The following is a 100,000-nucleotide window of genomic DNA, read 5'->3' as shown; positions in this document are numbered from 1 at the left end:
TCCTGCTAGGTATAAAGATTATTTAAAATACGAGGCTCTTACTCTCTCTGGCAACCCTTCCCAAGGTCTTCTTCTATAATCTTTAAGTCCACATCGCAGTCCTACAACCCCGAGAAGTAAACTTCTCGGTTTGCCCTCTTACCCTTTCGCTCGCCGCTACTCAGGCAATCGCTTTTGCTTTCTCTTCCTGCAGCTACTTAGATGTTTCAGTTCACTGCGTCTTCCTCCTCATATCCTTAACAGATACGGGTAACAGGTATCTACCTGTTGGGTTCCCCCATTCGGACATCCCTGGATCTACGCTTACTTACAGCTCCCCAAGGCATTTCGTCGTTTGTCACGTCCTTCTTCGGCTCCTAGTGCCAAGGCATCCACCGTGCGCCCTTACTAACTTAACCTTATTTTTGACCTCTCAGTCATATACTCATTAATATTCACAGCGTTTTCGGTTTATTTTCTTGTTACTATTTGATATCGTTATTCAATTTTCAATGTGCTAAATTTAGGATATTAAGAGACGGTTCGCTTGCGAAAACTTCTGTAGAAAAATAAGAAACTAACGCTGTGTTCCATGAACACAAGGAAGTTTATCTTTTTTCCTAAGAAGTTAGTCTCGTATTCAACTTCACTTCTTTATTAAGTTCAGTAGGATTCTATCCTAATGGAGCCTAGCGGGATCGAACCGCTGACCTCCTGCGTGCAAAGCAGGCGCTCTCCCAGCTGAGCTAAGGCCCCACAAGACCTCTCAAAACTAAACAAGACAAACTCAATGGCTTCCGTTTTTTCCTTAGAAAGGAGGTGATCCAGCCGCACCTTCCGATACGGCTACCTTGTTACGACTTCACCCCAATCATCTATCCCACCTTAGGCGGCTGGCTCCTTACGGTTACCTCACCGACTTCGGGTGTTACAAACTCTCGTGGTGTGACGGGCGGTGTGTACAAGGCCCGGGAACGTATTCACCGCGGCGTGCTGATCCGCGATTACTAGCGATTCCGACTTCATGTAGGCGAGTTGCAGCCTACAATCCGAACTGAGACTGGCTTTCAGAGATTAGCTTGCCGTCACCGGCTTGCGACTCGTTGTACCAGCCATTGTAGCACGTGTGTAGCCCAGGTCATAAGGGGCATGATGATTTGACGTCATCCCCACCTTCCTCCGGTTTATTACCGGCAGTCTCGCTAGAGTGCCCAACTGAATGATGGCAACTAACAATAAGGGTTGCGCTCGTTGCGGGACTTAACCCAACATCTCACGACACGAGCTGACGACAACCATGCACCACCTGTCACCGGTGTGCCGAAGCAAAATCCTATCTCTAGGACGGGCACCGGGATGTCAAGACCTGGTAAGGTTCTTCGCGTTGCTTCGAATTAAACCACATGCTCCACCGCTTGTGCGGGCCCCCGTCAATTCCTTTGAGTTTCAACCTTGCGGTCGTACTCCCCAGGCGGAGTGCTTAATGCGTTAGCTGCGGCACTGAGTCCCGGAAAGGACCCAACACCTAGCACTCATCGTTTACGGCGTGGACTACCAGGGTATCTAATCCTGTTCGCTCCCCACGCTTTCGAGCCTCAGCGTCAGTTACAGACCAGAGAGCCGCTTTCGCCACCGGTGTTCCTCCATATATCTACGCATTTCACCGCTACACATGGAATTCCACTCTCCCCTTCTGCACTCAAGTTAAACAGTTTCCAAAGCCTACAATGGTTGAGCCACTGCCTTTCACTTCAGACTTTTCCAACCGCCTGCGCTCGCTTTACGCCCAATAAATCCGGACAACGCTCGGGACCTACGTATTACCGCGGCTGCTGGCACGTAGTTAGCCGTCCCTTTCTGGTTAAGTACCGTCACAGCATGAACTTTCCATTCTCACACTCGTTCTTCCTTAACAACAGAGCTTTACGATCCGAAAACCTTCTTCACTCACGCGGCGTTGCTCGGTCAGGGTTCCCCCCATTGCCGAAGATTCCCTACTGCTGCCTCCCGTAGGAGTCTGGGCCGTGTCTCAGTCCCAGTGTGGCCGATCACCCTCTCAGGTCGGCTATGTATCGTTGCCTAGGTGAGCCGTTACCTCACCTACTAGCTAATACAACGCAGGTCCATCTCTTAGTGATGCAATTGCATCTTTTAATATCTTACTATGCAGTAAGATATCTTATGCGGTATTAGCTATCGTTTCCAATAGTTATCCCCCGCTAAAAGGTAGGTTACCTACGCGTTACTCACCCGTTCGCGACTCACAAAGTACGGTGTAGTAAACTACGGTGTACCTCGTGCGTTCCACTTGCATGTATTAGGCACGCCGCCAGCGTTCGTCCTGAGCCAGGATCAAACTCTCATTAAAAGTTTGAGTTCTCACTCATTTCTGTCACTGACAGATTTATTGTTTCTTCTTAATGTTTGACGGACTGTCTTCTTAAACAGTCGCCTGCACATTGGTTCGTCTTGTTCAGTTTTCAAAGGTCTTTGTCGCCCCTCAAGCGACAACTATCTTAGTATATCATCTCCTTCTCTTCTTGTCAATACCTTTTTTCAGCTTTTTTTATTTTTCTTAAACTTTTTCTTTCAATTTGATAGCTGGCAACATTTATTTGTTTTTATTAAAGAAGTTCCCATAGCCAAAAATACAAACATCTAATTTTAGAAATGTCATATGAGATGGATATAATTATTAAAAAAAGGAAGCAAGTAACGAGAAATTAACTTATGACTTCTTTACTTTTAGGAAGATGGTGGCTGATATTTTTGAAGTCAGTTGGTTCAGCTAAACAAGTTTATCTTATTGTTACCTTAACTAAAGCAAGAAAAACTATCAATCCAACCTTTTCTTTGGCTTATCAAAATGATAATTTCACCACTTTAATGATTAAATTTAATCGGAAAACACTAAAATTTTACAAAGAGAAACCAATCTACACTCTTGACGAAAACGATTTTTTAGGATAAAATAATAAACGTTGTGGCGGTATAGCCAAGTGGTAAGGCACGGCTCTGCAAAAGCTTGATCGTCGGTTCAAATCCGTCTACCGCCTTTCAGTACCTAATTTAACAGGAATTAACCGAATGAAAAGCCCGTAAAGTCGGGCTTTTTTGATTTTCCGTCAGGTTAAATCAGATCAAATCTGATAAAGTTGGTGGGCAAATAGTGGACAAGTAGTTTTAGAATGAATTTATTATTTTGGATAAAAATAGATAGCATAAAAAAGCACGCTAGGAATCAATTTCTGCATATACTGATTCTAGCTTGCTTTTTGATTATAATTCAGCAATTTGGTTTAGATTTACTTCGGCAACTGTATCATTCCCGAATAGCGAAATAATCATTTTCACTTTGTTGTTGTCAATTTCGGTGATTTTACCCGTATAATCTGCAAAAGCGCCGTCAATGATACGTACGGTATCGCCAACTTTCACATCAATATCAAATTCTTGAACGGTTTGTCCCATTGAAATCAAGATTTGGCGAATTTCCTCTTCCAAAAGCGGTGTTGGTTTAGAGCGGTTTCCATGTGAGCCGACAAAGCCTGTTACGTTTGGTGTGTTCCGTACGACGAACCATGCTTCGTCTGTCATCACCATTTCTACCAAGACGTAACCTGGGAAACGATTTTCTTCAACTTCTTTGGTTTTTCCGTTTTTCTCCACTTGTACCGTTTGCGTTGGAATTTCTACGCGCAAAATATTTTCCAACATATTATAGGTTTGTGCACGTTGTAAAAGATTTTCTTTTACTTTATTTTCATATCCTGAGTATGTCTGCAAGACAAACCAGCCTTTATCAAAACTGTCCATGAGTTCTTCCTTTCCTAAATAAAAAAGCCTGTGGGCTTCGGTTTCTTTCTAGCCCTATTATACCACAAAAATAGCAAATGCAATCTTTTTACTGCTATTTTTATAATAAAAGATAAAAGCCTACTTGATAAAACAACAAGCAGGCTAAAATTTAAAAGATATTTAACAATCGTACCAAACCTCTTGTGACAAGTAAGTCGAAAAGATAAATAATGACGACAAAGAAAGCTGTGTATTCCATAACTGAGATAAAATCTACCCAGCTTTGCTTTCTAGTTGGCCAAGTTGTATCTTTTAATACTTGAAATGTATCTTTAATAAATTTCACAACTTTCTCCTATCTAGTTTCTTTATGAATCGTGTATTTACTGCAATGTTTACAATATTTATTTACTTCCAGACGTTTTGGTTTTGGCGTACTACTCACTTTGATTGAATAGTTTCTCGATCCACAAACCGTGCACGCCAGACTCGCTTTTTTTAGTGCCATAACGCCTCCATCTTGTTTATTATATCAAGAAAGCCTATTTTTGACAAGTCTATTGGAACCAACTCTTAACCGTGTCCCAAAGATTCTGTGCTTTTTCAGGAATCTTAGCATCGTCAATTGCTTTCTTCGCTTGGTCAACCAAATTCTTAGCTTTATCTTGCACATCTTTCAAGACATCTGAACGATTGTCACTTTGATTCGTAGTGTTATTTGTACCACTCGTATCAACCGGTGCAATACCATTTTTTGCATAGGCATTTTCATCACCGAACTTCGTACCCTTTGTATACGGTAAGATACTATTTGCCACACTTCGGAAAATAGCTGAAGCTTCATTGGCACTTGTACCTGTCAGATAATGATTTTCATCTGTCTTTGGAAAACCTAACCACTGACTAATCACCACATCTGGCGTGTAACCAATAACCCATTGGTCTCCTGATAAATCTGGGTTAAAGTCAGTCTCTGTCGTTCCTGTCTTCCCAGCCATGTCATAGCCGTAAGGAGCAGCATAAACACCGGTACCATTGGTAAATGTTCCCAGCATCATACTGGTCATTTTTTCTGTTGTTGAGCGGTTAAGCACTCGCGTTGAAGTTGATTTATGAGTTTTGACTACTTGTCCACTAGCATTTTCGATTTTGGTAATCAAATGAGCATCATTCATAACACCATTATTGGCAAAAGTCGAGTAGGCTTGTGCCATTTGTAGCGGATTGGTTGTTACGCCACTGCCGAGAGCCACCCCAAGAGTCTGATCCACTTTATCCATATTCAAGCCAAATTTTTTACCATATTCAAAAACTTTTTTCAGTCCCAATTCATTAGCAGCAGCAACCGCTGGAATATTTAAGGATTGCGCTAAAGCCTGATACATTGGCACAGTCGAACTGGATTGAATCCCACCATAGTTGTTCACGGTGTAAGTTCCATACGTTGTTGTGCTATTGTCTAACTCTTTATTGATGGACCAGCCTGCATCAACTGCCGGGCTGTAAACTGCTAAGGGCTTAATAGTCGAGCCAGGGCTTCTTGAAGATTGTGTGGCATAGTTAAAACTTCTGAAATTGGCACTCGTACTATTGATTTGCCCAACAAGCGCACGAACTCCTCCCGTTTTAGGGTCTAGTGCTACGCTGCCAGATTGGGCCCTCGTACCATCTGCTGCTTGTGGAAATAAATCTTTACGATCATAGATAACTTGCATGCTAGCTTGGTAATTTTGATCTAGCTCTGTGTAAATGCGATAGCCGTTATTGACAATATCAGCTTCTGTCAAGCCATAATCACGTACTGCTTCATTGATAACCGCATCAAAGTAAGACGGATAACGATAATCTGCCGATTTTCCTGTATAAGCATCTACCAATTGACTACCTAAACCATTTGCTGCTGCTTGGTTTGCAGTATTTTGATTGATATAACCTGCTGCTACCATATTTTGTAAAACGGTATTGCGTCGATTCGTTGCGTTTTTGATAGAAGCAAGCGGATTATATAGTTCCGGTCCTTTGAGCATTCCTGCTAAAGTAGCAGATTGGTCGAGGGTCAACTGACTGGCAGATACGCCGAAGTACTTTTTAGAGGCATCTTCTACACCCCACACACCATTCCCAAAGTAAGAATTGTTGAGGTACATAGTGAGAATCTGCTTTTTACTATATTTTTTAGTTAATTCTAAAGCTAGGAAAAACTCTTTTGCCTTCCGCTCAATGGTCTGATCCTGAGATAAGTAAGCATTTTTAGCTAATTGTTGTGTAATGGTAGAACCACCACCAGAACGCCCAGCCGTTAAAATTGCTAGAATAAAACGACCGTAGTTAATCCCACTATTTTTATAAAAGGAACGGTCTTCTGTCGCAATGACGGCATGTTGTAAGTTCGGATTAATTTTGGACAATTCTACGTAAGTTCCCTTTTGCCCTGACAAGCTGCCCGCTTTTTTTCCGTCCTTATCATAAATTGATGTCGTTGCTTTCAACGCATTCTGTAAATCATTCACATTAGTGGATTTGGCAACATAAAAGAGATAGCCCCCTGTCACCAAACCAAAACCAAGTCCCAGAATCAAAACAATCTTCGTCAGGTGATAGCGACGCCAAAATCGACGAAATGGATGCTGAGAAATTGGCTTTTTTCGGCTTTTCCCAGAACGGCTCAAATGCGATTCGCTTTCTTCTACCTCTGTCACCTCTTGATGGTTGCGCTCAGGACTGTCCTTTTTAAAATGATTCACTACTATTTCAAATAATTCACTCAATTTTTTCATATCCCTATTCTATCACCTTCTCCATATCCAGACAAGAAAGGACCTCTTATCAAGCGTTTCGTTTAGAAAACTTTAAGAAATTGTTCAAGAGTTAGCTGACTATTTGCAATCATCTACTATTTTGTTACAATAAAATCATGCATTTTACAATTACGATTCCACAAGGTCTGCCAGAGATGACAGTCAAAGAACTGCTGGAAGAACATTTTTTGATTCCACGAAAGATTCGCCATTTTCTGCGCATTAAAAAACACGTCCTTGTAAACCAACAACCCATTAACTGGCAAAGTCGGATTCATCCAGCTGATGCGATTGCTTTAATCTTTGACGAAGAAGATTATCCAGAAAAGTCTATTTTAATGGGCAAAGCTGATCTTGTGGAAGAATTATATCAAGATGAACACATCATCATTGTCAATAAACCTGAAGGTATGAAAACACATGCCAATGAACCGGCAGAGCTGGCGCTTTTAAATCATGTCTCTGCTCATGTTGGAAGTACATGCTATGTCGTTCATCGCTTGGACAAGGAAACTAGTGGGGCTGTCCTTTTTGCGAAAAATCCTTTTATCTTGCCAATCTTAAATCGATTGCTAGAAAACAAGGAAATTTCGCGTGAATATTGGGCTTTGGTACAAGGAGTATTCCCCAAAAAACGTCAAATCTATACAGATAAAATCGGGCGCGACCGTCACAATCGGCGAAAACGGCTAGTGGATAACAAAAACGGTCAATACGCTGAAACGCAGGTCACTAAGCTCAAAGAAATTGGAAACAACACCCTTATCAAGTGTCAACTTAAAACTGGGCGAACTCATCAAATCCGTGTACACCTCGCTCATCATGGATACCCCATTGTTGGCGACCCATTGTACAATCCGCAAAAAACAAAACGTCTCATGCTCCATGCTCATCGTTTAACTTTCACACATCCTTTTACACTCGAAAAAATTAGTGTCGAAGCTACCTCTCAAAGTTTTGAAAAAGGATTGATTTAAAAAATAATGGGAGTGGGGCAGAACTAAAAATCGAAAATTTTTAGTTCGTAGTCCCTCCCCCGCAAGAGTGCTTAAACAATTATCAAGCTGTTTAAAGTTGCAGATGAAGAAAACGAAGTTTTCATCAAAAGTGCTCTTCCGAGCTTGAAAAGCGAACAGCTTTGATACTTGCTTCGCAAGTTTTATCTGCCACCCCAAAGTACTGCTTTGAGCAATCATAGCAGCTTGCTGTGCAAGGCTGATTTCCCGCCTTCAACAATTCAGTGAATTGTTGAAGCTGAGTTATTCGTTTATTACTAATTCTAATAGAAGCTGGGACACTTTTTGCCCAGCCTCTTTTTTCTATGCAACAGTAACAACTTTATAAATTGTTTTAGCAAGTGCCGCCTGATAATCTTCTGCACTGTGAGTGTGATCGGTCGTGACAGTAGCAACCTTTGTATCTAAATCAATTTGGACATCCGATACACCTTCTAATTTTAGGAAGTGCTCGGTGACATGCTTCACGCAATTTTGGCAAGATATATTTTCTAAAGTAACAATTTGTTTCATGATGAACTCCTTTTATGATTTTATTTTAAAGCGCCGTAAACGCAGCGCATTGGTGACGACAGAAACAGAGCTAAAGCTCATGGCAAGGCCGGCTAACATAGGATTGAGCAGCGGACCGTCAAATACATACAGGAGACCCATTGCGATTGGTATTCCTAAGGTATTGTAGGCAAAAGCCCAGAAAAGATTTTCTTTGATATTTTTAATCGTAACCTGACTGAGGCGAATGGCTGTCACCACATCTAAAAGGTCGCTGTGCATCAAAACAATGTCGGCTGAGTCAATAGCCACATCCGTTCCAGAACCAATGGCAATCCCAACTTCAGCTTGCACCAGAGCAGGTGCATCATTGATTCCATCACCCACCATGGCAACCTTTTTCCTCTGCGCTTGCAAATTCTTGACGACATCTGCTTTGCCGCCTGGAAATACCCCTGCAATCACTTGATCGACACCAGCTTCTCTTGCAATGGCTTGAGCTGTTTCCTCACGGTCCCCTGTCAGCATCACCACTTCTAAGCCCATTTTTTGCAATTCAGCAATAGCTTCACGGCTATTTTTTTTGATTTGGTCAGCGACCGCTACCAGCCCCACCAGTTGTCTATCCAAAGCGACAAACATAGCCGTCTTTCCTTGATGAGATAAAGAAATCAAGTCAGAGATATGTTCTCCGAGCTCGACTTGGTATTGTCTCATTAAGTTTTCATTCCCAATTAGAATTTCTTGAGCTTTTACTTGAGCTATAATCCCTTTACCTGAAATCGCTTGAAAATCTGTTACCGATGCTAATGGTATAGCTTCCGCTTTAGCGGCTTCTAAAATAGCAATTGCCAGCGGATGCTCTGAATGTTGCTCACTACTTGCAAGCAAATGCAGCAATTCTTCCCGTGTGACATCACCAAAAGTCAACACATCCGTCAAACTTGGCTTCCCTTCGGTAATCGTACCTGTCTTATCCAGAACGACAACATCTACCAAATGAGTCGCTTCAAGAGCCTGCCCCGACTTAATCAAGACGCCATTTTCAGCGCCCTTCCCCGTGCCGACCATAATAGCCGTCGGAGTAGCTAGCCCAAGCGCGCAGGGACAAGCAATGACCAACACCGCAATAAAGATAGAAAGCGAGAATTGCAAACTTTCTCCTGCCAGAACGTACCACAACAGAGCTGCTAAAACTGCCAAACTCAAGACAATTGGTACAAAATAGAGCGAGATCTTATCTGCCATAGCCGCAATAGGCGCTTTCGAGCCTTGCGCTTCCTCTACCAAATGAACAATCTGAGCTAAAGTTGTGTCCGAACCGACTTTGGTTGCTTCATAGTCAATAGAACCCGTTTGATTCATAGTGGCACTGGTAATCACATCTCCGACGTTTTTTTCGACAGGAACACTTTCACCTGTCATCATAGACTCATCCACATAGGTTTGTCCAGAGATAACCACACCGTCTACTGGCATACGTTCTCCCGGTTTAATCCGCACAATATCTCTAACCTTGATGTCTTCTGTATCAATTGTTACGACTTCGCCATAGCGAATAACGGTCGCTTGGTCGGGTACTAAACTCATCAAACTTTGAATCGCTTGTGAGGTTCGACCCTTGGCATTGGCTTCCAGATATTTCCCCAGTAAAACAAGAGTGATAATCACACCAACTGATTCAAAATACAACTGGTGTACAAAAGTATGATGCCCCAGTAAAACTTGAACGACTGAGTACAAACTATACAGAAAGGCTGCACTCGTTCCTACAGCAATCAAACTATCCATGTTCGGATGCCGTTTTGCCAAATTCCGAAAACCACGTACATAAAAACCGCGGCCAACCCAAATCGCTGGCAAAGTAAGGAAAAATTGCGCCAATACAAAGGCAATGGGATGCGTCATGTGATCTAAAAAGGAGGGTAACGGCAAGCCAATCATGCTCCCCATTGAAATATAGAGGAGTGGCACGGTCGCTCCTGCCGCAAACCAAATCTGACACGCCATTTTGCGCACGTTTTCTTGCTTTTCTGCGACTTGCTTCGCATAATCAGACCGCCTTTGTTCTCCCTTTTCTGTCGCTTGGTAGCCTGCTTCTTTCACAGCGTCTAAGACTTGCTCGCTTGCAAATCCTTCTTTGGGAAAAACTGTCAATTTTTCCGTCGCCAAGTTCACCGTGGCTTCTTCTACTGTTGACAAATCGTTGACGACCATTTCAATGGTCATCGCACAAGCTGCACAGGTCATGCCGGATAATTTATACTCTTTTTTGTCTTTTCCCATTTCTTACTCCGCCATTTTCGATTGATTCGTGTCATCTTGACAATGCGCGCCACAAGTACATTGACCTGGTGGACAATTGCACTGAATCGTCTCCGGCGCTTGAACTTGCTTTTCTTTTACAACATCCAAAATTCGGGACAAATCCATTTGACTGAATTGATTGCTTTCTAGTATTGAAATCACTAAATCACCATGCTTGGTATTGCACATATTGTCAAGTAAGGTTCGCCAACTATTTTCCAAATGCTCATCTTCTAAGATCAGAGCATCATAGTAAAATTTGCCTTCAATTTTTTCCATTGAAATAAACTCTTTGGTTTTCAGACGATTAAGTAAGGTTTTAACAGTAGCGGGCTTCCAAGCAAAATCAGTTTCTAGCCGCTCTATCACTTCCGTGCTTCTGATATGAGGATATGCCCAAAGTACGCGCATAACTTGCCACTCTGCCTGACTAATATTTTGTTGTTCCATTCTCTCATCTCTTTTCTGATTACAATTGTAATTTTTGATTCTTTTATAGTTTACATCTGTAATCAACAATTGTCAAGCAAAAAATCGAGAAGATTGCTCAACTCGATTTTTCTCTTTCTGTATAGAAATTTGTGGTTTTATCAATGCGCAAGCATTTCTTGAGCGATTTCTTGTCCGCTTAATTTCGTTGGGTAGTAAGTTGGCCAATTTTCCAATTCGTTAAAGAGGGCTTCTTGGCTTTCACCACCGTAGAAGATATGGAAATGCGCTGCTTTCGTTGGTGCAATATTATGGTCGCTAAATTGAACGTATTTATACTTACCTGCATCTGGGTCTGTCGCTTCAAACATGAAACGCACGCCTCGGTTTCCTTTAGAGTACGTCAATGTATGCTTACCAACATATTTATAAGTATATTTCTTCTTTTGTCCGTTGACTACAAATTCCATAGTCTTATCTGTGATATTGATATGAGACACATCTGTCTTGTAGCCTTTTTCATAATACGCTTTGTACTCAGCTGCTGTCATCTTACCACTCAATTTTGCCTTGTAATCAAAGACTTGGTCTAAAGTTCCGTCTTGCAAATATGGATAGACAGATTGCCATTGACCAGCGTAGTCAGACAAAGTACGGTCTTTAACAGCACTATCTTCAAAGTAACCATTTTGTACAGTCTTCGTATTTTCCTCTTTTTCAGCAGAAATCTCAGCGCCTGCTTGATCGGTTGTCTTTTTCAAGGCTTTCAAGTTGGACTTCATGATTGAAATGTAATCTGCCCCGTCTTTGGTTTGTTTTTCTGTTAGACTTTCAAGTGGATTGAGCACATCCAACTTCACACCTGTTTCTTTTGCCAAAGTAGATGCCAAAGCTTGAGAAGCATTTTCTTCAAAGTAAATGTACTTGATATTGTTTTTCTTAATATATTTTGTCAATTCAGCCAAACGTGCCGCTGAAGGCTCACTATCTGGTGAAAGTCCTGAAATAGGCACTTGCTTCAAACCGTAGTCTAACGCTAAATAACGAAAGGCTGCGTGCTGTGTCACAAAACTCTTTTGTTTGGCATTTGCCAATCCCGCTGCGTATTCCTTATCCAGAGCTTCTAATTTTTTAATGTAAGCTGCTGCATTCTTTTGGAAAGTGACTTTCTTATCTGGGTAGCGTTTACTTAAGCTGTCGCGAATATTCTCCACCATTTTAATGGCACGTTTTGGTGACAACCATACATGGGGATCGTATTCATGATGGTGTCCTTCGCTCCCATGATCATGGTCTTCTTCCTCTTCTGTACCAGGCAGTAGCAACATCTTCCCAGTCGCCTTCACCACATTCACTTTACCTTTTTTCAAGGTTTTAAGCAATTTTGGCACCCAAGTTTCCATGTTTTCATTTTCATAAACGAAAGTATCTGCATCTTGAATCGTTGCAACCGCCTTAGCAGAAGGTTCATATTCATGTGGTTCTGTTCCTGCACCAATCAAGAGTTTGACATTGGCAGTATCGCCTGCCACTTGCTTGGTAAATTCATAAATCGGGTAAAATGTTGTGACAACATTTAATTTCCCATTTGCACTTTTTTGATTGGAACAAGCCACTAAAAAGATGCTCAGTAAACTTGCTACTAATAGACCAATTTTCTTCATTTCTTACTCCTATTTGATAAATTTTTTCAATAAATTTACTAGTAAAAATACGCCGACAAAAATAATGGTAATACTTGCACTGGCTGGCGTTTCTGCATAATACGAAATATACAAACCAGCAATCATACCTAAGAAGCCGATGATATTTGCCAACAAGATAACGGATTTAAAGTTCTTCCCCAACCGCAAAGCAATACTTGCCGGCAAAACCATAATGGTTGATACCAGCAACGCACCTGCCGCTGGAATCATGAGGGCAATGGCAACACCTGTCACAATGTTAAACAGAATGGACATGGTGCGCACAGGCAGACCGTCCACAAAAGCTGTATCCTCATCAAAGGTCAAAATATACATTGGTCGAATGAAGAGGAAGGTTAATGCCAGCACGATTGCCGCAATGATAAAGAGTGAAATCACCTGCTCCGTACTAATCGTGACAATAGAACCAAACAAATATTGGTCTAAGCTCATGGAACTAGAGCTTTTACCCCTGCTCATCACAATCAAAGCAATGGCAAGTCCTGTCGACATCAAAATTGCTGTTCCGATTTCCATAAAATCCTTGTAAATTGTCCGCAAGTATTCTAAGAAGACTGCCGCAATCATCACAATAATGACAGTTGAAATCGTAGGTGAGATGCCTAGCACCAAGCCAAAAGCAACCCCCGAAAGCGACACGTGGCTGAGCGTATCACTCATCAAACTCTGACGACGTAAAATCAAGAAAGTTCCTAAAACCGGCGAAAACAGACTCATAGCAATCACTGCTAGAAAAGCTCGCTGCATAAAATCGTAAGCTAATAAATTAAACATGGCTCACCTCCTCCTTGTCACTTTCGTGAACATTGAAGCAGCGCCATGGCGAATTTTGATTTCGTACCAAATGAATATTGCGGTCCGCATATTTTCGGACTTCCTCTGGATCATGTGTAATCATCAGAACAGCCTTGCCATGCCGATGCGCACTGTGGTGCATCAAATCATAAAATTCATCCTTGCTACCAGCATCCATCCCCGTTGTCGGCTCATCCAAGACAAAAACATCCGGATCCGAAGCAAACATGCGCGCAATCACTGCCCGCTGCTTTTGCCCGCCTGACAGCGAGCCAATCCGCTTGTCTCGATGTTCCCACATGCCAACGGCGTCCAGACTGACCTTGATATGTTCTTCATCATGCGCATTCAAACGACGAAACCATCCTTTACGCGGATACCGACCTGATTTAACAAATTCATAGACGGTGCTTGGAAAACCCGCATTAAAACTAGCGATTTGCTGCGGCAAATAAGCAATCCGCAACTTCTTGCCAGCTGTATTCGTCTTAGAAATCGTCACCTTACCAAATTGAGGCTGCAAAATCCCAAGACTAGCCTTGATCAAGGTCGTTTTTGCTGCTCCATTTTCACCTGTCAAAGTCACAAACTCACCACTATCCACATAATAGTTAATATGCTCCAACACAGGCTCCTTATCATAATAAAAGGACAAATCTTCAACTGTGATATATCTCATTTTCCGATTTCTCCTACTAAGGTTTCCAAGAATTTTTGAATGGTAGCTTGCTCATTAGGAGTGTATTGATTGGCGATTTTTTCGTAAATTTCCAATGTATGCTGATGATGATGATGATGCTCCGCGGCAACTGGCTTCGCTAATTCTGTCAACCGATAAAAAATAACACGCGCATCTTTCTGATTCTTAAAAGGTTCCAGCATTTCTTGTTTGATGAGCGATTTGATGGCCTTTGTTACAGCTGCTTGACTGACGTTTAAGCGCTTCGCCAACTCTGAGTTTGTCAACGACTCCTCAGACAGCAACATCAAGATGTGCTCTTGAGTATTTGTCAAAGGCATTCCACTTGTACAAGAACCAATCAAAATCTCATGCTGATTCTCGGCTTTTAAAATGATTTCATTTAAGAAATGATCCATTTCATGTGCTAATTGACTCATGTTGCTCCTTTTCTGATTAACCAGTTAATTCTTTACTAGTTAAGTATATCATAAAGAAAAAAAGAGTCAAGTGAAAATTTCAGCATAGTTTCCACGAAAAGGATTAAGTATTCTCTAAATTTTTGTATAACTTTTCTAAGTCCATTTTCTCTAGGAAACAGCTCTTCCTTTTTCTTTTCACATTCTATGCTTTAGGCATCAAAAAGGGGATCTAAAGAGCCCCCATTTCGGAGGAGAATGCTCTCTAGATTCCCAATTTAAACTTATTATTTTTCTGAAGTCTTGATTTTATCAAGATTTCTTCTTGATGAGATAAACTGCACCGACCAAAACAATCAAACCAATGAAAATAGCTACTGTATGAATGACCGTACCTGTCTTAGGCAAACCTTTCTTTGGTGGAGTATAGCGATTTTCAAATGTCTTTATGTTCTTGTCATAACTTACTTTGGCAACCAAATGACCATTACCATCATCTGTGACTGTTACTGTCACCTTAATCACCTTCTTATCATAAGTGATTCCTTGAAGTTTTGTATCCTTTTCTGCAATCGTGTAATGGTAGGTACCAGTTGTTTTGTATTCAAAAGCATCAAAGTTTACCGAACCATCTGCGGTATTTTTCTTCGTTTGAAGCACTTGACCTCTTTCATCCTTCAATACAAACTCAAATTCATTTGCTTTCAAGGTACGACCGACCAATTTCTTAGTTACTTCAACCGTTGCTTGGACTGAATCTGCCGTATAAGTATTGTTGAAGACACGATCTTTTGTATCATAAGATACAGTTGCTACCAGTTTCCCTGCGCCATTGTCGGTCACAGTAACGGTTGCTTTGATTACCTTAGTGTCATATTTCACACCGCCAAGCTTCGTATCTTTTTCGGTAATCGTGTACTGATAAGTACCAACTGCTGTATAAGTCAACTTCTTAAAGGTAATCTTACCGTCCTTATCATTTGTCACCGTTTCAAGCAGTTCGCCTTTATCATTTTTTAGTTCAAAACTGAATTCACCAGTTTTAAGGTCACGACCACTTAATTGCTTGTTAGCTGAAAGCTGAGCATCCGTTGGAGCAGCTTGGTATTGGTTTGTAAAGGTTTGGTCATTCTGTTCATAGGCAACATGTGTTACCAATTGGCCTTGACCATTATCTGTGACAGTGACCGTTGCTTTGATTACTTTTTTATCATAGGTCACACCACCTAGTTTTGTATCCTTTTCAGTGATGGTGTAATGATAGGTACCAGCTTTCGTGTACTCAATGGTGTCGAAAGTGACACTACCGTCTTGAGCATTCTTCTTGCTTTGAGTAACTTTATCATCTTGGCCTTTCAATTCAAACTCAAACTCGCCATCTTTCAAAGCACGACCTGTCAAGTCTTTCTTAACAGAGAGTTGTGCGTTTGTTTTTGCAGCGGAATAAGTGTTCTTGAAGGTCTGATCATCTTTTTCATAAGCAACTTTTGTCACCAAGTGACCTTGACCATCGTCTGTGACGGTGACAGTCGCTTTGATCACTTTGGTGTCATATTTCACACCACCGAGTTTCGTATCTTTTTCGGTGATGGTGTAGTGATAAGTACCTACCTTAGTATACTCAATGGTATCGAAAGTGACGCTACCATCTTGTGCATTTGTCTTCGTTTGATGAACTTGATCGTCTGTACCAGTCAGTTCAAATTCAAATTCCCCTTCTTTGAGGTTACGACCTTCTAATAGCTTCTTAGCAGAAAGTGTCGCAGTGGCTTTATCTGCTGAATAAGTATTCGTGAAGGTGTTTTGGTTGTTTTCATAAGCAACTGTTGTATGTAGTTGACCTTTACCATCATCCGTGACAGTAACGGTTGCTTTGATTACTTTGGTGTCATATTTCACACCGCCTAAAGCACCAGCTTGTTCTTTAATGGTATAAGTATAAGTTCCAGCTGTTTTGAATGTCAACTCTTTAAATGAAATCTTACCATCTTTAGCGTTCTTAACGGTATCCACCACTTTACCGTTTGGATCAATCAAGTCAAAGGCAAATTCATTTGCTTCTAGGTCGCGACCAGTTAGCACTTTGTTCGCTTCTAATGTCGCAGTTGTTTCCTTAGCAAGGTAAGTATTGCGGAAGGTTGGATTAGCTGTATCGTAAGATACTTGGGCAACTAACTGACCATTGCCATCATCAGTAACTTTGACAGTCGCTTTGATTTCTTTCTTATCATAGGTCACACCACCTAAGCCATTGTCCTTCTCTTTGATAGTGTAACGATAAGTTCCGATTTTTGTATAGTCAATCGCATCAAAAGTAACACGACCGTCTGCTGCATTTTTCGTAGTCTGACGAACGTTGTCATCAGTTCCGACTAATTCAAATTCGAACTCTTGATCGTTTAATGCACGACCTGTCAGTTCTTTGGTCACGCTTAGTTGTGCACTAACCTTTTGACTAGAGTATGTATTGTTGAAAGTTTGGTCATTGTTTTCATAGGTTACTTTTGAAACAAGCTGACCTTTACCATTATCAGTGACTTCAACTGTTACCTTGATGGTCTTGGTGTCGTAAGTCACACCACCCAATCCTGTGTTTTTCTCTGTAATGGTGTACTTGTGGGTACCAACAGTTTGATACTTGATTGCATCAAATTGAACCTTACCAGCTTTGTCATTCTTCTTGGTTTGAAGAACGTCTGCCTTGCCGTCTTCTTTCAGTTCAAAGCTAAACTCGCCATCCTTCAAAGCACGTCCGGTTAATTTCTTCGTGACAGAGAAAGTAGCATCGGTACCTTTGGCAGTATATTTATTTGTAAAGCTTTGTTTAGAAATTTTATTCTTACCGCTCTCGTTAAAACCGAGGTAGACGATATTGTAAATCAATTGTCCATCCTCTTCCTGTTGAACACGAATGGTAACCTTAATTGGTTGTTTATCGTAGTCAACACCTGGAACCTTACCAGCTTTCTCTTTGATAAGGTAGTTGTAGAGACCAGCCTTAGTGAACTTAAGAGCTGTGAAAGGAATTGTACCATCCGCTTTATTTTTAACTATTTGAAGTAGCTTGTTTTGTCCATCGTACAATTCAAACTCAAACTCGTCATCTTGTAAATTTCGACCCGTTAAGGCTTTTGTCACCTGCAGAGGCACTGTGATTTCTTTTGGTATGAACGTATTCTTAAAGTTCTTTTTACCACCGTCATAAGTCACAGTAGTACTTAGCTTCCCTTTACCATCATCCGTTACTTTAACTGTGACTTTGACTTTGCTCGAGTCATAAGTAACTCCTGTCAGACCATTATTTTTTTCTGTAATGGTGTAGTGGTACTCACCTGCCTTGTCGTAGTTAATAGCTTGGAACTGAACTTTTCCTTGGGCATCATTTTTAGCCGTTTGAAGAACATCTGACTTACCATCTTCCTTCAACTCAAACTCAAACTCTTGCGCTTTCAGTTTACGACCCGTTAACTCCTTAGTTACATCGAAGGTTGCAGAAGTAGCTTGAATGGTGTAGGTGTTGTTGAAAGTAGTGTCATCATTCTCATAAATAATTTCAGAATGCAGTTGACCTTTGCCATTATCTGTAACTTTGACAGTAGCTTTTACTTCTTTCGTATCATAAGTAATGCCACCTAGACCATTGTTTTTTTCTTTAATAGTGTAATGGTATTCACCTGCTTTAGTATATTCAATCCGATCGAACTCAACTTTACCATTTGCGTCGTTCGTCTTCACTTGATGGTTATGATCCTCTGTACCCGTTAATTCAAATTCAAATTCACCATTTTGAAGATTTCGACCAGTTAGAACCTTGTTTACTTGTAATTTAGCAAACGTTTTTCCTGGAGTGTATTGGTTGATAAAGGTTGGATCCTTCGTCTCCTCACCAGCTTTCGAATAAGTGACCTTTGTAACTTCAAGTTTTCCTCCCTTATCTTCGACAGTTACGGTTGCCGTGATAAGATTCGGTTCATATTCAACTCCTGGAACATCACCAGCTTTTTCACTAATGGTATAATGATAGGTTCCTGCTTTAGTATATTCAAGCTCTTTGAATTGAACCTTACCATCAGCCGTATTTTTTACAGTTTCTAAAATCTTTTTATTTCGTTGTAAATCTTTGAGTTCAAATTCAAATTCACCTTCTTGAAGAGGACGACCTGTTAAAACCTTTTTCACCTCTAACTTAGCAGATGTTTTAACTGGAGTATAGCGATTATTGAAAGTTGGTTTTTTAATTTCTTCTCCATCTGTCATATAAGTCACTTTGCTAACTTCAAGTTTACCGGATTTCTCCTTGACTTCTACTGTTACCGTGATAAATTTTTGGTCATAGGTAACTCCTGGTGCAGAACCTTTGTTCTCTCGGATAAAATATTCATAAGTTCCTGCTTTAGTATACTCCAATGATTTGAAATTGACCTCACCATTGGCGTTATTTTTAACAGTTTGCAAGATTTTACCGACAGTTGGACTAACCTCAGTATTATCAACTAAATCAAACTCAAACTCTTGCGCTTTCAGTTTGCGACCAACGAGCTTCTTATTTACCTGTAAAGTCGCAGATACTTTTTGCCGTTTATTTGAAATATCTAAACTGTAAGACTTACTACTATTGAAATTTTCTGGTTTAACCTTAATTTCTTTGCCTGTTAACTGATAACCATCCGGCGCTTTGATTTCTTTAATAGTATAATTGTCTTTCAGCAAATTAGGAATCGTGACTTTTCCTGTACTATCCGTAGTGAAGTTTCCTACAACAGCACCATTCCGATCACGTGTTACTCTAAAGACTGCTCCTGCCAAAGATGATCCAGAGGTCTCATCTTTTTTATGCAAGGTTATAGAATAAACATAGCCTTCTGCACTTCCGCCCGCTTCTAGATAGGTCGTTTTGGCGATAGAGTCTATAATTTTTGTTTCACTGGACCAAAGAGATGCAATATTTTCAACGACTTCACCACTTTGTAATTTATAATTTGCCTTAGCTTTATATTTAATATGGTAGCCTTCATCCTTATTTATTTTTCCTAATTTAATAGAAAATTCTGAGTCAGATAAAAATTCCACATTAAATTGGTTTGTAACAGTTTTTTTATTTTCTAAAACCCATCGGTTGTCTTTAATGACCCATTTTCCTTTATAAATTTCAAAACTATCTTTAACATAGGAAATATTTGGTGTTTTTAAAATATCAGTTACTTTTGCATCCGGAACTTCTTTTCCTGACTGATTTACAGTGATATCATAAGTGATGGTATTGTCTGGTTTAAAATTACCTACTTTTGTCAAATCTTTTTGTGATGGCGGAGTTAAACCTCCAAACTCTACTTCTCCTATCGGAACTATATTCCGATTAACTGTAATTTGGAGTGGAACTTTTTTCTTTTCCTTTACGATATGATGATTAACATAAGTATAAAAATAAAAGCTACCCTTGATATCTGATTTGTCTTCAACATATTTTGTATAGGTCAACTTTAACGTTCGATTCTCTGCATCAACAGCTGCACGAGCCACAATATTACCGTTTTTATCTACAATATCAAAATCAGAAGATTTTACAAGAACAAGTTCCTTTGGAAGGGTTATTGTTGTATAGTCACCCTCTTGAACTTCATTATTAGGTAAGGTAAATGTTCCATTTATTTTAAACCGCTCCCACTGTTGCAATGGCTTGTCTAACGGTTTTCCATTATGATCGGTAATGCTAAATTTCGTAATCGCATCTATTTCTTTAGGGGCTCTTTGAGTTTTAGGAGCTGCTTGGGTATCTTTAGTATCTTTAGCAGCAGGTGGAGCTCCTGGCTGAGTCTCACTCTTTTCCTCTACCTTACTAGCTTTTTGTGAAGATGTATCTTCTTTTACTTGGCTAGCATCAGAGCTTTCTTCTTTTGAGGTGCTTGGCTTATTTTCCTGCTCATTTGAATTAGCTTCCGCTTTATTCTCAGTAGCAGGCTGCTGCCCCTGACTAGAACTAGTATCTGCTGTCTTTTGCGTTGACTCAGTAGGAGACGTTGGCTGTTCAGTCGTTCCTGTTTTCGGAGATGACTGAGTTGTCACTGTAGAAGATTGATTCGACAATGTCTGAGCAACAGCACTAGCTGGTGATAAGATTGTTGAAGCCAGCAATAATGCAACCCCAACAAGATTCATCGCTTTTTTAATCATGATGATTTCCTTTCTATGGTTTTTCAGGACTTTGTACAAAAGTACAAAACTCCACTAATACCAGTATATCAACTACCTTATAGTCCTTTCAATCAAAACGCTCTATATTTTAGTTCTATTTCTTGACAAACTGTAAAGTTTTAAACACCCCATTGATATACAACAGGATATCTCGCAGGTGGTTTACAAAATGTAAACTTTTTTCGATGGTTTTGCTAGACTACATATATTTTTTAAATTAGAATATTTATAAGGAGGGAGCAAGATGGTACTTAATACGAGAGAAAAAATTCTAGAGGCTTTTTTTGAGCTTGCTATGGAACATCCAAATAAAATGCATTTTTCTTTAGCAGAAATTGCCAAAAAGGCTGGAATTTCAAGACAAGCCATTTACAAACGTCATTTCAATGGAAATCATGAAATTCTAGACTATATTCATAAAGAACTTGATGCTGAATTTCGAATGATTTTTCAAACTTATGATAAGAAAGTTTATCCTGATCCTTTTGTCTTTTTTGCAGAGGTAGTGATTCCTATCTTATACACCCACCGAAAACAAATCAGCTGTCTTTTTACAACAGCAGCAGATCCATATTGGAGGGAATTTTTACGAAATACCTATGGACAATGGATTGAACAACATATTACAATTGACTATCAAAAATTAAATATTCCAAAAGAAAAGGCCGCTCAAGTTCTTGTTAGAGGAATTTTGATCTTTATCGAAATTTGGATTACCCAACCTGAAACTACCCCTCCTGAACAATTTGCAGAAACCTTTTTAAAGTTGATTCATTTCCCTCTCACAGACTATGTTTGTTTCAAGCAAACTTCTTCTAATGACAAACTGATCGTTACAAACAGTTTGGAAGATAAAGAAAGGGAGTGAAACCGAACTAATCTTGAAAATTCTTAGTTCATAGTCTTATCTCCCATAGCTCTTCTGAGCTTGAAAAACGGATGAAGAAGTAAGTTGTCACGCTCACTTTTTATGTTATTTTTTTGTGGAGCAGATGATAAGATAGAATAACCACACTAATACCAATCCTGCTAATGTTAACAGAAATTTTGCTAAAAACAGCATGTCTGGATTAAGGGTTAAAATCCCTCCTGTCAGTAATAAAGCTAGGAAGACAAGGCTTAGTACAAGACGATTGGCTAAGGATTCAATATGCCGAAATCGTTGATTGTAGTCAATTAAGTCATGATTGACAACCAAGCGACCGTTCACCACTTGCTCCACAAGTTGGTGTAGTCGTCGCGGAATACTTTTTCCATGCCGTAGCAAGTAAAGTAGTTCGATTAAGAAAGAATCGTAACTCAAAGTCTGGTGCAAGATGTCTGATTTCATATTTTCGAGGAAATATTGCTTGGCTAAAGTCATCAGATTGATGTTAGGAGCTAACTCGCGAAAAAGTCCCTCAATTTGCAAGGCTGCTTTTTCTAAGATCGTCATCTGGGACGGTACTTGCAAATGATGACGCCTACAAATCGCTACTACATCCTCAAACATATTTGTAATAGACAAGGAGCCTAACTCTAAATTGCCATATTTGGTTAGCATGCGTTCAACGTCTTGCTCTAATTGCAATTTATTGATTGGTTCACTAGCAGTCGTAATGGTCAGGATGGCTTGTGTCATCGAGTCAATATCCTGTGTCGTAAAACTAGACAACATGTCGTTTAGAGACACACGAAAACCCGTTTCCAATTCCCCTGTAATTCCAAAATCAATAAAATAAATCTTTCCTTCATAGATTAAAAGATTGCCGGGGTGTGGATCACCGTGAAAAAAGCCATCTTTAAATACCTGCTTGATAAAGCTCAACATAAGTTTCTGACCAATATCTGCCAAGTCATAGCCAGCCTCTTGTAAAAAAGCATATTGATTGATACGGACACCAGGAATGTATTCCTCGACAATCAAGTGCGGAGTAGTAAACTCTGGATAAACCTTAGGAACTCCCACACAAGGAATATCTTGATTATATTGGGCGAACTCATCCATGTACTTAGCTTCGTTGCGAAAGTCAATTTCGTTCAGCAATGTTGTCTGCAACTGTTGCAAAATCTTTGGTAAATCCACCATGGGCAGCAAATGTTTGGGAAAATGACGGGCTAAACGAACCAGAAGAGCAAGGTCTTCTGTAATTTGCTCTTGAATGTGCGGACGCTGAATTTTCAGTACGACTTCATCGCCATTTAACAAAACAGCACGATGAGTTTGTGCCACGGAAGCGCTCGCCAAATGCTCTTGTGAAACATCTGAAAAGAGTTGCTCAATCGGACGCTTTAACTCATCTTCAATCGCAGCCATAACCGTCTCTTTGTCCAAAGGATTGACGTCATCTTGCAGCTTGCTCAATTCCTTGATATAGATTTCTGGCAATAAGTCACTACGGGTAGATAAAATTTGACCGATTTTTACAAAACTGGGTCCTAGTTGTTCAAAAGCTTCTCGCAATTGCTTGGGAGCTTTTTTCTCGTCCAACGGTTTTTTTCGATCTTTCAGATTGGACCAGCCGACTGCACTAAAGGCTGTTAGAATCTCTCGTAAGCGCTTGTTTGCCATAAGGTTATCTCCATCCTGTTTGTCATCATCATTTTTTCTTTCAAATCCTACTTTTAGTTTAGCAAAAAACGCAGCCTTTATAAAGTTGTGACTGCGTTATCAGGAAGATTATTCTTCTGTTTTTGAAAGTCCTTTGAGTAGCTGATCTAGTTTATCTTCTAGTCGTTCAATATCTTGCTTGGTGGCATATACATCATCGGATTGCTCCTCTGGACTTTCAGCCGTTTTTTCATTTACTTTGCGCTTTAGCTCTGACTGAAGCTGCTTGCCTTCATCCACCGTCAAGCGACCTTTGGCAATCAATTCTTTAACAAATTCAGTGGCTTTATCATAGGTCATAAATGTCAATCCAATACCTGCCAGCAAAACTTTTTTCAATTCGTCCATTTTAACACCTCCATATATGCAAATCTTTCCTCTTTCATTATAGCGCTTTTAAGCCATTTATTCTAGAGAAAAATGAAATGATAGACAAATTTTTAAAACAGATCAACTACAAGTTTTACATTCAAAATAGTTAATAAAATAGAAACGGAATAAGCTAAATAGGTATTCCATTTGCTATTGACAAATTCGCCCATGAGCTTTTTATTAGAGCTGAAATACACGAGTGGAAAGATTGAAAATGGCAAGGCGACTGAAAGAAAGACTTGGGAATAGACCAAAAGATTGTCTAGCACCTGTTCTTTGTCTCCGTATAAAATAGCAACAATCACAACCGGTAAAAGAGCTAGTAAGCGAGTTACCAAGCGAAGAAACCACGGCGGCAGCTTCATGTTTAAAAAGCCTTCCATCACGATTTGTCCCGTTAAGGTTCCTGTGATTGTTGAGTTTTGACCACTAGCTAACAAAGCCACTGCAAAGAGCGTTGAGAGGATAGGACTAGCAATAGCATCAGCAATTTGAGGGTCTTTTAAGGCATTGTACATTGCAGAAAAAGCACCAATTTTATCCGCATGTCCAAAGAATAATGCTGCCCCTAAAATCAACAGCAAAGAATTAACCACAAAAGCCAAACTCAATTGAATATTCGAGTCCCACGTCATAAACCGTACAGCTTCATGTACAGATTGTTTAGCCTTGTAGTTAACTTTTCGCGTTTGCGCGATAGAAGAGTGCAAATACAGATTGTGTGGCATGACCGTTGCCCCCACAATGCCCAGTGCTAAGGTCAAAACGGACGTTCCATTTTTACTAGCCGTATGTTGATAAGCTGCCACATTTGGCAAATATCCTGATAAAATATGATGAAGATTGGGCTTTGCAAGGATTACCAGATATAAGAAAATCAATAAAATAGTTAAAATCAGCGTTCCAACGATTGCTTCAATCTTACGAAAGCCTAATTTCATCAAAAAAAGCAACAAGAAAACATCAAAGACTGTAATCAGAATCGAAAATAGCAAAGACCAACCAAATAGTAAATGAAGCGCAATCCCTGCACCGATGACTTCTGCCAAGTCCGTTGCCATTAAAGCCAACTCTGTAATAACCCAAAGGAGATAGCGAACTGGCTTTGACGTATGAGCCGCAATGGCTTGTGCCAAATCCATCCTTGTGACAATTCCTAATTTTCCCGCCATTTGTTGTAACTGCATAGCCATTACAGAAGAAACCAAGACAGCTGATAAGAGCAAATAACGATAGGTGGCACCACCTACAACACTTGTAATCCAATTTCCCGGATCCATATAACCAACGGCAACCAACATTCCCGGCCCTGAAAAAGCTAATAAAGTACGAAAGAAACCAGCGTTTTTAGGCGTTGCAATGCTTTGGTTAACTTCACTTAAGGAAACCTTTTTGTCTGACATTTCTATCATTCTTTCTATTGTAGAATTATTTCTACTATATATTATAGCACAAACTATTAACGGTGGTTAATTTATAATTTTATAATGGTTAATATTTGGTGCTATTTAAACAATAAAATGCTTAAAATAGCTAAAATCGCAGGTCCGCCTTGGGTCAAGATGATTTTCTTATTAGCCGTTACAGCACCATAAGCTGCGACCCCGATAACAAACAAAACAAAAATGGTCACAATTTCTAAATTATGTGAAATATACAAGCCATATAGTAAGAAAAGAGCTAAAAAGGCATTGTAAATCCCTTGATTTTTAAACAAGGAAGTGACGGACGGGCGAGATAATTCTTCCTTTGTCATGTTAAAGACTCGGCTGGTGCTGTCTGATTGGGTAGCGATACTTTCTAGATAAAAGATATAGAGGTGTTCCAGTGCGACAAGTGTAGCTAATATAGTAGTAATGAGTGACATAATTTTTTCTTTCTAATGTTTTTCTACAGTAATCTGATCTAAGCCAGATACAAGTTTTTCTAATAAAGTGCTCAGCGTCCTTTGCTCATCATCCGAGAGAACTTTTTCCATTTGCTTTTTGACATTTACATGATAGGTCGGTGGCTCATGCAAAAGCTGCTCTTTTGCAACATTCGTTACATTCACTAGAACCTCTCGTTGATTTTTGGGATTGCGACGCCGTTGAACATATCCGCGCTCTTCTAAAAGTTTGAAATGCCGAGTTAAAGCCGCAGGATCGATTTTTAAGACCTCTTGCACAGCAACTTGACTGCATGGAGCATTGTCCAATAAAAAATCCAGTATCTCGTACCGCGTTAAGCTAATTTCTAATTTTTGCTCAAAGAGTTGCGTGATAGCTTGATCAGTTAAATGCAATTGGTACAGCAGGTGATGAATGGCAACCATATATTCTCCTTCCCGGCTTTAATTGACTAGTCAATTATTGATAAATCAATTATAGACTATCAAAAAAAGAAAAGCAAATATTTTGCTCCCCTTTAACAGATTATCTGTTTAATCTCTAGTAAATGGTTGATTTCGTGATTAATGTTTGGTCGGTCATCGCAGAAATTGATTGATTGAATACCGCTGTTAAAGGCAACATCTACATCCAACGTCCGGTCGCCGATATAGTAAGTGCTTGTCTTATCCAGCTGGTATTTCTCTACGAGATAGTTCACACCTTCTGGGTCGGGCTTTCTTGCAAATCCATTAGCAGTAGTTACAATTTCTGTGAAATAATCCAAAATCTCTAAATCCGCCAAAATTTGATAAGCATTTTTCCCTTTATGAGTATAGACAAACTGCTGAATATCTGCTTCCTGCGCCCAAGTAAGAATAGCCTTAGCACCATCCATGAGCTGAATGTGAGCATTTTTCTCTTGCAAACTTTGACCTCGAAAGCGGTTCATCTCTTCAGCATCTAAACCTTTTTCTGTTGCGACTTTTTCCAGTAATTTCTGAACAGAATGTTGCAAGATATAAGCATGGATAGCTGGTCTGTCAAAATCCAAGCCATAGTGCATATAGGTTTCCTCAAGCCCCGCCAAAATCGCATCATAAGAGTCCAGCAAGGTTCCGTCCAAATCCCAAATAAAAGCTCTTGTCATGTTTGACTCCTCATTTTTCGTTGATAGATGATTTGTAAAAAAATCCAGCGAAAGGTATTGTCCAAAAGGGTGGCTGTCCAAACTCCGGGCAAGCCCAATCCCAGAGTTACTCCCAGAAAGTAGCCCGCCACAATGCGAATCAGCCACATACCAACCGTCGTGGCATAAAAAGGTAACTTCGCATTTCCCAATCCTTGCCAAACAGCCGTGTAGATGACTGTTCCTGCTGTCATAGGCACACCCAAAAGTGAAAAAAGAATGACCGACAAGCTAGCTGTTACAGCGCCGCTATCCTTTGTATAAAGATGTGTTAGTGGCTGTCCAAGTGCAAAAATAAGCAGAGCCACCGCTAGCATGAGTCCAAGAGATAGCCAGTAGGTCTGCTTCGTCAGCTTTCTAACTGTTTGAAAATCTGCCTGTCCCACCGCATGAGCCACTAACATAACCGTTGCAGTAGCGACTCCAAAACCCGGCATATAGTTAAACTGAGTCAGAACCTCTCCAATAGCATTTCCCGCAACGGCATCTGTCCCGAACTTAACGATAATGGCAATAATCACCACATCTCCAGCCCGCATCATCAGCCGCTCTCCAGCAGCTGGCAGAGATAAACGCAACAAGTCCCAATCCAGCCTCCAACTCCAAGGCGCTAAAGGCAGAGACAATTCTTTCCATAAAATCAATACGCCTACTAGACGAGCTAAAATAGTTCCTAGTGCCACTCCCACAATTCCCATGTGGAAAATAAAAATCGCAATACTAGAAAAAAAGACATTGAGCAGATTGCTTAAAAAACTGATATACATGGGCATGCGAGGGTTGCTAGTTGCCCGAATCAAGGAGCCTAGCGTAGTCATCAGACCCAAAAGGAGAATCGTTCCCCCGATTAAAGCCAGATAAAGACCACCTGCATTGGCGACGACAGGCTCCGTTCCCAGCCAAGCTAATATCTGGCGTCCAAAAACAAGCGAGAAAAGTCCTAGAAAGACGCTCAAAATCAAAGTTAATTTAATGGCTTCGCTAGTGTGATAAGCCAGATTGTCTCGATCTCCTTCTCCCAAACTCTTGGAAATGAGACTGGATACTGCTGTTCCCAGCGCAATAAAAATAGCTTGGTAAATCGTAATAATATTACCAGCAACCGAAACTCCTGAAATAGCCACGAGACCGAGACTCGCTACCAAATACGAGTCCACCATTCCCATTAGCATCTGCAAAAAGTTTTCGACCATGGCTGGTAGGGCAATATTTAAAATCTTTTTATAAGTGGTCATACATCATGAAACTCCTGCTTTTGATTATACACTTTTCTGCACTTTGCTGGCAATATTTTGTTTACACCCTGTTGCAATCTGAAAACACTCAGCTGGTAGCCAACTGAGTGTTTGTTACAAAAATTTATTAGATTATTAAAGTCCTAAATAGCTTTCTACTGCTGCCTGCATTTGGTCAGCAGCGACAGTCGTTTTATGGCGGACTTGTGCGTTTTCTAAGCCATCCACCGCTGGCGGAACTGCCACACCGGAAAGCTCATGTAACTTAGCCAATGCTTCAAAATCACTCAGACCTGTCTGCCCAGTCACAGCTTCGACTGCCACAACTGGGAATTTGTAAGGACTGGCGGTTGAAGCAATAACAGTCGTAGTCTCATCACCTGTAGCTGTCCGGTATTTTTGATAAACAGCTGAAGCGACCGCTGTGTGCGGATCTTCAATGTAATCAGACGCCTCATGAACTCGTTTGATTTCAGCTGCTGTCTCAACTTCGGTGGCATATTCTGCCGCAAAGAGTTCTAAAATAGCTGGATCAAAATCAGTCAACTCATACTGACCATGCTGATTGAGAGACTTCATCAAATCCGCTGTCTTTTCTGCACTATTTCCTAACAGGTGAAAAATTAAACGCTCTAAGTTTGAAGAAACTAAAATATCCATAGACGGACTAGACGTTACCTTAAAGCTACGCTTTTTATCATAGACCTGCGTCTTAAAGAAATCGGTCAAAACATTGTTTTCATTGGAAGCACAAATCAACTTGCCCACCGGAAGACCGATTTGTTTAGCATAATAGGCTGCTAAGATATTGCCGAAGTTTCCAGTTGGAACAGCAAAATTAACTGCTTCGCCTGCCTGAATCTGACCGGTTTTAACCAATTGTGCATAGGCATAAACATAGTAAACAATCTGTGGCACCAAACGCCCGATATTCATAGAGTTGGCAGAAGAAAATTGCAACTGATGTGTAGCTAAACGTTCCCGAAGAGCCGCATCATTAAACATGCTTTTGACATTGGTCTGGGCGTCATCAAAATTGCCCTCAATAGCCACCACATGAGTATTGTCCCCCGTCTGAGTGGTCATTTGCAGCTCCTGAACCTTGCTGACACCGTCTTTAGGGTAAAAGACGATGATTTCCGTTCCTGGCACATCGGCAAAGCCTGCCATAGCTGCTTTTCCGGTATCACCAGAAGTCGCCGTCAAAATGACAATTTTATTTTTCAAACCATGCTTTTTCGCTGCCGTCGTCATCAAATGTGGGAGGATAGACAAGGCCATATCCTTGAAAGCAATCGTAGAACCATGGAAAAGTTCCAAATTGTATTGCCCGTTCAGTTTCACCAAGGGAGCAATCTCTGGTGTGTCAAATTTGCTGTCATAGGCATTGTTAATGCAGTCATCCAGCTCTTGATCTGTAAAGTCATCTAAAAAAGCAGATAAAATCAATTTTGCAACTTCCTGATAGGAAGCATCTTTGAGTTTAGTAAAATCCAGCTCTAGTTGCGGATAAGAAATTGGCGTAAAGAGACCACCGTCCGTTGCTAACCCCTGCAAAATAGCCTGACTGGCTGTCACCGTATTGTTTGCGTCACGCGTTGATTGATAAACTAAAGTCATGAGTTTCTGTCCTTTTCGTGTAGTCTGTTTTATTATAACATGATTTATCAGAAAATTCCCGCATTTTATGGGAAATGTGAGAGAGTGGAGTTGGAGATTTTTATTGTTTATATAGCTACCTCAAAAAAACAAACGGACGTGAGTTCATAGAATCCACCATCCGTTTTGTTTTTATTTCACCTTCATTACTCTCACTAGACTAGCGCGCTCGGCTTCTTCTAGCTTCATTTCGATATAATGAATGGTTTCTGTGAGATCTGGAATGGTTGCATACTCTAAGCCATTGACCCGACGGCGGGTCTTTTCAATCTCATCTGCCATCAGCTGGCAGCTCTTTTCAATCTCTGCTAAGTGCAGGAGGTCGGGCAATAAGTTGCCCATATCCTCAATCGTCTCATCCATCTGGCTGTTAGAAGCCACATAGCTATAAACCACATCTCCCTCATCATCACCATAAGGATTATCAATATGAGCATGCATTTTTGGCACCTGCACACTCATGATATTCTCCTGTTCGATATGGAGGTTGACTTCTCGCATAGGGACAGCAAAAATCTCTTCTACCATGAGGTCACTTTCCAAGGTTTTCGCCAATACAAAATCCTGCATGTGACCAACCAGAGCTGTTTCAACTTTTTGGCGAAGGCGGTTGTTTTCGCGAACAGCTTCAATGAAACGACGCATCAGTTCATCTCGCTTATCCTTGAGAAGTTTATGACCGCGAGTAGCTGTTCTCAGGCGCTCTTTCAGGTTGTTCAGCTCCATTCGGGTTGGTTTGACATTTAAACGAGCCATTCAGATCACCTCCTTAGGCTTGCTGTTTACTTTCTGGTAAATATTGATCAATCATGTCGTCCTTGATCCGCTTAAGCTCCGTCCGTGGCAAAATAGACAACAATTCCCAGCCTAAATCCAAACTTTCTTCAATCGTCCGATTGGTATAAAAACCTTGATTGATATATTCTTTTTCAAATCGCTCGGTAAATTGAACATAGAGCTTGTCGGTGTCAGATAGTGCGGATTCTCCCAGTACAACCGCTAATTCTTTGGCTTGTTTGCCTTGTGCATAAGCCGCAAAGAGCTGATTCATGGTTGCTGCATGGTCTCCCCGAGTCTTTCCTTCGCCAGACCCCTTGTCTTTGAGGCGCGAAAGAGACGGCAATACGTTAATCGGTGGACGATAACCGCTGTTGTAAAGGTCACGCGACAGGATAATCTGGCCTTCGGTGATGTAGCCTGTCAAATCAGGAATGGGGTGAGTGATGTCATCCTCAGGCATGGTGAGGATAGGAATCTGCGTCACCGATCCTTTCTTTCCCACCAAGCGCCCCGCCCGTTCATAAAGGGTGGAAAGATTGGTATAGAGATAGCCCGGATAACCTCGACGTCCCGGCACTTCTCGACGAGCTGCGGATACTTCGCGCAAGGCCTCGCAGTAGTTGGTCATATCTGTCATGATGACGAGAACATGCATGTCTTTTTCATAAGCCAAATATTCAGCAGCAGTCAGGGCAATCCGCGGTGTCGCAATCCGCTCAATAGCAGGATCATTGGCTAGATTGATAAAGAGGATAGAGCGGTCAATAGCTCCCGTTTCTCGCAAGTCATTCATGAAAAACTCGGCTTCTTCAAAGGTAATCCCCATAGCCGCAAAGACTACTGCAAAATTTTCTTCTGAATTGAGCACCGTAGCTTGACGAGCAATCTGGGCAGCCAATTCCTTGTGAGGCAGACCTGAACCAGAGAAAACTGGCAATTTTTGTCCTCGAACTAAGGTATTGAGGTGATCAATGGCTGAAATCCCAGTCTGGATAAACTCATCGGGATAATCTCGTGCGACTGGATTGATGGCTTGACCGTCAATATCCAAGTATTTTTCCGGCAAAATATCTGGTCCACCGTCAATAGGCTTGCCCATACCGTTGAAAATTCGTCCTACCATATCTTCTGACACTGGCAATTCAAGCGGTCTGCCGGTAAAACGAACCTTGGCTTTTTCTAGATTGATACCGCTGGAGCCTTCAAATAGCTGCACCATCGCCTTGTCTTCCTGCACTTCCAAGACCTGTCCCTGACGCTTGGTTCCGTCATGGAGCTGGATTTCCACCAGCTCATTAAAATGTACACCTTCGACTTGCTCCACAATCATCAAGGGACCGACAACTTCACTGACGGTACGGTATTCTTTAATCACGTTCATTGATTGCTCCTCCTTGGGCAAGAATATCATGCAGTTTTTCTCGAATAGCGGTATCCAAACTGCGAATTGCTTCCAACTGATCCTCTGGGATAAATTTAGAGCGGGCAATCCGATCGCGTAGCTCCACAGTACCATTCATGACTTCAGTAAAGTAAGCACCTAAATTCAAGGCACGATTGGCTTCCTCATCAAATATTAGGATATTAGTGAGCAGAGCCACTTGCTTTTTAAAGGAAGTGTAGGTATCAACCTCATCAAAAGCATTCTGCTGCAGGTAATCCTCACGAATCATCTTTGCTGTATTCATGGTGAGACGATCCCTTTCAGACAGAGAATCCAGACCAACCAGCCGCACAATTTCCTGTAGCTCACTCTCTTTTTGGAGAATATTCATCGCCTTGGTCACTTTTTCCGACCAAGCCAACTGCTCATGCTGATCGATATATTGACCCACCTCGTCTAGATAAAGCGAGTAAGAGCTAAGCCAGTTAATCGCAGGGAAATGGCGACGTTGTGCCAACTGAGCGTCCAAGCCCCAGAAAACTTTGACAATCCGCAGAGTGTTTTGCGTGACTGGCTCAGAAATATCTCCACCCGGAGGGGAGACAGCGCCGATTGCGGTAATGCTTCCCTCACGCTCGTCACTCCCTAAGGTTTTAACCCGACCAGCTCGTTCGTAATATTCAGCAATTCGGCTGCCCAGATAGGCTGGATAGCCTTCGTCACCTGGCATTTCTTCCAAACGCCCGGACATTTCACGAAGTGCTTCTGCCCAACGAGATGTTGAATCTGCCATAATAGCGACAGAATACCCCATATCTCGGAAGTATTCAGCAATCGTAATTCCTGTATAAATAGAAGCCTCACGCGCCGCAACTGGCATATTGGACGTGTTAGCAATCAGAACAGTTCGCTGCATGATAGACTGACCAGTTGCTGGATCAATCAACTCTGGAAATTCATTCAGTACATCGGTCATTTCATTGCCTCGCTCGCCACAGCCCACGTAGATAACGATATCCACATTGGCAAATTTAGCGACCTGGTGCTGAACAACGGTCTTGCCTGCTCCAAAAGGACCTGGAACAGCAGCCGCACCGCCCTTGGTCACGGGGAAAAAGGTATCAATCACTCGCTGGCCCGTCACCAAAGGCTCCTCTGGAATCAGCTTTTGAGCAAATGGGCGACCTCGGCGAACCGGCCATTTCTGCATAAGACTGCCAACAAAGATAGATCCATCTGCCTGCTCAATCTCATAGACAGGCTGATCGACAGTATAACTCCCTGCTTCTATCTTGGTCACACGACCACTGACACCAATTGGCACTAGAATGCGGTGGACTACCAGCTCGGTTTCTTGAACCGTACCCAGAATATCTCCAGCGGTCACCTCTGCTCCAATCTCCAGACAAGGCACAAAGTTCCACTTGGTCTCACGATTCAGATGAGGCAGCTGCACTCCGCGCACCAGAAAATCACTCTGCGTCACCGCTTGAAAGCGTGCCAAAGGCCGCTGAATTCCGTCAAACATTTGCGAAATCAGCCCCGGTCCCAACTCAACCGATAACGGACTCCCTGTTGTTTCTACTGGTTCTCCTGGCCCAAGACCAGAGGTTTCTTCGTATACCTGAATAGAAGCCTCATCTTGACGCATCTCAATGATTTCCCCAATCAAGCCCAAATTGCCCACACGACAAATATCCTGAATATTCGCTTCCTGCATCCCAGAGGCAACTACCAAAGGACCCGAAACTTTTATAATCTTTCCTTGACTCACAATCTTCCTCCATTCTTTGGGAGATTTTTGCTTATTTTCTATCCTTGCCGTGATCTTGAAATCTTTCTTAGCTATCTCTACAGCAAAAATTGATACTTCTTATTTTAAAAATCAGATAAGGCTTTTATTTGTTGCCCATTTTCATCGAAATTATCTGGGCTTAGCCATTTTTCTAAACGAGTTTTGACCGCTGACCAGTCCTTGTCAATCATGGCTAGCCAGTCAGTATCTCGGTTCCGGCCTTTATAAACAACTGCCTGACGAAACCTGCCTTCGTAGGTAAAACCAAGCCTTTCTGCTGCGCGCCTTGAAGGCTGATTGAGTGCATCGCATTTCCATTCGTAGCGGCGATACTCCATCTCTTCAAAGACATAGCGCGCCAGCAAATATTGGGCTTCAGTCCCTTGTCTGGTTCGTTTTAACTTGGGCGAATAGGTCACAGACCCCACCTCAATGACACGGTTGCCTCGGTCAATCCTCATTAAAGCGAAAGTTCCCAGCGCCTTGCCACTCTCCTTGTCCACAATGGCATAGTAAAAACGATCTGGAGCTGCCAGCATCTGATCTAGCAAGGCCGACCACTCATCCTGACTTTGAACAGGATTTTGAAAGAGATACGTCCACATATCAGCAGGAGAATCCGGACCATAGACTTCATACAAATCCGCCCCATGTTTGTCCTTGGACAGGCATTCAACGATAACATATTGTCCTTCTAGTCGCTCCAGATTGGGCAAATCTCCCGGCTTGAAATTCGGCAGGGCATCTCCAATGGGCTGGCCTAATTCATTTATTTTCATAAAAACCTCACAATATATCCTGTCCAACTGCTTTTTCTACGTTCTTACGAATACGTCTCTGTCCTAATCCTGTTACTCCTTTATGAGTCGGGATTAAGATAATCGCTGGCAACACTTGCTTATCATAGTAAGCCAGCGTTTCAGGGATTTCAGCAGCCATGTCTTCTGTCAAATAAATAATAGCAAAATCTTCTCGGCTCAGTCGTCGTAAAGTATTCACCACATCGGTCACTTCGGTGACTGGAAAAGTCTGAAAACCAATCAGGCGAAAAGGCAGAATGGCATCGCGGTTCCCCACCACACCAATTTTATAAGTTTTACTGGCCATAAATCGGTCTCATCCTTTCTTTGATGATCTCTACTGGAAGCTGGTTCGTCAAACCAGTCAAAATAAGTCGAAGATTCTTCACTTCCAACTCTTTTCCAAATAAATAACGAACCAGCAGAAGCGGACCACTTGTTTCAAATCGTCCTTGCTCTAAGAGTTTAAACTGAACCAAGTCTGCCAAATATTCCAGTTCAAGATTTGTCAACTTACCCGAACGCATTTTTTCTTCATAAGTGCTCAGTTCTGCGTCAAATTCCAATGGATTAACTTTGGAAAACCAGCCAGCAAGATCGCCTTTTTCAGCCAACTCAATCCACTCTACACTCGTCAAAGAGCCTTCATCTGATAACAACTGTGTCATGAAACTGTGCGGTTTTTGGTGCCGAATCGCTCGCTGCACCGTTACTGCATTATAAAAATCAATCGTCAACTGTACCAATTGCTTGAGCCGCTCATCTTCAAATGCAGACTCCAAGCTTTTTAAGTGCTTGAAATAAGCCAGATCCATTCCAATTTCCAGAACGCGTACATCTTGATAATCTTGATATTCCGCCCAAGTCGCCGCCACTTCATCCGCCATAAATTTAGGACAATGTTCAGCAGAAAAGGTTGCAACCAAATGCTCCAAAATATCTAAAGGATAAGGTCCAACAGAAATCAACAGATGCTTTAAATTCAAACCTGTCGCCTTGTGCTTAAGCAACACCTTAAGATTGTGATAGGTATATTTGAGCGTAAAAAACTCCACCAAAGCAGATTCTGGACTAACTTCAAAAGCCCAAGTATACTCTGCAAACAAATGTTTCATGAGAAACCTCTCAATCGCATTTAAGTCTGTTAGTTGCTCATAATCCAGATTATAAACCGTTCCTTCCAAAGCTGCTGACCGACTTTCAGAAGTGAAAGTCCGCAACAACTGCTCGTATTGCGCTAAGCTTAAAAAGCTACTCTCATGAATGCTAATTTCTGTATTCACTTGAGCGAAGGTCTTTTCATTCATAGAACGCCTCCTTAGTCTGCTTCATCTTGGAAAATCGTCTGAGCAAGCTGATAACTCTCCTCCTGCCACAAAGAATCTACTAAATTGCGATAGAGGTAATTATCGTCAATATTGCCTCGCGAAAGGAGAAAACCTGCTTCTCCATTCACAGGAGAGGAAGCCAATCTTACGTGCGGATAGTGCTCTAATAATCGTTCCAATTGTCCAGCCGAATATTTAACCAATGTCCGTGAGCCAACTGTCAAAACCAGCTCTTCTTGAGGATACTTTTTTAAGATCTGCTCCAAAAAAGCCTGTTCCTGTTTGAGCGACCAAGCCGCCATCTGCTCATAAGCTCCTGCAAATAATTCTTTCAAAATCCGTTGCTTGGTCACCAAAGTAGATTGACGTTTTTCATTTTCAAGTTGCTGCACTTCACGCTGTACTTGACGTTTTAGCACTTTTACTTCTTGCTCACGTTGTTGCATTTTTTCTTGTTTCAGCCGTGCTTTTTGTTCTTTAGTTTCGCGATCAAGGGTTTCTTGGGCATTAGCTACTAACTGTCGCCCATTTTCATGCGCCTGCTCTAAAACCGAATCCCTCAATTGAGATTCAAATCCCATATCTGCCTCCTTCTATGAAATCAGATGGTTCAAGACCCTAAAAACTGTCTCATTTTCATTTCACATTCAAAACCATTAAAAGAGACACAACAAATGCAAGGATAGCATAGGTTTCGACCATGGCAGCAAGGATTACTCCTTTCATCACGTCTTCAGGACGTTTCGCCAAAATCTGCATGCCTGCTGTCGCTACATTTCCTTGATATTTAGCAGAATAATAACCAACAATTCCGATTGGAAGTGCGGCAAAAAAGAGTGCCAAGCCTGTTTGGAGAGCCATTTCGGGTTGAACTTTAAAGAAAATTAAAATTCCAATAACAAAACCATACAAACCTTGCGTACCTGGCAACAACTGCAAAATCAAAGCGCTAACAAATTTCTCAGGCTGTTCTTTTAACAATGCTGCTGCAGCCTGACCGGTCGAGCCGACATTCCGCGCAGAACCAATACCACTAAGAAAAATCGCCAGAACCACACCTAGTGCTGCGAAAAAGGCACCGCCATAAGTTGAAAAATAAGATGAAAAAGCTTGCATAAATAAACTCCATTTCTAATAGTAAATACTATTTGTTTGATTGTTCTAATTGTCAATGGTATAAAATTCTGTCTGAGCAATTAAAACAATTTCGCTGAACTACTTTTTGTAGCGAACATATTTCCCTGCTGGTTTCAAAGGTTTAAAGGCTTTTCCACCACCATCGTAGAATTTTCCAAAAAATTCAACAAAAATTAAACGTGCTCCATGTACATAGCCTGATAAAAAGGAGAGGAACATATTGATACTGTGAAGGGCGATAAATAGGACAATACCAATACTGAAGCGAGCAAAAGGAGGAAAGAGACTAACAATTAAGTTAAAGGCTGAACCAATACTCGCACCTGCAAGACCCAAAGCCATAAGTCTCGTGAAACTCACCAAATCGCCCACATAACTGCTGATATTGTATAAATTAAACAATGCAGGCCCCAATCCTTTCAAACTCTTAGCGCTGATAATAGAAACGAGTACAATACCCACAGCATTTATAATAGCAAGCCATTGTCCAATCAAACCAGCAATAGCAAGCGATGGGAATAATCGGCCCGCTGCTAATAAAGCCAGCCCGACGAGAATCAGCATCCAAGCAAAACCTGAATTATAGGCTTCCGCATAGTCTTTCATGCGAATGTTCTTTGCACCACTGAGATAAAGCCCTGTCATGACTGTAATAAACCCAATCACGACCGACATAATCAGAATGGTGATCACATCCGTACTGGTATCAACAATCGCAAAAGGCAATTTGAAACCAAAGAATGAACCGTAGATGACTCCCCAGAGTGCAACACCGACTCCTAAAATTCTAAAAAAGCGTAAATTCTTAGCCAGATTTGACTTGATATGTAGAGCCTTCAAAGCCCAACTTGTTCCACCAAAGAGCAACAAACCATAACCAATATCAGCTGCCATCATACCAAAAAAGATAAAATAAAACAACGACACAACGGGTGTTGGATCTTTGTCTTCGTACTTCGGCAGCGAATACATTTCCGTTACCAACTCAAACGGCTCAATCAGCGCATTGTTTTTGAGTTTTGTCGGCACGCGCTGTCGATCAGCTGCCGTCATTTCATGGATTTGAAGCAAGACAGCACCACCAAATTGCTGCGTGAGTCCCATTCTTAAATCTTCTATCTGCTCCTGCTCAATCCAGCCCTCTAAGGCAACCAAATTCTGTGTACTAGCAAGAGCTTCCTTGATTTCTTGACGAGAAGTTAAATTCAATACATAATCCAACTGAAGCTTGAGCTGTTGCAGTTCCTTACTGGAAGCTGCAAGCTGCGTTTGCGTTGAGCTGATAACCGTTTCTTGCTCCTTTATCGTTTCTTTTAACGATGTCAAACGCTCTTTTGGTAATTCTTCAAAAGCATATTCAAAAGGTTTGAAACCAAGCTCTGTCAAGAATGCTTGCATTTCCTTAGCTGTTTCTGCTTTACATAGCACAAGAATTCCACTTTCTGTGGTACTGGTGAAAATCTCTTGGACTTCCAGATTAGGATAGTCCCGTAATCGAGCATTTAGCTGATTGTTCTCACTGCTTGGAATGCTTCCCACAAACGCACGAAGGTGTTTAAAATGCTTAAGTGCTGACGGCGTAACGGCTAAACTCGCCCATTTTTCTAGCTCTGCCATCTCCGACTGAGCCATCTCTTTTACTTCCTGCGCCCTTGCCAACGCTTGAAATTGTTGCTGAATATTGACAAGAAGAGCTTCTTCATCACGCGCCTGCCCCGCTTGCTCTAAATCCACAAACGTTATTTCCAAAGGCACTTCCTTCAACGACTCCAGTAATTTTTTCTTGGGCACAAACGCCTGCAAACGTTCAATCATATTGGCAAGTTTTTCCTGCCGCCGAGTCAAAGTTTGAAGATGTTCCGAGAAAGACTTATCAGGATTCCACACCAACTCTTGCTCAAAAGCTCCCTGCCAAGTCTCTTTTGCCTGCAAATCCTGAATCTCAACTGACTGGAGATTTTGCAAATAAGAAAGGACATCATCCAACAAATCTTTTGGCAATAGCAACGACAACTCTTGCATGTGACTAATGGCCATATTTTTCTACCACCCTGTCCACAATCATTTGCAGCAGTACCTCTTTTTTATTTGACAAAGCTGCTTGGGCTTTTTCTTCGTTCTCTTGTCTCGTTTTTTCTAAGTCTTGTGTCAAGTTGGCAATCTCTTTTTCAGATTGTTCTTTTAACTCAACAAGCAATTGTTGCTTTTCTTCATCATAGACTTTCTCTAGCTGTTTCAGATTGCTGCTAGCTTGCTCTCGCAATTCCTGAATTTGACTTTTATAGCTCGCCAACACTTCATCTGCCGCTTGCTCGATTTCCTGCATTTGCTCAAAAGTAGCGTTCGTCATGTCTTGCACCTCCTTTGTATCATACAATGGCTGTAACGTTTACTTGTGTAAATTATAACACATTTTCAAACCATTCGTCACAAAGTTTTATTGGTTTTCTTCGCTTAATTGAAATCATTTCACCCTATGCTATTTATCAAGCTACCTAGCGTCCTATTTTGTAAAACTATGTTATAATACAAATAGGTTTTTCAAAACATTTGTTCTATATCATTACAAGTAAAGAGAGTACATCTATGGAAAATACGCAGCATATCATGGCGAGGATTGAAAGCCATTTTGATAGCATGACTGACTTAGAAAAGCGGATTGCCAACTACTTTTTGAGCCCTTCTAGTATCTATGACGATCTCTCTTCTCAAAAAGTTGCGCAAACTCTCTACATTTCTCAAGCAGCCTTGACACGCTTTGCGAAGAAATGCGGATTTAAAGGCTACAGAGAGTTTAATTTTCAATATATTCACCAGTTGCAAGACAAATCAGAGCAAACTGAACATTTGCAAAATGACTTATCTCGTAGAGTGCTGCGAAACTATGCTCAAATCCGTCAACAAACTGAGGAATTGGTTGATGAAGACAAATTGCTACGCGTTGCCAATCTTATCGAAGCAGCTGACCGCGTCTATTTCTTTGGAACTGGAAGCTCTGGTCTTGTCGCACGCGATATGAAACTGCGCTTCATGCGGCTTGGTGTTGTCTGCGAAGCGTTGACAGATCAAGACGGCTTTGCTTGGACAACCAGTATCCTAGATGAAAATTGCTTGGTTATTGGATTTTCTTTGTCCGGAGGAACGCAATCTATCATCAACAGTCTCATCGACGCTCAAGCAATGGGCGCTAAAACGGTGTTAGTAACAGGACACCCCAACAAAGTCAAAGAAAACTTTACTGAAATCATCACCGTTGCTACTCAAAACAAGCCGGAGTATATCTTACGCATCTCAGCACAATTTCCTATGCTACTTATGATCGACCTCCTTTATGCCTTTTTCCTAGAAATTGACCGAGAAAGAAAAGAAAAAATCTTCAACAGTTTTTGGGAAAATCAAAAATTAAATGGCTATTACAGACGACACAAATAAGGCACCAAACAAAAATGAGCATCTCCTCACTAAGGATTTGCTCGTTTTCATTATAGAAGGCTTTTCGTTAATGATGTTTATTTTTAAAGTGATAATAAGCTCCAAACATCCCCGCAGCATTTTGATGATGAGCGAAAGCGAGCTTGGTTTTTTCAGCAATACTTGGCACCAAACAGGCTTTCATAGCAGCCTCAATTCGAGGACGGAGAATGGCTTCTTGACCCATAATGCCGCCACCTAAGATCACGACTTCGGGATTGACCACATAGCAAATATTCGCAATCCCTTGCCCCAAATAATTGACCATGCGGTCGATTCCTTGGATACAACGTGCATTTCCTTCTGTTGCTTCTTTGAAAACGCGGCGTCCATTCCACATAGTCGGATCTTCTCCGTGAAGCTCTGCTACATAATTGACCAAGGCAGTCGTTGAAGCCACATCTTGGAAAGCACCGTCTGGCAGATACACATAGCCGACTTCACAGGCCGAATTACTAAAACCGTGGAAAACCTGACCGTCCACCAGCAAACAACCACCAATCCCTGTTCCAATCGTCAAACAAATCGCAATACTCGCTCCCTTGCCGCTGCCTGACATGACTTCCGACAGACCAGCACAATTGACATCATTTTCAATTTCACAAGGAATGGAAAATGCTTCTTCCAACACTTTCTTGAACTGAGTACCTGCATAGTTCGGAATCTGAGGACCAGCATAAAAGATTTCTCCTTTATCTGGATCGACCATTCCAGCCGAGGAGATACAAACCCCAGCAACTGGAATTTGTTCTAAATAACGTGCTACAATTCCCTTTACCTTGCGCAAAATTTCTGGACCGCCCTTATGAGCCTCTGTTGGGATTTCGTGCGCTTCCAGCAAGGTATCAGTATCATCTATCAGACCATATTTGATATTTGTTCCACCAATATCAATGGCAATATATTTCCCCATAATCCACCTCTTTTTCTATGACAAGAACGTTTCCTTAGCTACACGAATCAAGCGAGCTGCTTCTTCTACAATCGGATGATCTGTGTCTGTCACTGGTGTTAACGGAGCACGAACAGAACCAATGTTTAGATTTTCATTGATTTTCAAGACTTCCTTGATGACAGAATACATATTCCCATGAGCAGCTGTTAATTTCCCGATGATAGCATTAATGGTAAATTGCAGTTCTTTTGCTTTTTCCAATTCTTTGTCAGCAATCAATTGATTGAGCTTCAAGAAAAGTTCTGGCATTGCGCCATACGTTCCGCCGATACCTGCTCTCGCTCCCATCAGACGACCACCTAAGAACTGCTCATCTGGACCATTAAAAACGAGATGGTCTTCCCCGCCAAGTGCGGCAAATGTTTGAATGTCTTGGACAGGCATGGAAGAGTTCTTCACACCAATCACGCGTCCATTTTTGAGCATTTCTGCATAGAGACTCGGCGTCAGAGCTACACCTGCCAACTGCGGAATATTGTAAATCACGAAGTCTGTTTGTGACGCAGCTGCGCTAATGTCGTTCCAATATTGGGCAACCGAGTATTCTGGCAAGCGGAAGTAAATCGGCGGAATAGCCGCAATAGCATCCACTCCCAAACTCTCTGCATGGCGCGCCAACTCCACACTATCCTTGGTATTGTTGCAAGCGACATGGGCAATAATCGTTAATTTCCCTTTTGCCACCGCCATGACTTCTTCCAAAATCAATTTTCTATCGGCAACGCTTTGGTAGATACATTCACCAGACGAGCCATTGACATACAAGCCATGAACTCCTTTTTTGAGGAAATATTCTACTAACGCCCGCACGCGCTCCGGGCTAATCTCACCTTGGTCATCATAGCAGGCATAAAAGGCCGGAATGACCCCTTCGTATTTTTTTAAATCTTTCATAGTTTATTCTCCAATTTGATTGATTTTATCATTTATATTTATTAAAAATGTTCTCCATGATAGGCAATTGCAAAAATCCTAAGGCTGCAAAGCCGACTAATACAAAAAGAGTAAAGCCTAGCAGCAACACAAATCCTGAACTAGAGAGGAAAAAGATGATTGTAGCTAATAAGGCTATTATCAAAAAGAACCACGGGAAATGCAAACTTACCATGATCAGTCCCGTTTGTAATAGATCTTTTACCGTCATTTCAAACTTAGCTGCCAAAGGATAGACACATAAAAATAGCAAACTAGCAAAAATGATGACGCCGATACAGGTTGCTTTTAACATTTGAAATGGCATTGTTTCATGCTTCCAAAAAAGCAGGAGGTCAAATAGACTGATACCTACAATGCTGAGTTCTAGCAAACCAAGTTTGAAACCGACCTTCCAATTTTTCCTAAATGCTTGTACATACGTTGCTGTGACTTTTACACGACGTGCACCCTTGATTTCAAACAAAGTTTCATACAAGCTAATTTTGGCAATACCAATCGTAACAAGTGGTAGACAAGACAGCAGAAAAAGAAGATTGACTGTCACTAAATCAAGAATTTTTTCACAAATTCTCATGAATAAATTATCCGTATTAAAAATAGATTTCACTAACTGAGAGCTTTTGTTCTCCATGCTCAATCTCCTTTATTTTTCTAGTTAGTCAAATAGCACTTTTACCACGCATTTCTTGACCGTCAACCCCTTGCCAGCAAAACCATTTGGGTGATGAGCTTCTTCTGGTAAAAACGCCACAAAATTCCGATGATCCAAAACTAGCGGATAGACTTGGTTGCAAGTGTTAAAACCAATATCTTTCTCTGCATCATAAACTTTGCGAAGTTCCGTTTGCTCATAGCCATACTGGATTATTTCTCGCCCTTCCAAGAGAAAATGCAAATCCAAATAACGATGATGAAATTCAAAGCCATCATTCTCTTCTTGATTAAGCTCATTTTCCTGCACAAAGAAGAAAACTTTGTCTCCATTAATCTCATACCGTCCTAATTCATAATTGCTTAAATCGTGAGTTAGGAGATAATCAATGGCACAATCTAAATGATTATGGATACCTTTGTAATGGGCGAGATTTTCCAATTCATCGAAAATCATTCGTTTTCCCTCCTTATCCTTTCACAGCTCCCATGGTAATACCTTGTGTGAAGGATTTTTGGAAGACAAGAAAGACGGTTACAATCGGAACAGCTGCCATAGCAGCACCAGCCATAATCAAACCATAATTCGTTGCCATTTCAGCTTGCATCGTTGCCACTCCAAGTGAAATCGTTAGATTCTGCCGCGATGTCAGCATGACCAATTGCATAAAGTAATCATTCCATGTGTTGATAAAGGTAAAAATGGCAAGGGCAGCAAAACCTGGTTTTACAATTGGAAAAGCTACATTCCAAAAAGTCCGAATTTCACCACAGCCATCAATCTTAGCAGATTCCAACAATTCCGTTGGGATATTTTCACTAAATTGCTTCATGAGGAAAACCCCAAAAGGCCAACCGACAAGAGGCAAAATAACTGCAGCTAGTGTATCATGAATTCCCATAAAGTTGACAATGCGGACCAAAGGAACCAGTACTACTTGTTTAGGCAGAGCCATAGCAGCGATAAAAGTTGCAAAAAGAATCCGCTGCCCATAGAAACGTTTTTTAGCCAGAACATAACCCGCTAAGGCAGAAGTAATGCAGACCAAAAACATGGTCGCTAGCGAGATAAACACACTATTCCACATCCATTGCAGGGCCGGGTTTTGCACCATCAGCTGTTGGAAATTTTCTAATGTTGGCATCTTAGGCCACCATTGAGGTGGAATGACGATCGTATCTGGCTGCGATTTGAAAGCCCCTGTTAAAATCCAATAGAAAGGAAAAACAAAGAGAACGGTCAACACCAAGAGAATAATCGTTGACATTACCGTAAAGGCACTCATTTTTTTCTGTTTCATCTTGTCTCTCCTTTCTTTAATATTCGACGTCATTTCCAAGAATCTTGAATTGGGCAAAGCTAATCAAAGCAATCATGACAGCTAAAAATACTCCCATGGTATTAGCATAACCATATTCAGATAACTTGAAGGCTTTTTCATACAGGTAATACATCAATGTACTGGTTGAATAGTTTGGCCCTCCGGATGTCAACAGCTGAATCAAGGCAAAACATTGGAAGGAATTGATTGTTGTAATGATCGCAATATACAGAGTTGTTGGCAAAAGACTTGGCCATTTAATCTTCCAGAAAACTTGCAGCTCTGTCGCTCCATCAACACGCGCAGCTTCCACCAATGAATTGTCAATATTTCCCATAGCAGCAATATAGAGAATAATAGGCTGCCCGACAGAAGTTGTCAGCAAAATCACAATAATCGCCATCAACGCCCAATGCTTATCACCCAGCCAAGAAATATTCTGATTGATGACATGACCCGACTTCAGGACGAAATTCAAAATCCCTGACAGTGGGTCGTAAATCCATTTCCATACAACCGTTACAGCTACACTCCCTGTCACCACTGGCAGGAAGAAGACAAACCGATAAAATGACCGTGCAATCGCATTCTGACTATAGGTTTGAGAAGCCACAAACAAAGAGAACAACACAACAATTGGTACCGAACCAATAACAATAATCACCGTATTAATGAGAGATTTAATAAAGACTGGATCTTTAAACATTCGTGAGTAATTGTCCAATCCAACGAATGAAAAGGATGTCATAGAATAATTAAAGAAACTCGTTACAAATCCCATCACCATCGGTGCCAATACAAAGACAATAAAGAATAATAGAACTGGTGCCAAAAAAGCATAGGAAATCACCGTTTCTCTCATTCTTATTTTATTCACTTTCACATTCAACACCTCATTTAGCTAGAGGAGATACTGACCTCCTCTTTTTGATAAAAAATTCCCTTTTCCTATTTTATGAAACCAACAACAGAAAAAGGGAAATCGTTACATTATTTATTTTTTACTTTTTTTAATGGTTTCATTTGCTTTTTCTGTAAAGGTCTTCAAAGCAGATTCAACTTTTTCATCGCCATTTGAAACAGATTGCAACATTGGGAACCAGAGTGTCCTCATTTCTGCAAATCCATCAATCGTGTTGTAATATGGTGAATAATATTTTGTCCAAGTGTTGATTGTTTCCATCCGTTTGTCATTGTACAATTTACCAAATGATGAACGAACCGGGAAAGCACCTGTACGAACAACATTTTGTGGTCCCCATTTCTTATCATCAGCGATAAATTTGACAAATTTCTTAGCAGCTTCTATTTTCTTTTTATCTTTATTGTTAAAGATGCCAAAGCCATTTACAAGGTATTCCAAAGCTGGTTTGCCATTGTCTGACGGGAATGGTACTTCAACAACTTCAACGCCACTTGCCTTCAACAATTTTGCTTGGATACCATTTTGCGCAGGTGCCCAAAGAACAGTATAAGAAGTTTGCCCATTCGCAAAGTTTTGAATATCTGCTCCACCATCGAATTGAGAGCCGTTTGTCATCAAACCATCTTTAATCCAGCTCACTGCTTTGTTCAAACCTTTGACAAAGTTTGGACTGTCCGTTGTATATTTTGTCACCTTATCATCTGTTACAGAACCACCATAAAGATTTGAAATGAAAGCACGTGTACCTTGGTCACCACCTTGACCATTACTGAAGAGTGAGCCAGGAGTATACCCTTTAGCTTTCAATGCTTTCAATACTTTTTCAAAGTCAGCAGTTGTCCAGCCCTCTTTAACAAGGTCTAACACACCAGCTTCTTTCAGCATTTTCTTGTTCAATGCCATGTAAAATGGCGCAGAGCTAATTGGATACATATAGGCTTTGTCACCAGCTTTGCTGGCCTGAATGATTTGATTGTTATTGACATCTTTGACAAAATCATTTGTAAAGAGATCGTTCAATTCTACCAATTTACCATTTTTACCATATTGAATGATCCGACCCGGTGCGTCAAAGAGGACATCTGGTGCTGTTCCTGCTTCAATCGCCGTTGTAATTTTTTCTGGACCAGATTTGAAGTCAATGGTTTCTAATTTTACTTTAATATCTGGATTGGCTTTTTCAAATGCTTTGATAATTTCTTTTTCATACGTACCAACACCATCGCTGGCCTTTTTTTGCGTGAAGACTGGGAAAGCCCACCAAGTAATCTCTGTCTTGCCAGAGGAATTTCCTGAATCAGCTGACTTGTTTGAACCACCTGAATTTCCACATGCTGCCAAAGATAAAATTGCAGCTCCTGCAACTAACGAACAAAGTATTTTCTTCATCCTCATATTGTTTCTCCTTTTATTGTCATCCTTTTTAGGATAAAATTGTTCCTACTTTTCACTTACTGCTGCAACAAAACGCTCTGTAATTTCTTTTGGACGCGTAATGGCACCACCTACTACAATTCCTCTAACACCTAAGTCATGAATCGTTTTAGCTTCACTTGGATAATGAATTTTTCCTTCCGCAATAACATCCAAACCTGCATCACATAAATTTTTTATCAGATCAAAATCCGGCCCCTCACCTTGCAAACTATAAGAAGTGTAGCCCGACAAAGTTGTCCCTACAAAGTCCACACCTGCTTCTGCTGCAGCAGCTCCCTCTTCAAAGGTACTCACATCTGCCATGAACAATTGATGAGGATATTTCTCCTTCACTTGCTTGATGAAATCCGCAATCTTTAAACCATCAAAACGCTCCCGCTTTGTACAATCAAAAGCAATTACTTCAATATCCAGAGCTGCTAGTTCATCAATTTCTCGCATCGTTGCGGTAATAAATGGCTCTTGAGGTGGATAATCTCGCTTGATAATGCCGATGATTGGCAGCGAAGTAACCTCTTTAATTTCCTTAATATCCCGAACACTATTAGCTCGAATGCCAACAGCTCCTCCTTGTTCAGCCGCTTTTACCAAAAGGGGAATAACTCCACCTGCTTCAGTATATAGCGGTTCGTGTGGCAAGGCTTGACAGGAAACAATGATGCCATCTTTTATTTTGGCAATCAGCTCGTCTTTTGTCATTTGTGCCATAGACAGCTTTCTCCTTTGCTATTGTAGATCAGTTTTTAAAGCGCTTTCAATCTCACGGTGTTATTATAACCATTTTTCGAAGCGCTTTCAACAATATCTGAGATTTTGGTTCTAATTTCTAATAACAATTACTTTTCTCTTAAATCTTGAAAGTAGTTTCAGAGAATAAATTATATTGACATGATATTATAATCATATCAAATTGCCTCTGAGGCATGCAAAAAGACTACATCTCTGCGAGTGCTATCTACCATATCGTCACAAGCTTTCCCCCAAGAATTTTCCAGAATGGAGACCTTATAATAGAATTAGCAAGGGGGAACACTTTTTTCAGGAGTATCAGCCAGAGTCGCTTTTGAATAAAAGTTTAAAAGTTTCTCAGTGCTGGTGTTCTTTGCGATATTGTCCTGGCGTCCGTCTAAATTTCTTTTTAAAAAGTCCGTTGAAGTGTTTTATAATATTTTATGCCACGCGACTTCTCACAAAAGATTATCAGTCAATATTTGCCAATTTTATTTTACGAACGAACCAGAGGTAGGGGACATATTGGGCAAGCATAAAAATTGAAAACGTAAATAAGCTACCGAAAATTTCATCGGTAGCTTATTTTTATGACAAATCAGTGCTTAAAACAATTCTTTGTAAAGAGCAATCGTTTCTTCTAGCGTCGGCATAAATGGATTTCCTGGTGCACAAGCATCAACGAGTGCATTTTTAGAAAGGTATTCAAAATCAAATTCCTCTTCTTTAATGTCCAGTTCTGTCAATTCTTTCGGAATACCCACAATTGCTGATAATTTTTCAATTTCAGAAATGGCATAATCAGCGCATTCTTTATCACTTTTGCCTTCCGTATGGAGACCAAGAGCTTTTGCAACATTTCGGAATGCTTCTGGCACACGTTTTGCATTTTCACGCTCTACAACCGGTAAAAGCATGGCACAACAAACACCGTGAGGAAGATTGTAAACTGCTCCAAGTTGATGAGCCATAGAATGTACATAACCTAGCCCAGCATTATTAAAGGCCATACCACCTAGGAAAATCGCATTAACCATGGCTTCGCGTGCTTCAATGTCATGGCCATTTTCAACAGCACGTGGTAAAAATTCTTTAATTAACTCAATTGCACCAATAGACAATTTTTTCGTCACATTATACGCACCTGGTGTTACCAAAGCTTCAACCGCATGTGTAAGGGCATCCATACCCGTTGCAGCCGTCAAAGCTTTTGGTTTAGAAATCATCAATTCCGGATCATTTACTGACAGGAGTGCAAGGCTATTCTTATCAACCATAACCATTTTCACTTTACGCTCTTCATCAGTAATAACATAGTTAATCGTGATTTCAGCTGATGTTCCTGCTGTCGTATTGATTGCTACAACCGGCAAGCCTTTTTCCTTTGATTTGTGAACACCTTCGTAATCTTGCGGACGCCCACCATTCGTTGCAAGAATTGAAATACTACTTGCAGCATCTTGCGGCGAACCACCACCAAGTGAAATAATAAAATCACAATTATTATCTCGCAAAACAGCTAAACCATCTTCAACATTTTTAACAGTTGGATTCGGCTCAACATCACTAAAAACGACATACTCAATGCCTTCCTTATCAAGTGGTGCAGTTACCTTAGGTAAAATGTCACTGCTTGCAATATAATGGTCTGTCACCAAGAGAGCTTTCTTATACCCCAACTCTTTGATATGACCACCTATTTCATTAATCACACCACAACCAATAAGATTAACTGATGGAACATAAAATACTGACATTATATTTCCTCCTTATTTTTATAAATATTATCTATTTTAGAAACCGCTTACACAACTATATTATAACACTCATAATGCTTTAACATCAACTTTTCATTATTTTAGTATCAAATTTACAGATTCAAAACTTATCAGTCTATTATGATATTTTAGGGCAAAGAGAAGTATAAGATTTTCTGTATCCACAATGACATCGTCCCCATCAAATACCAACAATTGAAACATGACCGCCCTCCTTTTTTCACAACTAGTTTACAGGAAAACGCATACAATATCAAGCAAGAGAAAGGACACTCTCTCCAAATAGAAAAATCTCCCTACAAAAGCAGGGAGATGGTGACTGATAAACTGATTTATGTCTAAAAATCTGAATACATTGTCTGTACAATGACGAACGATTCAAATTAGAACAAACTTTACTGTCTATTTACGACGTCCTGGACGTTCTGCATAGCCATAGTAGGCATCAGCCATAATTTCTTCCATGTCAGTAACTATTGGCAAGCGTGGATTTGCTGGTGAACATTGGTCTTCATAAGCAAGAACGGCAATATCATGTAAGCTATCTTTCCAAGTTTTTTCATCAATACCTTGATCTTTAAAGTTCATCTTGATACCAACCGCTACACCAAGGTCATAAACAGCTTTGGCATAGGCTTCAACCGCTTCTTCTGGTGTTGAGCAAGGAAGACCTAGCATACGAGCGATATCTTGGAATTTTTCATCAGCTTTCCAGTAATTGTACTTAGGCCATGTTGTAGTTTTAGATGGACGAGTTCCATTATAACGGATAACATAAGGAAGTAAAATAGCATTTGTACGTCCGTGAATGGTGTGGTGAACAGCACCAATCTTATGCGCCATTGAGTGACTCATTCCAAGGAAGGCATTTGCAAAGGCCATACCAGCCATTGTAGAGGCATTATGCATCTTTTCACGGGCTTCTGGGTCAGCCGTTTTTACAGATTTTTCCAAGTATTTGAAGACTAACTTGATGGTTTGAAGAGCAATACCATCTGTATAGTCATTGGCAAAGTTAGAAGTATAAGCTTCAGTTGCGTGTGTCAAGACATCCATACCTGTGTCAGCAGCAATAAATGCTGGAACAGATTCTACCAAAGCAGGGTCAACAATTGCAATAGTTGGTGTCAATGCATAGTCAGTGATAGGGTATTTACGATTATTAGCCTTATCAGAGATAACTGCAAACGGTGTTACTTCTGAACCTGTACCAGATGTTGTTGGAATACCAATATATTGTGCTTTCTTACCAAGTGATGGGAATTTGAAGGCACGTTTACGGATATCCATGAATTTTTGAACGAGGTCACCGAAGTCAACGTCTGGCTGTTCATAGAACATCCACATACCTTTAGCTGCATCCATTGGTGAACCACCACCAAGGGCAATGATAGTGTCTGGTTCAAATGAGCGCATTACTTCAACACCACGACGAACTGTTGTAATATCTGGATCTGGTTCAACATCTGAGAAGACTTGAATCGTGACTTTGTTTTTACGAAGATTCAATTGGTCAATCACACGTTGTACAAAACCGAGTTTTTCAATTGATTTATCGGTAACAATCATGACACGTTCGATACCTTCGCAAGTTTGAAGGTATTGGATTGAGTTACGTTCGAAGTAGATTTTTGAAGGAACTTTAAACCATTGCATATTATTTCTACGTTTTCCTACTTTCTTGATGTTAAGAAGGTTGATAGCTGATACGTTATCACCAACTGAGTTGTGTCCGTATGAACCACATCCAAGTGTTAATGATGGAATGAAGGCGTTGTATACATCACCGATACCACCAAAGGTAGATGGAGAGTTCCAGATAATACGCATTGCCTTTATTTCCGTACCGAAACGTTTTGCAAGAGCTTCGTCTTTTGTATGGATAGCAGCTGAGTGTCCTAGACCATTAAATTCAACCATTTGACGAGCTTTTTTAAGTCCATCTTCAGTATCTTCAGCTTTCAAAACTGCAATAACAGGTGATAATTTTTCACGAGTCAATGGTTCTTTAATTCCAACTTCTGCACATTCAGCGGCCAAGATATTCGTACCTTCTGGTACTTTGAATCCTGCTTGCTCAGCAATCCACGTAGCTGGTTTACCAACAATATTTGGGTTCAATTTTGCACCAGCGCAGTTCTTGCTGTTAGCTTTTGCACCAAAACAGAATTCTTCCAAAAGCGCTTTTTCTTTCTTGTTGACAAAGTAAGTATGGTAAGATTTGAATTCTTCTACAAATTCATCATAGATTTCTTTATCAATGATCACGGCTTGCTCAGATGCACAGACCATACCATTATCAAATGATTTGGACATCACGATATCATGTGCTGCTTGGCGGATATTTGCTGATTTTTCAACATAAGCTGGAACGTTACCAGCACCAACTCCAAGAGCAGGTTTACCGCATGAATAAGCAGCTTTTACCATGGCATTCCCACCAGTCGCAAGGATTGTTGCAATCCCTTCGTGGTTCATCAAAGCTGTTGTTGCTTCCATAGATGGCTGTGTAATCCATTGAACACAGTTTTCAGGTGCACCTGCTGCAATCGCTGCATCACGTACGATTTGTGCCGCATGAGCAGAAGATTCTTGAGCAGATGGGTGGAAAGCAAAGATAATTGGATTCCGCGTTTTCAACGAAATCAATGATTTAAAAATTGCTGTTGAAGTTGGGTTGGTCGTTGGAGTGATTCCGCAAATTACTCCAACCGGTTCAGCAATTTTCGTTAAACCTGTAATAGGATCATCTTCAATCACACCAACAGTTTTAACACCACGCATATTGTTAACAACATGTTCGCAGGCAAAAAGGTTTTTTGTTGCTTTGTCTTCAAAGACACCGCGACCTGTTTCTTTAACAGCATGTTCTGCTAAGATACCATGTGCATCAAGAGCAGCAACTGAAGCTTTTGCAACAATGTAGTCTACTTGTTCTTGATTTAATTTTCTCATTTCTTCCAGAGCAACTAGCCCTTTTTGAACGAGTTCGTCAACATGCTTTTCAGCAGCTAACTTTTTTTCTTCGGGAGTTAATGTTTTTTTATCAGCCATGTGTTCCTCCAATGGTTTTTAGGATTTTTATAAATCCTTTGTTAATTTTTTCACAAGATTATTATACCTTATTTTCTTTCTCTTGTAAACACTTTCAAGTAAACTTCACAAACTTTTTCTTTTATATTGTGAATTTGTTTCAAAACATGAGTTTTCTATTATATTTAAAAACATTGTTTGTGAAGTTTAAAACTTAAAATTATATATTTCACATACTTTTTCAAGATTTCCAAAAACAAAAGTTATGTAAAAAAGAGCATTTTTGCTGTGTATTCCTACATCCTCGTTCTACCCTACTATCTTTTTACAGCACACAAAAGTCATGAATCGCAAAGCAATCCATGACTTCTAATTATTACTATTATTTCTTCACTGTTCCTTTTTTCACAGCTTCATCAATGGCTTGTTTGACGGTTTGAGCATAGAGTTCACCGCCTTTGGTGATTGTTGTTGTCTCCGAGCCAAAGTGCACATAGTCAGTTCCATACCAAATTTCTGGGTGTTCGATAGCAGTTTGATACCAATCCGCTACAAATACATAATCGTATTTTTTCGCCAATTCCAATTCATACTGACGTGTTTTGACTGCCAAGCTAGAAGCGTTATGTGCTGTCCGACCATCATACGGCGTCACTAAAACCAAACGATGTCCTTTTGGTAATTTCTCAATAAATTGATTGAGCAAACTTTCGTAGTTATCAACCGTATTAGTTCCTAAGGCTAAGACCACTGTCTCCAGAAGTACTTTGTTTGAAATATCAGTTTGATAGACTTGCAAGCCCGATTCTAAGTTTCGACTGACTGCTGCATCCACTTGAATTTCCGGCATAGCCTGCTTGAGCCATTCACTTGCTCGCAAAGCTACCGAATCTCCGATAACTGTCGTACCCTTTGCTACGTTGTATTGACTGGCACTCACATTATCAGCTTGGGTACGAGTAATCTGCATTTTACTGTCAGCTTGATTTAACCCATTGACGAGCAAATTTTCTTCAAAGGCACCAATTTTCGGAGCAGTCACAATCATGACCAAAGCGACCAGTGTTAATGGAATCAAACTATAAAATACAGGTGTTGTGATTTGCTTGATGTCCATCTTCAAGCCAAATACTTTTGGCTCTCTACCTGCTAATGTCGGCTCCAATAGATAGAAAGAGAAAGCCGCCAAAGCAAAGGAAAGCACGGTTGTTAATAGAACTGCCCATCCATTGCTCATCAATTGGGAAAAGATGATGTAAAACGGCCAATGGAACAAATACACACCATAGCTCGTATCTGCAATAAATGTGATAACGGGCGGCTCATCAACATGTGGCGTCTTCTCATGGAGCACACGTGTTGCCAAAATCATCACCACCGAAAATACCGTTGCAAGAAGGAAACCAAACAGATAAGTCAATAAATTATCAAATCTCAGGAGGAACGTTAATAACAGCAAAGCTGCAAAACTACCACCAAGTAGATAAAAGGTCTTTTTCAAATCAAGCGCCTGCTCCATTTTACGAAAAGGTGCTCCCAAATCACTCACACCCGAAAGTGTCGCTAAAATACTTCCTGCAAAAAACGGGAAGATATGCGTGAAACTTGAAAAGTAAATCACAGAAAAGTTTGAAGAGAAGAAACTTCTGACAAACATAGAGAGAAAACTAATCAAGAACAAAGCAGATGATAAAAGAAAGATAATACCACGAAATTGCCCAATGGTTTTACTTTTCTTCGCTAAATACCATGTTGCCAAGCCCCACAAGATATAGTAGTGCATCTCCAAAGCCAAGCTCCATGTGTGCACAAAGAGATGTTGGATAAATTGACTCTCGTAATTTCCACCAGACAAAATTTCATAAAAATTTGTCACAAAGCCGAGCACAGCAGCGATTTGCGTCCCAATACCAGCCACAAAATCCTTCCGAATCAACAGGGTAAAGGGCATGACAATCAAAATCATAAAGACAAGCGGTGGCACAATCCGATAAAAGCGACGTCTCAAGAATCCTTTAACATCAATGTCTTTGTCTCTGGCAAATTCATCAATCAAGAGGGATGTAATCAAAAAGCCTGAGAAAGTGAAGAAAATATCCACACCAATAAAACCGCCAGGAAAAGCTTTCTGGAAGAAATGGTAGAGCAGGACTAGAAGTAACCCTGTAATCCTCACTAATGAAAACCATTTAACGCGCATTTTGATAAATCCCCTGTTTAAACTTTCCCTTGTAGACAACATTATTTTCTGTTGTTAATTTGCCTTGCCCCTCAGGCTGTCCATTCACAAAGTTGCCTTCGTACTTCCAGCCAGCTTTAGCTGTAAAGGTTCCCTTCCCATTAAAGGTACCGTTCTTAAAATTACCTTTATAAGTATCCCCATTTTTAAAGGTCAAGGTTCCTTGACCATTCATTTTACCACGAACAAGGCTGCCATTATATTTGATTGTTCCTTTATCCAAGGTCAATGCCCCTTGACTGGGAATACCTGATGTAAAAGCCGCCATCGCTGATAGGACAATAACCGTTACTGCTAGCAATTCCAAGTTATGCCTTGTGAGATAAATTTTGTACTTTTCGTAAAATTCTTTTAATGTGTCCATTCTCTCCACTAATCTTCGCTCTTCACGCGTTCAATCCATTTCTGACAACCTGCCAAAACAAGCCGGTAAGTCTCGTCAAAATCACCTGTGTACCAAGGATCTGGCACACTTCTCTCTTCAAATTGAAATACTTTCTCCAGATATTTTCCCGGTACGATTTTCCTCAAATCTTGAAAATTGGACTCGTCCATTCCGATAATATAATCAAAGTCTACAAAGTCCTGCTGGGAAATTTGCTGGGAAGTTTTGCTTTTGTCATAAGAAATGGCATATTTTTTAAAAATCGCTTGCGTTCCCGAATGGATTGGATTACCATGCTCCCAGTCTGAAGTCGCACGACTTTCAACATAAACGTCATCTGTCAAATCTTTCATCACAAACTCTGCCATTGGACTGCGGCAGATATTTCCCAAGCAAACAAATACAATTTTCTTCATAGCATAGACCTCTTTACTATTATAACAAAATCTAAAAAAATAGGAATTTAAACCCCTGAGAATTTTTGAATTCTTTTAAAAGCACAAAAAGCCGCCGATTGGGCGACTCTTATAGGGAGATTATTATGAAAAAGAAAAGTTTTTAGGAGTTCAAGTTAAGTTCTTCTCAACTTGTAATTATAGTATACCGATTCTGACTTAAATTTTTCTTAAAGATTTTACTATTTTTGAGAAATTTTAAAGAAATTCAATTTGAAGATTGTGCCACTTCTTCTGCCAATCTTTTTTCTGTATTCTCATATTATAGAGCTGTCTCCTGTCTGCATCTTCTAGGAAATGCAGAGTCGGCTGAACACGAAAATGGAGAATATCGTCTAAGCCATAAGGCGCAAAGAGTTCCAGCTGTCTATTATCCAACAAACGTAAACCCACAGCTGTACAGCGCTCTGGATATTTACTCATGGCATCTTGCGAGCTAGTATAAGATTGGGTATTTGGACTGTGGATATGCATATAGACTTGATTCTTGACTTCCCAATGGTAATGTGGAAATTCTCGCTTGAGCCGATTTTCAATGTTGAGTGTTTCCTCATAAGAAACATCTGGGTCAAAGAAAATCACATCCACATCCGTCTCTGTATCAAAGCCGGGCTTGTCCGACAGGATATTCCAGATGAAATTTCGCACCGAACCAGCACAAAGCCAGCTGTCTTTCAATTGCAAGTCATAGATAATCTGTAAGATAGTCATCATATCTCGGTCTGATGAAAACGCATGTAAAATCTCTTTTTCGGACAGCATGTTATTTCTCCAAATATTCATAACCCAAATGCTCGTAAGCTTTACGAGTTGCCACGCGCCCTTTTCGAGTTCGCATAACAAATCCTTTCTGGATTAAATAAGGCTCATACATGTCTTCGACCGTTTCTTGCTCTTCTGCGATATTAACAGACAAAGTTCCCAGACCAACTGGGCCGCCACCATAAACCTCAATCATGGTCTTAAGAATCTTCTGATCCACATAATCTAAACCTTCTTGATCCACATCCAGCATCGTCAGCGCTTGATCAGTAATTTGGTCATCAATCAGCCCGTCACCCATAATCTGAGCAAAATCTCGTACGCGTTTAAGAAGTCGATTGGCAATCCGAGGCGTGCCCCGGCTACGCAGTGCTAATTCTTCAGCTGCTTCATGAGTAATGTCCATTTCAAAGATTTCTGCCGTTCGCTCCACAATCTCGGTCAAATCTGCTTCTGCATAATATTCCATGTGACCAGTAATGCCAAAACGAGCCCGTAAAGGATTGGACAACATACCAGCTCGGGTCGTGGCGCCAATCAAGGTAAACGGTGGCAAGTCCAAGTGAACACTACGGCTCGTCTCACCCGTTCCAATCATAATATCAATGTAAAAATCTTCCATAGCGCTATAGAGCACCTCTTCAACAGACATAGGCAAGCGGTGAATCTCATCAATAAAGAGAACATCTCCCGGCTCCAAATCGTTCAAGATTGCCACCAAATCGCCCGCTTTCTCAATAACTGGACCAGAAGTTTGCTTGAGATTAACTCCTAGCTCATTGGCGATGACAAAAGCCATAGTGGTCTTTCCCAACCCTGGAGGTCCAAAAAGCAACGTGTGATCTAGTGCTTCATCTCGCAGTTTAGCTGCCTCAATGAAAATTTTCAGTTGATTTTTGACCTTGTCTTGACCGATGTATTCTTGTAAATACTGGGGACGCAATGTGCGCTCTACGAGCTCCTCGTCTCCCATCAATTCATTATCCAAAATTCTACTCATAAATACTATTATAGCAAAAAATCAGGTTGGTAAGCTGGTTTAACCTTAGATTTTACAAATAGAAATCAAAGGGAATGAGATTATGATAATGTTTGATGATACTAAATGTCTTAAATCAAAAACGACAGAAAAATGTACTGCCGTTTTCAATATTCATTTTCATTTGCTTGTTACATGATAAATGGTTGTGCTGGTAAAAACCTCACCTGATTTCAAGATAACATCAGCTTTCAGGTCGCTGTGAATGGCATCTGGTAGGGCTTGGGTTTCAAGAGCCAAGCCATTGTGTTGAATCATGGATTGTCCATTTAAAATGACCGTGTCATCCACAAAGTTTGCTGAATAAGTCACTAGGCATGGTGCACTTGTTTTAAACGTCAAAAGGCGACCGGATTTAGGATCATACAAGGAACCTGCTTCCTTCTCTCCTTTTTCCAATGCAAACGGATGATCCAAGCCGGACACAATCTGAATCTGCTCATCTTGATTGGCAAAAATATCTTTCAAAGCCACACCTTTTGTTAAATCTTTGACAAAATTGCGGTTTGAATCTACGACTTTAGCAGGCACGCCGTCCGGTGCGATTGGAAATACTCCTAAGGTATTCAACTGCAAGATACAGTTATCAATCGGTTGACTGAAATCACCTGATAAGTTGAAGTAACTGTGATTGGTTGGATTGACCAAGGTATCTTTGTCCGTCTGAACTTGGTAAGAAATCTCTAACTCACCTAGTTCCGTTAAAGTATAAGAAACCCAGACTTTCAGATTTCCCGGAAAACCACCCGTTCCATCTGCACGTTCGGTATAGAAAGTGACGCCTTCATTTGTGACTTCCTCAACTTGAAAAATAGCACTGTCCCAGCCAGTAGAACCGCTATGATTGCAATTTTCTGCGTTGTTGACTTCTAACTGATAGGTTTCGCCATTCAGCTCAAACTGTGCTTTTGCAATCCGTCCTGCAACTGGTCCGACGCTTGCACCATATTTAGGGCTGTTGCCTACATAGGCATCAAAATGATTAAACCCCACCACGATATTTGCAAATTCATGATTTTTGTCCGGAGTGGCATACTCTAAGACAGTCGCACCGTAAGTCATGACTTTCAAACGATAGCCCAAATCATTTTCAAATGTATAAGAGACAATATTTTGCCCTTGAAATGTTCCAAAAATAGCTTCTTGATAAGATTTCATACAACTTTCCTTGTTTTTATTACAAATTTAGGTTTTCCTATTTTAAATTTTTAGTTTTTCCGTCCACGAAACAGCTGTTTCACGTAAAACACGATTCAAGTCTTCAATATTTTGACGCCCCGCTTCATCTAGCCAAGCTTTAGCTGCATCCGCTCCTTGATCTGCAAAGACCGTAACTGCGTCTTTCCAAGTAGCACGGCCACAAAGGACACCGTTAAATTGAGAGCCTGCCTCACGCGCCACTTTGAGCGTTTCCTGGAAAAGTTCTGCACTAACTCCAGCACTCAAGAAAATAAAGGGCAGATGAGTTGCATCAGACTGCTCTTTGAAAAATGTCTTGGCTTCCGCGAGGTTGTAGACAGCTTCAACTCCGCCTTTCGTAAACTCTTCGACAAAATTCATATTGACCGGTACTTCTACTTTCAAAACATCTACATTGTAACGTGGATCTGAAAAGAGTTTCATAGCTTCATTGACTTTGTGTGGTTTTACTTTCGCATAATCTGCATCTACTACATTATCACGCTTTGCATCATACGTCAAGATTTCAAGGAAGTAAGGAATGTGTTCTGCCACACATTCACTTCCTACGCGCTCTACCCAAGCTTGTTTGATGTCGTTGATTTCAGGTTTGTCATCTATATCATAGTAAATCAAAACTTTGACTGCGTCAGCGCCTAACTCTTTCATGCGTTTAGCTGACCAATTTGGTAGCAAGTCTGGCAGGCGCCCTTCTGTCGTCGCATCATAGCCTGTTTTTTCATAGGCAACAATAAGACCGCATTCTGGCGCACGTAATTTGGTAGCAGGTACACCGAATTCTGGATCCAAAAGGATAGAAGTTGCATACGGAGTCAACTGACTGGAAATCAATTGTTTAAATTCAATGAGCGCTTCATTTCCTGATACAGCATGTGCGCCACTTGCCAGCATTTTTTTCAACGAACCTCTCTGGTCAATCGCCAAAGCTCCAATAATATCATTTTCATCTGAAAGTTTTTTTAAGTGTGCTAATTTTTCGTGACTAATTCTTAATTTTTCCATGGATTCCTTCCTATTCTTTGTCAAATGAGTGAATGATAACACCCTGCACAACACGGTTGACGGTGCCTGTCGGAGACGGTGTGTCTGGACGATTTTTCACCTTGAGGGCTGTCAACAAGGCAAATAATTGACCATAAACAATATAAGGGAATACGCGATAAACATCATCTGCTAGCTGTTGACTAGAAAAAATGACTTGTTCAACATTTTCCAAATCTTCTTTTTGATCTGTCAATAGAATCACCTTGCGGGCAATCTCATCTCCGGCTACTTCTCGTACTAAGTCAAGGTCGTATAATTTGGTGTAGGAATCTGTCGAGCCAAACACCACAACGACTGTCTTTTCATTCACTAACGACTTTGGACCGTGACGGAATCCGACTGGGCTTTCATACATGGTCGCCACTTGTCCTGCGGTCAATTCTAAAATTTTCAGCTGAGCTTCATGCGCCAAGCCAAAGAAGGGACCTGCTCCTAAGTAAATGACACGGTTGTAATCTAAGGAAACAATCTCTTGAATCGCTTCTGCTGAGTCCAGCACTTCTTGACTCAATGTCATCAATGCAGAAACTTTTTCGGCTTTTGCAACCAAATCTGCTTTATCAAAGACGAGCAAGGCTGTCAACATCATAGACGTAAAGCTCGATGTCATGGCAAAGCCAGCATCATTTGACGACGAAGGTTGGAGCAAAAGTAAATTGCGTTCGTCACCATGTGCTTGCTGGGCTAATTTGCCCTCTGCTGCACATGTAATCGTGATTTGGTAAAGTTCCTCAACTATGTCTTTTGCCAAGTCAACTGCCGCAACACTCTCTGGTGAATTGCCACTACGAGCAAAGGAAACCAAAATGGTCGTCACTTCCTTGTGTAGATAAGCAAGCGGATTTGCTACAATATCTGTCGTCGCAATGGCATTAAAGTTCCACTTGCGTTCATCGTAAATCTTTCTGAAATAAGGCAAAAGGGTATCTCCGACATAGGCTGATGTCCCAGCCCCTGTCAAAATAACCTTGATATAATCATGCTTTTCACCAATCCCATTTAGAAAAGCTACAATCTCATCAGCTTGCGCTTTATAATTTTCAAAAGCCATCTGCCAAACTTGTGGCTGTTGATAGATTTCCCGTGTGGTGATTTCCGCACCTAATTCAATCAAGTCTTCCTTTGTATAATCTAGCATGGTTCTCCTTTCTGCTTTGCAATGCTAACTAAAAGAAAGGGAGTGGGAAAATGATGATTTCAAAGAAATCCATTTTCTTGCCCCAGCCCCCTTAGTTATACAGATTGCTCATTGGAGCAATTCAAGCAAGGACGTGTTTTTCAGCGATTATTAGCTGGACACTCCTTTATTCATCTTCGTCATCGTTCATTTCTGCTAATACATCATTGACTTTCACGATGTATTTGTTCGCTTTTTCGATATATTTTGCTTCTACGCCAGTCAGGGCAGAATTGATAAATTCAATCACCATTGGCATATTCATCCCTGCATAAAGTTCAATTTGGAGTCCTTCCAAAATCAGACGGCTAACGACATTGCAAGGTGTTCCACCAAGCAGGTCGGCAAAGACGATATAATCATCTAAATCTTTTACAGTCGCTAAAAATTTAGCCGTAAAGTCGTCTATTCCTTCTTCCGGAAGTAAGGGAACTGTATGAACGAAGTCCAGTGGCCCCATAATCATTTCGGTGCTTTTTTTCAATTCTTCACAAAAGTGACCGTGACTGACCAATACAAGTTGTTTTGTCATTTATAGAGAAGCTCCTTTTAGACACCTAAGATTGGTGTATGAGTAAAGTGTGAAAGTGCAGAAACACCAATTGCAATAATAATCACGATAAAGATTGCTTTTGTTGAATTCATGCCTTTCTTACCAACCAGCCAATAAACAAAACCTGTAAACAATGCTGGCACCAAACGTGGGAAGATTTTATCCAATGTTTCTTGAAGATTGAAGGTTACACCACCGAAACTTTGTGTATAGGTAAACTTAAAGTTAATCATCGTAGCAATCAAGGCCGCCACCATGAAAACACCAAGAACTGTTGCAGCATCTGTGATGGCAGACAATTTGTCCTGCATGGTTGTAACTAATTTCACCCCTTCTTTGTGGGCAAACTCTAATTGTTTCCAACGGAAGACATTGATTGCGATTGTCACAGCTATCCAAAGGAAAATTCCAAGAGGATTGCCTTCAACAGCAAGTCCAGCAGCCAGACCACCCATAATAGCAGGAATAGTAGAACCAAAAATCGCATCGCCAATCGCGGCAAATGGCCCCATTAAACCAGTTTTAATCCCTGTAACGGTATCTTTAGCCGCAACTCCTTCATTTTCTTCAAGTGCTAGGTCAATCCCTGTTACTAAAGTATGGAAAAAGTTAGATGTGTTGAAGAATTGCGTATGTGTCCGCATCATTTCTTTTAATTCTGGCGTACCGTCTCCATATATCTTGCGCAATTGCGGCAAAATCATATAAAGATAGCCTGACGCTTGCATACGCTCGTAGTTCCAACCCCATTGGAAAGTAAAGAGACTACGACGGTTGATTTGTTTAAAATCTTCTTTTGTTAATTTGTAATTAGAGTTCGTCATCGTCAATTTCCCCACTTTCTGATTGTTCTGCAGCAACAGTCACGACTTGTTTATTAGTCGCATTTTTATAGTTGATTGTTGCCAAGGCAAAGCCAATAATCGCAATCCCAATCATTGGTAGGCCTTCAAATTTTGCACCCCCAAGAGCTGTAGCGATTTGTTTGACAGCTCCTGAAGCAGCTGCCAATGTTGAAATATAGTCAAAAACAACTTTCAACATAGCTGTAATGGCAAAACCTAAACCAAGATAATGGAGATTTTTCTTGACTGGAAGGTAACGAAGCAAAATTGCAAAACCGACACCAGGAAGCATTTTACCTGCAAGAATCAATCCGTCTGCGATCCATTGTGCATTATTGGCAAGCCAGTCTGAGAAGGCTTTTACAGCATCTCCACCGAGCCACAAAGCCAGAAATACTGGAAGGGCACGTGAAAGTCCCCATGGAATGGCACCTAGTAAGTAATTGCGTTCAATGCCTTTATAGTCAATTTTTTCAACCGCTGCATCAATACGATGTGCAAAGTAAGTCGTAGAGAACCGTCCAAGGACGTCTGTATAAACTAGCAAGGCTGCTACCGGAACGGCAATAGCTGAAATAGCGAGTTCTGATTTCATACCTGTTGCCACAGAGAATGCTGTTGCAAGAACCGCACCAGAAGTTGCATCAATCCGAGAGGCACCACCGAATGTACCAACCCCAAGCACAACGAGTTGGAGACTACCACCAATAAACAAACCAGTCTTCAAATCTCCCATGACCAGACCAGTGATAAAACCTGCAAAAACAGGGGAGCCAGCTGATGAGTTAATCGTCAACTCATCCAAAATTTGATACGCTGAATATAGCGTCAGTAAGAGAATTTGCCACCATTGTATCCATAACAATGACCTCCTAAATTTATTTCAATAATTTCATAAAGTCTTCAACTGGATCATTTGGAACCATTTGAGCCGTTAGAGTTACACCTTTTTCATGCAACTTGTTAAATACTGCTACGTCTTCATCTACCACGTTAATTGAGCGTGTGATAGAACGCGTTTCAGATGTCTGCGACATATTGCCCACATTGAGCGTTTCGATTGGTACGCCTGCTTCTACTAATTTCAAAAAGCGGTCTGGTTTTCTAGCCACGATGAGCAGACGCTGGCTATCGTATTTGCCTGCTAGGATATTTTCTGCCGCTTTTGCAACTGGTAACACACTCAATTTTACACCAGCTGGTGTCGCCAATTTCAAGCCGCTTTTTTCAATAGCATTTTCTGCTACTTCATCATCTACGACCATGATACGTGAGATGTTTAATTTTGTAGTCCAAAGATTAGCTACCTGTCCATGAATCAAACGTCCGTCGATTCGATTACCTACGATTGTCATAAATTTACCCCCTTTATCGTTTTAAATGTAGGTTTGTGAACTAAATGAATGAATTCGCTGTATTTCCCTTCGGTTTCAAAAATGATAATTCGATTTTGCCCAAGTTTTAACAAACTATGTGGAATATAAAGCGATAAGGTCGGTCCGACATCCCAGAAGCGACCGATGTTGATACCGTTGACAAAGACGATTCCTTTGCCAAAGTGGGTCAAATCAATATACGTGTCTTTAAGCGCTTTCAATTCGACATCAAACGCATAGAGAGCTGGCTGTTTTTCATGCCATTCTTTCGTGAAATCAATTTTTTCTGGGTGCTTGAAATCCAGCATATACTGTTTCCAATGGAGCATAAAGTGCAAATCCTTGCAGACTCCAGTCCGAATGCCCTTGTGCTGGCTTTCTGCCAACAGTTTGTGCCCATAATTGACGCGCCCCATATTTTCTATAAAAATATCAATCTGATGCGTGGATTGCTTCTGCCGGGGAACAAAGATGTCTTCGCCGATTTCCATTTGATACTGATTGACGACAAGCTCTTCATCGACAAAAAGCTGCATGCGGTCACGCGCATCAATGACACGAATCCGTTCCTCGTCCGCATCCCATTCCGCTTCTGTACGATAGAGCAGATAACCAACATTTTGGCCCAACTCCTCCATTTTCATAGGATACAAGCTCTCGATTGGCTGCGCTACATCTTCTAAAGTCTCAAATAAACTAACTTTCTCACTGAGCGGAATATTCTTTAACTCAAACGATTCTTTTACCAAAGGCTCCATTTGTGGATACTCTGGATAATATTTTTTTAACATTTGCTGAATAGCAAAGTATTTAGGTGTTGGATTTCCTTGTTCATCAAGGAGAGCTTCGTAATCATAAGACGTCACTTGCGGCAGATCAATGTTTCCTCGCGCTGAACAGCCATTCATAAAACCAAAGTTTGTTCCCCCGTGAAACATATAAAGATTGATACTGCCTTGTTGCAAGACTTCGTGAACCGCTTCAGCCAACTCTTCTGGATCTCGCGTGACAACTGGCTCCTTCCAACGATTGAACCAACCGTCCCAAAACTCCATACACATGAGCGGCCACTTCTTGCCATGTTCATCAAAGAATTCCTGCATCTGCGCGAAATTTTCTTTTGCTTTGGAGCCAAAGTTCCCCGTTACAAACACATCATCCTCAATAAGCGTCCCTGCCCGCAAAGTGCCTCGCCAAGGTCCGTCTGACGTAAAGAGCGGACAAGTCACACCTCGCTCTAGCATCATATCTCGAACAGCTCTCAAATATTCCTTATCTTCGCCATACGAGCCATATTCATTTTCGACCTGCATCATGAGAATGTTGCCGCCATTTTCCAAAAGATGCGGGACTAAGCGCGGAAGCAATTCATCATAATAGCTAGCAACTGCGGCAAAATAAGCAGGGTCAGAAGAACGGATTCTCATATCTTCTTCTAAAAGCCAAGCCGGCAAACCACCGAATTCCCATTCTGCACAAATATAAGGTGACGGACGAAGCAAGGCATACAAGCCTAAATCTTGAGCAATTTGAAGAAATTTCTCCAAATCCAAGATCCCCTCAAAGCAAAACTGCCCTTTCTGAGGTTCATGGACGTTCCATGGAATGTAGGTTTCTACCGTATTAAAGCCTAGAGCTTTCAAATTATAAAGCGAATGATACCAATCATCTGGCTGAATCCGAAAATAATGAATGGCACCAGACAATATTTTAAAAGGCTGTTGATTCAGATAAAATTCTTCTTTAATCTCAAATCTTGCCAAACCATTTCCTTCTTTCACATAACATTTTTTGTAATCGATTACATAGGTTAATATAATATATTTTGTATGAAATGTCAATAGTTTTTGAAAAATTTAATAAATTTAACCATTTTAAGAAAAATTATGGTAAAATTTTTTATGAGAGGGAAGCGAAAGAGAGGTGAATAACATGGCAATCCCTAAATACCAATACATTAAAGACGAACTCAAAAGCAAGATTATCTCAGGTCAATTTGAAAACGGAGATAAATTTTATACAGAAGCTGAGCTAATCACAATGTACGATGTGAGTTCTATTACTGTTGTCAGAGCTTTAAATGAGCTAGCAAAAGACGGATATATCATTCGCCAGCAAGGAAAAGGAACATTTGTTTCGCGCGCGCGTAAGCACAAACTCGTTGAATTTTCTGACGTTGAGATATTTCCTACCCAAAATGATCAAGTGACCGTTTTATCGATCGAGCGCGGAAACGACTTGAAATTTCTTGATAAGTTAGATTTGAAGGGGCATCAATTTTACTATAAAATCGAGAGACTTCGTAAAGCAAAAGATACCCCTTACATCTATCATCAATCCTATATCCCAGAGCAATATATCAATGCAAATTATCCAAATCTTGAATATTACAGCTCTATCTACAATCGCTTCAAACAAGACTATCATATTCACATGAATGACGAGCATTTTGAAGAAACTAATGAAATTATCTTCCCGACACCAGAAACCGTTGCAACATTACTGGACATTGACACAAACTTCCCGACCGTCTTCCAAGTAAAAACAACACAGTTAGAAAGTACAGGACAAATTTTAGAGTATAGCGAAGCGTACAAACGTGGTGACTTCTTTAAAATCAAGTTCGTGTCACGCAGTGGAAATCACTAATTATTTTTACGTAAAGAACATCTGAATGCCAGTTGTTCTTTTTTTATATCTTGACATCATTATAACCTGTCTAGACCAATTTTGAAAAGTATTTTGTTATTTTTTATTTATCAATTTTTCTCTTATTTATTAAAATTCTCAATTTCTTTAGCAGTCATATTTTTCTTGATTTGTAGCACTTTTTCTTCTGTAAAACCACTAAATTTTCCAAAATAAGGAACAAATTTTATCTTATATGCCTCACGAAAAGCAACTAACTCTGGTGTCTTTTTCTCACTATCTAAATAATAAAAAGATTTTGTTTTGATTCGTTCCAGTTGTTTCACAAATCGCCTACAGTGTGGACAAGTTCCTCTCCCGATGTAGAGATAAAATTTTTCACTCTGAGCCTGCTTTTCTTTGAGTTCAGGCACGGTTATCTGATGAAACTTTGCTACAATAGCTTGATACTCTTTTTGTTCATCTATTTGTTCAGTTGGATCTAGCAAAACTGAATGGCAGGCAACTATTCCGAAAATCAAAAACACTCCAAGTAATTTCAGCCAATGCTTCTTTGTCATCTCTATCCTCGCTATTCTATACAGCTATTATAAAAAATTCAGACAAGAAGCACAAGAAGAGACAACAAAAGTAGGCCGAAACCTACTTTTGACTATTTTTAAATGACACCCAAAATGATATTGTAGAGCAAAGCTCCTACAACACCACCAACGATTGGACCCAAAACTGGAATCCAAGCATAGGACCAGTCAGAATCTCCTTTATTTGCAATTGGTAAAACAGCATGCATGATACGCGGTCCCAAATCCCGTGCAGGATTGATCGCATAGCCTGTCGTTGGTCCGAGTGAGAAACCGACTGCAAAAATAACCGTTCCTACGATGATTGGACCCAAACCAGCAGCAACTTTATTTGGACCAATTGCCATAATCGTGATGACAAGAATGGCCGTTCCTAGTGCTTCCCCCAAAAAGTTGGAAGCCGAGTGGCGAATGGCTGGACCCGTTGAAAAGCTGGCTAAAATCAAACCGGAATCTTTCGTTTCTGCCCAATGAGGATAATAGTGAAGCCATAAAACCAAAGCTGCAACCATTGCACCCAGCATTTGTGCAAGAATAAACGGAAAGACTTGCCCCCAACTAATCGCTCCAATAGAGGCCATTGCGAATGTGACCGCTGGATTCAAGTGAGCTGGACTAAAAAATCCGGATACATAAACCGCTACGGTACAGGCAATCCCCCAGCCTAAAACGATAGCAACCCAGCCGGTTCCTTCTTCTTTCGTCTTGCTCAAAACATTCCCGGCAACAACCCCGTCGCCAAGCAATACTAGGATGAAAGTTCCTAAAAATTCACCGAGATACTGAATCATAATCAAACTCCTTTATTTCTTAATTTCTAACTCTTTCAATTGTTCTTGTATGGTCGCCAAATCTGCACCAGCTTGCAAAAGAGCAGCCGTAGTATAAGCTCCTTCAACAATGGGAACATTGTTAATGATGATGTCTTTATCTGAAAAGTCTGCCACCAGCTCCAGATTCATGCGAGCCGATCCAAGATCAAAGAAAGCTAAAATCTTCTCTGCTTCATTGGCTTCTACAATCGTTTGGACTTGCTCAAAACTTGTACCAATGCCGCCATCTTCTGTACCACCTACATAGGTCAGCAAGACATCCTTGGCAACTTCTGAAATTAAATCTACAAGGCCTTGAGCGATCCATTTTGAATGAGAAACGATGACAATCCCAATTTCTGTCATGCTTTTTCCTCCACTTCTAGCAAGGCTTCAAAAAGCAAGCCTGATGAATACGAACCGGGGTCAATATGTCCGATAGAGCGCTCTCCGACATAAGAAGCCCGACCCTTCGTTGCTTTCATATCTTTCGTCGCTTCAACCAAAGTATGAATGGTTTCTTTGGTCAATTCTCCTTTTTGAAGAGCCATCACCACACCAGACCAGACATCCACCATGGTTTTTTCACCCGGAACAGCCTTTCCTCGCTTTTGAATCATATCAAGCCCTGCTTGAACAGCATCCGCCAAGCTAGTACCCTCTTTTTCAGCCTTCATTATTCCCATAAAGGCTGAGCCATAAAGGGGGCCAGAAGCCCCGCCAACCTTGCTAAGCAATTGCATGGAGACAACTTGAAAGACTTCTGCTGAATTGGCAAAATCCTTTCCTTCCAGATTTTCAACGACAGCTGCCATGCCACGCGCCATATTTCCTCCGTGGTCTCCGTCACCAATGGGCGTGTCTAACTCTGACAAGTAGTCTTTGTTGGCTTGAATTTTTTCATTAAAGAGAAGCATCCATTTCTTTGCTAATGCTGCATCCATATCGTACCTCCTACCAAGCAATCGTTGCAACTGGACTGTTCAAAGATTCCAGCCAGTCTTCACGTTCCAATTTGACAAAGGTCAGAGAAATGCCTGCCATGTCAATAGATGTCATGTAGTTTCCTAATTTCTTGTAAACAACTTCCAGACCTGCTGCTGCGAGAATTCCAGCCACATCGTTGGCAAAGACGTATTGTTCCATGAGCGGCGTTGCCCCCATACCATTGATAAGGATTCCGATTTTATCTCCTGCTTTGAATTCAAAAGAATCTTTTAATTTCGCCACCAATTCTTGTGCCAATTCTTTAGACGGCTGCATTTTTTCTTTGCGATAGCCGGGCTCTCCATGAATGCCGATTCCAAATTCAATTTCATCATCAGCAAGTACAAAGCCAGGTTTCCCAACTTCAGGAACGGTTGCTCCACTGAGAGCTAGCCCAACCGTATGAATCTGAGGAACCAATTCATCAGCCAAGGCCTTGATTTCACTCAGTGATTTTCCAGCACGCGCAGCATTTCCCAAAATCTTATGAACCAAAATGGTACCAGCAACTCCACGGCGGCCTTGCGTGTAAAGGCTGTCCTCAACAGCAATATCGTCATCGACAACAACACTTGCCACCTCGATTCCTTCCATTTCTGCCATATCCTGTGCCATTTCAAAGTTCATGATGTCGCCAGAATAATTCTTGATAACCATGAACACACCTGCGCCTTCGTCTGCTTCTTTGATTGCCTGCAAGACTTGGTCAGGAGTTGGGGAAGTAAAGACCGCTCCGCAAATCGCAGCTGACAACATACCGTCGCCCACAAAGCCAGCATGAGCGGGCTCATGACCGCTACCGCCACCTGAAATAATCGCTACCTTGCCAGATTTTTCGCTATTTCTAGCAATGATGTCAAAGCCTTCTACACGATGCACCAAATCACTGTGGATATAAGCCAGCCCGTCTAGCATTTCGTCCACAACAGCCGTTGGTTGATTGATAATTTTTTTCATGAGTTTCTCCTTTGCTTTATGTTTCTTATTTTTATTGTAAAATTCTTTGCTCCATTTTGGAACGGACAAAATCAAAAATCTGTCCCTCTTTTTAGTTTTCCTATTGCAGCATTCATGATAAACTAAGAATAGAACTAAAAGACTGAGGAGGGAAGATGGCAACATCCTTAATCACGAAAAAAAGGATTGCCAAATCCTTTAAAAAATTACTGACCGAACAAGCTTTTGAAAAAATCTCTGTTCGGCAAATTATGGAAGACGCCGGTATTCGCAGGCAAACATTTTACAATCATTTTCTGGATAAGTACGAATTATTAGAATGGATTTTTCAGACGGAGTTGCGAGAGCAAGTAACGGATAATCTGGAATATATCTCTGGCTATCAGCTGCTGCAAGAATTGCTACACTATTTTAGCGTTAATAAGAGTTTTTATGCACAATTATTTGACATTGTTGACCAAAATGACTTTTCTTCTTATTTTCAAACCTACTGCCAACAACTTGTAGCCAAACTCGTCAGAGAATATCATTCCCGTCCTTTCCATTCTGAAATGGAGTATCATTTTTTCATTCATTATCACAGTCAAGCGCTTGCGAATGCTATCAAACATCTGCTGGATTTATCTGAGCAAGATTACCAGCAACAGGCGCAACTTTTAACACAACTAATCAAAACAGCTATAGAAAATTAAGGCAAGTATATGGTTCACATTATCAATTCAATTCATTCAAGCATTCAGCAAAACATCAATGCAATTACTCGCATGTATCCTCACCTTTCACAGCTGAAACAACTGCCCGTCCTTTATCATAATCAGCACGATCCTTCTGTCGTTCCCATTATTTCGGGTGGCGGGAGCGGTCATGAGCCCGCTCATTTTGGCTATGTGGGCGATGGTATGTTAGCTGCTGCTATTAGTGGCCCCATTTTTGTGCCACCTTGTGCGGAGCATATTTTAGAAACCATTCGTTTTCTGCATCAAGGAAAAGGCGTTTTTGTCATTATTAAAAACTTCGATGCCGATATTAAAGAATTTTCCCAAGCCATTTATCAAGCGCGCAAGGAAGGAATTCCAGTCAAATACATCATTTCCCATGATGATATTTCAGTCGAAAAAAGCAACTTCCAAATCCGCCACCGCGGGGTTGCAGGAACAATTCTCTTACATAAAATTCTCGGGCAGGCTGTCAAAGAAGGAGCAAACTTGGATGAGTTGGAAAAGCTCGCTCTTTCTCTGTCCACCTCCATTGCGACACTAGGAGTCGCAACAAAATCTGCCACCTTACCAAGCAAGCAGCTGCCTATCTTTGATTTGCCCCAAGGTCAAATTTCCTACGGAATTGGAATCCATGGAGAGCCCGGTTATCGGATGGTTCCGTTTGAATCTTCCGAACTGCTCGCTGTGGAGCTTATCAACAAAATCAAAATGAAATTCAAATGGCAAGAAGGACAAGAGTTTATTCTCCTCATCAATAACTTAGGCGGCACTTCAAAATTGGAAGAACTCGTTTTCACAGATGACATTCTTCAACTGTTGGATATAGAAGGCTTGAAACTGCCCTTTGTCAAAACAGGTCACCTCATCACAAGCCTAGATATGGCAGGACTTTCTGTTACCCTCTGTCGTGTTTCCGACAATTCCTGGCTAAAAGCCTTAGAAACCCCAACCAATGCTTTTGCTTGGTGAGAGAACAAAAATCCAGTAAAATCAAGTTTGATTTTACTGGATTTTTTAGTTTTGTTTTAATCCAAACCTATACGGTGGAAAATATCATCCACCCGTTTGGTGTAGTAAACTGGATCAAAAATGTCGTCAATTTCCTCTGGTGTTAAACGAGAGGTCACAGCTTCATCAGCTTCTAGTAGCGGACGAAAATCTGTTTGATTGTCCCAAGAATAAGCCGTCTTTGGCTGTACCAAGTCATAAGCCTCTTCACGTGTCATGCCTTTTTCAATCAGACTCAGCATAACGCGCTGGCTGTAAATAAGACCAAAAGTTGAGTTCATATTGCGGCGCATATTTTCAGGGAAAACGGTCAGATTCTTAACGATATTGCCAAAGCGGTTGAGCATGTAATCAATCAGAATCGTCGTATCAGGTGTAATAATACGCTCTGCTGAAGAATGGGAGATATCACGTTCATGCCAGAGCGACACGTTTTCATAAGCCGTCACCATGTGACCGCGAATCACACGGGCAAGCCCTGTCATATTTTCAGAACCAATCGGGTTGCGTTTGTGAGGCATAGCAGAGCTGCCCTTTTGCCCTTTAGCAAAGAATTCTTCCACTTCGCGCTGTTCGGATTTTTGCAAACCACGAATTTCAGTCGCCATACGTTCGATAGAGGTAGCAATGCTAGCAAGTACCGCAAAATACTCAGCGTGCAGGTCACGTGGCAGGACTTGCGTTGAAATTTCTTGCGCACGGATGCCTAACTTATCACAGACATATTTTTCCACAAATGGCGGAATGTTGGCAAAGTTTCCAACTGCACCTGAAATTTTACCTGCTTCCACACCAGCGGCAGCATGTTCAAAACGCTCAATGTTGCGCTTCATTTCACTGTACCAAGTCGCGAGCTTCAGACCGAAAGTCGTAGGCTCCGCATGCACCCCATGAGTACGTCCCATCATGATGGTAAACTTGTGTTCACGCGCCTTGTCCGCTACGATGTTGAGGAAATGATCCAAATCTTTGCGAATGATGTCGTTTGCTTGCTTGTAGAGATAACCATAGGCTGTATCCACTACATCAGTAGACGTCAAGCCATAGTGAACCCACTTGCGCTCTTCGCCAAGCGTTTCAGATACTGCACGAGTAAAGGCCACCACATCGTGGCGGGTTTCCTGCTCAATTTCCAAAATGCGGTCAATATCAAAGTCTGCATTAGCACGGATTTTAGCCACATCTTCCTTAGGAATCTCACCCAGCTCAGCCCAAGCCTCATCAGCCAAGATTTCCACTTCCAACCAAGCACGGTACTTGTTTTCCTCACTCCAAATGTTCGCCATCTCAGGGCGTGAATAACGGTTGATCATTGTGTTTTACACTCCTATAAATTCTCTAAAGTTTTGTTAGGTAGTTACTTTCAAACTGATTTATATTTAACTTACATTCTTGTAAAAATGTCTGCAAAACTGTTTCTGATAAATCATTAAAATTCTGATACAAAAATTGTTTCAATCTTTCAATATTATCTTTCAACTTATATAGTTTAGCATTTGAAACAATATACATATTTTCCGAAGGTTGAACCTCTCTTTCTTTACTATCGTCTGAATGAAACAAAATTAACTTTTGGGTATAGCCATTACCATAATTATTGAGAAACCATTGCTGAGAATGAAGCAACTGCTCCACATCTCCTTTGTTGATACTATTAGTTTCTCTATTTTTACATTCAATAATAAATTGAAAATTATTTGATAGCCACAAATTATCTGGACCGCCGTCATTATTTATTCTCTCTGGTCTAATGGAATGTAAGCCAATCAATTTTCCAAGATTTTCAATTGCTTTTTCAAAAAGATTTGATGACACATCATTACTGTATCGTAAGTTCTTGATAATGTCATCAATAAATTTATTCAACGAATCCTTATCACCAAAATTTTTAATAAAATCATAAGATTTTTTTACGACATCTCGGTTCTTAATTACTTTTTGATACTTATTGAGTTGAGGTTTTAAAGCATAGTCCCAATTTTCAACCGCTAATTTTTGAAGATTTTGAGAATTACTAATATCGCCACAACAATACTTAACCTCTGCTTCTTCTTGATAAATTCTTCCTAATTCAGCTATATCAGTTTTACTTTTATCTTTCAATTTATCTAATTTAGCAATTGCACTTTCATAATTTTCTTTAATGTAGTCTTTGTACGATGTATACTCTTCATGAATATTCGAAACATCTTTGTTTTTGATATTGCTAACATCAATACTAGAAAGTTTAGTCTTAGCATATTGAACCCACTGTGGTGTTCTTGCTAAACAATAATTAATTGACTTTGCAATTTCTCCTATCGCATCTTCTACTGATTCAAATTTATCAGAAACCATATCGTTGCTTATCCCTAATTGAACCTGTGTAGCTAAAGAAAAGTACATAATATTCGATTTCAAACTAACAAAATTAACCAGCTTATTACCAAGTAGTAATACAACACTATAATCACTATTAGACCTTACCGTTCTACCTAATCCTTGTTCAATTTTCTGAACAATTTTCAACTTCCAATTCTCATCTTGCGAAGTAGTAGAAACCGCCCTATCTCTATTAGTCGAAAATTCTGGTAGACCATCCAAAATTAGAAAATGAGATTTATCTCCAGGGAAATCTACCCCTTCATATCTATTAACTAAAACAACTTGCTTTCTGACACCTGAATTGATCTCTTCAAGCACTTCTTCATAATTTGAGTTATCAACTATGGTCGCCCCAAGACTCCTCCATTCCTCTGTTGCTATAGAACTATTAGATGGGACAATTACTACCAATCCATAGTTTTCTTGCTTACACTTTGTGTATATCCATTTTCTTATCCAACTATCATTTATATCCTTGTGATATTTAGTTGGCGCTAAAATCATCCTTTCTCCAACATCTTCAACATAACTATTGGTAACAATTGGATTCTCTACAGCCTCCTGTTCAATACCTAACTCTTCAATTAAATCTTTTTCATTAATTGTTGCAGATAAAATATATCTATGGTTAGCTTTAAAAAATGATGGAATTTGTTCCACAGGACAATATTTAGGTGTAATTTCGATACTCTTACCCGATATATAACAACGAGAAAATTTAAGCAATTCAATGACCATACGGTACTCAAATTGCTTCATCCCATCTATTGAAAAATGCTCCTCCAGGATCTGTCTTATATTGTCTATATTAGATAACCATTCCCAGTATGGAATTTGCACACTTACACTATTTTCTTGCCTACAAATTGCATTATGTTTACCATAGCTTTGATTTTTAATTTCCTTACTAAATAAATTAAAAATTTTGTCAAAAGCACCAGATTCTCTTTCTATTACGATGGTTGAAGCTTGTCTAGCATAGTCTACACAGGAATGTGCATCATCTATCAAAATACTACCAATTTCTTCAATGTCAGATGAATTACTAAAATTCTTAACCCCAAAAATAGATTTTCCATTAAACACCTTAGAAAAGGTTGTGACCAATATTTGTTCAGAGTTTAAGAATTCAATCGGAAGTCGATTATTTGAACCTACTTCACAAACTTCTATACCATAGCATTCTGCTTGCTTAATCGTTTGCTTCACTAGTTGATTTGTTGGACATAAATATATAGCTGGCTTTTTTTCTTCAACTAATTTAGACCGAAGCATCAATAAACCTACCAAGGTTTTACCTGCTCCCGTATGCATTATTCCTACAATATCCCTCTCAGAACGCCTAGTATTCCAATCCCTTAAAAAATCAGCTTGGTTTGTCCGAAGATAACCAAATCCGTCTTTTTTATCCAAATAGTTAAATATTTGAATTGGCTCAAATGTTTCTCTCTTAGAATTACTACTACTATTAAAGATTAAATCATCAATTCCCATATTATAAAACTCCAATATTATTACTTAAATCCTTCACTCAAACTCCTCTTTCCCTATCGCTACCGACGGATAGTGTGCTAGGGTGTTCAAGTCGGTATCCAGCGGCAGGTCATAGACAGCTAGATAGTGGTCTGGGTATTGGGCTGTCAGTTCCTCATATTTGGACTGCACTTTTTCGTGGTTGGTGCTGGCAAAGAGCACTTCGACGATTCCTGCTTCTCCATTTTCAATAAAGGCATGAACAATGATTTGAATCATAACAAACTCCTTTAAAAATCTATTCCCTCACCTAGTTCTCTCACCTCATCTGACTCTTCACTAAACACCGTCACATGCCCCATCTTGCGGTTGTGTTTGGCTTCTTCTTTACCATAGAGATGAAGGTGGGCGCTAGGGTGTTCTGCGACGTACTGTGCAGCTTTTTCCATGTGCTGACCAAGAACATTGAGCATGACGGCTGGGGCATGAAGGGTCACTTCTGGCAGAGGCTGACCTAAAATCCCCAGGATATGGGTATCAAACTGTGAGAAATCACAGGCTTCGATTGAATAGTGGCCTGAGTTGTGCGGACGTGGGGCAATTTCGTTGACGATGATGTCGTCAGCTGTCGCAAACATTTCCACGCAAAGGGTTCCAGACAAGTTCAGCTGTTCAGCGATTCGCACTGCCATATCTTTGGCTTTGGCAGCTAAACTTTCAGAAATGCGAGCTGGAACAATGGTCTTAGACAGGATATTGTTGCGGTGGATATTTTCCTGAACTGGGAAGACTGTCACATCCTTGCCATTCCCTGACACAATGACCGATATTTCCATGGTGAAGGGCACGAAATCCTCCAGCACACAAAGAGTCTTGTCTGCCAAATCACGCGCTGTTGCTAAACTCTCCTCGTCTCTAATGACCACCTGACCGTGACCGTCGTAGCCGCCCGTTGCTGTTTTTAGTACACGCTTGACAGAGAAATCATAATTTTCCAAGTCTGCTGATGAGCGGATAATTTGATAAGGAGCCAAATCCACGCCTGTACTTGAAAGAAACTCTTTCTCATGTACTCGGTTTTGAGAGATACGTAGCAACCTCGTTCCTTGCGGCAAATCTGCCAAATCCGCGACCGCATCCAGACTGTCTGCGTCCACATTTTCAAATTCATAAGTCAGGACATCACAGCGCTCAGCCAATTGACGAAGAGCCGCCACATCATCATAAGGAGCAACGATAACCTCACTGACACGAGCAGCTGGACAATTAGCAGCTGGATCTAGCGTAATGACCTTATGCCCACGGTAGATTGCAGCAATCGCCATCATTTGTCCTAATTGACCACCACCGATAATTCCAATTGTTTTAGTTGAGTTCATTGCTAGACTCCTCAGCAATCTTTCCTTGTTTTTCTGTAAAGTCAGCCAGTGCTTGAGCGATTTTAGCATCTTCAACAGACAGCAAGCGCAAAGCAAAGAGGGCTGCATTGGTCGCACCCGCTTCGCCGATAGCCATCGTTGCCACAGGCACACCGCCAGGCATCTGCACAATAGAGTAAAGCGAGTCCACTCCGCTCAAAGCACGAGATTTGACAGGCACACCGATAACCGGCAACGTTGTTTTAGCCGCTACCATACCAGGCAGGTGAGCCGCCCCGCCAGCACCTGCAATGATAACCTTAATGCCATGTACGCGTGCTTCCTCAGCATATCGGAACATAAGGTCTGGTGTTCGGTGGGCAGAGACCACCTTTTTTTCATAAGCAACACCGAAGTCCTCAAGAACTTGGGCTGCCTTTTTCATCGTTTCCCAGTCGGATTTGGAACCCATGATAATAGAAATAATTGGTTGCATAATTTCTCCTTTTTTTCAAGCCTGCCTTAGGCTGTAGGATTGTTGTGAGCTTTCTTGCGTGAGGTGTTACGCTTTTCTTCTCATCTTTTCTTAAAAGACAAGGAAAAGCTAGTATCACATCTAAAAAATCTTCTTGACTAGGTTTGTAGACCTTTGAGCTATAAATTTTCCTAAAATACCACAGTGATAACAGACATAGTTTCATAACGACCTTTGGTCGCTTGAGCTAGCGCTATACTTTATTTAATTATATCTTCAGCATCAACAACTCTGTAGCCTCGTTTCTTTAATGCTTGCGCAAAAAGGCCACTGCCCTCTATTTTTCGACCAGTAAAACGACCATCGTAAATCTGATTGACACCGCAAGAGGGACTTCGGGACTGAAGAATAGCAAAGTCAATGTTTTTTTCAGCTAAGCTAGACAATGTGCGATCAATTCCTACTTGAAATTCTTTATCATAAAAATTCCCATTGACATCACATGGCCGCCCTTTTAAAATCTCTACTGGCTCTCTTGGAACTGGTAAACCGCCCGCAACTTCTGGGCACACTGCTAAGACATCTTTATCCGCAACAAAGTCAATAACAGCTTGATTATAATTATTGCCTCCATTGTACTTGCAATTTTCTCCAAGCAAACAGGCACTAACTAGTATACATTTTTTATTTTTCAAGAGCCTTGCTCCCAATATCAGTTCTGTAGAACAGTCCAGTCGTGTCTTGTTTGTCGAGTTGGGTGTAAATTTTTTCCTGCGCAGCTGAAACGCTGTCAGATGTGGTGACTAACATATAGACTCGGCCACCATTGGATAGCAGTGCTTTGCCATTTTCACCAAACTTAGCGCCTGCATAGTAGGTGATGATATCACCGTCGGTCTTTTCTGGCAGAACCACACCTTTTTCGTAGTCAAGTGGATAACCTTCAGAAGCCACCACAACGCCCAAGGTCACACCGCTGTCCGCCCAAGTCATATCTGGCTCCTTGCCCTCCAAAATGTCCGCGATGTTTTGCGCAAAATCAGAGGTTAGGCGCGGCAGAATGACCTGCGTCTCTGGATCACCAAAGCGAGCATTGAACTCAATGACCTTGGGACCGTCCGCAGTCAGAATCAAACCAGCATAAAGAACACCAATATAAGGTCGCCCCTCTTTAATCATTCCCTCCAGCACTGGCTTGACAATGGTTTCAACCGCAGTTTCAACCACGCTTGCTGGCAGATGTGGCACGGGCGCATAAGCACCCATACCGCCTGTGTTTGGCCCCTTGTCATCGTCATAAGCACGTTTGTGGTCCTGAGCTGTTGGCATGATGTAAAACTTATCACCATTAACAAAGGCAAAAAGAGAAAACTCTTCTCCTTCAAGAAATTCTTCAATAACTACACGCGCACCAGAATCGCCGAATTTATTGTCCAGCAACATTTCGTGCGCTGCTTCGACCGCTTCTTCCACCGTTTCAGCGACTACCACGCCTTTACCCAAAGCCAAGCCGTCCGCCTTCACCACAATTGGAGCGCCCTCTTTTTCGATATAGGATTTAGCTTTTTCAAAGTCTGAGAAAGTTTCGTAGCGTGCTGTCGGCACACCGTATTTTTTCATGATTGATTTGGCAAAATCCTTGGACCATTCCAGCTCAGCAGCTAGCCGAGTCGGACCAAAAGCCTTGAGACCGGCGGCTTCAAAATCATCAACGATACCTGCAGCTAAAGCATCATCAGGACCAATGAAAGTCCAAGCAACATCATTTGCTTTCGCAAAGTCAATCAGCGCTGCATGCTCAGAAATCCCAATCGGAACCAACTTAAGACCATCGAAAGTCATCCCGTCATTTCCGGGAGCCACAAAGACCTGCTCCACCTGCGGTGACTCCAACAATTTCTTAGCAATCGCATGCTCGCGACCACCCGAACCAACAACTAAAAGTTTCATAGCTAAGATACCTCAATATAAAGCAATTCCATGGACAAATGCCCAAAAACCAGCTATTTTCGTAAAAACAGAATATTTTTACGAATTATATAAAACCATTATAACATATTCGTTCGGTAAATGTGGATTGTATGCGAATTTTTGTACTTCGTCTAACGAAAATTCGTATACAATTCGTAGTAAAAATAAAAGCCCATGTTCATGAAATTTGAACATCATTCCGTAACCCTATATTTCATCAAGTATTGTCATTTTTACTCCCATTAATAATTATTTAGTACATATTATTCATAATAACAATAGCTAATTACAAATCAAATAGACTTATCCCAATATTTTCTCTTGGATCACTCCCACCAATTAATGTTTCTAAAAAAGGGTCAAGTTGTTGTAGAAAAATTTCTTTCTTTTCCCTAGAAAGATTCTCCCATGATTCAGGATTTATTGCTATATTTTCTCCTGAACGTAGTAACTCATTTGATACAAAGTTCTTCCTCTCATTATTATTCAATTTATCCAAAAAACAACCATATGATTTAAACAATATTTCATCCTTTTTAAACCATGATATTATAGCGTACGTCTTTCCTTCTTGTGGAAAGACTGTTAAGAAAACGTGACTTAGTGGTACATCAACATTCTCTATACTCTGGATTCTTTTTCCTTCAAAATCTTTTTCTGGAGAATAAAAACAACTTCCCGCAAATTTTATTTCGTTTTCAAATTCCCATACTCTATTGATAAGGGTATCAAAGTATTTACTTTGAATTGAGTTATCAAATTCCTTTTTCTCTAGCAAAAAATCCTTAATTGCCAGTTCAAAACCTAATTGATTATCATGATTATTAACAGTCTTTTGAGCCATTATCTCCAAAAAGTTATTAGCTTCTAACTTTCTATGATACTCATAGGCAAATGTTCTGTAGGTATACAAAAAAATTTGTTCTTCTGTTTTAGTAAATTCTCTATCTTCAATTGGTTGAAAGAGGATTTTATCATGTTTTTTACAAAATCCAGTAAACACACTAGCAACTTTTCTACCATATCTATCAATTGTTACAAATGGTAAATTATTTTTCGACAACGGCATACAAACTTCACCATTAGTAGAAATTTTTTTTAATATTCGATTATTTTGGATTGAATGTGCCTTTATAATTTTTTCATCACATTCTTCCACATTAGGATGTAGACACTGTTTGATGCGCGCCTCATTCCGTGACTCTCCAATCAACTTATACATTTTTTCAAAATACAATTCTTGAGATAATTTTTTCAAGCAACATTTTTATATTTTTTTCCACTTCCACACGGACATTTCTCATTCCTACCAATTTTATTTCTCATACATGCTCCTTGAATTTTTTACATTTATTATACCAAATCTTCCCCTTATATCTTGAAAATCAATTTTAAGATTAATAGATTTAACTTCATGACTTTGTTTAAGATACGATATTTCTTAATTATCAGTCTATATAGTTAAAAAATGATCTCTGCTGATAAATGATACTAATTACATTGTTTAGTTGAACTTTTTGATAATAACGAAAATCCCATTATCATTTTCTAATTTTTCAATCCAACTTACCATTTTTCTCATCTTTTCCCGAATAATCTAAATGGAACTATCCAAATTATTTATTCAAAGGAGATTTATGAAAAAATACAATCAATTATTTTTACTATCCAGCGCTGTGTTGAGCGTTTTTTCAGCTCAACTAACAGCTCAAGCCTCGGAAGCAAATAGTACTCAAAAAAGCTCAAATCCGGCAACTCTTGCTAGCGATATTACTGTAAATGTTTCTGGAAATACAGCTTCTATTAACTATACACGTTCACAAACGCAAGTTCCTTACACCATTTACCATGCTGTTTGGTCTGATGAAAATGGGCAAGATGACATTAAGTGGTATTCCGCGCCCCAAACACCAACTACAGCTGTTGATTTGCGTCAGCACACTGGTTATGGAACCTTTCACGTCCACACCTATATCAATATCAATGGAAAAATGGTTGGGTTAAATGGAACGACTTTCAAAGTGGAAAAACCAGCTAGCGGCACGGTTTCTACAACCGTTTTAGGAAAGACTGCTCAAATATCCTTTACTCGGAACAAAGATCAAACAAATGCCAATATTTTACACGCTGTTTGGTCTGACGAAAAAGGACAAGATGACATCAAGTGGTATACAGCAGGGCAAGACACAACAGAAATTGACTTATCCAATCATAAAGGCTACGGTGTTTACCATGTTCATACTTATGAAAGTAAAAACGGAAAGATGATTGGATTAAATGGCACCACTTTTAACCTTGAAAAACCAAATCCTACTATTCAGACTAGCTTTCCTGAGCCTGGTATCATGGATATTCAGATCAAAAATGTTCCTGAAACAATCTACAAACTAACTGTTCCGGCTTGGTCTGACCGCAACGGACAAGACGATATTCAGTGGTACACCGCTACTAAAAATCCTGACGGCAGTTACGGCGTGAGAGTTGAACTCAAAAAACACAATTATGATACCGGTGCTTATCACATTCATCTATATGGAGAAAGCTATGTCAAGCCTGAATTTACTGGTCTAGCAGGAATCACTGCCCAAATTGATGCTGATAAATTGCCTTCTGAAGAAGAGCAAAAACCATTCTTCTCTGTTGAAAATATCAATCAAGAACAAGGGACTTATACCGTCAAAGTTAGTGAAACTTCAAAGTCCAAACCGATTCAATCCGTTCGAGTCCCTATTTGGAGCACAAGCAATCAAAGCAATATCAAGTGGTATACAGCCACTAATAACGGTGACGGAACCTTTACGGCAACCTTTGATATTCGAAATCATCAAGTTTTGTCCGGAACATACACCAATCATATTTATGTGAAATATAAAGACGGTAGCGAGCATAGTTACGCAACGGATTCGGTTGCTATGTCCGCAGAAAAAATTAAAACCAAAGTATCTGTCGCTAAACGCTCAACTTATCTTTATGAGGTGACAGTGACAGATGCTTACGGCGATGGCAAGATTAGCCTACCGACTTGGTCTGAAGTCAACGGCCAAGATGATATTCAGTGGTACACCGCTACTAAAGCTGGAAATGGAATTTACAAATTCACAGTTGATACGCAAAAACACACTGGCAGTGGCCTTTTCCATACACATGTATACCGCAATCTCAACGGTCAAATGATTGGACTAACAGGTACAAGCTATCAGGTAGAGAAGCCTGCTGTCTCTTTCCAACCAAATTATGCTGCAGCAACGACTTATCCAAAAGGACAATGCACTTGGGGCGCCAAAGCTCTTGCGCCTTGGGCTGGCAACTATTGGGGCAACGGTGGCGACTGGGCTGCTAGTGCCAGACGAGCTGGTTTTAAAACCGGCACAACTCCGCAAGTAGGGGCTATTATTTGTTGGACAGACGGTGGTTATGGTCACGTTGGAGTTGTTACTCACGTTGCCTCAAACACAAGCATTCAGATTCAAGAAGCCAACTACGCTGGGAAACAGTATATTGGCAACTTCCGCGGCTGGTTCAATCCCCATGCAGCTGGGCAAGGAGCAGTTAGTTACATTTATCCAAAATAATTCTCTCTGAACAACTTTAAAAACCTTGGAAAATCAATCCAAGGTTTTTATACTATTTTCAATGTCTAAAATGCCGTACACCTGTAAACACCATAGCAATGCCATATTTGTCAGCCATATTGATAGACTCTTGATCACGAACTGAGCCACCAGGTTGGATGATTGCTTTCACACCTGCGGCAGCAATTTCTTCAACATTGTCCGCAAATGGAAAGAAAGCATCACTAGCAAGGACAGCACCGTCAAGACGGTCTTTGGCTTGGTCAAGAGCGATACGAACAGAAGCTACACGGTTTGTTTGACCAGGACCAACACCCAGTGTCATATGGTCATTTGTCACGATGATACCGTTTGATTTCACGTATTTGATAGCTTTCCAAGCAAATTCAAGTGCTGTTTTTTCTTGGTCGTTTGGTTGACGTTTTGTCACAACTTTCCAATCAGCTGGATTTTCTTCGATAACATCTTGGTTTTGAACCAAAAGCCCACCGACAACACCAGTGTATTCTTTTTCAACTTGGCTAGTCTCTTGAGCTTCAAATGGCAATTGAAGAATACGCAAGTTTTTCTTCTTAGTTGTCAAGATTTCAAGGGCTTCTTCTGAATAACTTGGTGCAATGATGATTTCAAGGAAGATAGCGTGCATTTTCTTAGCTGTTGCGGCGTCAACTTCACGATTCAGCACAACAATACCACCAAAGATTGAAACTGGGTCTGATTCATAAGCGTAGTCCCAAGCTGTTTCAATATCATCAGCTTGTCCGATACCACACGGGTTCATGTGTTTAAGAGCAACAACGGTTGGACGGTCTTTGAAATCACGGATAATGCGGATTGCAGCATCAGCATCACGAATATTGTTAAAGGACAATTCTTTCCCGTTCAATTGTTTAGCAGAAGCAATCGAGTAGTCCGTTGGCAAAGCCTTTTGGTAGAAATCCGCGTCTTGTTGAGGGTTTTCACCATACCGCATGGGTTGTTTCAAATCATAAGTGAGGGTGAGTTTTTCAGGTTTTGTTTCTCCGACTTGTTTTGTGAAATATTCCGCAATCAAAGCGTCGTAAGCTGCTGTGTGACGGAAGACCTTAGCTGCCAAACGTTGACGCGTTTCAAAGTTTGTTTCACCATTAGCTGTCAATTCATCCAAAACAACAGCGTAATCAGCTGGGTCAACGACAACTGTAACACTAGCATGGTTTTTAGCAGCAGAGCGAAGCATTGAAGGACCACCGATATCAATATTTTCAACCGCATCAGCGTAAGTCACTTCTGGTTTCAAGATTGTTTCTTTGAATGGGTAAAGGTTAACCACAACAAGATCAATCAATTCAATGTGGTTATCTTTTGCAGCTTGAAGGTGGCTGTCAAGGTCGCGACGAGCCAAAAGGCCGCCGTGAATATTTGGATGAAGTGTTTTCACACGACCGTCCATCATTTCTGGGAAGCCCGTTACATCATCAATGGCGATAGTATCAACGCCTGCTTTATCAAGCGTAACTTTTGTTCCGCCAGTTGAGATAATATCCCAACCAAGTTTTTTTAATTCTTGAGCAAATTCAACAATGCCCGCTTTGTCTGAAACACTGATTAGTGCACGTTTTGTCATTTCAGTCCTACTTTCTACTTCTTTTTGTAAAATATAAACCACTCAATAGCAATACTGGCAATAAGCCCGATAGAATAAGCCAAGCAAAGGCGTAACGGATTTTCAAGATTACCAAATAGTACATTTACTATAAAGGCAACGACAATAAAAGTTAATACAAACACCAAAATCTTTTTTATCATCATAATCTCCTTATAAGGCAGCATACTAATAGCTAACTACGCTATCAAATACACGGACTACTTTTTCTTAACTCCTAAGCTCTCCAAAACATCTGGATAGAGTTTATACTCTGCTTCATGAATACGAGCTTCAAAACTGTCAATGGTATCATCAGCCAGACGAGGCACACGAACTTGTTTAATCACTTTTCCGGTGTCAACGCCATTGTCAACCCAGTGAACGGTCACACCGGATTGACTGACACCAGCATTCCAGGCATCTTCAATCCCATGAGCCCCTGGAAATTCTGGCAGATAAGCTGGGTGAATATTGATGATACGACCTTCGTAAGCTGCTAGCAAAGTCGGACCAACAATCTTCATATAACCAGCTAGGCAAACCACATCAATATCATATTTTTCAAGCAAAGTAACAATAGCTTCTTCGTAAGCTACTTTATTATCAAACTCTTTGAGTTCAAAAGCATGAGCTGTCACACCAAGTTTTTCAGCACGCTCTAAAACGTAGGCATCTCGATGATCTGAAAAGACAAATTCAACCGGAAATTGCTCCGCAATGACTTGAAAATTGGACCCGTTACCACTCGCAAAAACGGCAATTTTTTTGCTCATTATTTCATCACCACACTTGCATCAGCTTTTTTGACAATACGACCAAGTTCGTAAACTGGCTCATCAAGCAATTCTTTCACGCGCTCAACCTTATCAGGACTAACTGCCAACATAAGACCAATACCCATGTTGAAGATTTCAAACATTTCTTCGTGTTTGATGCTGCCATATTTTTCAAGAGCTTTGAAAATTGGAAGAACCGGAACTTTATCCTCTTCGATTTCAGCAGCTAAATCATCCGCAAACATCCGTGGGACATTTTCAATGAAACCACCACCAGTGATGTGAGCAATACCGTTAACCAATTCTTCTTTGATAAGTGGAAGCATCGCTTTAACGTAGATACGTGTTGGTTCAAGAAGAATTTCTTTTAATTTTTTGCCTTCAAGTTCTGGAAGCACTTCTTCACCTGTATAATCAGCAAAGACGCGACGCACAAGTGAGTAACCGTTTGAGTGAATCCCACTGGAAGCAAGCCCAAGAAGAACATCACCATCAGAAACTTTTGAACCGTCAATGATTTGTGATTTTTCAGCAACACCTACTGCAAAACCAGCCAAATCATAATCATCTTCGCCGTACATACCAGGCATTTCAGCTGTTTCACCACCGATAAGGGCTGCGCTGGACTGAACACAGCCTTCCGCAACACCTGCAACTACTTGTTCAAGTTTTGCAGGTTCATTTTTACCCGTAGCAATGTAATCTAGGAAGTAAAGCGGCTCTGCCCCAGCTGCAATGATGTCATTGACACACATGGCAACACAGTCTTGACCGATTGTATCGTGTTTATCATATTTGATGGCAAGCATGAGTTTTGTTCCCACACCATCAGTTCCTGAAATCAAAACAGGTTCTTTCACGTCCAGCTGAGACAAGTCAAACATCCCACCAAAACCGCCAAGAGCGCCCATGACGCCAAGACGTTCGGTGCGCGCAACGTGTTTTTTGATCCGTGCAACAACTTCATAACCCGCTTCAACATCAACACCAGATTGAGCATAAGCATTTTTTGTCATAATATTTTTCCTTCTCTTTTTTTGTCAAAAAACCATTTTGAAGATTGCGACGTTTTTTCAGTCAAACCATCATTTTGACCGAAAAAACTAGTCGGGTCTTTAGCTTTGGTCCCATAGGACAAAGCGTCCACTGACAAATGCTTTAGCCTTTAGTCAGTGGTAAGACGTGAAGCATAAGCATTTTTTGTCATAATATTTTTCTCCTTTTGGGAAATAGCAGAGCTATTAAACATTTCTATTTATTTTCATTAACTTCATGAATATAGAAGCTTGTTTTTTCTTCTAAGCTCTTGAGGTAAGGTTCTTCGTAATCGTAAAGTGGTGTTGGATACTTACCGTCAAAGTAAGCTACACACAAACCACCATTTGGCGCATCTGTATCAATACCGATTGATTCAATCAAACCGTCAATTGACAAGTAAGTCAAGCTATCAGCACCGATAATCTCACAAACTTCATCTTTGGTATGATTAGCTGAAATCAATTCACGACGATTTTGAATATCGATACCGTAGAAACATGGGTATTTCAATTCTGGACTACCGATTGCCACATGAACTTCTGTCGCACCAGCTTCACGAAGCAAACGAACGATACGGCGTGATGTAGTTCCACGCACGATAGAATCATCAACCATGACCACGCGCTTACCTTTAACAACACCAGATACGGCTGAGAGCTTCATGCGAACACCTTGCTCACGCAGCTCTTGTGTTGGTTGAATAAAAGTACGTTGTGTGTACTGATTTTTCACCAAGCCCATTTCATTTGGGAGACCTGATTCTTCAGCAAATCCCATCGCTGCTGAAAGTGATGAATTCGGTACACCAACAACAATATCAGCTTCATGTTGAAATTCCTGTGCCAAACGTTTCCCCATATTTTTACGAGCCGTGTGAACATTGACACCATAAATATCACTGTCAGGACGTGCAAAATAAATGTATTCCATTGAACAGATAGCAAGCTGTGTATCATTTGTGTAAGTGTCATACTGAATGCCATTGTCATCAATGATAACAAGTTCTCCTGGTTTTACATCACGAACCCATTTAGCACCAACCACTTCAAAGGCACACGTTTCACTTGATACTACCCAAGCACCATTTGCCATTTGCCCAATTGACAAGGGACGAAAACCATTTGGGTCAAGCGCAGCAATCAACTTATCTTCTGTCATCAAAAGGTAAGCAAAGCCACCTTTGACAGTGTTCAACGCTTCTTTGACTTTACCGATAAATTCAGGATTATGGCTACGGCGAATCAAATGCATTAGAATTTCAGTATCAGACGAAGCATTAAAAATCGCTCCTTGGTCCTCCAGTTCTTTTTTCAGCGACAAAGCATTTGTCAGATTTCCATTATGACAAAGGCCAAACTGTTCATCTGTAAAATTGTAAAGAAATGGCTGAATGTTGTTAATAGAAGCTGAGCCTGCTGTCGCATAGCGAACATGTCCAATTGCAGCATGCCCGGTCAATTTTTCCAAATCGGCAGGATTTTTAAATACTTCTGAAAGTAGACCTGTATTACGGTACTGAAGAAGTTTGCCCTTATCGTTTGTCACGATACCAGCACCTTCCTGACCGCGGTGTTGAAGACTATGGAGTCCAAAATAAGTCACTTGAGCAGCTTGAGGATGTCCCCAAATCCCAAAAACTCCACATTCTTCATTAAGAGATTTCACTTCGTATGTCATTTTTACCTCGATACAAAGGCCATTAAGCATCTAATCAAAATAGAAGAAATCCTGTTTTTCTAAGTTCTTTTTGATACATTGCTTAGGGGCCGTGTTCAGTACAGCATATCAACTGCTGTGCTTGATTATTCCCCTGTAAAGTATTTCACAGCGCTACGGAACAAGTGTTGGTCTTTATTTCCTGGAATATTTTGGAAAAGACCGTCTTCCCAGCGTTCTGAATGTCCCATTTTACCAATGATTTGACCATTCTTGCTGGTAATCCCTTCAATCGCATTAACAGATCCGTTTGGATTATATTTAGAATCCATGCTTGGTTTGCCATCAAAATCCACGTATTGGCTGAAGATTTGTCCGTTGTCACGGAGTTCTGCAAATTCCTCTTCCGTCACGACAAATTTCCCTTCACCATGTGATACTGGAATAGCATGAATATCACCAACTTTGACACCAAGAAGCCATGGTGAATTGGTATTGGCAATACGTGTCTCAACCATTTTCGCCACATGTTGGTTGGCATCATTGTAGAAAAGTGTCGGGCTTGTTTCAGTCGCATCTTCAAAGTTACCGTATGGAAGCAGGCCTGATTTCACAAGTGCTTGGAATCCATTACAGATGCCGATGATAAGGCCACCTTTTTCAATAAAGCTGTCAATAGCTGCGCGAACTTTTTGGTTCAACAAGATGTTGACAATGAATTTAGCCGAACCGTCTGGTTCATCAGCAGCCGAGAAACCTCCTGTAAAGAAAATAATATTTGCTTTACAGATGTTGTCAACCATTGTGTCAACTGAAGTCTCAATGGCTGCCTCATCAAGTGTTATGAACGGAACCAAATTCACTTTTGCTCCAGCTTGTTCAAAGGCTTTTGCTGAATCATATTCTGAATTTGTACCAGGGAAGACTGGAATGTAAACAAGTGGCTCTGCTACTTTCTTACTTGTTTTGATCACTGCATCTGAAGCAACTGCTGGAACATCTTCAAGTTTAGTACTTTGTTCAAATTCAGTTGGGTAAACATCTTCGAGTTTGCTTTCAAAGGCTGACAAAAGTTTATCACCTGCAAGGTTGACACCATTGATAGTAAGTGTAAAGTCAGCTGTAGTTTCACCGATTTTGTTAACTTCAGCAATTTCTTCAGTAGATGTAAAGATAAAGCCACCGAGTTGTGCTGTCAAACTAGTCTCAAGCTCTGTCAATTCTACTTTAGCACCGATATGGTTACCAAAAGCTGAAAGTGCCAAACTTTCAATCACACCACCATACTTAACAGCTGAAGCTGATGTGATATGGTGTGCTTTTTGAATCGCTTCAAATTTAGCAAAGTTAGCTTTGATCAAGTCAAAATCAATCTCTTGTGAAATAGCTTGCCCTGGAATGTAGTAAATGTATTCACCAGCTGTTTTAAATTCTGGCGAAAGAACATTACGACTATCAGCTGTTGTCACACCAAAGGCAACCAATGTTGGTGGTACTGTCAATTCTTCAAAGGTACCAGACATTGAATCTTTACCACCGATTGATGGTAAACCAAGTTGGATTTGTGCCTCGATCGAACCAAGCAGAGCAGCTACTGGCTGACCAAAGCGATCCGCTTGTTTATCCATGCGTTCAAAGTATTCTTGGTAAGAGAAACGCGCACGAGACCAATCAGCACCTGTTGCTACCAAGCGAGCTGTTGCTTCAATAACAGCGTAAGCTGCACCATGATAAGGTGACCACTCTGCAATATAAGGATTGAATCCCTGTGCCATGACAGAAGCTGTCGTTGTGACACCGTTTTGAACAGGAAGTTTTTGAACTGAACTTTCTGTTGGTGTGATTTGATAACGACCACCAATCGGATGGTTAACCGTTGAACGACCAACAGAACTATCAAAGATAGTTTGCAAACCTTTTTGACTAGCATGGTTAAGATCTGAAAGGACATTTACAGTGTCAGCTTCAAGTGTCACAGCTGATGTTGTGCGTTGTTCTGGCAGATCAACTTGACTGTCAACGACATTGGCATCAACCACCACGCGCACACCGTTTGTATCAAGGAAACGACGTTCAATATCAACGATTGTTTGACCATTCCAAGTCATAACAAGGTTTTGTTTTTCCGTAACTGTGGCAACCACTACCGCATCAATATTTTCCTTGTGACATTCAGTGATAAAAGCATCAACATCTTTCGGACGAACCACAACAGCCATCCGTTCTTGTGATTCAGAAATGGCAATTTCAGTTCCGTTAAGCCCTTGGTATTTAAGTGGTACTTTATTCAGATCAATTTCAAGACCGTCAGCCAATTCACCAATAGCCACACAGACGCCGCCAGCACCAAAGTCATTTGATTTCTTGATGAGACGAGTGACATTGCCATTGCGGAAAAGACGTTGAATTTTACGTTCTTCAATGGCATTCCCTTTTTGAACTTCTGCACCAGCCGTTTCAACAGATTCAACGGTTTGAACCTTAGATGAACCAGTTGCACCACCGACACCGTCACGGCCTGTTTTCCCACCAAGAAGGATGACCACATCACCAGCTTCTGGTTTTTCACGAACAACATTCCCTTTAGGAGCTGCACCGACAACGGCACCAAGTTCCATACGTTTAGCGACGAATCCTGGGTGGAAGTATTCTTTAACGTAAGTTGTGGCAAGACCGATTTGATTCCCATATGAAGAATAACCATGTGCCGCTGTCTTAGAAATCACTTGCTGCGGCAATTTGCCGGCACGCGTCTCAGCAATCGGTGTTGTAATATCACCAGCACCTGAAATACGCATTGCTTGATAAACATAAGAACGTCCTGACAATGGGTCGCGGATTGCACCACCGATACAGGTCGCCGCACCACCAAATGGTTCAATTTCTGTTGGGTGATTGTGTGTTTCATTCTTGAACATCAAAAGCCATGGTTCTTTAAGACCGTTCACATCAACTTCAATTTCAACAGAACATGCGTTAATTTCGTCTGACACTTCCATATCGTCCAAGCGACCATTCTCACGTTCATAACGACCAAAGATTGTCGCCATGTCCATCAATGTTTGTGGTTTTTCAGAACGTCCAAGTTCATCACGCATAGCAATATATTTATCATAAGTTGCCTGTAATTGTTTTTGGAATTTAGACGCTGAGAAATCAATATGTTTAAGCTCAGTTTCGAAAGTTGTGTGGCGGCAGTGGTCTGACCAATAAGTATCCAAAACTTTCAATTCTGTTTCCGTTGGCACGCGCCCAATTGATTTAAAATAATCTTGAATAAAAACAAGATCATCCACTTCCATTGCCAAACCTTGCTCAGTTTTATAATCAGCAAATTCAGCTGCTGTATAAGTCTTGAAGAAATCAAGATTTGGAATCGTTTTGTCCGACTCTGAAAATGCTTGCGGTGCAATTCCTGTCGTAATATCTTTAAAACGAGAATCTACTGGATTAAGAAGATAATTCTTAACCGCATCAAGTTCAGCAGTATCAATATCTTTGTTAACAAGATAAAGTTGAGCCGTATTAACCGTTACATCATTACTGCTGCCAAGAAGGAGTAATGCTTCTTGTGATGAAGCCGCACGCTGATCAAATTGACCTGGAAGTGATTCGATAGCAAAGAAAGCATAGTTAGCAAGTTCAGCAACCACATCACTTTCAGCCAAAATAGTATCAGTTACCTGTTCAGAGAAGATGTGCTTTTCAGCACGCTCAAAAAGCGAATCTGCCAAGCCAAACACATCATACACTTGAATAATACGCAAATCGGTCAAACTCGTTAATTGAAGATTGTGTTTGAGTTCTTTAACAAGCGCCTGAGCCTTAATGTTAAAATTTGATTTTTTCTCAACGAAAATTCGTTTATTCATTTTTTACCCTTTTTAGAATTCTTCTTTCTACTTAATTAGAAATCACAGTTTTTAGTTAAGCCCTTTGAGTTTTTCAAGGACAACTTCGTAAACATCTGTCAAACTACCTAAATCACGACGGAAAACATCTTTATCCATGTGATGACCTTCAGCATCCCAAAGACGGCAGTTATCTGGTGAAAATTCATCCGCAAGAATAATTTTGCCATCTTTGTCTTTACCAAATTCCAATTTGAAATCAATCAAATTAAGACCAATTTGGCTGAACCAATCTTTCAAAAGTTCATTAATACGACGTGTTTCTGCTTTAATATAAGCAATATCTTCATCACTTGCAATAGCAAGGAATTTTACGTGCTCATCATTGATAAATGGGTCATCCAAATCATCATTTTTGTAGTAAAATTCAACGATTGGAGTATCTAATTCAATACCTTCTTCTACCCCAAAACGTTTTGAGAATGAGCCTGCAGTGACATTACGCAAAACAACTTCAAGTGGAATGATATCCACTTTCTTATTCAATTGTTCGGTTTCTGACAATTGTTTAACAAAGTGAGTTGTCACACCTGCTTCATTCAATTTCGTAAAAATGAAAGATGAGATTTGATTATTAAGAACGCCTTTACCTTTAATAGTCTCTTTACGAGCACCATTAAGCATTGTCGCTTGGTCTTTGTAATGTGCAATAATAAGATTTTCATCATCTGTTAAAAATAAATCTTTAGCTTTTCCCGAATATAATAATTTACCCGCCATTTTAATATTCGCCTTTCACCTTTTTCTGACTTAAGTCTATCATATTCAAAAAGGATTTTCAAGAAAATGCCGTACAATATTCGCAAACATCAAAAAAACAGCTGGGGTTTCAACTGTTTTCTCATATTTTCTTTATTTAGTCAATAAAAAGTTCGTTTTTATGCTTCCTTCAAATTTTTCTGCACACAAGCGACAACATCACTCACATTCTTCAACTCATCTATATCTTCGTCTGAAATTTCAATACCAAATTCATCTTCCACAGTTAGAATAAATTCCATCAAATCAACAGAATCTGCTTGTAAGTCATCTTTCAAACTAAGTGTTTGAGAAACTTGAAATCCCTCACCACGACTTTCCTGAATAATTTCTACGATTCTTTCGTAAATTTCTTGTTCTGTCATTCTGCCCCTCCCGAAAATTCATTTACTGCTTTTCCTACAACATCCGTTTCCAACATTGTACGAATTTGACGAATCGTGCTGTAAACCGCTTTTGCATCACTCGCTCCATGTGTTTTAACAACAGGTGCTTTCACTCCAAACAAAACAGCACCGCCTACATCAGAATAATTTAAACTACTCTTCAAAGACTTTAGACTGTCTTTCAGTAACATTGCACCTAGTTTTGCTTTCCAGCCACCATCTAAAATAGATTTTTTAAGCTGGCTCATAATCCCCATGGCTGTTCCCTCCATGGCTTTCAACACAGCATTACCTGTAAATCCGTCCGCTACCACAACATCTGCTACATGATCCATTAAATCACGCGCTTCCACATTTCCAATAAAATTTAGCGAGGAGTCCGCTGCTAACAAATCATACACTTCCTTACGAAGCGGATCACCCTTGCTCGCTTCTGTTCCATTGTTTAAAAGCCCTACGCGTGGTTGTTTGATTCCACGTACATTTTCAGCATAAAATGACCCTAAAATAGCATACTGATGCAAATGATGAGCTGTATTTTCCGCATTAGCCCCCAAATCCAACATATCAAAGCCTTTGCCATCTGTCGTTGGTAACGTAGACATCAATCCCGGACGATCAATATTCTTGATACGGCCAACAATGAAAAATCCCGCAGCCAGAAGCGCTCCCGTATTTCCGGCAGAAAGAACGGCATCAGCTTCTCCGTCCTTTACTGCTTTTGCCGCTAGCACCATGCTGGCATTTTTCTTCTTGCGAATTGCTTTAGTTGGCTCATCGTCCGAGTTGATTTTTTCATCCGTATGAACAATGCGAACTCGCTCACTTGCCTTTAAATACTGCTTGATTTTTGCTTCATCTCCATAAAGGATGACTTCAATATCCGAAAAATCGTTCAGTGCTCGATTAACCCCCTCTACGACAGATTGTGGAGCATAATCGCCACCCATGGCATCAATTGCTATTTTTTTCATTTCGACTCCTTGTTCTTTAAAATTTCTCCCCAGTCTCCCAGAGAATCAATAAATTTTTTGGGCTTTAGATGAATCCCAACATATTCTTCATAAATTTGATCAATCACTTTTCGTAATTGTCGTTTTAACTCAGGATTCAAAGAAATAGTCTCCAATTCACTATATTGAACCGCTTGAAATTGGTCTAATAAATAAGGAATGTTGGGATCCAAATGACTCCGTCGCTCGTCCTTGTCGTAATGCTCCGGACATAAAACGCCGTTATAAGTAAAAGAAAAATCAAACGGTAATCCTATTCGGTGGCAAAAGCAGCATTCATGGAAATTCAAAGAAACACCAAAACGTGACAAAATTTGAATTTCAAAAATATTGGTCAGCACCTCATAATCCAAGCCCTGCTCCATCAATTCCAACGTTTTTTGCAAAAAAGCAAAGAGAGCCGAATCTATTTCATTATCCTGAATACTGGCGTCTGCCAGAGCTACCACATAAGTTGCATAAGCCATTGTAAACAAATCATGATTGATATGCTGGAAAGTCGTAACCTCTTGATAATCATCGATATAACTCAAACCGTCATCATTTATTTTCATCAAAAAATCGGCCACTACCAATGGTTGGACAACCGGATTCAACTTAGAATTTCTAGCATGTTTCACGAAAAACATTCGCTTACCAGCCTGCTCTGTGAAAATTTTGACCAGCTTATCATTTTCTCGGAAATTACGATTATAGAGAACCAAACCTTTACTTGTGATGGATTTCAGCATACTCCTCCATATATTCCTCAAGCCGCTTCATAGCTTCTTTTATCGTATCCATGCTGGCCGCATAAGAAAGACGTACATAACCTTCCCCATACTGACCAAAAGCAGCACCAGGAATGAAAGCAACTGCTTTTTTTTGTGCAAAATCCTTTAAAAAAGCAAAAGAATCTTGATTGTAGCCAGCTGGAATCTTGGCAAAAATGTAAAATGCACCATCTGGTTTGATAATCTTAAAACCCAGCTCCGTCATTTTTTCGATAATGTAATCGCGACGCTCAATATATTCCCTTTTCATTGGCTCTGCATCGTCTTTACCCGCTGTCAATGCCTCCACTCCTGCAAATTGAGCCATCGTGTTTGCGGCTGTCACCAAATATTGGTGACTTTTAATCAATTGAGCCGTAAAAGCAGCTGGAGCAAAGGTGAAGCCTAGACGCCAACCTGTCATCGCATGCGATTTAGACAAACCATTGATTACAATCGTTTGCTCTGGTAAAAATTCTGCAATAGATACATGTGGTTGCTCGATATAAGTCAACTCAGAATACACTTCATCACAAACAACAAAGACGTCATACTTTTTCAATACATCGGCTAACGCAGCCATTTGTTCTCGTGAATAAGTCACTCCTGTCGGATTAGCTGGATAATTTAAAATCACTGCTTTAAGCTGATTTCCTTGCTCTAAAATCGCTTTTTCCAACATATCAGGTGTTAAAACAAAGTCATTTTCTGTGGTATCAATCTCGACAATTTCTGCTCCCACAAGATTCACAATCGGCTCATATCCTGGATAAGCAGGTGCGGGCAAAAGCACCTTATCTCCTTCTTCTAAGATAGCCGTCAACGTAGTAGACAAAGCTTCAGTTGCCCCAATTGTCACTAAAATTTCTGTTTCAGGATCATAAGAAAGATTGTATTTTTCTTTTACAAATTCACTGGCTGCCTGACGCAATTCTAACAGCCCACTCATGCCTGTATAATGACTCTTGTTTGCATCAATTGCCGCTTTTGCAGCTTCTTTTACATGATCTGGAGTTGTAAAATCAGGCTCTCCTAATGTCAAACGAAGAACTCCAGGAATGTTCGAAATAGATTGATCAAATTGCCGAATCAAAGAAACTTCAATTTTATCTAAATTTTTGTTAAAACGTTTCGCCAAATCCATATCTTACCTCCAAAATCTGATAGAACTATTATACTATAAAACCTAAGTCATAGCAAAAATATCATAATATTGAGAAAATTCATCACTTATCATCTGATTGAAGCAAAAGAATCACTCCAGCTATCAGAGTGATTCCCTTCTAGATTTCTTATTAAAGAGCCGTTAAAGTTTCAAATAATGGCGAAAGAGGACGTTTTTCATGGATACGTACAATCGCCTCTGCCAAAAGATGAGCAATCGAAATTTGTTCAATTTTATCAATTAAACGTTCTTCTGGCAAATAAATTGTATCTAACACGACCAATTTTTTAATCGCTGATTTCTGAATATTATCCATAGCAGGACCCGAAAGTACTGGATGAGTACAGCTTGCATAAACTTCTACCGCACCTGCCTCAGCAAGCGCATCAGCAGCATGGCAAATTGTCCCAGCTGTATCAATCATATCGTCAATTAAAATACAAGTTTTGCCTTCTACTTTACCGATGATATTCATCACCTCACTCGTATTCATCTTATCTACACTACGGCGCTTATCAATAATAGCAATCGGTGTTTTCAAAAATTCAGCTAATTTACGAGCGCGCGTCACACCACCGTGGTCAGGGCTAACAACTACATAATCGCTACCTGTCATCCCACGACGTTCAAAATAATCCGCAATGAGAGGAGCCCCCATAAGATGATCTACTGGAATATCAAAAAATCCTTGAATTTGAGCCGCATGCAAATCAATTGTCAGCAAACGATCAACACCAGCCACTTGCAACATATTTGCAACTAATTTTGAAGTAATTGGCTCACGAGCACGTGCCTTTCGGTCTTGACGAGCATAGCCATAATAAGGCATTACAACATTGATTGATTCAGCACTTGCACGCTTTAAAGCATCCACCATGATTAAAATTTCCATCAAATTATCATTGACGGGCGAGCTCGTTGACTGCAAGATAAAAACATGTTTTCCGCGGATAGATTCTTCGATATTTACTTGAATCTCCCCATCAGAAAATTGACGCACAGTTGACTTTCCAAGCTCCATACCAATCTCTTGAGCAACACGTTTAGCCAGTTCCTGGTTAGATGAAAGAGCAAAAAGCTTTAAATCAGAAAACGACATGATTTCCTCCAGTATATATTCGTTTCTTTGTAAGTCAGTTACAAATTTCTCCACTTAACATTGTAACCCTTTTTAGTGAATTTTTCAATTAAAAATAAAAAACGCAAGATGCGCTTTTTATCTTTATATTCATTAATTTGGATAGATGTAAGTAAATGAACCTTGTCCTGCAGCAGCTGGATTGAACCAACCACGATAATTTCCAATAGCTTGATTACCTGCATAATTTGCTTCAGATACTTGAATACTTGTAGCTGATTGAACAGCTGTTACAACAGCAACGTGTCCATAACCACCATCGTTCCATGAAATGATCGCACCTACTTGAGGTGTTGAACCTGTACGGAAACCAGCTGCAGCCGCACTTGCTGCCCATTGAGCCCCATTACCCCAGTAATCACCAGCCCACGGAGCTAATGTTTTTGCTCCCCATGTACATTGACCAACTGGATAAGTTGAAGCAGATGAACTATATGTAGGACGGCTCACAGTTCTAGTAGTAGTAGTTGCTGCTTGTTGCGTCACATTTGTTTGAGTTGGCGTAGCTGCTGCACCACTATTGTTGTTTACAGCTTGTACTTGTGCTGCCAAACTTGTATTAGCAGAAGAAGCTACAGCTTGTTCTTGCGCCGCTTGTTGTGCTTTATAAGCTGCTTCTTGTGCTGCTGCCTCTTCAGCTGCCTTTTGTGCCGCTGCTTTTTGTGCCAACAATGAGTTCTTTTCACCTTCAGCAGTTGCTTTTTCCGCAGCAAGATTCAACTGCGCTGCTTTTAGTTCAGCTTGCTTAGTAGACAATGTTTTTGCATCATTTGCAAGTGTTTGTTGATTTGCGATAACAGTATTTATCGCTTCATTATTTGCTACTTGTTTTTCAGAAATAGCTTTTTTATCTTGTTTTTGTTGTTCCAACATTTTATTGTTTGCTGAAACAATTTCGCTCATAGCAGAAACACGTGAAATAGCTTCTGTAATCGATTTTGAATTTACAATTGTATTGATATAGCTTGTAGCTGTACCGCTCGTTTGAGCACTACGTGCTTGATTAGCCAATGATTCATTACGCGCTACAATATTCTTAGACAACGTTTCGATTTCAGCCGATAATTTTGTTGATTCAGCTTGAAGTTTTTCGTTTTCAGCTTTCAATTTTTCTTGCTGAGATTGAATAGATGAAACTTGAGCTTGAATTTGATCTACTTGAGCTTGAGCTGATTTTTGTTGATCATTCAAACTATTAATTTTGCTATCTTGTGCAGCGATTTTGTCATCAGTAGAATCTGCATGTACATTTACAAGAGATGCTCCCTGTGCAAAAACCATTGTACTTAATAAGATTGACGTAAGTAATTTTTTCTTCATAAACAATTATACTCCTATTCGATAAGACATTTATAAGTATAACAAAAAAAGGCGCTGAGTATGTTACGCCTTTGTTACATTTCTATTTCCAATTCATCATAAAATCTTATCATAAATATATCTTCTCCAAAATTGGTTGAAGCAACAAAAAGAATAGTAAATTTGAGACCATTGTCGGAGCAATTGTATAAACGACAAAATCTGCAAAAGACATTTGAGCTAGATGGGTAACATTTGCCAAAGCGAACGTAGCCACCTCAAAGAAAAATACTAAAATGGCAACTGTTAAAAAACGACTAACTCGATTAGACATCAAAACAGAATTATATTTACTAATAACAATCCCCACTAAAGGCAACAATAGTGTCGAAATGCCGATAATATGAAAATAATACGCATCATACAATAAACCAATTAACAGCAACATGATAAAATTAGTATTTTCTGAAAGATTTATCGAAATATACAAAATAAAGATAAGCAAAAGATGACTTAGTAAGTGGATATTATTTGGAAATAAATTAGTTAAAAGATTTGAAAGATGGCCATCTACTAACATCACAACAAATAAAACCAAAAAGGGTAAAATGTAGCTTTTAAAAAATTTCATATCAATTTCCTACTAATGTCACCACACGAATATCTGATAAATCCGCACTTGGTTTTACAAAGACTTCTTTTGTTAAATGGTCCGATTTTTCAGTAACAGAAAGGACTGTTCCAACCGGAATATTAGGAATGTTGTACGTTCCTAAACCACTGGTCACAACTTTCTCACCTTTTTTAATGGTATCCGAACTATTTAACTGACTGATAATAAAAGCAGATTTTTCTTTACTGTAGCCAACAATCACACCATAAATTGTGCTTGTCTCCGTTTGAATTCTTACTGAAATATTATCAACATTTTTATTATTTGTTAAAAGATTTACTTGGCTAGAATGAGAAGCGACATCTTTCACACTACCAATCAAGCCACCGTTTGCCACCGCGAGCATTGTATTTTGAATTCCATTTTGACGACCAGCATTGACAGTTAATTCAGATAACCAAGAAACAGGCATACGCGTGATAACATCAGATGAAACCGTTTTTTTTGACTCATAAAGATTTCTCATTTCTAATAGTTGTCTTAATTGAGCATTTTCATCTTTTAATGAAGCTGAATCAGCAGATTGTTCTTCTGCTTTAAATAAAGCTTTTTTTAATTGCTTGTTTTCTTTATATGTCCGTGATAAATCAGTCAAATCTGATTTAACATCCACCAAAAAATTAAATGGTTTTGAAATAATATTATCCAAAATAGAAACAACATTAGAAGTTGCATTCACCACACCTAAAGAACGAGTAGTAACTAAAAGTACAGAAGTTACGATTATCAAAATAGCAGTCATAATAATAAATTTGGATTTTTTCATACGATTCACTCTACTCCCACAATAGACACTCCAGATTCAACAGGTAATAGAAAAGGAGATAGCTAACGCTACACTCCTTCAATACGGAGAATGGGGGATTCGAACCCCCGCGCCAGTTACCCGACCTAACGATTTAGCAAACCGTCCTCTTCAGCCTCTTGAGTAATTCTCCAAAAATATTATGGGCACGAGTGGACTCGAACCACCGACCTCACGCTTATCAGGCGTGCGCTCTAACCACCTGAGCTACGCGCCCAAGTCCAAAAACTTGGTATGGTTGAACATCTCTGTTCAAAGCGGGTGACGAGAATCGAACTCGCGACAACAGCTTGGAAGGCTGTAGTTTTACCACTAAACTACACCCGCTTAATTATTCAAAAATGGCGCGAGACGGAATCGAACCGCCGACACATGGAGCTTCAATCCATTGCTCTACCAACTGAGCTACCGAGCCTACCTATTGCGGGAGCAGGATTTGAACCTACGACCTTCGGGTTATGAGCCCGACGAGCTACCTAGCTGCTCCATCCCGCGCTATTCCTACTAAGGAGGATGTGGGATTCGAACCCACGCACGCTTTTACACGCCTGACGGTTTTCAAGACCGTTCCCTTCAGCCGGGCTTGGGTAATCCTCCACAATATAACAAAATGGACCTTGTAGGACTTGAACCTACGACCACTCGGTTATGAGCCGAGAGCTCTAACCAGCTGAGCTAAAGGTCCAACAAGATCAATTATAGCGGCGAAGGGGATCGAACCCCCGACCTCCCGGGTATGAACCGGACGCTCTAGCCAGCTGAGCTACACCGCCATAGTATCGGGAAGACAGGATTCGAACCTGCGACACCTTGGTCCCAAACCAAGTACTCTACCAAGCTGAGCTACTTCCCGTATGGATAGAAAAAATGAAGTCCTAGGAGACTTCTTTTCTATGCACCCTAGAGGAGTCGAACCTCTAACCGCCTGATTCGTAGTCAGGTACTCTATCCAGTTGAGCTAAGGGTGCTCTTTCTATGAATATAAAATCATTATATCACAAATACAAAAAAAGTCAA

General features: G+C 40.5%; 90 protein-coding genes, 12 tRNA genes and 2 rRNA genes (1 of these 104 cut by a window edge). 9 read left to right on the top strand and 95 right to left on the bottom strand.

Annotated features, from left to right (window positions below; genetic code table 11):
* From EHW89_RS00660 to EHW89_RS00650, 3 genes are all read right to left on the bottom strand, one after another.
* Positions 1–398, bottom strand: a 23S ribosomal RNA gene (locus EHW89_RS00660) (it extends 2,503 nt beyond the left edge of the window).
* 264 nt (positions 399–662) lie between these two features.
* Positions 663–735, bottom strand: a tRNA-Ala gene (locus tag EHW89_RS00655).
* Between the two features lie 56 nt (positions 736–791).
* Positions 792–2,347 (bottom strand): 16S ribosomal RNA (locus tag EHW89_RS00650).
* The 16S and 23S rRNA genes sit together here with 1 tRNA gene alongside, the layout of an rRNA operon.
* A gap of 362 nt (positions 2,348–2,709) precedes the next feature.
* Here EHW89_RS00650 and EHW89_RS00645 point away from each other — a divergent pair.
* Positions 2,710–2,949: a hypothetical protein gene (locus EHW89_RS00645; protein WP_022526394.1), complete on the top strand. Its 240-nt coding sequence runs from the start codon at positions 2,710–2,712 to the stop codon at positions 2,947–2,949.
* 15 nt (positions 2,950–2,964) lie between these two features.
* Positions 2,965–3,035, top strand: a tRNA-Cys gene (locus tag EHW89_RS00640).
* A gap of 223 nt (positions 3,036–3,258) precedes the next feature.
* On the opposite strand, the gene nusG is transcribed toward EHW89_RS00640, so the two are convergent.
* The 4 genes from nusG to pbp2a all read right to left on the bottom strand — a co-directional run bounded on the left by nusG (position 3,259) and on the right by pbp2a (position 6,554).
* A complete protein-coding gene (nusG, locus tag EHW89_RS00635; RefSeq protein WP_003027329.1) occupies positions 3,259–3,795 on the bottom strand; it encodes a transcription termination/antitermination protein NusG in 537 nt (178 codons plus the stop codon).
* Between the two features lie 151 nt (positions 3,796–3,946).
* Positions 3,947–4,123 carry a preprotein translocase subunit SecE gene (gene secE, locus EHW89_RS00630; protein WP_003027327.1) on the bottom strand — a complete coding sequence of 59 codons (177 nt, stop codon included), beginning with the start codon at positions 4,121–4,123 and terminating at the stop codon, positions 3,947–3,949.
* Between the two features lie 9 nt (positions 4,124–4,132).
* Complete coding sequence (gene rpmG / locus EHW89_RS00625; RefSeq protein WP_003027324.1) at positions 4,133–4,285, bottom strand: 50S ribosomal protein L33; 153 nt, start codon at positions 4,283–4,285, stop codon at positions 4,133–4,135.
* Positions 4,286–4,334: 49 nt separating this feature from the next.
* Positions 4,335–6,554 (bottom strand): penicillin-binding protein PBP2A, encoded by a 2,220-nt coding sequence (gene pbp2a / locus EHW89_RS00620; protein WP_126466401.1) that lies wholly within the window; start codon positions 6,552–6,554, stop codon positions 4,335–4,337.
* Between the two features lie 137 nt (positions 6,555–6,691).
* Here pbp2a and EHW89_RS00615 point away from each other — a divergent pair, with 137 nt between their 5' ends.
* Complete coding sequence (locus EHW89_RS00615; RefSeq protein WP_126466400.1) at positions 6,692–7,552, top strand: RluA family pseudouridine synthase; 861 nt, start codon at positions 6,692–6,694, stop codon at positions 7,550–7,552.
* A gap of 342 nt (positions 7,553–7,894) precedes the next feature.
* On the opposite strand, the gene EHW89_RS00605 is transcribed toward EHW89_RS00615, so the two are convergent.
* The 8 genes from EHW89_RS00605 to EHW89_RS00570 form a co-directional block, all read right to left on the bottom strand.
* A complete protein-coding gene (locus tag EHW89_RS00605; protein WP_003032027.1) occupies positions 7,895–8,104 on the bottom strand; it encodes a heavy-metal-associated domain-containing protein in 210 nt (69 codons plus the stop codon).
* Positions 8,105–8,116: 12 nt separating this feature from the next.
* Entirely contained in the window at positions 8,117–10,369 is a 2,253-nt protein-coding gene (locus tag EHW89_RS00600; RefSeq protein ID WP_126466398.1) for a heavy metal translocating P-type ATPase, read from the bottom strand.
* Positions 10,370–10,372: 3 nt separating this feature from the next.
* The gene (locus EHW89_RS00595; RefSeq protein ID WP_126466397.1) at positions 10,373–10,840 is read right to left on the bottom strand and encodes a CopY/TcrY family copper transport repressor; all 468 of its coding nucleotides are present in this window, start codon (positions 10,838–10,840) and stop codon (positions 10,373–10,375) included.
* 140 nt (positions 10,841–10,980) lie between these two features.
* Positions 10,981–12,483, bottom strand: coding sequence for a zinc ABC transporter substrate-binding protein AdcA (locus EHW89_RS00590; protein ID WP_126466396.1), 1,503 nt, complete (start codon positions 12,481–12,483; stop codon positions 10,981–10,983).
* 9 nt (positions 12,484–12,492) lie between these two features.
* Complete coding sequence (locus tag EHW89_RS00585; RefSeq protein ID WP_003032021.1) at positions 12,493–13,299, bottom strand: metal ABC transporter permease; 807 nt, start codon at positions 13,297–13,299, stop codon at positions 12,493–12,495.
* Positions 13,292–13,999, bottom strand: a complete 708-nt coding sequence (locus EHW89_RS00580; protein WP_126466395.1) for a metal ABC transporter ATP-binding protein — start codon at positions 13,997–13,999, stop codon at positions 13,292–13,294. Before EHW89_RS00580 ends, EHW89_RS00585 begins: the two co-directional genes overlap by 8 nt.
* Complete coding sequence (locus EHW89_RS00575; RefSeq protein WP_003027297.1) at positions 13,996–14,439, bottom strand: zinc-dependent MarR family transcriptional regulator; 444 nt, start codon at positions 14,437–14,439, stop codon at positions 13,996–13,998. Before EHW89_RS00575 ends, EHW89_RS00580 begins: the two co-directional genes overlap by 4 nt.
* Before the next feature lie 291 nt (positions 14,440–14,730).
* Complete coding sequence (locus tag EHW89_RS00570; protein ID WP_193552980.1) at positions 14,731–20,589, bottom strand: Spy0128 family protein; 5,859 nt, start codon at positions 20,587–20,589, stop codon at positions 14,731–14,733.
* A gap of 265 nt (positions 20,590–20,854) precedes the next feature.
* On the opposite strand from EHW89_RS00570, the gene EHW89_RS00565 reads away from it, so the two are divergent.
* Positions 20,855–21,478 carry a TetR/AcrR family transcriptional regulator gene (locus tag EHW89_RS00565; RefSeq protein ID WP_126466394.1) on the top strand — a complete coding sequence of 208 codons (624 nt, stop codon included), beginning with the start codon at positions 20,855–20,857 and terminating at the stop codon, positions 21,476–21,478.
* A gap of 105 nt (positions 21,479–21,583) precedes the next feature.
* Here the strand turns inward: EHW89_RS00565 and EHW89_RS00560 are convergent, their stop codons facing one another.
* From EHW89_RS00560 to EHW89_RS00475, 18 genes are all read right to left on the bottom strand, one after another.
* Positions 21,584–23,161, bottom strand: a complete 1,578-nt coding sequence (locus EHW89_RS00560; protein ID WP_126466393.1) for an ABC1 kinase family protein — start codon at positions 23,159–23,161, stop codon at positions 21,584–21,586.
* 108 nt (positions 23,162–23,269) lie between these two features.
* On the bottom strand, positions 23,270–23,548 hold the full coding sequence (locus EHW89_RS00555; RefSeq protein ID WP_126466392.1) for a phasin family protein: 279 nt from the start codon (positions 23,546–23,548) through the stop codon (positions 23,270–23,272).
* Positions 23,549–23,640: 92 nt separating this feature from the next.
* Positions 23,641–24,975, bottom strand: a complete 1,335-nt coding sequence (locus EHW89_RS00550; protein WP_126466391.1) for an Nramp family divalent metal transporter — start codon at positions 24,973–24,975, stop codon at positions 23,641–23,643.
* A 101-nt stretch (positions 24,976–25,076) separates the two neighbouring features.
* Positions 25,077–25,439 carry a DUF1304 domain-containing protein gene (locus EHW89_RS00545; RefSeq protein ID WP_126466390.1) on the bottom strand — a complete coding sequence of 121 codons (363 nt, stop codon included), beginning with the start codon at positions 25,437–25,439 and terminating at the stop codon, positions 25,077–25,079.
* A gap of 12 nt (positions 25,440–25,451) precedes the next feature.
* Positions 25,452–25,886 carry a MarR family winged helix-turn-helix transcriptional regulator gene (locus EHW89_RS00540; protein WP_126466389.1) on the bottom strand — a complete coding sequence of 145 codons (435 nt, stop codon included), beginning with the start codon at positions 25,884–25,886 and terminating at the stop codon, positions 25,452–25,454.
* 92 nt (positions 25,887–25,978) lie between these two features.
* Positions 25,979–26,590, bottom strand: coding sequence for an HAD-IA family hydrolase (locus EHW89_RS00535; protein ID WP_084740599.1), 612 nt, complete (start codon positions 26,588–26,590; stop codon positions 25,979–25,981).
* Entirely contained in the window at positions 26,587–27,864 is a 1,278-nt protein-coding gene (locus EHW89_RS00530) for an MATE family efflux transporter (RefSeq protein ID WP_126466388.1), read from the bottom strand. The genes EHW89_RS00535 and EHW89_RS00530 overlap by 4 nt, the downstream gene beginning before the upstream one ends.
* 135 nt (positions 27,865–27,999) lie before the next feature.
* A complete protein-coding gene (gene thrC, locus EHW89_RS00525; protein ID WP_126466387.1) occupies positions 28,000–29,484 on the bottom strand; it encodes a threonine synthase in 1,485 nt (494 codons plus the stop codon).
* A 171-nt stretch (positions 29,485–29,655) separates the two neighbouring features.
* Positions 29,656–30,279: a V-type ATP synthase subunit D gene (locus EHW89_RS00520; protein WP_084740590.1), complete on the bottom strand. Its 624-nt coding sequence runs from the start codon at positions 30,277–30,279 to the stop codon at positions 29,656–29,658.
* Between the two features lie 13 nt (positions 30,280–30,292).
* Positions 30,293–31,684: a V-type ATP synthase subunit B gene (locus EHW89_RS00515; protein WP_070670700.1), complete on the bottom strand. Its 1,392-nt coding sequence runs from the start codon at positions 31,682–31,684 to the stop codon at positions 30,293–30,295.
* Positions 31,671–33,461, bottom strand: coding sequence for a V-type ATP synthase subunit A (locus EHW89_RS00510; protein WP_126466386.1), 1,791 nt, complete (start codon positions 33,459–33,461; stop codon positions 31,671–31,673). Before EHW89_RS00510 ends, EHW89_RS00515 begins: the two co-directional genes overlap by 14 nt.
* A gap of 104 nt (positions 33,462–33,565) precedes the next feature.
* Positions 33,566–34,261, bottom strand: a complete 696-nt coding sequence (locus tag EHW89_RS00505) for a GNAT family N-acetyltransferase (RefSeq protein ID WP_126466385.1) — start codon at positions 34,259–34,261, stop codon at positions 33,566–33,568.
* Positions 34,262–34,268: 7 nt separating this feature from the next.
* Positions 34,269–34,589, bottom strand: coding sequence for a V-type ATP synthase subunit F (locus EHW89_RS00500; protein ID WP_126466384.1), 321 nt, complete (start codon positions 34,587–34,589; stop codon positions 34,269–34,271).
* Entirely contained in the window at positions 34,579–35,589 is a 1,011-nt protein-coding gene (locus EHW89_RS00495) for a V-type ATPase subunit (RefSeq protein ID WP_126466383.1), read from the bottom strand. Before EHW89_RS00495 ends, EHW89_RS00500 begins: the two co-directional genes overlap by 11 nt.
* Before the next feature lie 11 nt (positions 35,590–35,600).
* Positions 35,601–36,191, bottom strand: a complete 591-nt coding sequence (locus EHW89_RS00490) for a hypothetical protein (RefSeq protein WP_126466382.1) — start codon at positions 36,189–36,191, stop codon at positions 35,601–35,603.
* A 55-nt stretch (positions 36,192–36,246) separates the two neighbouring features.
* Positions 36,247–36,726 (bottom strand): V-type ATP synthase subunit K, encoded by a 480-nt coding sequence (locus EHW89_RS00485; protein WP_003071156.1) that lies wholly within the window; start codon positions 36,724–36,726, stop codon positions 36,247–36,249.
* Between the two features lie 99 nt (positions 36,727–36,825).
* Complete coding sequence (locus tag EHW89_RS00480; protein WP_126466381.1) at positions 36,826–38,784, bottom strand: V-type ATP synthase subunit I; 1,959 nt, start codon at positions 38,782–38,784, stop codon at positions 36,826–36,828.
* Entirely contained in the window at positions 38,774–39,097 is a 324-nt protein-coding gene (locus EHW89_RS00475; protein WP_003032005.1) for a hypothetical protein, read from the bottom strand. The genes EHW89_RS00480 and EHW89_RS00475 overlap by 11 nt, the downstream gene beginning before the upstream one ends.
* A gap of 236 nt (positions 39,098–39,333) precedes the next feature.
* On the opposite strand from EHW89_RS00475, the gene EHW89_RS00470 reads away from it, so the two are divergent.
* Entirely contained in the window at positions 39,334–40,179 is an 846-nt protein-coding gene (locus EHW89_RS00470) for a MurR/RpiR family transcriptional regulator (protein ID WP_126466380.1), read from the top strand.
* A gap of 67 nt (positions 40,180–40,246) precedes the next feature.
* On the opposite strand, the gene EHW89_RS00465 is transcribed toward EHW89_RS00470, so the two are convergent.
* The 23 genes from EHW89_RS00465 to EHW89_RS00355 all read right to left on the bottom strand — a co-directional run bounded on the left by EHW89_RS00465 (position 40,247) and on the right by EHW89_RS00355 (position 64,822).
* Complete coding sequence (locus tag EHW89_RS00465; RefSeq protein ID WP_106382603.1) at positions 40,247–41,131, bottom strand: ROK family protein; 885 nt, start codon at positions 41,129–41,131, stop codon at positions 40,247–40,249.
* A 15-nt stretch (positions 41,132–41,146) separates the two neighbouring features.
* Positions 41,147–42,067, bottom strand: a complete 921-nt coding sequence (locus EHW89_RS00460) for a dihydrodipicolinate synthase family protein (RefSeq protein WP_126466379.1) — start codon at positions 42,065–42,067, stop codon at positions 41,147–41,149.
* A gap of 28 nt (positions 42,068–42,095) precedes the next feature.
* A complete protein-coding gene (locus EHW89_RS00455; RefSeq protein ID WP_126466378.1) occupies positions 42,096–42,740 on the bottom strand; it encodes a DUF624 domain-containing protein in 645 nt (214 codons plus the stop codon).
* A 24-nt stretch (positions 42,741–42,764) separates the two neighbouring features.
* Positions 42,765–43,217 carry a YhcH/YjgK/YiaL family protein gene (locus tag EHW89_RS00450; protein ID WP_037596361.1) on the bottom strand — a complete coding sequence of 151 codons (453 nt, stop codon included), beginning with the start codon at positions 43,215–43,217 and terminating at the stop codon, positions 42,765–42,767.
* Between the two features lie 13 nt (positions 43,218–43,230).
* Positions 43,231–44,061, bottom strand: coding sequence for a carbohydrate ABC transporter permease (locus tag EHW89_RS00445; RefSeq protein ID WP_003071171.1), 831 nt, complete (start codon positions 44,059–44,061; stop codon positions 43,231–43,233).
* 16 nt (positions 44,062–44,077) lie between these two features.
* Positions 44,078–44,965, bottom strand: coding sequence for a carbohydrate ABC transporter permease (locus EHW89_RS00440; protein ID WP_003074939.1), 888 nt, complete (start codon positions 44,963–44,965; stop codon positions 44,078–44,080).
* Between the two features lie 111 nt (positions 44,966–45,076).
* Positions 45,077–46,402 carry an ABC transporter substrate-binding protein gene (locus EHW89_RS00435; RefSeq protein WP_126466377.1) on the bottom strand — a complete coding sequence of 442 codons (1,326 nt, stop codon included), beginning with the start codon at positions 46,400–46,402 and terminating at the stop codon, positions 45,077–45,079.
* A 45-nt stretch (positions 46,403–46,447) separates the two neighbouring features.
* Positions 46,448–47,152, bottom strand: coding sequence for an N-acetylmannosamine-6-phosphate 2-epimerase (locus EHW89_RS00430; protein ID WP_126466376.1), 705 nt, complete (start codon positions 47,150–47,152; stop codon positions 46,448–46,450).
* Between the two features lie 626 nt (positions 47,153–47,778).
* On the bottom strand, positions 47,779–48,930 hold the full coding sequence (locus EHW89_RS00425) for an iron-containing alcohol dehydrogenase (RefSeq protein ID WP_126466375.1): 1,152 nt from the start codon (positions 48,928–48,930) through the stop codon (positions 47,779–47,781).
* A gap of 423 nt (positions 48,931–49,353) precedes the next feature.
* On the bottom strand, positions 49,354–52,005 hold the full coding sequence (gene adhE / locus EHW89_RS00420) for a bifunctional acetaldehyde-CoA/alcohol dehydrogenase (RefSeq protein ID WP_021001171.1): 2,652 nt from the start codon (positions 52,003–52,005) through the stop codon (positions 49,354–49,356).
* 361 nt (positions 52,006–52,366) lie between these two features.
* On the bottom strand, positions 52,367–54,184 hold the full coding sequence (locus EHW89_RS00415; RefSeq protein WP_022526430.1) for an acyltransferase family protein: 1,818 nt from the start codon (positions 54,182–54,184) through the stop codon (positions 52,367–52,369).
* Positions 54,174–54,587, bottom strand: a complete 414-nt coding sequence (locus EHW89_RS00410) for an MORN repeat-containing protein (protein WP_126466374.1) — start codon at positions 54,585–54,587, stop codon at positions 54,174–54,176. The genes EHW89_RS00415 and EHW89_RS00410 overlap by 11 nt, the downstream gene beginning before the upstream one ends.
* A gap of 8 nt (positions 54,588–54,595) precedes the next feature.
* Complete coding sequence (locus EHW89_RS00405) at positions 54,596–55,024, bottom strand: low molecular weight protein-tyrosine-phosphatase (protein ID WP_126466373.1); 429 nt, start codon at positions 55,022–55,024, stop codon at positions 54,596–54,598.
* 237 nt (positions 55,025–55,261) lie between these two features.
* Complete coding sequence (locus EHW89_RS00400) at positions 55,262–55,825, bottom strand: nucleotidyltransferase family protein (protein WP_126466372.1); 564 nt, start codon at positions 55,823–55,825, stop codon at positions 55,262–55,264.
* 1 nt (position 55,826) lies between these two features.
* Complete coding sequence (ruvB, locus tag EHW89_RS00395) at positions 55,827–56,825, bottom strand: Holliday junction branch migration DNA helicase RuvB (protein ID WP_126466371.1); 999 nt, start codon at positions 56,823–56,825, stop codon at positions 55,827–55,829.
* 159 nt (positions 56,826–56,984) lie between these two features.
* Positions 56,985–58,022 carry an aldose epimerase family protein gene (locus tag EHW89_RS00390; protein ID WP_126466370.1) on the bottom strand — a complete coding sequence of 346 codons (1,038 nt, stop codon included), beginning with the start codon at positions 58,020–58,022 and terminating at the stop codon, positions 56,985–56,987.
* Positions 58,023–58,064: 42 nt separating this feature from the next.
* Positions 58,065–59,066, bottom strand: coding sequence for a tagatose-bisphosphate aldolase (gene lacD, locus EHW89_RS00385; protein WP_126466369.1), 1,002 nt, complete (start codon positions 59,064–59,066; stop codon positions 58,065–58,067).
* A 10-nt stretch (positions 59,067–59,076) separates the two neighbouring features.
* Positions 59,077–60,246, bottom strand: coding sequence for an SIS domain-containing protein (locus EHW89_RS00380; protein WP_126466368.1), 1,170 nt, complete (start codon positions 60,244–60,246; stop codon positions 59,077–59,079).
* Between the two features lie 166 nt (positions 60,247–60,412).
* A complete protein-coding gene (locus EHW89_RS00375) occupies positions 60,413–60,817 on the bottom strand; it encodes a PTS sugar transporter subunit IIA (protein WP_022526438.1) in 405 nt (134 codons plus the stop codon).
* 17 nt (positions 60,818–60,834) lie between these two features.
* A complete protein-coding gene (locus EHW89_RS00370; RefSeq protein ID WP_126466367.1) occupies positions 60,835–61,662 on the bottom strand; it encodes a PTS system mannose/fructose/sorbose family transporter subunit IID in 828 nt (275 codons plus the stop codon).
* Positions 61,649–62,539: a PTS mannose/fructose/sorbose/N-acetylgalactosamine transporter subunit IIC gene (locus EHW89_RS00365; RefSeq protein ID WP_126468017.1), complete on the bottom strand. Its 891-nt coding sequence runs from the start codon at positions 62,537–62,539 to the stop codon at positions 61,649–61,651. Before EHW89_RS00365 ends, EHW89_RS00370 begins: the two co-directional genes overlap by 14 nt.
* Before the next feature lie 22 nt (positions 62,540–62,561).
* Positions 62,562–63,038, bottom strand: coding sequence for a PTS system mannose/fructose/N-acetylgalactosamine-transporter subunit IIB (locus EHW89_RS00360; protein WP_106382618.1), 477 nt, complete (start codon positions 63,036–63,038; stop codon positions 62,562–62,564).
* Entirely contained in the window at positions 63,035–64,822 is a 1,788-nt protein-coding gene (locus EHW89_RS00355) for a glycoside hydrolase family 35 protein (RefSeq protein ID WP_126466366.1), read from the bottom strand. The genes EHW89_RS00360 and EHW89_RS00355 overlap by 4 nt, the downstream gene beginning before the upstream one ends.
* A 169-nt stretch (positions 64,823–64,991) precedes the next feature.
* Here EHW89_RS00355 and EHW89_RS00350 point away from each other — a divergent pair, with 169 nt between their 5' ends.
* Positions 64,992–65,708: a GntR family transcriptional regulator gene (locus EHW89_RS00350; RefSeq protein WP_003027201.1), complete on the top strand. Its 717-nt coding sequence runs from the start codon at positions 64,992–64,994 to the stop codon at positions 65,706–65,708.
* A gap of 122 nt (positions 65,709–65,830) precedes the next feature.
* Here the strand turns inward: EHW89_RS00350 and EHW89_RS00345 are convergent, their stop codons facing one another.
* The 5 genes from EHW89_RS00345 to dhaK form a co-directional block, all read right to left on the bottom strand.
* Entirely contained in the window at positions 65,831–66,268 is a 438-nt protein-coding gene (locus tag EHW89_RS00345) for a thioredoxin domain-containing protein (protein ID WP_126466365.1), read from the bottom strand.
* 98 nt (positions 66,269–66,366) lie between these two features.
* Positions 66,367–67,080: an MIP/aquaporin family protein gene (locus EHW89_RS00340; RefSeq protein ID WP_126466364.1), complete on the bottom strand. Its 714-nt coding sequence runs from the start codon at positions 67,078–67,080 to the stop codon at positions 66,367–66,369.
* A gap of 12 nt (positions 67,081–67,092) precedes the next feature.
* Positions 67,093–67,467: a dihydroxyacetone kinase phosphoryl donor subunit DhaM gene (dhaM, locus tag EHW89_RS00335; RefSeq protein ID WP_126466363.1), complete on the bottom strand. Its 375-nt coding sequence runs from the start codon at positions 67,465–67,467 to the stop codon at positions 67,093–67,095.
* Positions 67,464–68,045, bottom strand: coding sequence for a dihydroxyacetone kinase subunit DhaL (dhaL, locus tag EHW89_RS00330; RefSeq protein ID WP_003027194.1), 582 nt, complete (start codon positions 68,043–68,045; stop codon positions 67,464–67,466). Before dhaL ends, dhaM begins: the two co-directional genes overlap by 4 nt.
* A 10-nt stretch (positions 68,046–68,055) precedes the next feature.
* Positions 68,056–69,045 (bottom strand): dihydroxyacetone kinase subunit DhaK, encoded by a 990-nt coding sequence (gene dhaK / locus EHW89_RS00325; protein WP_126466362.1) that lies wholly within the window; start codon positions 69,043–69,045, stop codon positions 68,056–68,058.
* Between the two features lie 155 nt (positions 69,046–69,200).
* On the opposite strand from dhaK, the gene dhaS reads away from it, so the two are divergent.
* The gene (gene dhaS / locus EHW89_RS00320) at positions 69,201–69,737 is read left to right on the top strand and encodes a dihydroxyacetone kinase transcriptional activator DhaS (RefSeq protein ID WP_003027958.1); all 537 of its coding nucleotides are present in this window, start codon (positions 69,201–69,203) and stop codon (positions 69,735–69,737) included.
* Positions 69,738–69,746: 9 nt separating this feature from the next.
* Positions 69,747–70,733, top strand: a complete 987-nt coding sequence (dhaQ, locus tag EHW89_RS00315) for a DhaKLM operon coactivator DhaQ (protein ID WP_126466361.1) — start codon at positions 69,747–69,749, stop codon at positions 70,731–70,733.
* A 56-nt stretch (positions 70,734–70,789) separates the two neighbouring features.
* Here the strand turns inward: dhaQ and purB are convergent, their stop codons facing one another.
* The 9 genes from purB to EHW89_RS09455 all read right to left on the bottom strand — a co-directional run bounded on the left by purB (position 70,790) and on the right by EHW89_RS09455 (position 79,739).
* Positions 70,790–72,085, bottom strand: a complete 1,296-nt coding sequence (gene purB / locus EHW89_RS00310; protein ID WP_126466360.1) for an adenylosuccinate lyase — start codon at positions 72,083–72,085, stop codon at positions 70,790–70,792.
* A gap of 25 nt (positions 72,086–72,110) precedes the next feature.
* The gene (locus tag EHW89_RS00305; protein WP_126466359.1) at positions 72,111–74,630 is read right to left on the bottom strand and encodes a DEAD/DEAH box helicase; all 2,520 of its coding nucleotides are present in this window, start codon (positions 74,628–74,630) and stop codon (positions 72,111–72,113) included.
* Positions 74,631–74,663: 33 nt separating this feature from the next.
* Positions 74,664–74,888, bottom strand: coding sequence for a phosphoribosylaminoimidazole carboxylase (locus tag EHW89_RS00300; protein WP_126466358.1), 225 nt, complete (start codon positions 74,886–74,888; stop codon positions 74,664–74,666).
* 11 nt (positions 74,889–74,899) lie between these two features.
* Positions 74,900–75,988, bottom strand: a complete 1,089-nt coding sequence (purK, locus tag EHW89_RS00295) for a 5-(carboxyamino)imidazole ribonucleotide synthase (protein WP_126466357.1) — start codon at positions 75,986–75,988, stop codon at positions 74,900–74,902.
* On the bottom strand, positions 75,975–76,463 hold the full coding sequence (purE, locus tag EHW89_RS00290) for a 5-(carboxyamino)imidazole ribonucleotide mutase (protein WP_126466356.1): 489 nt from the start codon (positions 76,461–76,463) through the stop codon (positions 75,975–75,977). The genes purK and purE overlap by 14 nt, the downstream gene beginning before the upstream one ends.
* 239 nt (positions 76,464–76,702) lie before the next feature.
* Positions 76,703–77,137, bottom strand: a complete 435-nt coding sequence (locus tag EHW89_RS00285; RefSeq protein WP_126466355.1) for a DUF523 domain-containing protein — start codon at positions 77,135–77,137, stop codon at positions 76,703–76,705.
* Positions 77,127–78,392, bottom strand: a complete 1,266-nt coding sequence (gene purD / locus EHW89_RS00280) for a phosphoribosylamine--glycine ligase (RefSeq protein WP_126466354.1) — start codon at positions 78,390–78,392, stop codon at positions 77,127–77,129. Before purD ends, EHW89_RS00285 begins: the two co-directional genes overlap by 11 nt.
* Positions 78,393–78,699: 307 nt before the next feature.
* Positions 78,700–79,671: a hypothetical protein gene (locus tag EHW89_RS00275; protein WP_162614532.1), complete on the bottom strand. Its 972-nt coding sequence runs from the start codon at positions 79,669–79,671 to the stop codon at positions 78,700–78,702.
* Positions 79,668–79,739 carry an SEC-C metal-binding domain-containing protein gene (locus tag EHW89_RS09455; RefSeq protein ID WP_226997588.1) on the bottom strand — a complete coding sequence of 24 codons (72 nt, stop codon included), beginning with the start codon at positions 79,737–79,739 and terminating at the stop codon, positions 79,668–79,670. The genes EHW89_RS00275 and EHW89_RS09455 overlap by 4 nt, the downstream gene beginning before the upstream one ends.
* A 311-nt stretch (positions 79,740–80,050) precedes the next feature.
* On the opposite strand from EHW89_RS09455, the gene EHW89_RS00270 reads away from it, so the two are divergent.
* Positions 80,051–81,985 carry a GBS Bsp-like repeat-containing protein gene (locus tag EHW89_RS00270; RefSeq protein WP_126466353.1) on the top strand — a complete coding sequence of 645 codons (1,935 nt, stop codon included), beginning with the start codon at positions 80,051–80,053 and terminating at the stop codon, positions 81,983–81,985.
* Between the two features lie 58 nt (positions 81,986–82,043).
* Here the strand turns inward: EHW89_RS00270 and purH are convergent, their stop codons facing one another.
* From purH to EHW89_RS00145, 25 genes are all read right to left on the bottom strand, one after another.
* Entirely contained in the window at positions 82,044–83,591 is a 1,548-nt protein-coding gene (gene purH / locus EHW89_RS00265) for a bifunctional phosphoribosylaminoimidazolecarboxamide formyltransferase/IMP cyclohydrolase (protein ID WP_126466352.1), read from the bottom strand.
* Between the two features lie 14 nt (positions 83,592–83,605).
* Entirely contained in the window at positions 83,606–83,773 is a 168-nt protein-coding gene (locus tag EHW89_RS00260; protein WP_003036929.1) for a hypothetical protein, read from the bottom strand.
* A 57-nt stretch (positions 83,774–83,830) separates the two neighbouring features.
* Entirely contained in the window at positions 83,831–84,385 is a 555-nt protein-coding gene (gene purN / locus EHW89_RS00255) for a phosphoribosylglycinamide formyltransferase (RefSeq protein ID WP_126466351.1), read from the bottom strand.
* Positions 84,385–85,407 (bottom strand): phosphoribosylformylglycinamidine cyclo-ligase, encoded by a 1,023-nt coding sequence (gene purM / locus EHW89_RS00250; protein WP_193552985.1) that lies wholly within the window; start codon positions 85,405–85,407, stop codon positions 84,385–84,387. The genes purN and purM overlap by 1 nt, the downstream gene beginning before the upstream one ends.
* A gap of 232 nt (positions 85,408–85,639) precedes the next feature.
* Positions 85,640–87,103 (bottom strand): amidophosphoribosyltransferase, encoded by a 1,464-nt coding sequence (gene purF / locus EHW89_RS00245; RefSeq protein ID WP_126466349.1) that lies wholly within the window; start codon positions 87,101–87,103, stop codon positions 85,640–85,642.
* Between the two features lie 125 nt (positions 87,104–87,228).
* The gene (locus EHW89_RS00240) at positions 87,229–90,954 is read right to left on the bottom strand and encodes a phosphoribosylformylglycinamidine synthase (RefSeq protein ID WP_126466348.1); all 3,726 of its coding nucleotides are present in this window, start codon (positions 90,952–90,954) and stop codon (positions 87,229–87,231) included.
* A gap of 51 nt (positions 90,955–91,005) precedes the next feature.
* The gene (gene purC / locus EHW89_RS00235; protein ID WP_126466347.1) at positions 91,006–91,713 is read right to left on the bottom strand and encodes a phosphoribosylaminoimidazolesuccinocarboxamide synthase; all 708 of its coding nucleotides are present in this window, start codon (positions 91,711–91,713) and stop codon (positions 91,006–91,008) included.
* A gap of 158 nt (positions 91,714–91,871) precedes the next feature.
* On the bottom strand, positions 91,872–92,117 hold the full coding sequence (locus tag EHW89_RS00230; protein WP_025271538.1) for an acyl carrier protein: 246 nt from the start codon (positions 92,115–92,117) through the stop codon (positions 91,872–91,874).
* Complete coding sequence (gene plsX / locus EHW89_RS00225) at positions 92,114–93,112, bottom strand: phosphate acyltransferase PlsX (protein WP_126466346.1); 999 nt, start codon at positions 93,110–93,112, stop codon at positions 92,114–92,116. Before plsX ends, EHW89_RS00230 begins: the two co-directional genes overlap by 4 nt.
* Positions 93,109–93,882 carry a DNA repair protein RecO gene (gene recO / locus EHW89_RS00220; RefSeq protein ID WP_126466345.1) on the bottom strand — a complete coding sequence of 258 codons (774 nt, stop codon included), beginning with the start codon at positions 93,880–93,882 and terminating at the stop codon, positions 93,109–93,111. Before recO ends, plsX begins: the two co-directional genes overlap by 4 nt.
* Positions 93,860–95,047 carry a pyridoxal phosphate-dependent aminotransferase gene (locus tag EHW89_RS00215; RefSeq protein ID WP_126466344.1) on the bottom strand — a complete coding sequence of 396 codons (1,188 nt, stop codon included), beginning with the start codon at positions 95,045–95,047 and terminating at the stop codon, positions 93,860–93,862. The genes recO and EHW89_RS00215 overlap by 23 nt, the downstream gene beginning before the upstream one ends.
* A 151-nt stretch (positions 95,048–95,198) precedes the next feature.
* A complete protein-coding gene (locus tag EHW89_RS00210; protein WP_003027164.1) occupies positions 95,199–96,167 on the bottom strand; it encodes a ribose-phosphate diphosphokinase in 969 nt (322 codons plus the stop codon).
* Positions 96,168–96,299: 132 nt separating this feature from the next.
* Positions 96,300–97,526 carry a peptidoglycan hydrolase PcsB gene (gene pcsB, locus EHW89_RS00205; RefSeq protein WP_126466343.1) on the bottom strand — a complete coding sequence of 409 codons (1,227 nt, stop codon included), beginning with the start codon at positions 97,524–97,526 and terminating at the stop codon, positions 96,300–96,302.
* Positions 97,527–97,635: 109 nt separating this feature from the next.
* Entirely contained in the window at positions 97,636–98,136 is a 501-nt protein-coding gene (gene mreD / locus EHW89_RS00200; protein WP_117645114.1) for a rod shape-determining protein MreD, read from the bottom strand.
* Between the two features lies 1 nt (position 98,137).
* Positions 98,138–98,944 carry a rod shape-determining protein MreC gene (mreC, locus tag EHW89_RS00195; RefSeq protein WP_126466342.1) on the bottom strand — a complete coding sequence of 269 codons (807 nt, stop codon included), beginning with the start codon at positions 98,942–98,944 and terminating at the stop codon, positions 98,138–98,140.
* Positions 98,945–99,028: 84 nt separating this feature from the next.
* Positions 99,029–99,116 (bottom strand) — tRNA-Ser (locus tag EHW89_RS00190).
* Positions 99,117–99,126: 10 nt separating this feature from the next.
* Positions 99,127–99,200: transfer RNA gene (locus tag EHW89_RS00185), tRNA-Ile, on the bottom strand.
* A 39-nt stretch (positions 99,201–99,239) separates the two neighbouring features.
* Positions 99,240–99,310: transfer RNA gene (locus tag EHW89_RS00180), tRNA-Gly, on the bottom strand.
* A 15-nt stretch (positions 99,311–99,325) separates the two neighbouring features.
* A tRNA-Phe gene (locus tag EHW89_RS00175) sits at positions 99,326–99,398 on the bottom strand.
* A gap of 6 nt (positions 99,399–99,404) precedes the next feature.
* A tRNA-Met gene (locus EHW89_RS00170) sits at positions 99,405–99,478 on the bottom strand.
* 12 nt (positions 99,479–99,490) lie between these two features.
* A tRNA-Ser gene (locus EHW89_RS00165) sits at positions 99,491–99,580 on the bottom strand.
* A gap of 14 nt (positions 99,581–99,594) precedes the next feature.
* Positions 99,595–99,668, bottom strand: a tRNA-Ile gene (locus tag EHW89_RS00160).
* Between the two features lie 14 nt (positions 99,669–99,682).
* Positions 99,683–99,756 (bottom strand) — tRNA-Met (locus EHW89_RS00155).
* A 6-nt stretch (positions 99,757–99,762) separates the two neighbouring features.
* Positions 99,763–99,836 (bottom strand) — tRNA-Pro (locus EHW89_RS00150).
* A 41-nt stretch (positions 99,837–99,877) separates the two neighbouring features.
* A tRNA-Arg gene (locus EHW89_RS00145) sits at positions 99,878–99,951 on the bottom strand.
* Positions 99,952–100,000 lie beyond the last annotated feature (49 nt).

The sequence above is a fragment of the Streptococcus periodonticum genome (assembly GCF_003963555.1).
Lineage (GTDB): Bacteria > Bacillota > Bacilli > Lactobacillales > Streptococcaceae > Streptococcus > Streptococcus anginosus.
This window is presented reverse-complemented; position numbering and strand designations above follow the sequence as displayed.

Excerpts from the sequence above, each read along its gene's own strand:
- EHW89_RS00645 (WP_022526394.1), top strand. The coding sequence starts at position 2,710 with ATGACTTCTTTACTTTTAGGAAGATGGTGGCTGATATTTTTGAAGTCA.
- nusG (WP_003027329.1), bottom strand. The coding sequence starts at position 3,795 with ATGGACAGTTTTGATAAAGGCTGGTTTGTCTTGCAGACATACTCAGGA.
- rpmG (WP_003027324.1), bottom strand. The coding sequence starts at position 4,285 with ATGGCACTAAAAAAAGCGAGTCTGGCGTGCACGGTTTGTGGATCGAGA.
- pbp2a (WP_126466401.1), bottom strand. The coding sequence starts at position 6,554 with ATGAAAAAATTGAGTGAATTATTTGAAATAGTAGTGAATCATTTTAAA.
- EHW89_RS00615 (WP_126466400.1), top strand. The coding sequence starts at position 6,692 with ATGCATTTTACAATTACGATTCCACAAGGTCTGCCAGAGATGACAGTC.
- EHW89_RS00605 (WP_003032027.1), bottom strand. The coding sequence starts at position 8,104 with ATGAAACAAATTGTTACTTTAGAAAATATATCTTGCCAAAATTGCGTG.
- EHW89_RS00600 (WP_126466398.1), bottom strand. The coding sequence starts at position 10,369 with ATGGGAAAAGACAAAAAAGAGTATAAATTATCCGGCATGACCTGTGCA.
- EHW89_RS00595 (WP_126466397.1), bottom strand. The coding sequence starts at position 10,840 with ATGGAACAACAAAATATTAGTCAGGCAGAGTGGCAAGTTATGCGCGTA.
- EHW89_RS00590 (WP_126466396.1), bottom strand. The coding sequence starts at position 12,483 with ATGAAGAAAATTGGTCTATTAGTAGCAAGTTTACTGAGCATCTTTTTA.
- EHW89_RS00585 (WP_003032021.1), bottom strand. The coding sequence starts at position 13,299 with ATGTTTAATTTATTAGCTTACGATTTTATGCAGCGAGCTTTTCTAGCA.
- EHW89_RS00580 (WP_126466395.1), bottom strand. The coding sequence starts at position 13,999 with ATGAGATATATCACAGTTGAAGATTTGTCCTTTTATTATGATAAGGAG.
- EHW89_RS00575 (WP_003027297.1), bottom strand. The coding sequence starts at position 14,439 with ATGAGTCAATTAGCACATGAAATGGATCATTTCTTAAATGAAATCATT.
- EHW89_RS00570 (WP_193552980.1), bottom strand. The coding sequence starts at position 20,589 with ATGATTAAAAAAGCGATGAATCTTGTTGGGGTTGCATTATTGCTGGCT.
- EHW89_RS00565 (WP_126466394.1), top strand. The coding sequence starts at position 20,855 with ATGGTACTTAATACGAGAGAAAAAATTCTAGAGGCTTTTTTTGAGCTT.
- EHW89_RS00560 (WP_126466393.1), bottom strand. The coding sequence starts at position 23,161 with ATGGCAAACAAGCGCTTACGAGAGATTCTAACAGCCTTTAGTGCAGTC.
- EHW89_RS00555 (WP_126466392.1), bottom strand. The coding sequence starts at position 23,548 with ATGGACGAATTGAAAAAAGTTTTGCTGGCAGGTATTGGATTGACATTT.
- EHW89_RS00550 (WP_126466391.1), bottom strand. The coding sequence starts at position 24,975 with ATGTCAGACAAAAAGGTTTCCTTAAGTGAAGTTAACCAAAGCATTGCA.
- EHW89_RS00545 (WP_126466390.1), bottom strand. The coding sequence starts at position 25,439 with ATGTCACTCATTACTACTATATTAGCTACACTTGTCGCACTGGAACAC.
- EHW89_RS00540 (WP_126466389.1), bottom strand. The coding sequence starts at position 25,886 with ATGGTTGCCATTCATCACCTGCTGTACCAATTGCATTTAACTGATCAA.
- EHW89_RS00535 (WP_084740599.1), bottom strand. The coding sequence starts at position 26,590 with ATGACAAGAGCTTTTATTTGGGATTTGGACGGAACCTTGCTGGACTCT.
- EHW89_RS00530 (WP_126466388.1), bottom strand. The coding sequence starts at position 27,864 with ATGACCACTTATAAAAAGATTTTAAATATTGCCCTACCAGCCATGGTC.
- thrC (WP_126466387.1), bottom strand. The coding sequence starts at position 29,484 with ATGACTTTAGTTTATCAATCAACGCGTGACGCAAACAATACGGTGACA.
- EHW89_RS00520 (WP_084740590.1), bottom strand. The coding sequence starts at position 30,279 with ATGGCTCGTTTAAATGTCAAACCAACCCGAATGGAGCTGAACAACCTG.
- EHW89_RS00515 (WP_070670700.1), bottom strand. The coding sequence starts at position 31,684 with ATGAACGTGATTAAAGAATACCGTACCGTCAGTGAAGTTGTCGGTCCC.
- EHW89_RS00505 (WP_126466385.1), bottom strand. The coding sequence starts at position 34,261 with ATGAAAATAAATGAATTAGGCCAGCCCATTGGAGATGCCCTGCCGAAT.
- EHW89_RS00500 (WP_126466384.1), bottom strand. The coding sequence starts at position 34,589 with ATGGCCAGTAAAACTTATAAAATTGGTGTGGTGGGGAACCGCGATGCC.
- EHW89_RS00495 (WP_126466383.1), bottom strand. The coding sequence starts at position 35,589 with ATGAATGAAAAGACCTTCGCTCAAGTGAATACAGAAATTAGCATTCAT.
- EHW89_RS00490 (WP_126466382.1), bottom strand. The coding sequence starts at position 36,191 with ATGGGATTTGAATCTCAATTGAGGGATTCGGTTTTAGAGCAGGCGCAT.
- EHW89_RS00485 (WP_003071156.1), bottom strand. The coding sequence starts at position 36,726 with ATGCAAGCTTTTTCATCTTATTTTTCAACTTATGGCGGTGCCTTTTTC.
- EHW89_RS00480 (WP_126466381.1), bottom strand. The coding sequence starts at position 38,784 with ATGGCCATTAGTCACATGCAAGAGTTGTCGTTGCTATTGCCAAAAGAT.
- EHW89_RS00475 (WP_003032005.1), bottom strand. The coding sequence starts at position 39,097 with ATGACGAACGCTACTTTTGAGCAAATGCAGGAAATCGAGCAAGCGGCA.
- EHW89_RS00470 (WP_126466380.1), top strand. The coding sequence starts at position 39,334 with ATGGAAAATACGCAGCATATCATGGCGAGGATTGAAAGCCATTTTGAT.
- EHW89_RS00465 (WP_106382603.1), bottom strand. The coding sequence starts at position 41,131 with ATGGGGAAATATATTGCCATTGATATTGGTGGAACAAATATCAAATAT.
- EHW89_RS00460 (WP_126466379.1), bottom strand. The coding sequence starts at position 42,067 with ATGAAAGATTTAAAAAAATACGAAGGGGTCATTCCGGCCTTTTATGCC.
- EHW89_RS00455 (WP_126466378.1), bottom strand. The coding sequence starts at position 42,740 with ATGGAGAACAAAAGCTCTCAGTTAGTGAAATCTATTTTTAATACGGAT.
- EHW89_RS00450 (WP_037596361.1), bottom strand. The coding sequence starts at position 43,217 with ATGATTTTCGATGAATTGGAAAATCTCGCCCATTACAAAGGTATCCAT.
- EHW89_RS00445 (WP_003071171.1), bottom strand. The coding sequence starts at position 44,061 with ATGAAACAGAAAAAAATGAGTGCCTTTACGGTAATGTCAACGATTATT.
- EHW89_RS00435 (WP_126466377.1), bottom strand. The coding sequence starts at position 46,402 with ATGAGGATGAAGAAAATACTTTGTTCGTTAGTTGCAGGAGCTGCAATT.
- EHW89_RS00430 (WP_126466376.1), bottom strand. The coding sequence starts at position 47,152 with ATGGCACAAATGACAAAAGACGAGCTGATTGCCAAAATAAAAGATGGC.
- EHW89_RS00425 (WP_126466375.1), bottom strand. The coding sequence starts at position 48,930 with ATGTCAGTATTTTATGTTCCATCAGTTAATCTTATTGGTTGTGGTGTG.
- adhE (WP_021001171.1), bottom strand. The coding sequence starts at position 52,005 with ATGGCTGATAAAAAAACATTAACTCCCGAAGAAAAAAAGTTAGCTGCT.
- EHW89_RS00415 (WP_022526430.1), bottom strand. The coding sequence starts at position 54,184 with ATGCGCGTTAAATGGTTTTCATTAGTGAGGATTACAGGGTTACTTCTA.
- EHW89_RS00410 (WP_126466374.1), bottom strand. The coding sequence starts at position 54,587 with ATGGACACATTAAAAGAATTTTACGAAAAGTACAAAATTTATCTCACA.
- EHW89_RS00405 (WP_126466373.1), bottom strand. The coding sequence starts at position 55,024 with ATGAAGAAAATTGTATTTGTTTGCTTGGGAAATATCTGCCGCAGTCCA.
- EHW89_RS00400 (WP_126466372.1), bottom strand. The coding sequence starts at position 55,825 with ATGCTGTCCGAAAAAGAGATTTTACATGCGTTTTCATCAGACCGAGAT.
- ruvB (WP_126466371.1), bottom strand. The coding sequence starts at position 56,825 with ATGAGTAGAATTTTGGATAATGAATTGATGGGAGACGAGGAGCTCGTA.
- EHW89_RS00390 (WP_126466370.1), bottom strand. The coding sequence starts at position 58,022 with ATGAAATCTTATCAAGAAGCTATTTTTGGAACATTTCAAGGGCAAAAT.
- lacD (WP_126466369.1), bottom strand. The coding sequence starts at position 59,066 with ATGGAAAAATTAAGAATTAGTCACGAAAAATTAGCACACTTAAAAAAA.
- EHW89_RS00380 (WP_126466368.1), bottom strand. The coding sequence starts at position 60,246 with ATGCTAGATTATACAAAGGAAGACTTGATTGAATTAGGTGCGGAAATC.
- EHW89_RS00375 (WP_022526438.1), bottom strand. The coding sequence starts at position 60,817 with ATGACAAAACAACTTGTATTGGTCAGTCACGGTCACTTTTGTGAAGAA.
- EHW89_RS00370 (WP_126466367.1), bottom strand. The coding sequence starts at position 61,662 with ATGACGAACTCTAATTACAAATTAACAAAAGAAGATTTTAAACAAATC.
- EHW89_RS00360 (WP_106382618.1), bottom strand. The coding sequence starts at position 63,038 with ATGACAATCGTAGGTAATCGAATCGACGGACGTTTGATTCATGGACAG.
- EHW89_RS00350 (WP_003027201.1), top strand. The coding sequence starts at position 64,992 with ATGGCAATCCCTAAATACCAATACATTAAAGACGAACTCAAAAGCAAG.
- EHW89_RS00345 (WP_126466365.1), bottom strand. The coding sequence starts at position 66,268 with ATGACAAAGAAGCATTGGCTGAAATTACTTGGAGTGTTTTTGATTTTC.
- EHW89_RS00340 (WP_126466364.1), bottom strand. The coding sequence starts at position 67,080 with ATGATTCAGTATCTCGGTGAATTTTTAGGAACTTTCATCCTAGTATTG.
- dhaM (WP_126466363.1), bottom strand. The coding sequence starts at position 67,467 with ATGACAGAAATTGGGATTGTCATCGTTTCTCATTCAAAATGGATCGCT.
- dhaL (WP_003027194.1), bottom strand. The coding sequence starts at position 68,045 with ATGGATGCAGCATTAGCAAAGAAATGGATGCTTCTCTTTAATGAAAAA.
- dhaK (WP_126466362.1), bottom strand. The coding sequence starts at position 69,045 with ATGAAAAAAATTATCAATCAACCAACGGCTGTTGTGGACGAAATGCTA.
- dhaS (WP_003027958.1), top strand. The coding sequence starts at position 69,201 with ATGGCAACATCCTTAATCACGAAAAAAAGGATTGCCAAATCCTTTAAA.
- dhaQ (WP_126466361.1), top strand. The coding sequence starts at position 69,747 with ATGGTTCACATTATCAATTCAATTCATTCAAGCATTCAGCAAAACATC.
- purB (WP_126466360.1), bottom strand. The coding sequence starts at position 72,085 with ATGATCAACCGTTATTCACGCCCTGAGATGGCGAACATTTGGAGTGAG.
- EHW89_RS00305 (WP_126466359.1), bottom strand. The coding sequence starts at position 74,630 with ATGGGAATTGATGATTTAATCTTTAATAGTAGTAGTAATTCTAAGAGA.
- EHW89_RS00300 (WP_126466358.1), bottom strand. The coding sequence starts at position 74,888 with ATGATTCAAATCATTGTTCATGCCTTTATTGAAAATGGAGAAGCAGGA.
- purK (WP_126466357.1), bottom strand. The coding sequence starts at position 75,988 with ATGAACTCAACTAAAACAATTGGAATTATCGGTGGTGGTCAATTAGGA.
- purE (WP_126466356.1), bottom strand. The coding sequence starts at position 76,463 with ATGCAACCAATTATTTCTATTATCATGGGTTCCAAATCCGACTGGGAA.
- purD (WP_126466354.1), bottom strand. The coding sequence starts at position 78,392 with ATGAAACTTTTAGTTGTTGGTTCGGGTGGTCGCGAGCATGCGATTGCT.
- EHW89_RS00270 (WP_126466353.1), top strand. The coding sequence starts at position 80,051 with ATGAAAAAATACAATCAATTATTTTTACTATCCAGCGCTGTGTTGAGC.
- purH (WP_126466352.1), bottom strand. The coding sequence starts at position 83,591 with ATGACAAAACGTGCACTAATCAGTGTTTCAGACAAAGCGGGCATTGTT.
- EHW89_RS00260 (WP_003036929.1), bottom strand. The coding sequence starts at position 83,773 with ATGATAAAAAAGATTTTGGTGTTTGTATTAACTTTTATTGTCGTTGCC.
- purN (WP_126466351.1), bottom strand. The coding sequence starts at position 84,385 with ATGAGCAAAAAAATTGCCGTTTTTGCGAGTGGTAACGGGTCCAATTTT.
- purF (WP_126466349.1), bottom strand. The coding sequence starts at position 87,103 with ATGACATACGAAGTGAAATCTCTTAATGAAGAATGTGGAGTTTTTGGG.
- EHW89_RS00240 (WP_126466348.1), bottom strand. The coding sequence starts at position 90,954 with ATGAATAAACGAATTTTCGTTGAGAAAAAATCAAATTTTAACATTAAG.
- purC (WP_126466347.1), bottom strand. The coding sequence starts at position 91,713 with ATGGCGGGTAAATTATTATATTCGGGAAAAGCTAAAGATTTATTTTTA.
- EHW89_RS00230 (WP_025271538.1), bottom strand. The coding sequence starts at position 92,117 with ATGACAGAACAAGAAATTTACGAAAGAATCGTAGAAATTATTCAGGAA.
- plsX (WP_126466346.1), bottom strand. The coding sequence starts at position 93,112 with ATGAAAAAAATAGCAATTGATGCCATGGGTGGCGATTATGCTCCACAA.
- recO (WP_126466345.1), bottom strand. The coding sequence starts at position 93,882 with ATGCTGAAATCCATCACAAGTAAAGGTTTGGTTCTCTATAATCGTAAT.
- EHW89_RS00215 (WP_126466344.1), bottom strand. The coding sequence starts at position 95,047 with ATGGATTTGGCGAAACGTTTTAACAAAAATTTAGATAAAATTGAAGTT.
- EHW89_RS00210 (WP_003027164.1), bottom strand. The coding sequence starts at position 96,167 with ATGTCGTTTTCTGATTTAAAGCTTTTTGCTCTTTCATCTAACCAGGAA.
- pcsB (WP_126466343.1), bottom strand. The coding sequence starts at position 97,526 with ATGAAGAAAAAATTACTTACGTCAATCTTATTAAGTACAATGGTTTTT.
- mreD (WP_117645114.1), bottom strand. The coding sequence starts at position 98,136 with ATGAAATTTTTTAAAAGCTACATTTTACCCTTTTTGGTTTTATTTGTT.
- mreC (WP_126466342.1), bottom strand. The coding sequence starts at position 98,944 with ATGAAAAAATCCAAATTTATTATTATGACTGCTATTTTGATAATCGTA.